This is a genomic window from Caballeronia choica, from assembly GCF_001544535.1.
Lineage (GTDB): Bacteria > Pseudomonadota > Gammaproteobacteria > Burkholderiales > Burkholderiaceae > Caballeronia > Caballeronia choica.
This window is the reverse complement of the sequence record NZ_FCON02000015.1, coordinates 1-104,846: the sequence shown is the minus strand read 5'-3', so window position 1 is coordinate 104,846 and position 104,846 is coordinate 1. Positions and strand designations below refer to the sequence as shown.

113 protein-coding genes, 5 tRNA genes, 1 rRNA gene and 1 riboswitch are annotated in these 104,846 nt (G+C 61.9%); of the genes, 11 read left to right on the top strand and 108 right to left on the bottom strand.

Annotated elements, in window-relative coordinates; all coding sequences use genetic code 11:
- Nucleotides 1–203 precede the first annotated feature (203 nt).
- The 7 genes from AWB68_RS09800 to AWB68_RS09770 form a co-directional block, all read right to left on the bottom strand.
- Nucleotides 204–279, bottom strand: a tRNA-Thr gene (locus tag AWB68_RS09800).
- An 18-nt stretch (nucleotides 280–297) separates the two neighbouring features.
- Nucleotides 298–798: a ClpXP protease specificity-enhancing factor gene (locus tag AWB68_RS09795; protein WP_087644142.1), complete on the bottom strand. Its 501-nt coding sequence runs from the start codon at nucleotides 796–798 to the stop codon at nucleotides 298–300.
- Between the two features lie 66 nt (nucleotides 799–864).
- The gene (locus AWB68_RS09790) at nucleotides 865–1,476 is read right to left on the bottom strand and encodes a glutathione S-transferase N-terminal domain-containing protein (RefSeq protein WP_031362199.1); all 612 of its coding nucleotides are present in this window, start codon (nucleotides 1,474–1,476) and stop codon (nucleotides 865–867) included.
- Between the two features lie 100 nt (nucleotides 1,477–1,576).
- Nucleotides 1,577–2,332, bottom strand: a complete 756-nt coding sequence (locus AWB68_RS09785) for a cytochrome c1 (protein ID WP_087644141.1) — start codon at nucleotides 2,330–2,332, stop codon at nucleotides 1,577–1,579.
- A gap of 22 nt (nucleotides 2,333–2,354) precedes the next feature.
- A complete protein-coding gene (locus AWB68_RS09780; protein ID WP_087644140.1) occupies nucleotides 2,355–3,737 on the bottom strand; it encodes a cytochrome b in 1,383 nt (460 codons plus the stop codon).
- The gene (gene petA, locus AWB68_RS09775) at nucleotides 3,737–4,357 is read right to left on the bottom strand and encodes a ubiquinol-cytochrome c reductase iron-sulfur subunit (RefSeq protein ID WP_087644139.1); all 621 of its coding nucleotides are present in this window, start codon (nucleotides 4,355–4,357) and stop codon (nucleotides 3,737–3,739) included. Before petA ends, AWB68_RS09780 begins: the two co-directional genes overlap by 1 nt.
- A 215-nt stretch (nucleotides 4,358–4,572) precedes the next feature.
- Nucleotides 4,573–5,319, bottom strand: a complete 747-nt coding sequence (locus AWB68_RS09770) for a Nif3-like dinuclear metal center hexameric protein (protein WP_087644138.1) — start codon at nucleotides 5,317–5,319, stop codon at nucleotides 4,573–4,575.
- Between the two features lie 20 nt (nucleotides 5,320–5,339).
- Here AWB68_RS09770 and AWB68_RS09765 point away from each other — a divergent pair, with 20 nt between their 5' ends.
- The gene (locus AWB68_RS09765) at nucleotides 5,340–6,563 is read left to right on the top strand and encodes a S1C family serine protease (RefSeq protein WP_087644137.1); all 1,224 of its coding nucleotides are present in this window, start codon (nucleotides 5,340–5,342) and stop codon (nucleotides 6,561–6,563) included.
- 86 nt (nucleotides 6,564–6,649) lie between these two features.
- Here the strand turns inward: AWB68_RS09765 and tatC are convergent, their stop codons facing one another.
- From tatC to AWB68_RS09620, 29 genes are all read right to left on the bottom strand, one after another.
- Nucleotides 6,650–7,432, bottom strand: a complete 783-nt coding sequence (gene tatC / locus AWB68_RS09760) for a twin-arginine translocase subunit TatC (RefSeq protein WP_087644136.1) — start codon at nucleotides 7,430–7,432, stop codon at nucleotides 6,650–6,652.
- Between the two features lie 48 nt (nucleotides 7,433–7,480).
- Nucleotides 7,481–7,999 (bottom strand): Sec-independent protein translocase protein TatB, encoded by a 519-nt coding sequence (gene tatB, locus AWB68_RS09755; RefSeq protein WP_087644135.1) that lies wholly within the window; start codon nucleotides 7,997–7,999, stop codon nucleotides 7,481–7,483.
- Between the two features lie 39 nt (nucleotides 8,000–8,038).
- Nucleotides 8,039–8,266, bottom strand: a complete 228-nt coding sequence (gene tatA, locus AWB68_RS09750; RefSeq protein WP_087644150.1) for a Sec-independent protein translocase subunit TatA — start codon at nucleotides 8,264–8,266, stop codon at nucleotides 8,039–8,041.
- 163 nt (nucleotides 8,267–8,429) lie between these two features.
- Nucleotides 8,430–8,792, bottom strand: coding sequence for a histidine triad nucleotide-binding protein (locus tag AWB68_RS09745; RefSeq protein ID WP_035930913.1), 363 nt, complete (start codon nucleotides 8,790–8,792; stop codon nucleotides 8,430–8,432).
- A gap of 36 nt (nucleotides 8,793–8,828) precedes the next feature.
- Entirely contained in the window at nucleotides 8,829–9,221 is a 393-nt protein-coding gene (locus AWB68_RS09740) for a DUF4870 family protein (protein WP_087644134.1), read from the bottom strand.
- 35 nt (nucleotides 9,222–9,256) lie between these two features.
- Nucleotides 9,257–9,625, bottom strand: coding sequence for a phosphoribosyl-ATP diphosphatase (locus tag AWB68_RS09735; protein WP_087644133.1), 369 nt, complete (start codon nucleotides 9,623–9,625; stop codon nucleotides 9,257–9,259).
- Complete coding sequence (gene hisI, locus AWB68_RS09730) at nucleotides 9,622–10,026, bottom strand: phosphoribosyl-AMP cyclohydrolase (RefSeq protein ID WP_087644132.1); 405 nt, start codon at nucleotides 10,024–10,026, stop codon at nucleotides 9,622–9,624. The genes AWB68_RS09735 and hisI overlap by 4 nt, the downstream gene beginning before the upstream one ends.
- A gap of 3 nt (nucleotides 10,027–10,029) precedes the next feature.
- Nucleotides 10,030–10,803, bottom strand: a complete 774-nt coding sequence (gene hisF, locus AWB68_RS09725; RefSeq protein WP_087644131.1) for an imidazole glycerol phosphate synthase subunit HisF — start codon at nucleotides 10,801–10,803, stop codon at nucleotides 10,030–10,032.
- 104 nt (nucleotides 10,804–10,907) lie between these two features.
- Entirely contained in the window at nucleotides 10,908–11,660 is a 753-nt protein-coding gene (gene hisA, locus AWB68_RS09720; protein ID WP_087644130.1) for a 1-(5-phosphoribosyl)-5-[(5-phosphoribosylamino)methylideneamino]imidazole-4-carboxamide isomerase, read from the bottom strand.
- 151 nt (nucleotides 11,661–11,811) lie between these two features.
- Complete coding sequence (gene hisH, locus AWB68_RS09715) at nucleotides 11,812–12,453, bottom strand: imidazole glycerol phosphate synthase subunit HisH (RefSeq protein ID WP_087644129.1); 642 nt, start codon at nucleotides 12,451–12,453, stop codon at nucleotides 11,812–11,814.
- The gene (locus AWB68_RS09710) at nucleotides 12,450–13,070 is read right to left on the bottom strand and encodes a MarC family protein (protein WP_087644128.1); all 621 of its coding nucleotides are present in this window, start codon (nucleotides 13,068–13,070) and stop codon (nucleotides 12,450–12,452) included. The genes hisH and AWB68_RS09710 overlap by 4 nt, the downstream gene beginning before the upstream one ends.
- Before the next feature lie 79 nt (nucleotides 13,071–13,149).
- A complete protein-coding gene (hisB, locus tag AWB68_RS09705) occupies nucleotides 13,150–13,737 on the bottom strand; it encodes an imidazoleglycerol-phosphate dehydratase HisB (RefSeq protein WP_087644127.1) in 588 nt (195 codons plus the stop codon).
- A 36-nt stretch (nucleotides 13,738–13,773) separates the two neighbouring features.
- On the bottom strand, nucleotides 13,774–14,844 hold the full coding sequence (gene hisC, locus AWB68_RS09700; RefSeq protein WP_087644149.1) for a histidinol-phosphate transaminase: 1,071 nt from the start codon (nucleotides 14,842–14,844) through the stop codon (nucleotides 13,774–13,776).
- Nucleotides 14,845–14,928: 84 nt separating this feature from the next.
- Nucleotides 14,929–16,254, bottom strand: a complete 1,326-nt coding sequence (hisD, locus tag AWB68_RS09695) for a histidinol dehydrogenase (RefSeq protein ID WP_087644126.1) — start codon at nucleotides 16,252–16,254, stop codon at nucleotides 14,929–14,931.
- Between the two features lie 45 nt (nucleotides 16,255–16,299).
- On the bottom strand, nucleotides 16,300–16,992 hold the full coding sequence (hisG, locus tag AWB68_RS09690) for an ATP phosphoribosyltransferase (RefSeq protein WP_087644125.1): 693 nt from the start codon (nucleotides 16,990–16,992) through the stop codon (nucleotides 16,300–16,302).
- Nucleotides 16,989–18,260 (bottom strand): UDP-N-acetylglucosamine 1-carboxyvinyltransferase, encoded by a 1,272-nt coding sequence (gene murA, locus AWB68_RS09685; protein ID WP_087644124.1) that lies wholly within the window; start codon nucleotides 18,258–18,260, stop codon nucleotides 16,989–16,991. Before murA ends, hisG begins: the two co-directional genes overlap by 4 nt.
- 103 nt (nucleotides 18,261–18,363) lie before the next feature.
- Nucleotides 18,364–18,603 (bottom strand): BolA family protein, encoded by a 240-nt coding sequence (locus AWB68_RS09680; RefSeq protein WP_087644123.1) that lies wholly within the window; start codon nucleotides 18,601–18,603, stop codon nucleotides 18,364–18,366.
- Between the two features lie 19 nt (nucleotides 18,604–18,622).
- Nucleotides 18,623–19,378: an ABC transporter permease gene (locus AWB68_RS09675; RefSeq protein WP_087644122.1), complete on the bottom strand. Its 756-nt coding sequence runs from the start codon at nucleotides 19,376–19,378 to the stop codon at nucleotides 18,623–18,625.
- Nucleotides 19,375–20,301 (bottom strand): ABC transporter ATP-binding protein, encoded by a 927-nt coding sequence (locus AWB68_RS09670; protein ID WP_087644121.1) that lies wholly within the window; start codon nucleotides 20,299–20,301, stop codon nucleotides 19,375–19,377. The genes AWB68_RS09675 and AWB68_RS09670 overlap by 4 nt, the downstream gene beginning before the upstream one ends.
- A 230-nt stretch (nucleotides 20,302–20,531) precedes the next feature.
- Entirely contained in the window at nucleotides 20,532–20,822 is a 291-nt protein-coding gene (locus AWB68_RS09665) for an STAS domain-containing protein (RefSeq protein WP_087644148.1), read from the bottom strand.
- Nucleotides 20,823–20,827: 5 nt separating this feature from the next.
- A complete protein-coding gene (locus AWB68_RS09660) occupies nucleotides 20,828–21,457 on the bottom strand; it encodes an MlaC/ttg2D family ABC transporter substrate-binding protein (RefSeq protein ID WP_087644120.1) in 630 nt (209 codons plus the stop codon).
- Between the two features lie 123 nt (nucleotides 21,458–21,580).
- Nucleotides 21,581–22,528, bottom strand: coding sequence for an MlaA family lipoprotein (locus AWB68_RS09655; protein WP_087644119.1), 948 nt, complete (start codon nucleotides 22,526–22,528; stop codon nucleotides 21,581–21,583).
- 10 nt (nucleotides 22,529–22,538) lie between these two features.
- Complete coding sequence (mlaD, locus tag AWB68_RS09650; protein ID WP_087644118.1) at nucleotides 22,539–23,105, bottom strand: outer membrane lipid asymmetry maintenance protein MlaD; 567 nt, start codon at nucleotides 23,103–23,105, stop codon at nucleotides 22,539–22,541.
- 92 nt (nucleotides 23,106–23,197) lie between these two features.
- Entirely contained in the window at nucleotides 23,198–23,965 is a 768-nt protein-coding gene (gene mlaE / locus AWB68_RS09645; protein ID WP_087644117.1) for a lipid asymmetry maintenance ABC transporter permease subunit MlaE, read from the bottom strand.
- Nucleotides 23,962–24,777, bottom strand: coding sequence for an ABC transporter ATP-binding protein (locus AWB68_RS09640; protein ID WP_087644116.1), 816 nt, complete (start codon nucleotides 24,775–24,777; stop codon nucleotides 23,962–23,964). Before AWB68_RS09640 ends, mlaE begins: the two co-directional genes overlap by 4 nt.
- Before the next feature lie 104 nt (nucleotides 24,778–24,881).
- Nucleotides 24,882–25,961: a thiamine phosphate synthase gene (thiE, locus tag AWB68_RS09635; protein ID WP_087644115.1), complete on the bottom strand. Its 1,080-nt coding sequence runs from the start codon at nucleotides 25,959–25,961 to the stop codon at nucleotides 24,882–24,884.
- On the bottom strand, nucleotides 25,958–26,773 hold the full coding sequence (locus tag AWB68_RS09630) for a thiazole synthase (protein WP_087644114.1): 816 nt from the start codon (nucleotides 26,771–26,773) through the stop codon (nucleotides 25,958–25,960). Before AWB68_RS09630 ends, thiE begins: the two co-directional genes overlap by 4 nt.
- A 19-nt stretch (nucleotides 26,774–26,792) precedes the next feature.
- On the bottom strand, nucleotides 26,793–26,990 hold the full coding sequence (gene thiS, locus AWB68_RS09625; protein ID WP_087644113.1) for a sulfur carrier protein ThiS: 198 nt from the start codon (nucleotides 26,988–26,990) through the stop codon (nucleotides 26,793–26,795).
- A 15-nt stretch (nucleotides 26,991–27,005) separates the two neighbouring features.
- Nucleotides 27,006–28,157, bottom strand: coding sequence for an FAD-dependent oxidoreductase (locus AWB68_RS09620; RefSeq protein ID WP_235028268.1), 1,152 nt, complete (start codon nucleotides 28,155–28,157; stop codon nucleotides 27,006–27,008).
- Nucleotides 28,158–28,345: 188 nt separating this feature from the next.
- A riboswitch (TPP riboswitch) is annotated at nucleotides 28,346–28,465 on the bottom strand.
- A gap of 294 nt (nucleotides 28,466–28,759) precedes the next feature.
- Between AWB68_RS09620 and AWB68_RS09615 the strand changes: the two genes are divergently transcribed.
- The 3 genes from AWB68_RS09615 (at nucleotide 28,760) to AWB68_RS09610 (ending at nucleotide 31,926) form a co-directional block, all read left to right on the top strand.
- Complete coding sequence (locus AWB68_RS09615; RefSeq protein WP_087644112.1) at nucleotides 28,760–30,502, top strand: ABC transporter ATP-binding protein/permease; 1,743 nt, start codon at nucleotides 28,760–28,762, stop codon at nucleotides 30,500–30,502.
- Between the two features lie 154 nt (nucleotides 30,503–30,656).
- Nucleotides 30,657–31,139 (top strand): hypothetical protein, encoded by a 483-nt coding sequence (locus AWB68_RS48165; protein WP_160109993.1) that lies wholly within the window; start codon nucleotides 30,657–30,659, stop codon nucleotides 31,137–31,139.
- Nucleotides 31,140–31,239: 100 nt separating this feature from the next.
- On the top strand, nucleotides 31,240–31,926 hold the full coding sequence (locus tag AWB68_RS09610; RefSeq protein WP_160109992.1) for a DUF1828 domain-containing protein: 687 nt from the start codon (nucleotides 31,240–31,242) through the stop codon (nucleotides 31,924–31,926).
- A gap of 89 nt (nucleotides 31,927–32,015) precedes the next feature.
- Here the strand turns inward: AWB68_RS09610 and AWB68_RS09605 are convergent, their stop codons facing one another.
- The 3 genes from AWB68_RS09605 to AWB68_RS09595 all read right to left on the bottom strand — a co-directional run bounded on the left by AWB68_RS09605 (nucleotide 32,016) and on the right by AWB68_RS09595 (nucleotide 39,306).
- Nucleotides 32,016–33,482 (bottom strand): glutamate synthase subunit beta, encoded by a 1,467-nt coding sequence (locus AWB68_RS09605; RefSeq protein ID WP_087644110.1) that lies wholly within the window; start codon nucleotides 33,480–33,482, stop codon nucleotides 32,016–32,018.
- A gap of 90 nt (nucleotides 33,483–33,572) precedes the next feature.
- Entirely contained in the window at nucleotides 33,573–38,276 is a 4,704-nt protein-coding gene (locus tag AWB68_RS09600; protein ID WP_087644109.1) for a glutamate synthase-related protein, read from the bottom strand.
- A gap of 322 nt (nucleotides 38,277–38,598) precedes the next feature.
- Complete coding sequence (locus AWB68_RS09595) at nucleotides 38,599–39,306, bottom strand: transposase (protein WP_087644146.1); 708 nt, start codon at nucleotides 39,304–39,306, stop codon at nucleotides 38,599–38,601.
- Nucleotides 39,307–39,510: 204 nt separating this feature from the next.
- On the opposite strand from AWB68_RS09595, the gene AWB68_RS09590 reads away from it, so the two are divergent.
- Both AWB68_RS09590 and AWB68_RS09585 read left to right on the top strand, forming a co-directional pair.
- Complete coding sequence (locus AWB68_RS09590) at nucleotides 39,511–40,236, top strand: OmpW/AlkL family protein (RefSeq protein ID WP_235028267.1); 726 nt, start codon at nucleotides 39,511–39,513, stop codon at nucleotides 40,234–40,236.
- Between the two features lie 306 nt (nucleotides 40,237–40,542).
- The gene (locus AWB68_RS09585) at nucleotides 40,543–40,920 is read left to right on the top strand and encodes an ElaB/YgaM/YqjD family protein (RefSeq protein ID WP_087644108.1); all 378 of its coding nucleotides are present in this window, start codon (nucleotides 40,543–40,545) and stop codon (nucleotides 40,918–40,920) included.
- 20 nt (nucleotides 40,921–40,940) lie between these two features.
- Here AWB68_RS09585 and ugpQ read toward each other — a convergent pair whose 3' ends face one another.
- From ugpQ to pilM, 13 genes are all read right to left on the bottom strand, one after another.
- On the bottom strand, nucleotides 40,941–41,702 hold the full coding sequence (gene ugpQ, locus AWB68_RS09580; protein WP_087644107.1) for a glycerophosphodiester phosphodiesterase: 762 nt from the start codon (nucleotides 41,700–41,702) through the stop codon (nucleotides 40,941–40,943).
- 13 nt (nucleotides 41,703–41,715) lie between these two features.
- Nucleotides 41,716–42,807: a sn-glycerol-3-phosphate import ATP-binding protein UgpC gene (locus AWB68_RS09575; RefSeq protein WP_087644106.1), complete on the bottom strand. Its 1,092-nt coding sequence runs from the start codon at nucleotides 42,805–42,807 to the stop codon at nucleotides 41,716–41,718.
- Nucleotides 42,808–42,810: 3 nt separating this feature from the next.
- Nucleotides 42,811–43,122 (bottom strand): antibiotic biosynthesis monooxygenase family protein, encoded by a 312-nt coding sequence (locus AWB68_RS09570; protein ID WP_087644105.1) that lies wholly within the window; start codon nucleotides 43,120–43,122, stop codon nucleotides 42,811–42,813.
- Between the two features lie 16 nt (nucleotides 43,123–43,138).
- Nucleotides 43,139–43,984 (bottom strand): sn-glycerol-3-phosphate ABC transporter permease UgpE, encoded by an 846-nt coding sequence (gene ugpE, locus AWB68_RS09565; protein WP_087644104.1) that lies wholly within the window; start codon nucleotides 43,982–43,984, stop codon nucleotides 43,139–43,141.
- Nucleotides 43,981–44,865 carry a sn-glycerol-3-phosphate ABC transporter permease UgpA gene (ugpA, locus tag AWB68_RS09560; protein WP_087644103.1) on the bottom strand — a complete coding sequence of 295 codons (885 nt, stop codon included), beginning with the start codon at nucleotides 44,863–44,865 and terminating at the stop codon, nucleotides 43,981–43,983. The genes ugpE and ugpA overlap by 4 nt, the downstream gene beginning before the upstream one ends.
- Before the next feature lie 62 nt (nucleotides 44,866–44,927).
- On the bottom strand, nucleotides 44,928–46,253 hold the full coding sequence (ugpB, locus tag AWB68_RS09555; RefSeq protein ID WP_087644102.1) for a sn-glycerol-3-phosphate ABC transporter substrate-binding protein UgpB: 1,326 nt from the start codon (nucleotides 46,251–46,253) through the stop codon (nucleotides 44,928–44,930).
- 53 nt (nucleotides 46,254–46,306) lie between these two features.
- Complete coding sequence (locus AWB68_RS09550; protein WP_087644101.1) at nucleotides 46,307–47,527, bottom strand: deoxyguanosinetriphosphate triphosphohydrolase; 1,221 nt, start codon at nucleotides 47,525–47,527, stop codon at nucleotides 46,307–46,309.
- Between the two features lie 43 nt (nucleotides 47,528–47,570).
- Nucleotides 47,571–48,647 carry a 3-dehydroquinate synthase gene (gene aroB, locus AWB68_RS09545; protein ID WP_087644144.1) on the bottom strand — a complete coding sequence of 359 codons (1,077 nt, stop codon included), beginning with the start codon at nucleotides 48,645–48,647 and terminating at the stop codon, nucleotides 47,571–47,573.
- 8 nt (nucleotides 48,648–48,655) lie between these two features.
- Nucleotides 48,656–49,207: a shikimate kinase AroK gene (gene aroK / locus AWB68_RS09540; protein WP_087644100.1), complete on the bottom strand. Its 552-nt coding sequence runs from the start codon at nucleotides 49,205–49,207 to the stop codon at nucleotides 48,656–48,658.
- Between the two features lie 97 nt (nucleotides 49,208–49,304).
- Nucleotides 49,305–50,846, bottom strand: coding sequence for a type IV pilus secretin PilQ (locus tag AWB68_RS09535; protein WP_087644099.1), 1,542 nt, complete (start codon nucleotides 50,844–50,846; stop codon nucleotides 49,305–49,307).
- On the bottom strand, nucleotides 50,846–51,742 hold the full coding sequence (locus AWB68_RS09530; RefSeq protein WP_087644098.1) for a type 4a pilus biogenesis protein PilO: 897 nt from the start codon (nucleotides 51,740–51,742) through the stop codon (nucleotides 50,846–50,848). The genes AWB68_RS09535 and AWB68_RS09530 overlap by 1 nt, the downstream gene beginning before the upstream one ends.
- Nucleotides 51,739–52,392 carry a PilN domain-containing protein gene (locus AWB68_RS09525; protein WP_087644097.1) on the bottom strand — a complete coding sequence of 218 codons (654 nt, stop codon included), beginning with the start codon at nucleotides 52,390–52,392 and terminating at the stop codon, nucleotides 51,739–51,741. The genes AWB68_RS09530 and AWB68_RS09525 overlap by 4 nt, the downstream gene beginning before the upstream one ends.
- A complete protein-coding gene (gene pilM / locus AWB68_RS09520) occupies nucleotides 52,389–53,384 on the bottom strand; it encodes a type IV pilus biogenesis protein PilM (protein WP_087644096.1) in 996 nt (331 codons plus the stop codon). The genes AWB68_RS09525 and pilM overlap by 4 nt, the downstream gene beginning before the upstream one ends.
- Before the next feature lie 259 nt (nucleotides 53,385–53,643).
- On the opposite strand from pilM, the gene AWB68_RS09515 reads away from it, so the two are divergent.
- Nucleotides 53,644–56,046, top strand: coding sequence for a penicillin-binding protein 1A (locus tag AWB68_RS09515; RefSeq protein ID WP_087644095.1), 2,403 nt, complete (start codon nucleotides 53,644–53,646; stop codon nucleotides 56,044–56,046).
- Nucleotides 56,047–56,082: 36 nt separating this feature from the next.
- Here AWB68_RS09515 and cyaY read toward each other — a convergent pair whose 3' ends face one another.
- Nucleotides 56,083–56,400 carry an iron donor protein CyaY gene (cyaY, locus tag AWB68_RS09510; protein WP_087644094.1) on the bottom strand — a complete coding sequence of 106 codons (318 nt, stop codon included), beginning with the start codon at nucleotides 56,398–56,400 and terminating at the stop codon, nucleotides 56,083–56,085.
- A 35-nt stretch (nucleotides 56,401–56,435) separates the two neighbouring features.
- Here cyaY and lptM point away from each other — a divergent pair, with 35 nt between their 5' ends.
- The gene (gene lptM, locus AWB68_RS09505) at nucleotides 56,436–56,762 is read left to right on the top strand and encodes an LPS translocon maturation chaperone LptM (RefSeq protein ID WP_087644093.1); all 327 of its coding nucleotides are present in this window, start codon (nucleotides 56,436–56,438) and stop codon (nucleotides 56,760–56,762) included.
- Nucleotides 56,763–56,786: 24 nt separating this feature from the next.
- Entirely contained in the window at nucleotides 56,787–58,049 is a 1,263-nt protein-coding gene (gene lysA, locus AWB68_RS09500) for a diaminopimelate decarboxylase (RefSeq protein WP_087644092.1), read from the top strand.
- Nucleotides 58,050–58,099: 50 nt separating this feature from the next.
- On the opposite strand, the gene msrQ is transcribed toward lysA, so the two are convergent.
- From msrQ to AWB68_RS09475, 5 genes are all read right to left on the bottom strand, one after another.
- Entirely contained in the window at nucleotides 58,100–58,753 is a 654-nt protein-coding gene (gene msrQ / locus AWB68_RS09495; protein ID WP_235028269.1) for a protein-methionine-sulfoxide reductase heme-binding subunit MsrQ, read from the bottom strand.
- A gap of 9 nt (nucleotides 58,754–58,762) precedes the next feature.
- Nucleotides 58,763–59,758: a protein-methionine-sulfoxide reductase catalytic subunit MsrP gene (msrP, locus tag AWB68_RS09490; RefSeq protein ID WP_087644090.1), complete on the bottom strand. Its 996-nt coding sequence runs from the start codon at nucleotides 59,756–59,758 to the stop codon at nucleotides 58,763–58,765.
- A gap of 153 nt (nucleotides 59,759–59,911) precedes the next feature.
- Entirely contained in the window at nucleotides 59,912–61,114 is a 1,203-nt protein-coding gene (ccsB, locus tag AWB68_RS09485; protein ID WP_087644089.1) for a c-type cytochrome biogenesis protein CcsB, read from the bottom strand.
- A 4-nt stretch (nucleotides 61,115–61,118) separates the two neighbouring features.
- Nucleotides 61,119–63,338 carry a cytochrome c biogenesis protein ResB gene (locus AWB68_RS09480; RefSeq protein ID WP_087644088.1) on the bottom strand — a complete coding sequence of 740 codons (2,220 nt, stop codon included), beginning with the start codon at nucleotides 63,336–63,338 and terminating at the stop codon, nucleotides 61,119–61,121.
- A gap of 198 nt (nucleotides 63,339–63,536) precedes the next feature.
- The gene (locus tag AWB68_RS09475; RefSeq protein ID WP_087644087.1) at nucleotides 63,537–64,193 is read right to left on the bottom strand and encodes a c-type cytochrome; all 657 of its coding nucleotides are present in this window, start codon (nucleotides 64,191–64,193) and stop codon (nucleotides 63,537–63,539) included.
- Between the two features lie 288 nt (nucleotides 64,194–64,481).
- Here AWB68_RS09475 and yihA point away from each other — a divergent pair, with 288 nt between their 5' ends.
- Both yihA and hemB read left to right on the top strand, forming a co-directional pair.
- Entirely contained in the window at nucleotides 64,482–65,144 is a 663-nt protein-coding gene (gene yihA / locus AWB68_RS09470) for a ribosome biogenesis GTP-binding protein YihA/YsxC (protein ID WP_087644086.1), read from the top strand.
- 285 nt (nucleotides 65,145–65,429) lie between these two features.
- Nucleotides 65,430–66,428, top strand: a complete 999-nt coding sequence (gene hemB / locus AWB68_RS09465; protein WP_087644085.1) for a porphobilinogen synthase — start codon at nucleotides 65,430–65,432, stop codon at nucleotides 66,426–66,428.
- Nucleotides 66,429–66,499: 71 nt separating this feature from the next.
- Here hemB and dsbD read toward each other — a convergent pair whose 3' ends face one another.
- The 50 genes from dsbD to rrf form a co-directional block, all read right to left on the bottom strand.
- Entirely contained in the window at nucleotides 66,500–68,353 is a 1,854-nt protein-coding gene (gene dsbD, locus AWB68_RS09460; protein ID WP_087644084.1) for a protein-disulfide reductase DsbD, read from the bottom strand.
- On the bottom strand, nucleotides 68,346–68,678 hold the full coding sequence (cutA, locus tag AWB68_RS09455) for a divalent-cation tolerance protein CutA (RefSeq protein ID WP_087644083.1): 333 nt from the start codon (nucleotides 68,676–68,678) through the stop codon (nucleotides 68,346–68,348). Before cutA ends, dsbD begins: the two co-directional genes overlap by 8 nt.
- Before the next feature lie 164 nt (nucleotides 68,679–68,842).
- Nucleotides 68,843–69,238, bottom strand: a complete 396-nt coding sequence (gene rplQ, locus AWB68_RS09450; RefSeq protein ID WP_087644082.1) for a 50S ribosomal protein L17 — start codon at nucleotides 69,236–69,238, stop codon at nucleotides 68,843–68,845.
- A 141-nt stretch (nucleotides 69,239–69,379) separates the two neighbouring features.
- Nucleotides 69,380–70,357, bottom strand: coding sequence for a DNA-directed RNA polymerase subunit alpha (locus tag AWB68_RS09445; RefSeq protein WP_087644081.1), 978 nt, complete (start codon nucleotides 70,355–70,357; stop codon nucleotides 69,380–69,382).
- A gap of 124 nt (nucleotides 70,358–70,481) precedes the next feature.
- Nucleotides 70,482–71,105: a 30S ribosomal protein S4 gene (gene rpsD, locus AWB68_RS09440; RefSeq protein ID WP_087644080.1), complete on the bottom strand. Its 624-nt coding sequence runs from the start codon at nucleotides 71,103–71,105 to the stop codon at nucleotides 70,482–70,484.
- 143 nt (nucleotides 71,106–71,248) lie between these two features.
- Complete coding sequence (gene rpsK, locus AWB68_RS09435; protein WP_006052224.1) at nucleotides 71,249–71,653, bottom strand: 30S ribosomal protein S11; 405 nt, start codon at nucleotides 71,651–71,653, stop codon at nucleotides 71,249–71,251.
- Nucleotides 71,654–71,681: 28 nt separating this feature from the next.
- Nucleotides 71,682–72,047: a 30S ribosomal protein S13 gene (rpsM, locus tag AWB68_RS09430; RefSeq protein ID WP_087644079.1), complete on the bottom strand. Its 366-nt coding sequence runs from the start codon at nucleotides 72,045–72,047 to the stop codon at nucleotides 71,682–71,684.
- A gap of 41 nt (nucleotides 72,048–72,088) precedes the next feature.
- Nucleotides 72,089–72,205 (bottom strand): 50S ribosomal protein L36, encoded by a 117-nt coding sequence (gene rpmJ / locus AWB68_RS09425; RefSeq protein ID WP_004199844.1) that lies wholly within the window; start codon nucleotides 72,203–72,205, stop codon nucleotides 72,089–72,091.
- A 20-nt stretch (nucleotides 72,206–72,225) separates the two neighbouring features.
- Nucleotides 72,226–72,444, bottom strand: coding sequence for a translation initiation factor IF-1 (gene infA / locus AWB68_RS09420; protein ID WP_004521905.1), 219 nt, complete (start codon nucleotides 72,442–72,444; stop codon nucleotides 72,226–72,228).
- Between the two features lie 9 nt (nucleotides 72,445–72,453).
- Nucleotides 72,454–73,800, bottom strand: coding sequence for a preprotein translocase subunit SecY (secY, locus tag AWB68_RS09415; RefSeq protein WP_087644078.1), 1,347 nt, complete (start codon nucleotides 73,798–73,800; stop codon nucleotides 72,454–72,456).
- A gap of 43 nt (nucleotides 73,801–73,843) precedes the next feature.
- Nucleotides 73,844–74,278, bottom strand: coding sequence for a 50S ribosomal protein L15 (gene rplO, locus AWB68_RS09410; RefSeq protein ID WP_087644077.1), 435 nt, complete (start codon nucleotides 74,276–74,278; stop codon nucleotides 73,844–73,846).
- Between the two features lie 30 nt (nucleotides 74,279–74,308).
- Entirely contained in the window at nucleotides 74,309–74,491 is a 183-nt protein-coding gene (rpmD, locus tag AWB68_RS09405) for a 50S ribosomal protein L30 (RefSeq protein ID WP_035933051.1), read from the bottom strand.
- A gap of 14 nt (nucleotides 74,492–74,505) precedes the next feature.
- Nucleotides 74,506–75,024: a 30S ribosomal protein S5 gene (gene rpsE / locus AWB68_RS09400; protein WP_031361566.1), complete on the bottom strand. Its 519-nt coding sequence runs from the start codon at nucleotides 75,022–75,024 to the stop codon at nucleotides 74,506–74,508.
- A gap of 14 nt (nucleotides 75,025–75,038) precedes the next feature.
- Nucleotides 75,039–75,404 carry a 50S ribosomal protein L18 gene (rplR, locus tag AWB68_RS09395; RefSeq protein ID WP_087644076.1) on the bottom strand — a complete coding sequence of 122 codons (366 nt, stop codon included), beginning with the start codon at nucleotides 75,402–75,404 and terminating at the stop codon, nucleotides 75,039–75,041.
- 12 nt (nucleotides 75,405–75,416) lie between these two features.
- The gene (gene rplF / locus AWB68_RS09390) at nucleotides 75,417–75,950 is read right to left on the bottom strand and encodes a 50S ribosomal protein L6 (protein WP_087644075.1); all 534 of its coding nucleotides are present in this window, start codon (nucleotides 75,948–75,950) and stop codon (nucleotides 75,417–75,419) included.
- An 18-nt stretch (nucleotides 75,951–75,968) separates the two neighbouring features.
- Complete coding sequence (gene rpsH / locus AWB68_RS09385; RefSeq protein ID WP_035933062.1) at nucleotides 75,969–76,364, bottom strand: 30S ribosomal protein S8; 396 nt, start codon at nucleotides 76,362–76,364, stop codon at nucleotides 75,969–75,971.
- Nucleotides 76,365–76,378: 14 nt separating this feature from the next.
- On the bottom strand, nucleotides 76,379–76,684 hold the full coding sequence (gene rpsN / locus AWB68_RS09380; RefSeq protein WP_014192473.1) for a 30S ribosomal protein S14: 306 nt from the start codon (nucleotides 76,682–76,684) through the stop codon (nucleotides 76,379–76,381).
- 7 nt (nucleotides 76,685–76,691) lie between these two features.
- Complete coding sequence (rplE, locus tag AWB68_RS09375) at nucleotides 76,692–77,231, bottom strand: 50S ribosomal protein L5 (RefSeq protein ID WP_035933066.1); 540 nt, start codon at nucleotides 77,229–77,231, stop codon at nucleotides 76,692–76,694.
- A 14-nt stretch (nucleotides 77,232–77,245) separates the two neighbouring features.
- Nucleotides 77,246–77,554 (bottom strand): 50S ribosomal protein L24, encoded by a 309-nt coding sequence (gene rplX / locus AWB68_RS09370; protein WP_087644074.1) that lies wholly within the window; start codon nucleotides 77,552–77,554, stop codon nucleotides 77,246–77,248.
- Nucleotides 77,555–77,563: 9 nt separating this feature from the next.
- Nucleotides 77,564–77,932, bottom strand: a complete 369-nt coding sequence (gene rplN / locus AWB68_RS09365; protein ID WP_006052212.1) for a 50S ribosomal protein L14 — start codon at nucleotides 77,930–77,932, stop codon at nucleotides 77,564–77,566.
- Nucleotides 77,933–78,220: 288 nt separating this feature from the next.
- The gene (gene rpsQ, locus AWB68_RS09360; RefSeq protein ID WP_035933074.1) at nucleotides 78,221–78,493 is read right to left on the bottom strand and encodes a 30S ribosomal protein S17; all 273 of its coding nucleotides are present in this window, start codon (nucleotides 78,491–78,493) and stop codon (nucleotides 78,221–78,223) included.
- Nucleotides 78,490–78,684: a 50S ribosomal protein L29 gene (rpmC, locus tag AWB68_RS09355; RefSeq protein ID WP_035933103.1), complete on the bottom strand. Its 195-nt coding sequence runs from the start codon at nucleotides 78,682–78,684 to the stop codon at nucleotides 78,490–78,492. The genes rpsQ and rpmC overlap by 4 nt, the downstream gene beginning before the upstream one ends.
- A gap of 10 nt (nucleotides 78,685–78,694) precedes the next feature.
- A complete protein-coding gene (rplP, locus tag AWB68_RS09350; RefSeq protein ID WP_031361576.1) occupies nucleotides 78,695–79,111 on the bottom strand; it encodes a 50S ribosomal protein L16 in 417 nt (138 codons plus the stop codon).
- A gap of 2 nt (nucleotides 79,112–79,113) precedes the next feature.
- Nucleotides 79,114–79,920: a 30S ribosomal protein S3 gene (gene rpsC, locus AWB68_RS09345; RefSeq protein WP_087644073.1), complete on the bottom strand. Its 807-nt coding sequence runs from the start codon at nucleotides 79,918–79,920 to the stop codon at nucleotides 79,114–79,116.
- 11 nt (nucleotides 79,921–79,931) lie between these two features.
- Nucleotides 79,932–80,261, bottom strand: coding sequence for a 50S ribosomal protein L22 (rplV, locus tag AWB68_RS09340; RefSeq protein WP_011490054.1), 330 nt, complete (start codon nucleotides 80,259–80,261; stop codon nucleotides 79,932–79,934).
- A gap of 12 nt (nucleotides 80,262–80,273) precedes the next feature.
- Nucleotides 80,274–80,549, bottom strand: a complete 276-nt coding sequence (gene rpsS / locus AWB68_RS09335; RefSeq protein ID WP_035554748.1) for a 30S ribosomal protein S19 — start codon at nucleotides 80,547–80,549, stop codon at nucleotides 80,274–80,276.
- 10 nt (nucleotides 80,550–80,559) lie between these two features.
- Entirely contained in the window at nucleotides 80,560–81,387 is an 828-nt protein-coding gene (gene rplB / locus AWB68_RS09330; RefSeq protein ID WP_087644072.1) for a 50S ribosomal protein L2, read from the bottom strand.
- Between the two features lie 2 nt (nucleotides 81,388–81,389).
- Nucleotides 81,390–81,704: a 50S ribosomal protein L23 gene (rplW, locus tag AWB68_RS09325; RefSeq protein ID WP_060858186.1), complete on the bottom strand. Its 315-nt coding sequence runs from the start codon at nucleotides 81,702–81,704 to the stop codon at nucleotides 81,390–81,392.
- Nucleotides 81,701–82,321: a 50S ribosomal protein L4 gene (gene rplD / locus AWB68_RS09320; protein ID WP_087644071.1), complete on the bottom strand. Its 621-nt coding sequence runs from the start codon at nucleotides 82,319–82,321 to the stop codon at nucleotides 81,701–81,703. Before rplD ends, rplW begins: the two co-directional genes overlap by 4 nt.
- Nucleotides 82,321–82,980 (bottom strand): 50S ribosomal protein L3, encoded by a 660-nt coding sequence (gene rplC, locus AWB68_RS09315; RefSeq protein ID WP_087644070.1) that lies wholly within the window; start codon nucleotides 82,978–82,980, stop codon nucleotides 82,321–82,323. Before rplC ends, rplD begins: the two co-directional genes overlap by 1 nt.
- A gap of 187 nt (nucleotides 82,981–83,167) precedes the next feature.
- Nucleotides 83,168–83,479, bottom strand: a complete 312-nt coding sequence (gene rpsJ / locus AWB68_RS09310) for a 30S ribosomal protein S10 (protein WP_006998489.1) — start codon at nucleotides 83,477–83,479, stop codon at nucleotides 83,168–83,170.
- A gap of 147 nt (nucleotides 83,480–83,626) precedes the next feature.
- Nucleotides 83,627–84,817 (bottom strand): elongation factor Tu, encoded by a 1,191-nt coding sequence (tuf, locus tag AWB68_RS09305; RefSeq protein WP_087644069.1) that lies wholly within the window; start codon nucleotides 84,815–84,817, stop codon nucleotides 83,627–83,629.
- Between the two features lie 52 nt (nucleotides 84,818–84,869).
- A complete protein-coding gene (gene fusA / locus AWB68_RS09300; protein ID WP_087644068.1) occupies nucleotides 84,870–86,972 on the bottom strand; it encodes an elongation factor G in 2,103 nt (700 codons plus the stop codon).
- A gap of 120 nt (nucleotides 86,973–87,092) precedes the next feature.
- Nucleotides 87,093–87,563, bottom strand: a complete 471-nt coding sequence (gene rpsG, locus AWB68_RS09295) for a 30S ribosomal protein S7 (RefSeq protein ID WP_006053291.1) — start codon at nucleotides 87,561–87,563, stop codon at nucleotides 87,093–87,095.
- Between the two features lie 186 nt (nucleotides 87,564–87,749).
- The gene (gene rpsL, locus AWB68_RS09290) at nucleotides 87,750–88,130 is read right to left on the bottom strand and encodes a 30S ribosomal protein S12 (protein WP_035935550.1); all 381 of its coding nucleotides are present in this window, start codon (nucleotides 88,128–88,130) and stop codon (nucleotides 87,750–87,752) included.
- Nucleotides 88,131–88,364: 234 nt separating this feature from the next.
- Entirely contained in the window at nucleotides 88,365–90,215 is a 1,851-nt protein-coding gene (gene recQ, locus AWB68_RS09285; protein ID WP_087644067.1) for a DNA helicase RecQ, read from the bottom strand.
- Between the two features lie 173 nt (nucleotides 90,216–90,388).
- Nucleotides 90,389–94,627 (bottom strand): DNA-directed RNA polymerase subunit beta', encoded by a 4,239-nt coding sequence (gene rpoC / locus AWB68_RS09280; RefSeq protein WP_087644066.1) that lies wholly within the window; start codon nucleotides 94,625–94,627, stop codon nucleotides 90,389–90,391.
- A 21-nt stretch (nucleotides 94,628–94,648) separates the two neighbouring features.
- Entirely contained in the window at nucleotides 94,649–98,755 is a 4,107-nt protein-coding gene (gene rpoB / locus AWB68_RS09275; protein ID WP_087644065.1) for a DNA-directed RNA polymerase subunit beta, read from the bottom strand.
- A 366-nt stretch (nucleotides 98,756–99,121) separates the two neighbouring features.
- Nucleotides 99,122–99,493: a 50S ribosomal protein L7/L12 gene (rplL, locus tag AWB68_RS09270; protein ID WP_087644064.1), complete on the bottom strand. Its 372-nt coding sequence runs from the start codon at nucleotides 99,491–99,493 to the stop codon at nucleotides 99,122–99,124.
- A gap of 83 nt (nucleotides 99,494–99,576) precedes the next feature.
- A complete protein-coding gene (gene rplJ / locus AWB68_RS09265) occupies nucleotides 99,577–100,074 on the bottom strand; it encodes a 50S ribosomal protein L10 (protein ID WP_087644063.1) in 498 nt (165 codons plus the stop codon).
- 293 nt (nucleotides 100,075–100,367) lie between these two features.
- Complete coding sequence (gene rplA / locus AWB68_RS09260) at nucleotides 100,368–101,063, bottom strand: 50S ribosomal protein L1 (protein ID WP_087644062.1); 696 nt, start codon at nucleotides 101,061–101,063, stop codon at nucleotides 100,368–100,370.
- Nucleotides 101,064–101,495, bottom strand: a complete 432-nt coding sequence (gene rplK / locus AWB68_RS09255; protein WP_087644143.1) for a 50S ribosomal protein L11 — start codon at nucleotides 101,493–101,495, stop codon at nucleotides 101,064–101,066.
- A gap of 150 nt (nucleotides 101,496–101,645) precedes the next feature.
- Nucleotides 101,646–102,203 (bottom strand): transcription termination/antitermination protein NusG, encoded by a 558-nt coding sequence (gene nusG, locus AWB68_RS09250; protein WP_087644061.1) that lies wholly within the window; start codon nucleotides 102,201–102,203, stop codon nucleotides 101,646–101,648.
- A gap of 1 nt (nucleotide 102,204) precedes the next feature.
- Nucleotides 102,205–102,585, bottom strand: a complete 381-nt coding sequence (gene secE / locus AWB68_RS09245) for a preprotein translocase subunit SecE (RefSeq protein WP_087644060.1) — start codon at nucleotides 102,583–102,585, stop codon at nucleotides 102,205–102,207.
- A gap of 34 nt (nucleotides 102,586–102,619) precedes the next feature.
- Nucleotides 102,620–102,695 (bottom strand) — tRNA-Trp (locus tag AWB68_RS09240).
- A gap of 68 nt (nucleotides 102,696–102,763) precedes the next feature.
- The gene (tuf, locus tag AWB68_RS09235) at nucleotides 102,764–103,954 is read right to left on the bottom strand and encodes an elongation factor Tu (protein WP_087644059.1); all 1,191 of its coding nucleotides are present in this window, start codon (nucleotides 103,952–103,954) and stop codon (nucleotides 102,764–102,766) included.
- A gap of 63 nt (nucleotides 103,955–104,017) precedes the next feature.
- Nucleotides 104,018–104,092: transfer RNA gene (locus AWB68_RS09230), tRNA-Thr, on the bottom strand.
- A 15-nt stretch (nucleotides 104,093–104,107) separates the two neighbouring features.
- A tRNA-Gly gene (locus tag AWB68_RS09225) sits at nucleotides 104,108–104,181 on the bottom strand.
- Nucleotides 104,182–104,221: 40 nt separating this feature from the next.
- Nucleotides 104,222–104,307, bottom strand: a tRNA-Tyr gene (locus tag AWB68_RS09220).
- A gap of 145 nt (nucleotides 104,308–104,452) precedes the next feature.
- A 5S ribosomal RNA gene (gene rrf, locus AWB68_RS09215) occupies nucleotides 104,453–104,566 on the bottom strand.
- Between the last annotated feature and the right edge of the window lie 280 nt (nucleotides 104,567–104,846).

Here is a 104,846-nt window from a genome sequence, read left to right as displayed (position 1 = left end):
GGGGCGCTTCCGTTTTGCGTCGCTGCATCAGCAGCAGAGAAACGAGATTATGAACAACGTTTCGCGATTCGTCAACAGGTTTTTAAACTTTCCTATCGACCCGGGTGCATGCTTACCGCTCCAGATACACCCCTAAGACTTCACTCTTCCCAACCAAATGCAAACGGGTCACGCAAATAGCGCGTGACCCGTCGACACTTGTCTGGTGCCGGCTGCAGGACTCGAACCCGCCACCTCATGATTACAAGTCAAGTGCTCTACCAGATGAGCTAAGCCGGCGAAGCGAGAAATTCTACTTCATTTGATCACTTTGAGGTGCGATCGACCGGCCGATTTTGATGCCTCCTCGTCAGCCGAACCATTGTCTTCCGTCGAAGATGCAGACAAAGCCGCCGAACCGCTTCCTGATTCACCATCGATCTCAGCAATATCCAGTTCCGATGAACGGGGCGCCTCGGGTGTCTCGGAGGCAGACGCAAGCGTCGCCGGCTCGACCGGGAACGCCATGCCCTGCCCGTTCTCTCGCGCATAAATGGCGAGCACATTGGCAACCTGCACCTCAATCTTGTGCGACTTGCCGGAGAAGCGGGCGCTGAACTCGATCCACTCGTTGCCCATCTGCAACTGGCTCGTCGCCTCGAAGCTGATGTTCAACACGATCTCGTCGTTGCGCACGAACTGGCGCGGCACGCGCGTGCCGTTGTCGACCCGGACCGCAATATGCGGTGTAAAGCCGTTATCCGTGCACCACTCGTAGAGCGCGCGCAGGAGATACGGCTTGGTGGAAATCTCTTGCATCAACTGTCCTTTACGGGAGCGCGGCACCCCGAAGTCAGCGCCGCCGCGCCCCAACTCTCGCAAAACCTAACGGCGCATCACCTTTTCCGAAGGCGTCAGCGCTTCGATATAGGCCGGGCGGCTGAAAATCCGTTCGGCATACTTCATCAACGGCGCGGCATTCTTCGACAACTCGATGCCGTAGTGATCCAGGCGCCACAGAAGCGGCGCGATCGCCACATCGAGCATCGAAAACTCTTCGCCGAGCATGTACTTGTTCTTCAGGAAGATCGGGGCGAGCTGCGTCAGGCGATCGCGGATTGCGTTGCGCGCTTTCTCGTGATTCTTCTCGGCCGCCTTGCCCTTTTCGTTTTCGAGCGTGCCGACGTGCACGAACAGTTCCTTTTCGAAGTTCAGCAGGAACAGGCGAGCGCGCGCGCGCTGCACCGGATCGGCCGGCATCAGTTGCGGATGCGGGAAACGCTCGTCGATATATTCGTTGATGATGTTCGACTCGTACAGGATCAAGTCGCGCTCGACCAGAATCGGAACCTGTCCGTACGGGTTCATCACCGCGATGTCTTCCGGCTTGTTGAACAGGTCGACGTCGCGAATTTCGAAATCCATGCCCTTTTCGAACAACACCAGCCGGCAGCGCTGGGAGAACGGGCAAGTAGTGCCGGAGTACAAAACCATCATGTTTTTAAAGTCCCTTCAGAAAACTTGACGGGCCAACGCACGAAAAGCGCCTTCGAAGAGGCGCTTGTCGTCAAGCTGGCCCACACCGTTCGCGGTGTGTTTATTTAATGTCCTTCCAGTATGACGCATTCAGGCGCCACGCGAGAAAGCTCAAAAGCCCCAGGAAAATCAGCACCCAGACACCCAGTTGCTTGCGGGTCTGCTGGGCGGGCTCCGACATCCACGAAAGGTACGAAACCAGATCGGCCATAGCAGAATCATAATCCACTGGCGACATCGACCCCGGCGTAACCTGCGTGTATCCGGTGAAATGTTTCACCTTTTCGCCGGTCTTTTCGTCCGTTTCGGTCTCGAACTTCGCCGTGCGGATGCCCTGCAAGGTCCAGAGCACGTGCGGCATCCCGACATTTTCGTACACGCGGTTGTTCCAGCCCGTCGGCCGCGTTTCATCCCGGTAAAAACTCCGCAAGTAGGTGTAAAGCCAGTCCTTGCCCCGTGCCCGCGCTTCCACTGACAAATCCGGCGGCGATGCCCCGAACCACGCCTTGGCATCCTCCGGACGCATCGCGATCGACATCGTGTTGCCGATCTTGTCCGTGGTGAAAAGGAGGTTCTTCTGGATTTCGTTCTTGTCGATGCCGAGATCGGTCAGCCGGCTGTAGCGCATCAGGTTCGCACTATGGCAATTCAGACAATAATTTACAAACAATTGGGCGCCGTGCTGCAAGGACGCGAAATTGTCCGCGTTGTCGGGCGCGCGGTCGAGCGCGACTTCCTCTTCCGCGTGAGCCGGCGACACGCCGAGCGTGAACATCGCTGCCCCGACCAACGCCAGTGTAGAGAGCCATTTTTTCATCGTGTTGTCTCCGTGCGCAGCGTCAGTGGGATTTGAAGCGCACGCGCTCAGGCGGCTGCTTGAAGCGGCCGCGCGTCGTCCAGAAAGGCATGCCGAGAAAGAACGCAAAGTAGATCAGCGCGCAGATTTGCGCGATGAGCGTCGCGGCAGGCGATGGCGGCCGGGTCCCGAGATAGCCGAGCGTCAGGAATGCGAACACGAAGATGCCGTAGAAGACCTTGTGGAACAGCGGCCGGTAGCGGATCGATTTCACCGGACTGCGGTCGAGCCACGGCAGGAAGAAGAGCGAGACGACCGCCGTCCCCATCACCACCACGCCCCAGAACTTCGACTCCGTGACGGCCATGAACACCACCACCGCGATGGCGAGCACGGGCAAGCCCAGCCGCCACTTGCCGCGCGCGCGCAACAGCGCCAGCACGCCGAGCAGCGCGATCACGATCATCAGCACGATCTTGAACGGATCGGTGGTCGCGCGCAGCATCGCGTAGAACGCGGTGAAGTACCATACCGGCGCGATTTCCGGTGGCGTCTGGAGTGGGTTCGCCGGCACGAAATTGTTCGCTTCGAGGAAATATCCGCCCATTTCTGGCGCGAAGAAGATGATCGCGGAGAAGATGAACAGGAACACGCAAACGCCCATGAAATCGTGGACGGAGTAGTACGGGTGGAACGGGATACCGTCGATCGGAATGCCGTTTGCGTCCTTTTTCGCCTTGATCTCGATGCCGTCCGGATTGTTCGATCCGACTTCATGCAGCGCAACCAGGTGCGCCACAACCAGGCCGATCAGCACAAGCGGAATCGCGATCACGTGAAACGCGAAGAACCGGTTCAGCGTGACATCGGACACCACATAGTCGCCGCGAATCCATAGCGACAGGTCCGGGCCGATGAACGGAATCGCCGAGAAGAGGTTCACGATCACCTGCGCGCCCCAGAACGACATCTGGCCCCACGGCAGCAGATAGCCGAAGAACGCCTCGGCCATCAGGCACAGGAAGATCGCGCAGCCGAAAATCCAGACGAGTTCGCGCGGCTTGCGATACGAGCCGTACATCAGCCCGCGGAACATGTGCAGATACACGACGACGAAGAACATCGACGCGCCCGTGGAATGCATGTAGCGGATGAGCCAGCCCCACGGCACCTCGCGCATGATGTACTCGACCGACGCGAACGCGAGCGTCGCATCGGGCTTGTAGTTCATGACGAGAAAGATGCCGGTGACGATCTGCAGCACCAGCACGAGCAGCGCAAGCGAACCGAAGAAGTACCAGAAGTTGAAATTCTTCGGCGCGTAGTATTCGGAGACGTGCTTCTTCCACGTCGACGTCAGCGGAAAACGACGATCGATCCAGCCGACAAGCCCGGTTGTTTCCACATCTTTTTCTGCGAGCGCCATTAAGCCTCTCCCTTTTCGTCCTTGCCGATCACGAGTTGCGTCGCGGACGTGAACATGTACGGCGGCACGTCCAGGTTCTGCGGCGCTGGCTTGTTCTTGAAGACGCGGCCGGCCAGGTCGTAGGTCGAGCCGTGGCACGGGCACAGGAAGCCGCCCGGCCAGTTATCGGGGAGATTGGGTTGCGGGCCTTCCTGGAAGCGCGGCGTGGGCGTGCAGCCCAGATGCGTGCACACAGCGACCGCCACGAAGATGTTCTTGTGGTCGGCGCGCGAGCGGAACTCGTTGTTGCAGTACTCCGGCAACGGCATCGAGAATTCCATCTTCGACTTGGGATCGGCGACTTCGCCGTCAGCCTTCTTCACGTCGGCCAGTTGCTCGTCGGTGCGATTGATGATCCAGACGGGCTTGCCGCGCCAGGCGACCGTCATCATGTCGCCGGGCTTGAGACTGCTGATGTCGACCTCGACCGGCGCACCCGCCGCCTTGGCCTTTTCCGAAGGAGCAAACGAACTAACAAAGGGTACGACAGTGGCCACGCCTCCAAAGCCACCCGCTACGGTCGTCGCTATCAGCCAGCTACGGCGGCTGCCGTCGACGCGCTTATCTTCCTTGTCTCGCATCACACGCCCCACTTCTGAGTTGGATTTATACCGTCACATCAGTTCTTCCGCCGCTAGTGTGCGCGAATGGAGCCGTCATTTACAAGGCCCGAGTAGCAAAAATCACTCGAAGTCCTTGATGCTTCAGGGTTTCCCCGCACCTTTTCCCGGCTTCTTACGAAGTGTTTATTTACCGCTATTGCGGTGCCGCAATTAATCGCCGCGCCGGGCGTTATTCAAACAGGATTATCGATATCAATAAAGAGATGTTCGATATCGAATCGCTCTGAAAGGTGCGAACCGACCGCCTGCACGCCGAACCGTTCGGTCGCGTGGTGACCTGCCGAGAGGTACGCGACGCCGCTTTCCGCCGCGATGTGCATCGTCTGCTCGGAAACTTCGCCGCTCAGATAGACGTCGGCGCCGGCGGCGATGGCGTCGTCGAAGAAGCCCTGCGCGCCGCCCGTGCACCACGCGACGCGCCGCAGTTCGCGATCCGCGTCGCCGAGCACCAGCGGCTTGCGGCCCAGCGCGTTCTCGACCGATGCCGTGAAATGCTCGAGCGACAGCGGCATCGGCAGTGGCGCGATCCAGCCGAGATCCTGGTCGCCGAAACGACCGTCGGCGATCAGGCCGAGCCGCGCGCCGATCTGCGCGTTGTTGCCGAGTTCGGGATGCGAGTCGAGCGGCAGGTGATAGGCGAAGAGGTTCAGGTCGTTGGCGATCAGCGTGCGCAACCGCTGGTATTTGCGTCCCGTGATCTGCGGCGCCTCGTTCTTCCAGAAATAGCCATGATGCACGAGCACGGTGTCGGCGCCCCATTCGACGGCCGCCTCGAGAAACGCGAGCGAAGCGGTCACCCCGGTCGCGATTTTCTGGACCCGCCGGCTGCCTTCGACCTGCAGTCCGTTCGGGCAATAGTCCCGGAAGCGGCCGATTTCCAGCAGATTGTTCAGATACAATTCGAGTTCGATCCGATCCATGAAATCCTCTATTCCATCAAATGCTTAGACGCTTCTGGCTGTTTTTTGCCCAAGCGGTGACCGTGCTTTTGGCGCTGATGTTCATCGTCGCGACCTTAAAACCGCAGTGGCTTCAACGCCAGGGCCAGTTCGGCAAGCAACTCGCCGAACCGATCGTCGCGTTGCAGGAGGTGGCGCCGAGCATCGGCGCGCGGCCCGCGCAATCGTCGTACGCGGAAGGCGCCCAGAAGGCGATGCCCGCGGTCGTCAACGTGTTCTCCAGCAAGGATGGCACGCTGCCGCCCGACCCGCGCGCGAAAGATCCGCTCTTTCGCTACTTCTTCGGCGACAAGAACAAACGCAAGAGCGATGAACCGCCGGCGTCGAATCTGGGCTCGGGCGTCATCGTCAGCTCGGAAGGTTACATTCTAACGAACCAGCATGTCGTCGATGGGGCGGATCAGATCGAAGTCGCGCTGGCCGACGGCCGCACATCGAGCGCGAAGGTGATCGGCGTCGATCCGGAAACCGACCTCGCCGTGCTCAAGATCAACATGACGAACCTGCCGTCCATCACGCTCGGGCGCATGGACCAGACGCGCGTCGGCGACGTGGTGCTCGCAATCGGCAATCCGTTTGGGGTCGGGCAGACGGTCACGATGGGCATCGTGAGCGCGCTCGGGCGCAACCACCTCGGCATCAATACGTTTGAAAACTTCATCCAGACCGACGCCGCGATCAATCCGGGCAATTCGGGCGGTGCATTGGTCGATGTCAACGGCAACCTGCTCGGCATCAACACGGCGATTTATTCGCGGAGCGGCGGCTCGCTCGGCATCGGCTTCGCGATTCCGGTTTCGACGGCGCGCAGCGTGCTGGAAAGCATCATCACGACGGGCACGGTGACGCGTGGCTGGATCGGCGTCGAGCCGCAGGACGTGACGCCGGAGATCGCGGAATCGTTCGGGCTTGCGCAGAAATCGGGCGCGATCGTCGCGGGGGTGCTGCAGGGCGGACCGGCCGACAAGGCGGGCATCAAGCCGGGCGACATCCTCGTCAGCATCAACGACGACACGATCACCGATACCACGCGCCTGCTCAACGTCGTCGCGCAGATCAAGCCGGGGACGGCGGTGAAGGTCCACGTGATGCGCAAGAACAAGGAACTGGACGTCAACGTGACGATCGGCAAGCGTCCGGCCCAGCCGCGCGCGCCGCAGTTGCCCGAGGACGACCAGGGCGATCAGGGTCAGGGCGACGAGTAAGCGTCGATTCCTGGTGCGCGCTTCAAAAAGCAAGGGCAGCTTCTCGCGAAGCTGCCCTTTTTTTGACCGCTCCTGGCGGGCGAATCCTACTCCGCAGCCGCCTCTTCTTCCTGCTTCTTCACACCATCCTTGCCGACGACGATTCGCGCCGCAATGATCCCGGCCTCATAAAGCACGATCAGCGGAATCGCGAGAATCAATTGCGAGAAAACGTCCGGCGGCGTCACGACAGCTGAAATGACGAAAGCGCCGACGATCACATACGGCCGGATTTCCTTCAGCTTCTTGATCGACACGACGCCCATGCGCGCCAGCAGCACGACCACGATCGGCACCTCGAACGTTACGCCGAACGCGATGAACATCGTGAGCACGAAGCTCAGGTAATTGTCGATGTCAGTGGTCATTTCCGCGCCGAGCGGCGCGTTGTAATGAGCCATCACGCGAAAGATCGTCGGGAAAACGACGAAATACGCGAACGCCATGCCGCACAGGAACAGCGTGTAGCTGCTGCCGACGAGCGGCGCGACCAGCTTCTTCTCATGCTGGTAGAGCCCCGGCGCGACGAACGCCCAGATTTGATACAACACGAACGGCAGCGCGATCACGAACGCAACGAGCATCGTCACCTTCATCGGCACGAAGAACGAGCCGGTGACGTCGGTCACGATCATCTTGCCGTCCTTCGGCAGGTTCTGCATCAGTGGCCGCGCGAGCAGCTTGAAGATGTCGGGCGCCCAATAAACGAGGCCGATGAAAACGACGATGACCGAAATGCCTGCGCGGATGATGCGGTCGCGCAATTCGACCAGATGCGAGATGAACGTCTCTTCGACGGCCTCGTCTTTGTTTTGTTGCGGGTCGCTCACGCCGGCCCTCGGTTGGGGATCATTCAATGGAAGGGATCGCAGACCGGATCAGAAGAACTTCGACGGACGACGCATCGTCGCGGGCGTGTGACGGGCAACGCGCGCCGCCCCCGATTGCACGCGGGTCCGCTGGCCGGTCGTGCGCTTGTACCAGTTCGGCACGGCGCCTTGCTTGACGCGCCAGTTCTTGCGCTTGCCCGAAGACGAACCGCTGCGCCAACTATTGCCGACGGCTGCGGTATCCGCTTCGCCGCTGCCCGCGATGCTGGGCGTGACCGACGTGCCCTGATTCCACGCGTCGTTGAGTTCGGCCTCGTGCTGCTTCAGATTGTCGTGGATCGTGCTCTCGACATTCGACGCCGCCGTCTCGAACTCGGTGCGCATTTTTTTCAGTTCGTCGAGTTCCATCTCGCGCGCGACTTCCGATTTCACGTCGTTGATGTAGCGCTGCGCACGCCCGAACAGGGCGCCGGCCGTGCGCGCAACGCCGGGCAGCCGCTCCGGCCCGAGCACCACCAGCGCGACGACGCCGATCAGCGCCATTTTGGTCAGACCGAGGTCGAGCATGGAGTCGAAAGTTCCTGAGGTCTTGAGTGCCTGTAACGATCAGCGATAGTCGCCGGAGCGCGTCTTGTCCTTCGCTTCGACGTCGACAGCGCCGTTGCGCGGCAGCTCACGCTGGTCCGCCGGCGTTTCGCCTTCGCGCATGCCTTCCTTGAAGCCCTTTACCGCGCCGCCCAGATCACCACCGATGTTGCGCAACTTCTTGGTGCCGAACACGAGTGCCACGATGAGCAACACGATCAGCCAGTGCCAAATGCTTAATGAACCCATGAATGAAAACTCTCCTTGATTCCACCGCGTCCGATCGGTCGTGGCGGCGAATTCCAGCCTTGTGGCCGCGAGCCGAAGCGAAAAAATGCTTCGCTGCGTCAACCTTTATTCCGCGTGGTCAATATTTCGTTGACACGCGCGCTTCGCGTCTTTCTCGCGCGATTCAGCCCATACGACGCCACGGACGAGCACCGGCCAGCAGATGCGCGTGGATGTGATAAACCTCCTGCCCGCCTCCCGGCCCCGTATTGATCACGGTACGAAACCCTGTGTCGCCGCCGGTATAGGCCACGCCGAGTTCGTCGGCGAGACGCCCAACCAGACTTACCATTCTACCAAGCAGCGGCGCATCGCTTTCAGTGCAATGCGAGAGTGTCTCGATATGTTTGCGAGGAATCACCAGCACGTGAACCGGCGCGGCGGGATTGATGTCGTTGAACGCGACGAACTCGTCGTCCTCGTACACTTTCTTGCTCGGAAGCTCTCCCGCGGCGATTTTGCAGAAGATGCAGTTTTCGTGGCTCATGGATTTCCTGGTTTGTCCCGAATTCAGGCGCGTGGCTCAAAACCACGCGCGGGGCTCGATTGGCTTCTCTTCGTACAGATACAGCCAGCCTTTGATCACGCGATACAGCGTCCAGATACCGACCGCAAAAAGAATTGGAAAGCCGATCAGCAGAAAAATCAGCGCTGCCCCGATCAGATGTCCGAGCACGGCCCACCAGAAAGTGCGGATCTGCCACTCGAAATGCGCCTCGTAAGGCGTGCCCACGACGTCGCCGCGCTTCAGGTAATTGATGATGATCGCGATCAGCACCGTAATGCCGCCGGTCACCCAGTACGCGGCGTACAGGCCGTAGAGCACGTGCGTCAGCGTGCGCAGGCCGCGCTGGCGTTCGGCTTCGGCCGAATTCTGATAGGCGGGCGGCGGGTAGGGTTCGTAAGGCTGGTTCATCTTGGGTCCCTCCTGGGTGCCGGCGAAAAGGCTCGTCAGCCGCCGTTTTGTTCGCGCTCGCGCGATTTGCGCAGCGCCTTCTCTTCGATGCCCGACAAGCCTTCGCGCCGTTCGAGCTCGGCGATTACGTCGGCCGGGTTCAGGTCGAAGTGCGACAGCATCACGAGACAGTGAAACCACAAATCGGCGACTTCTCCGACGAGCGCCTTGGGCGCACCGCCATGCCGCGCGTCTTTCGCGGCGAGAACGACTTCCGTCGCCTCTTCGCCGATCTTCTTGAGAATGGCGTCGTCGCCTTTATGAAAGAGTCGCGAAACGTAGGATTGTTCCGGGTCGCCGCCCTTGCGGCCGTCGATGACAGCGGCCAGGCGCAGCAGCGTATCCTGCGTGGAGATTTGCGTCATTTGTAGATGTGTTCGGGGTCTTTCAGGACAGGATCGACGGCGATCCAGTCGCCGTCTTGCACCGATCCCTCGAATTTCTGGAAAAAGCACGAATGCCGGCCGGTGTGGCATGCGATGCCGGACACCTGTTCGACTTTCAGCAGCACGACGTCTTCATCACAGTCGAGCCGCACTTCGTGCACATGCTGAACGTGCCCCGATTCCTCGCCCTTGAACCACAGGCGCTTGCGCGAGCGCGAAAAATAAACGGCGCGCTTCAGCTCCACCGTCTTGGCGAGCGCTTCGCGGTCCATCCACGCGAACATCAGCACGTCGCCGCTGGACGCTTCCTGTGCGATCACCGGCACGAGGCCGTTCGCGTCCCATTTGACCTTGTCGAGCCACTCGTTGTGCGCGCTCATGGCTCAGATCCTCACTGAAATGCCCTGGTCGGCCATGAAGCGCTTGGCTTCGCCGACCGTGTGCTCGCCGTAGTGGAAGATGCTCGCAGCCAGCACGGCGTCCGCGCGGCCTTCGACGATGCCATCCGCCAGATGCTGGAGCGATCCGACGCCGCCCGACGCGATCACCGGCACCGGCACCGCATCCGACACCGCGCGCGTGAGCGCGAGATCGAAGCCGGACTTCGTGCCGTCGCGGTCCATGCTGGTCAGGAGGATTTCGCCCGCGCCGAACTCGGCCATCTTGCGCGCCCATTCCACTGCATCGAGCCCGGTGCCCTTGCGCCCGCCGTGCGTGAACACTTCCCAGCGCGGCGCCTCGCCTTCCGCCGACACGCGCTTCGCGTCGATCGCGACGACGATGCATTGCGAGCCGTGCTTGTCCGACGCGTCACGCACGAGTTGGGGATTCGCGACCGCCGACGAATTCATGCTGATCTTGTCCGCGCCGGCGTTCAGCAGCCGCCGCACGTCTTCGACGGCGCGCACGCCGCCGCCGACCGTCAACGGAATGAACACCTGCGACGCCACCGATTCGATGATCGGCAGAATCAGGTCGCGCTGGTCGGACGTGGCGGTGATGTCGAGGAACGTGAGTTCGTCGGCGCCCTGATCGTCGTAGCGGCGCGCGATCTTAACCGGATCGCCCGCGTCGCGCAATTCGAGAAAGTTGACGCCTTTGACGACCCGGCCGGCGGTCACGTCGAGACAGGGGATGATGCGTTTAGCGAGAGCCATGTTCTTGCAGATACCGTTTGGTGCAGGTGGGGCGCCGTTCAAGCCGAAGCGGGCCAAAGCAGCAGGCCAAAGCACGCCGGCCTTGACCCCGAACGCCGCGGGAATCAGGCGTCGTCGGCTTCGCGCAGCATGTCGGCGCGCGTCTGCGCGGCGGCGAAATCGAGATCGCCCGAATAGATCGCGCGGCCGCAGATCACGCCTTCGATGCCTTCGTCTTCCACCTCGCAAAGCGACGCGATATCGGCGAGATTCGACAGCCCGCCGCTCGCGATCACCGGAATCTTCACCGCCTTCGCGAGTCGCACCGTGGCTTCGATGTTGATGCCCTGGAGCATGCCGTCGCGGCCGATGTCGGTGTAGATGATGGCCTCACAGCCGTAGTCCTCGAACTTGCGGCCGAGATCGATCACTTCGTGGCCCGTCAGCTTGCTCCAGCCGTCGGTCGCGACCTTGCCGTCCTTCGCGTCGAGGCCGACGATGATATGGCCCGCGAACGCCGTGCAGGCGTCCTTGAGAAAGCCGGGGTTCTTCACCGCGGCCGTGCCGATGATCACGTATTCGAGCCCGTCGTCGAGATAGCGCTCGATGGTGTTCAGGTCGCGAATGCCGCCGCCCAATTGCACCGGAATGTCGCTTCCGACCTCCTCGATGATCGCGCGAATCGCATCTTCGTTCTTCGGCTTGCCAGCGAATGCGCCGTTCAGGTCGACGAGATGCAGACGCCGCGCGCCCCGCTCGACCCAGTGCCGGGCCATCGCCGCCGGATCTTCGGAAAAAATGGTCGCCTGGTCCATATCGCCTTGCTTGAGGCGTACGCACTGACCGTCTTTAAGATCGATGGCCGGAATGAGCAACATAGAAATCGCGTGTTATCAGGTGAGGGTTGGTCAAGCGGTTGCCGATTTCAGCCGGAAAGCCTTTTCAGAACCGTTTCGCTAGTGTAGTACAAGTCTCGCAAGGCTCGCCGATGCATTCGGCATACGCCAAAACGTCGGGCTCGCGCGGCAATCACGGATTCCAGTGCACGAAATTCCGGTACAGCCGCAGGCCCGCGTCGGCGCTCTTCTCGGGATGGAATTGGGTCGCGAAGATGTTGTCGCGCGCAACCGCCGACGTGAACGGCGCGCCGTAGACGGTTTCGCCCGACGTGTGCGCCGGATCGGCCGGCACGACGTAGTAACTGTGCACAAAGTAGAAGAATGCGCCGTCGGCGACGCCGTCCCAGAGCGCGTGCCGCTGCGCCTGGCGCACGCGGTTCCAGCCCATCTGCGGCACCTTGAAGCGCGAGCCGTCGTCCTGGAGCTGCCCGTCGAGCTGAAAGCGCACGACCTTGCCGGGCAGCAATCCGAGGCCCTTCGTATCGCCTTCCTCGCTCCAGTCGAACAGCATTTGCTCACCGACGCACACGCCGAGCATCGGCTTCTCGCGCGCGGCTTCCATCACGGCTTCCTGCAGGCCCGACGCGGCGAGGTGCGCCATGCAGTCGCGCATCGCGCCCTGGCCCGGCAACACCACGCGCTCCGCTGCCCGAATCGCCTCGGGCTGCTCGACGATCGCCACGTCGGCTTCCGGCGCAGCCTTCTTCAGCGCCTGATAGACCGAGCGCAGGTTGCCCATTCCGTAATCAACAATCGCTATCGAAGTTTTCATTTCAAGGTAGGCAGCAAGGCCTTCAATCCGTCGACGATGAATTCCACCGCCAAAGCCGACAACATCAAACCCATCAGACGCGTGCCGATATTGATGCCGGTGCGCCCGACCCAGCGCGCAATCGGCTCGGCGAGGTTCAGCGCCCCGAAGCACAGGCCGGCGAGCACCGCGCCGATCACGATCAATCCGATCCGGTCGTACCAGTGATGCGCATTTGCAGAATAGATGATCACCGTGCTGATCGAGCCCGGCCCGGTCAAAAGCGGGATGGCGAGCGGCACGACGGCGACGCTGTTCTTCAATTCCGCCTCGTGACGCTCTTCGGGCGTGGACCGCGTGTTGCCGATCTGCGCGTTCAGCATGTTGATCGCCATCAGCAACATGATGATGCCGCCGCCGACTTCAAGCGAGCCGACCGAAATCCCGAAAAACGCGATAATCTGCTGCCCGAGCAGCGCCGTCACGGCGATCACGCAGAACACCGAAATCGAGGCGATGCGGATCGTGTTGCGCTTTTCGAACTCCGACTGCTGCGCGGTCAGGCTCAGGAAAAACGGGATCGCGCCGACCGGATTGATCAGCGCGAGCAGTGAAATAAACGATTTGAGTAGGTCCATTGCGGGCCGTTGCGACACATTTCAGCGCAGGCGAGAGCCCGGCCCTTTCCAACCCTTCGAGCAGGCTCGACGGGACTTCCTAGAGACTGCCCTTGGTCGACGGAATCTGGCCCGGGGCGCGTTCGTCGAACTCGACGGCCATGCGCAGCGCGCGGCCGAACGCCTTGAACACGGTCTCGACCTGATGGTGCGCGTTGATGCCGCGAAGGTTGTCGATATGCAGCGTCACGCCCGCGTGATTCACGAAACCGCGGAAAAATTCGATGGTGAGGTCGACGTCGAAGGTGCCGATGCGCGCGCGCGTGAACGGCACGTGGAATTCGAGGCCCGGACGGCCCGAAAAATCGATCACGACGCGCGACAGCGCTTCATCCAGCGGCACGTACGAATGGCCGTAACGGCGAATGCCCTTGCGATCGCCGATCGCCTTCGCCACGGCCTGCCCGAGCGTGATGCCGGTGTCTTCGACCGTGTGGTGGTCGTCGATATGGAGGTCGCCATGCGCTTCGACGTCGAGGTCGAAAAGGCCGTGGCGCGCGATCTGGTCGAGCATATGGTCGAGGAAAGGCACGCCGGTGGCGAGCTTCTGCTTGCCGGTGCCGTCCAGATCGAGCTTCACACGGATCTGCGTTTCGCTGGTGTTGCGAACGACTTCCGCAATGCGCATGGTGTTTCCTTGAGACTTTTTAAGAAAATGGGGCAATCAATGCAGCGCAAGCTTGAGAGCGGCGATCATTTTCGCATTCTCTTCAGCCGATCCAACCGTCAAACGCACGCAATTCGCCAGTAATGGGTGCATTTTACTCACGTTTTTGATCAAAACCCGCGACGTCAGCAGGGTTTCGAAGGTCACGGCGGCGTCCGGCACGCGCACGAGAAGAAAGTTGGCCGCGCTCGGGAAAACCGTGGCGCCGGGCAGCGCCGCGACTTCCTTCGCCAGCTTCGACCGTTCGGTTCGAAGCTCGGCGGCCTGGGCGTCGAGGACGTCGAGATGATCGAGCAGGAAATCGGCTGTCGCCTGCGTCAGCACGTTGATGTTATACGGCGGCCGCACCTTGTCGAATTCGGTGATCCACGTCGCCGTGCCCGCCATGTAGCCGAGGCGGATGCCTGCCAGACCGAGCTTCGAGACGGTGCGCATCACCACGACGTTGTCGAACTCCGCTGCGCGCGGCAGCCAGGTCTTTTCGGCGAACGGCTGGTACGCCTCGTCGATCACGACCAGGCTCTTGCCCGCCGCCGCAATCACGCGTTCGATGTCGGCGTCGTCGTAGAGCGTGCCGGTCGGGTTGTTCGGGTACGCGAGATACACCAGCGCGGGCGTGTGCTCTCCGATTGCGGCGACCAGTGCGTCCGCATCGAGCGTGAAATCCGCGTTCAGCGGCACGCCGATGAAGTCGAGCTGCGCAAACGCCGCCGACATCTGGTACATCACGAAGCCCGGCACTGGCGCTACGACCTTCGCGCCCGGCTTCGCGCACGCCATCGACATCATGCTGATCAATTCGTCCGAGCCATTGCCGAGCAGAAGCTCGCACGCGGGCGGAACGTTCAATTCGCGCTTGATCTTGGCGAGCAGGCCGGCCGGACGCGGCGCCGGATAGCGATTCAACGCGACGCCCGCGAGATGTTCGCCGAGTCTGGCGGCGAGATCGGCGGGAAGGCGGTACGGATTCTCCATCGCGTCGAGCTTGATCAGGCCCGTCGCGTCGGGCACGGGGTAGCTCGTCATCGCGAGGACGTCGGGGCGGATGATGTCTTGGGGTGTCGTCATGGTTTTGCCGGCCGCTCTCATCGGTCGTGCGGCGGCTCTGAGGCCGCCTTGGTCATCGTAATATCGTAATGGGCCGTGTGCTGCTTACTGGGCCGTGTTTTTCATCCGGTATTCGGCACTGCGCGCGTGCGCCTGCAGGCCTTCGCCATAGGCGAGTTCCGCCGCGATCTCGCCGAGCGTCTGTGCGCCTTCCGCGCTCACTTCGATCACGCTCGAACGCTTCATGAAATCGTAGACGCCGAGCGGCGACGAAAAGCGTGCCGTGCGCGAGGTCGGCAGGACGTGGTTCGGGCCGGCGCAATAGTCGCCGAGGCTTTCGCTCGTGTAGCGGCCGAGGAAGATCGCGCCGGCGTGGCGGATCTGCGCGGCCCAGTGATGCGGGTCGAGCGCGGAAATTTCGAGGTGTTCCGGCGCGATGTCATTGGCGATCGCGCAGGCTTCGGCCATGTCCTTCACCTTGATCAGCGCGCCGCGATCCTCGAGCGAGCGCTGGATGACGTCGCGGCGCGGCAATGAAGGGAGCAGCTCGACGATCGCATCTTCCACGCGCTGGATGAACGCCGCGTCCGGGCACAGCAGGATCGACTGCGCGAGTTCGTCGTGCTCGGCTTGCGAGAAGAGGTCCATCGCGACCCAGCGCGGATCGGTGGTGGCGTCGCAGATCACGAGAATCTCCGACGGCCCCGCGATCATGTCGATGCCGACGGTGCCGAACACGCGGCGCTTCGCCGACGCCACATACGCGTTGCCCGGGCCGCAGATCTTGTCGACTGCGGGCACGGATTCCGTGCCGTAAGCGAGCGCGCCGACCGCCTGTGCGCCGCCGATCGTAAACACCCGATCCACGCCGCCGAGCAGCGCCGCCGCCAGCACGAGCGGGTTTTTCACGCCGTCGGGCGTCGGCACGACCATCACGATTTCCTTGACGCCCGCGACGCGCGCCGGAATCGCGTTCATCAGCACCGACGACGGATACGCCGCCTTGCCGCCCGGCACGTAGATGCCGGCGCGATCGAGCGGCGTGACCTTCTGGCCGAGGACCGTGCCGTCGGCTTCGGTGTATTGCCAGCTATGGCTGCCGCATTCGATGCGCTGTTTCTCGTGATAGCCGCGCACGCGCGCCGCCGCTGCTTCGAGCGCGGCGCGGCGCTTCGGCTCAAGCCCCTCGAGCGCCGCGTCCATTTCGGCCGCCGGCAGTTCGAGCGCAGCGACGCTCGACGCCTTCAGCCGGTCGAACTTGTTGGTGTATTCGAGCACGGCTTCGTCGCCGCGTGCCTTCACGTCGGCGAGAATCTGCGCGACCGAGCGTTCGATGGCTTCGTCCTCGCCCGCCTCGAACGCGAGCACCGCGCGAAGCGCCGTGTGAAATCCGTTGGCGCCGGAATCGAGTTTGCGAATCTTGATAGACATGCTGTTTTCCGTTTCAGTATCGCGTGCAGCGCGATGCGCCCGCGTTCAGTTGCCGTTCGCCACGGATGCGCGCTCGAACGCGTCGAGGAACGGCTTCAGCGCTTCGCGCTTCAGCTTGAGCGCCGCCTGATTGACGACGAGGCGCGACGAAATCTGCATGATCTCCTCGACCTCCACGAGATTGTTCGCCCGCAGCGTGCCGCCCGAGCTGACGAGGTCGACGATCGCATCCGCGAGGCCGACGAGCGGCGCCAGTTCCATCGAACCGTAGAGCTTGATCAGGTCGACGTGCACGCCCTTCGACGCGAAATGCTCGCGCGCCACTTCCACATACTTCGTCGCGACGCGCAGACGCGCGCCCTGGCGCACCGCGCTCGCGTAGTCGAAGCCGGCCTTCACCGCCACCGACATCCGGCAGCGCGCGATGTTCAGGTCGACCGGCTGGTACAACCCGCCGCCGCCGTGCTCGATCAGCACGTCCTTGCCCGCGACGCCGAAGTCCGCCGCGCCGTATTCGACGTAGGTCGGCACATCGGTGGCGCGCACGATGATCACGCGAAGGTTCGGATTCGTGGTTGGCAGGATCAGTTTGCGCGAGGTTTCCGGGTCCTCGGCGACCTCCACGCCGGCGGTTGCCAAGAGCGGCAGCGTCTCTTCGAAGATGCGCCCTTTCGACAACGCGAGCGTCAGCGGCGCGCTCGCCTCGACCGACGACGAAGTCTGCGGCACCGCGCTCATTGCCCGCTCCCGCTGCCCTTGATGCGGCTCACCTTCGCGCCGACGGCCGTCAGCTTCGCTTCCATGCGGTCGTAACCGCGGTCGAGGTGATAGATGCGGTCGATCAGCGTCTCGCCGTCCGCGCACATCGCCGCGATCACGAGGCTCGCCGACGCGCGCAGGTCGGTCGCCATCACTTTCGCGCCCGACAACTGCTCGACGCCGGAGACCAGCGCGGTATTGCCGTCGATGGTGATGCTCGCGCCGAGGCGGTTCAGCTCCTGGACGTGCATGAAGCGGTTCTCGAAAATCGTCTCGACGACCTGCGATGTGCCCTTTGCCATCGAATTGAGCGCCATGAACTGCGCCTGCATGTCCGTCGGGAATGCGGGATATTCCGACGTGCGGAAGCTCACCGCTTCGGGACGTTTGGCCATCCTGACGCGCATCCAGTTGTCGCCTTCCTCGATCGTCACGCCCGCTTCGCGCAGCTTCGACGTTACCGCGTCGAGCAGCGACGGGCTCACGTGGCGCAACGTCACGTCGCCGCCCGTGGCCGCGACGGCGCACAGGAACGTGCCCGCTTCGATCCGATCCGGCACGACCGAATGGCGCGCGCCATGCAGCTTCTCGACGCCGTGGATCACGAGCCGGTCGGAACCGATTCCGTCGATCTTCGCGCCCATCTTGACGAGCAGATGCGCGAGATCGCTCACTTCCGGCTCGCGCGCCGCGTTTTCGATCACCGTCTCGCCCTCGGCGAGCACCGCCGCCATCAGCAGGTTTTCCGTGCCGGTGACGGTGATCATGTCGGTGATGATGCGCGCGCCCTTCAGGCGCTTCGCCCGCGCTTCGATGAAGCCATGCTCGATGTTGATCTCGGCGCCCATCGCCTGCAGGCCCTTGATGTGCTGGTCGACCGGACGCGCGCCGATCGCACAGCCGCCCGGCAGCGACACCTTCGCCTCGCCGAAGCGCGCGACGAGCGGCCCGAGCACGAGAATCGAGGCGCGCATCGTCTTGACCATTTCATACGGCGCGATGAGGTTCGTGACCTTCGACGCGTTCAGCGTCACGCGTCCGTCGCTGCTCACTTCCGACTGCACGCCCATCTGGCGCAGCAGCTTGAGGATGGTGCGCACGTCCTGAAGGTTCGGAACGTTTTCCAGATGGACGTCGTCGGCGGTGAGGAGGCTCGCGCAGAGAATCGGCAGCGCCGCGTTCTTCGCGCCCGATACGACGATTTCGCCCGAGAGCGTCGTGCCCCCAGTGATGACCAGTTTGTCCATGCTTGCTGTCCTTCTGCCTAGCTTCTCTGCTGCGACGTCGACATCGGCGTCGCGGTTGACTTGAATATTGCGCGCTGGCGTTCCAGCCGCGCAGGTTGTTGGCTTATGCCGGCTTCCATTCCTCGGGCGTCAGCGTCTTCATGCTGAGCGCGTGAATCTCGGCGCGCATGCGGTCGCCGAGCGCCGCGTAGACCATCTGATGCCGCGCGATCAGGCGTTTGCCCTGGAACGCGTCGCTCACGATGGTCGCGAAGAAGTGCTGGCCGTCGCCTTCCACTTCCAGATGCTGGCAGGCCAGGCCGCCAGCGATGTAATTCTTCACTTGTTCCGGGGTCGGCAACATGGGAACCCTCCTTGAATGTTCAGTGACGCAGCTTGTAGCCGCTCGCCAGCAGGCGCACGGCGATCACCGCCAGCACCGCGAAAAAAGCGGCGACGATCCCGAAGCTCGCGAGCGGGCTCACGTCGGACATGCCGAAGAAGCCGTAGCGGAAACCGTCGATCATGTAGAAAAACGGATTCAGGCGCGACACCTCGCGCCAGATGGGCGGCAGCGTATGGGTCGAGTAGAACACGCCCGAAAGGAATGTGAGCGGCATGATCAGGAAATTCTGGAACGCGGCGAGCTGGTCGAACTTCTCGGCCCAGATGCCGGCGATCAGGCCGAGCGTGCCGAGAATCGCCGAACCCAGCACCGCGAACGCAATGATGTAGAGCGGCGCGGAAAAAGTCATCGGGATGAACCATACGGTCACGATGAACACGCCGAATCCCACGCTCAAGCCCCGCACGACCGACGCCAGCACGTACGCAAAATACATCTCCCAGTGCGCGATCGGCGGCAGCAGGACGAACACGAGATTGCCCGTGATCTTCGACTGGATCAGCGACGACGAACTGTTCGCGAACGAATTCTGCAGCACGCTCATCATCACGAGGCCGGGCACGAGAAAGCTCGTGTACGCGACGCCCGGATACACCTGCACGTGGCCGGTCAGCGCATGGCCGAAAATCATCAGATACAGCAGCGCCGTGATCACTGGCGCGAGCACCGTCTGGAAGGCGACCTTCCAGAAACGCAGGATTTCCTTGTAGAACAGCGTTCTGAAACCGCTCATGAAAGTCCCTCGACCACTTCGGGTTCGTTCATGATCTGCACGAAAACATCTTCCAGATCGGCTTTGCGCACGTCGATTTCGTCGAATGCGCAGCCAGCCGCGCGGCATTTCGCGAGAATCGGCTCGACTTCGTCGTAGCTCGAAAGGCGCAGCAAGTGCTGCGTTCCGGAGACCGCGTGCGGATCGACTTCCAGCGAACGCAATTCGGCTGGCAGCACGCCGTGCCTGAAGCGCAACGACAACTGCATGCCGGAGAACCGCTGCAGCAGCGTGTCCGTCCGTTCCAGCGCGACGACTTCGCCACGACGCAGCATCGCGAGGCGGTCGCACAGCGCCTCGGCCTCTTCCAGATAGTGCGTGGTAAGGACGATCGTGTGGCCTTCGCGATTCAGGCGCGAGATGAATTTCCACAGCGTCTGGCGCAATTCGACATCGACGCCGGCGGTCGGCTCGTCGAGCACGATCACGGGCGGCCGGTGCACCAGCGCCTGCGCGACCAGCACGCGCCGCTTCATTCCGCCGGACAGCGCGCGCGTGTTGACGTCGGCCTTCTCGGTCAGGTCGAGGTTGGCCATGACCTCGTCGATCCAGTCGTCGTTGTTGCGCAAGCCGAAGTAGCCCGACTGGATGCGCAGCGATTCGCGAACCGTGAAGAACGGATCGAAGACGAGTTCCTGCGGCACGATGCCGAGCGCCCGGCGCGCGGCGCGGAAATCGGTGACGACATCGTGCCCGCGCACCGAGATCGTGCCGCTGTCGGCGCGCGCGAGGCCCGCGAGAATGCTGATCAAAGTGGTTTTGCCCGCTCCGTTGGGACCGAGCAGGCCGAAGAATTCACCTTCTTCCACCGAGAGACTCACGCCTTTGAGCGCTTGCAGCTCTTTGTAGCGCTTCCTGACGTTTCGGATTTCTATGGCTGACATGACAGTGCGCGCGCTGAAAAGGGCGGCGCCTCGGTTGTGCGGTAACGGCCCGGGTGCGCGCAAAACGCGCTCAAGAAGCGATTCGGATCGGGCCGAAAAAAGGGCCGGTTGCGTGGCCGAAAAAACGTTTGATTATAGGGCAAACCGGCTGACGCCAGCTTTAAGGCGATCCTGCCGGACGCGGCGGGAACGTGTCCCGTACCGCGCCGGTCGCGGCGAGAGCCACAGGATCAATGTCGGAAGGAGAGCAGCGTATCGACGCCGTAGGCCTGCGCGAGACTGGCGAGCCCTGAAGGAAGGTTGACGATCGAAAGCGGACCGCCGCGCGCGGTCGCCGCGCGCTGCCATGCGAGGAGCACGGCAAGCGCGGACGAGTCGAATTGCCTGAGCGGCGCGCAATCGACTTCAGTGGCGCCCGCCGCGATCCGCGACAGGCCTGCTTCGAGCGCGGCGTTCGCGCTTTCGTGCGTGAGCGTCGCGGCGGTTTCGAATCGGCCGGGGGCAAGCCCGGCGGAACTCACGCTGCTCACGATGCCTTGCCGCTCGCGAGTTGCTGGTTACGCTGCGTGAGGAACTGCAGCAGTCCGTCGACACCATGCTGCGAGATCTGCTCGTTGAACTGCTGCTGGTAAGCCTGGATCAGCCACGCGCCGAGCACGTTGATGTCGTAGACCTTCCAGCCTTGCGGCGTCTTGTACAGACGATAGTCGAGCTGGATCGGCGAGCCGTTGTTGATGACGACCGAACGCACCACGACGTCGGTATCTTCCGGCGCGGCGCGGAACGGCTTGTATTGCACCTGCTGGTCGCGCACCTGCGCGAGCGCGCCCGAATACGTGCGAATCAGCAGCATCTTGAACTGCTCGACGATGTCCTTCTGTTGCTGCGGCGTCGCGGTGTTCCAGTTGCGGCCCATGACGAGACGCGTCGTGCGCGTGAAGTCCGTGTACGGGAGGATCTTCTCGTTCACGAGTTCGGTGATGCGCGTGATGTTGCCGGACTGGATCTGCTTGTCGGCCTTGATCTGGTCGAGCACCTGCTGCGTGACCGTCTTGATCATGACATCGGGATTGCTCGTATCGACAGCCTGCGCCGATGCGCCGTTGCAAACCGCGAGGAAGAACGCGAAAAGGGGAAGCAAAAATAGTTTTTTCATCACAGACCCTGCTTGAAAGTGGCTTGGGTTTGAACGTGGCACCGAATCCGAGTTCACGCGCCACGCATGCCAAACCGTCGAAAAACCTGTCAAAAATGTTACCGGACGTTATGCGCCGATGAATCAGCGCAAGCGAATCGATGGAAAGGACGGGATTCGCGGCGGAACCATCTGATTGCTCGGGATTGTGTTGCTGCCCGCCCCACTTGCCGCCGCCGGCGCCTCGGCCGTGCCGGATGCGCCTTGCGCAGCCGACGCCGCCGTCGCCGGCGCCGCGGTGGCCGAAGCCGGCGCCAGCGGAACCGCTGCGGCCGATGCGGCCGCCGGCGCCGCCGCGTTCTCATCGTAATTGGGCAACGGCGCTTCGCCGTAATCCGGCGCCGAGCCTTCGCCGCCGGTAATCAAGTACTGGCGCCGCTGCAAGTATGCATTGCGGACGAACGAATACTTGTCGAGCGCGGCATCGGAAAGAACGTCGCTCGCGCCGAGCAGGTTCGCGCGCACGTCGATCAGGTTCACGCCGTACAGCGCCCAGCTCAGCGAATCCGGCTTCACGTACGTGAGCGGATTGCCGAAATAATCGACGACCGTGCCGCCCGTGTCCCGCACCGTGCTCGGCCCGAGCAACGGCAACACGACGTACGGACCCGCCGGCACGCCATAGTGCCCGAGCGTCAGCCCGAAGTCGGCTTCGTGCTTGGGCAGCTTGGCGATCGTCGCGACGTCGAACAGGCCGCCAACGCCGAACACCGTATTCATCGCGACGCGCACGATGTCCGACACGCCATCGGCGATCTTCAACTGCGCCAGATTGTTCGCCGCGATGTAGACGTCGCCGATGTTCGAGAAGAAGTTCGTTACGCTGTTGCGCACCAGCTCCGGCACCGCCCACACGTAAGCCTTCGCCACCGGCTTCAACGCGAGCTGGTCGATCTTGTCGTTGACCGTGAACATCGTCCGGTTGTAGCTCTCGAACGGATCGCCCTTGGTCGGCGTGGTCACCGTCGCACAGCCGGCGAGCAGCGCCACGCCAACTACGATGGCCGCGCTTCTCACGCGCATCGCCTGCATGTCCTTCTCCTTATTGACCGGCCGCGCTCGCGCCCGTCGCACCCATGGCGCTCGCGGCACCCGGGAAAGCCGGTGCCGACGCTGAGGGCGTGGAAGACGCGGCGCCCGGCTTCGAAGCGCCGGAATCCGCTGCCTTGTTGTACAGGAACTGGCCGATCAGGTTTTCGAGCACCACGGCCGATTGCGTCATGGAAATCGTGTCGCCGTTCTTGAGCATCTGGTCGTCGCCGCCCGGCTCCAGGCCGATGTACTGCTCGCCGAGCAGGCCCGACGTCAGGATCTTCGCCGACGAGTCTTTCGGAAACGTGAATTGCTTGTCGATATCGATGGTGACGACCGCCTGGTAGGTGTTCTGGTCGAAGCCGATGGACCCGACGCGGCCGACCGTCACGCCCGCGCTCTTGACCGGCGCGCGCGCCTTCAGGCCGCCGATGTTGTCGAATTTCAGCTTCACCGCGTAAGTCGGCTGGAACGACAGCGAACTCATGTTGCCGGCCTTGAGCGCGAGAAACAGCAGCGCCACGAAACCCAGCACCACGAAGAGGCCGACCCAGAAGTCGAGAGCAGTCTTTTTCATCGTCTATCCAAAGAGAATCTTGTCGCAGAACGGGTGTGCAGGTCTGCGCCTTGCACAACGCCCGCGCTGCGGGCGCCCATTCAATGAGTGCCCTAGCTGAACATCAGCGCGGTCAGCAGGAAATCGAGGCCGAGTACGGCGAGCGAGGCGTACACGACGGTCTTGGTTGTCGCGCGCGATACGCCTTCCGGGGTCGGCTTGGCTTCGTAGCCCTGGAACAGTGCGATGAACGTCACCGCGAAGCCGAACACGATGCTCTTGACGACGCCGTTTCCGACGTCGCGCCACACGTCCACGCCGCCCTGCATCTGCGACCAGAACGCGCCGGCGTCGACGCCGATCAAGAGCACGCCGACCACATAGCCGCCGAACACGCCAACCGCGCTGAAGATCGCGGCGAGAATCGGCATTGCGATGATGCCGGCCCACATGCGCGGCGCAACCACGACCTTGACCGGGTCGACGGCCATCATTTCCATCGCGGTCAGTTGCTCACCGGCTTTCATCAGACCGATTTCGGCGGTCAAAGACGTGCCCGCGCGCCCGGCGAACAGCAGCGCGGTCACGACCGGCCCCAGTTCGCGCACGAGCGACAGCGCGACGAGCAGCCCGAGCGCCTGCTCGGAGCCGTAGCGGTTCAGCGTGTAATACCCCTGCAGGCCCAGCACGAAGCCGACGAACAGCCCCGACACCGCGATGATCACCAGCGAATAATTGCCGACAAAATGAACCTGTTTCGTGACAAGACGCGGCCGGCGCAGCAACGGGAAAAATTCGAGCACGAGGCGCAGGAACATGCGCGTCGCGTAACCGGCGGTGCCGAAGCCGTCGAGCACGCGACGTCCGAGCGCGCTGATCATGCCTTGCCTCCGATACCGAAGTCCGCCGCGAGCGGCGGGCTCGTATAGTGAAATTTGAACGGACCGTCGGGCGCGCCGTCGATGAACTGGCGCACCGACGCGTCTGTCGAGGCGCGCAATTGGGCCGGCGTGCCTTCGGCGAGAATGCCGCCGTTCGCGATGAAGTACACGTAGTCGGCAATCGCGAACGATTCCGGCACGTCGTGCGTGACGAGGATCGAGGTCGCGCCGAGCGCGCTGTTCAGCGTGCGGATCAGGTTCGCCGTGATGCCGAGCGAAATCGGGTCGAGGCCGGCGAACGGCTCGTCGTACATCATCAGTTGCGGATCGAGCGCGATGGCTCGCGCGAGCGCCACGCGGCGCGCCATGCCGCCCGAAATCTCCGACGGCGCGAGGTCGCGCGCGCCACGCAGCCCGACCGCGTTGAGTTTCATCAGCACGAGGTCGCGCAGCAGCGCTTCGGGGAGATCGGTGTGTTCGCGCAGCGGAAAGGCGACGTTCTCGAACACGGACTGGTCGGTGAAGAGCGCGCCGAACTGGAACAGCATGCCCATCTTCCGGCGCAGCGCGTACAGGCCGTCGCGCGTCTGGGCGCCGACATCCGCGCCGCCGAACAGCACCTGGCCGCGATTCGCCTTGACGAGCCCACCGATCAGACGAAGGATCGTCGTCTTGCCGCAGCCCGACCCGCCCATGACCGCGACCACCTGGCCACGCGTGAAACGCATGTTCAGGTTGGACAAAACGAGCCGGTCGCCGTAACCGAAGTCGACGTCGCGAAGCTCAAGCAGGGTCTCGGGGAAAGCAGGCACGGAAGCGGGGGGTCCTTTTACGCAAGAGGCCGAATTATAGGGCCTGTGCGTAAACGCTGCGCTGGCCTACCTTTCGACGAGATAACTTTTCCGAATTTCCGACATTATCGCTCAAACGTCTGTTGCAACGCAGCAACCGCAGCCGCCGTGTCCTGTGCTTCGGTCACCGCGCGCACGACCGCCGCGCTGCCGACGCCGGTCGCGAGCACATCGCGCAACACGTCACCATTTACGCCGCCAATCGCGACGAGCGGCACGCGCCCGTCGAGCAACCGCACGTAGCGCGCCAGCCGCGCGAGACCTTGCGGCGCGGTCGGCATGACCTTGGTCGTCGTCGGGAAGATGGCGCCGAGCGCGAGATAGCTCGGGCGGAAATGCAGCGCGCGCAGCATCTCGTAGTAACCGTGCGTCGACAGTCCCAGGCGCACGCCGGCGTGCGCGATCGCGTTCAGGTCGGCGGTCTGCACGTCTTCCTGGCCGAGATGCACGCCGTATGCGCCCGCCGCGATCGCTTCGCGCCAGTGATCGTTGATGAACAACTGCGCCTGATGCTTTCGGCCCGCACTCACCGATTGCCCGATTTCGCGCTTCAGGTCGTCGGCGTCGGTCGACTTGCGGCGCAATTGCGCTGTCGTGACGCCCAGGTCGAGCACGCGCGCGACCCACTCGGCGCTCGGCAGCACCGGATACAGCCCGAGCCGCGACGGGCAGGACGGAAATGCCTCGGCCGGCGCGTCGGGCAGGTCGCCGACGCGCGGAAACGTAGCGAAATCGACGGGCCACGCGTCAGGCTTGTTTTCGTCACCGGCGCGCCATGCGAGCGCGAGCACGAGCGCATCGTGCGGTTCGAAATCGCAGTCGAGGAACGCCGCGAGCGCGGCCAGCCAGTCGTCGGACCACACGCCCTCCAGCACGAACCGCTCAGCGCCACGACGCAGCACCGCGCGGTCGCCATGCGCTTCGAGCACCGCGGCGCCGTCGGAAAGCAACCGCTCGACATCCGCGCCGTGCGTTTCGGTGAACACGATCAGGTCGTCCGGGCCATGCGCATCGGGCGCGGTCAGGCAGACGCGCCATTGCCTCGACGCCGCCGGCCAGTCGCCCAGCCGCGCCCGGATTCGCTCGGCGACCTCGACCAGTTCGTCCGCCGGCGGCCAGAAGATTTCGCGATTCAGCAGGCTCATGCGGCGCTCCCGTCCTGGTGCCAGAACGGCATGCCGACCACCGGCGTGCTCGCCTGCGCGCTGTCGCGCTCGGCCATCGGGCCGGCGAGATAAGCCATGCGCCCCGCCTCGACGCCCAATGCGAAGGCGCGCGCCATCTGCGGCGGGAAAGTGGCCTGCGAGACGGCCGTGTTGAGCAGCACGCCGTCGAAGCCCCACTCCATTACCTGGCAAGCATGCGACGGCACGCCCAGCCCGGCATCGACGATCAGCGGCACGTTCGGCAGCCGCTCGCGCAGCGTCCGCAACCCGTACGGATTCGTCACGCCCTTGCCTGTGCCGATCGGCGCGCCCCACGGCATCAACGCTTCGCAGCCGACGTCGAGCAGGCGTCGCCCGATCACGAGATCCTCGGTGCAATAGGGCAGCACCTTGAAGCCGTCGCGGATCAGCTTCGACGCCGCTTCCACCAGACCGATCGGATCGGGCTGGAGCGTGTAGTCGTCACCGATCAGTTCGAGCTTGATCCAGGGCGTCTCGAAGACTTCGCGCGCCATGTGGGCGGTGGTCAGCACTTCATCGACGCTCTGGCAGCCCGCCGTATTCGGCAACAGCGCAACGCCGTGGCGCTTCAGGACGTCGAAGAAGCCGGCTTCGCCGGTCGCCGACTGGCGACGCAGCGCGACCGTGACCATGCCGGGTCTGGCGGCATCGATGGAATCGGAGAGCGATTGCAGCGACGGATAACGCGACGTGCCGAGCAGGACGCGGCTCGGAAACGCCTCGCCGTAGAGCGTGAGCGCATCGGCGGTAGTGATGGTGGTAGTGGTCATGGTTCGATCCTGGTATTGATCAGCCGCCCGCGACCGGCGCGACGACATCGAGCTTGTCACCCGTACTGAGCGCCTTCGACGCATGTTCCGCGCGCGCCACGAACTGGCCGTTCAGCGCGACGGCGAACGGCGGTTTCGCGCCGAACGCGGCGAGGGCATCGGTGACGGTGGCCGCGTCGGGCAGATCGAACGGCCGCTGATTGATGTGGATGTTCATGGCAGGGTCTTTTATCTAGAGCGCGGGCACGGCATGTTCACAGTGAAGCATCTCCGGCCAGCGCGTCCGGAGGCGAAAATCGTCGAAGGAATCGGCGCCGGAGACGGCGCGCGCGAGCAGCGCCTCGGCGAGCTGCGCGGCGCTGTCGGCGACTTCCGGCGCGATCATGAAGCCGTGCCGGTAGAGACCGTTGACACGCAAGGTTCGCGCCCCGTCCCAGACGATGGCGGGCCGGTGATCGGGCAGCGTCGGGCGGCAATGGGCGTTGAGTTCGAGAATGCGCGCCTCGCCGAAACCGGGATGCACGGCGAACGCCGCGCTCAGCAGTTCGAGCGCCGAGCGCACCGTGACGGGCGACATGTCCTCGCCCTCCACTTCCGTCGCGCCGATCACGTACAGGTCGTTTTCCTTCGGCGCGATGTAGAGCGGATAGCGCGGATGCAGCAGGCGCACCGGCCGCGTGAGCCCGATGCCCGGCGCGTGCACGCGCGCGACTTCGCCGCGAATGCCGCGCAGCGCGGGCCACGCCGGCTTGGCGCCGAGCCCCCGGCAATCGATCACGATACGCGCGTCCGGCATGGCGTCGATCGCGGTATGCCAGTGCGTTTCGACACCGCGCGCCGACAGGCCCGCCGCAAGCGCCGACAGCACCTGCCGGTTGTCGAGCTGGCCTTCGTGCGGCAGCAGCCAGCCCTGCGCGAAGCGCGTCCCGAGCGCCGGCTCCGTCGCCGCGACCTGCGCGCCGGCCAGCTTGACGAAGCCGTTGTCGAAGAGCGCGGCGGGCGCGTTGGCGCGCAGGCGCCGCTCGAAGAGCGGTGCTTCGGCGCGGTCGCCGGCATGCCAGACGACCAGCGTTCCGTTGCGCTGGAAAAACACCGGCTCGGGCAGTTCCGCGATGAGCCGCGGCCAGCGTTCCAGCGACGCCGCGCCGAGTTCCGTAATCAGCAGCTCGGCGCTGGCCGCTTCCGCGAGGGGCGCGAGCATCGCGGCCGCGACCCACGCCGCCGACTGCGTGCCAGCCGCGTCGCCGCGTTCGTAGAGCGCGACCCGATGCCCCGCGCCCGCCAGTTGCCACGCGACGAGCCGCCCGCACAGCCCCCCGCCGACGATGGCGAAATCCAGCCGCTGCGACGTTCCGCGCGCGCTCTGGTCGAAGAAAATGTTCACGATGCGATGCCTCCTCAGCAACGAGCTGCGGCACGCGGAGAAGTCGATGGCGGGTGCTTCCGTTCCCGAGCCTTCCGTAGCGTGCGGCAGACGCACAATCAAAGGACGGAACAGCGGCGAGACCGGCGGGGCGTCGGAAATGCTTTGAGCCCCAGGCGGGTGGAATACTGGAAGAGACTGGAAAAACAATGCGTTTTCCGGAAACTTCCCTCGCCGGTATTACCCGGATCGGGTGCAAAGGGTTTCTCTCAGCCTCGTCGCGCGCCGGTTCTGCTCGGAACGCGTGCGAAGCACCCCTGTTTCGTCGACGACCATTAAAGCATGAAAGCCGAAGCCGCCGCAAACCGGGGATTCCCGGCTTTTTTCGCCGGCGGCAGCACTCTGGCACAATGCCGCCAACGCGCTCTGCGCGGCGTTTGGACGGCAGGATCGGCCGCTTGCCCGCTTGCCGCTTGTCAATTAAGCAGCAGTTAAGGGAAGCCCGAAACAATCTGCCTGGTCCGGTCGCCTCGCGCAAAGGCCGCATTTGCTCTGGACTCGCGCCGTTACGGGCAGCGCGACGTTACAACCCGCCGTGACGCCGGCTCATCATCAGGAAGCTCATGACCAACATCACGCCCGACAACTCACAGCAAAACGCCGACAACGTGTCGGCGTGGAGCCTGATCAAGCCCTACTGGATCTCGGAAGAACGCGGCATCGCGTGGGGCCTCCTGGTCGCGATCATCGCGATCAACATGACGGTCGTGTGGATCAACGTCCGGCTGAATCGCTGGAACGCCGACTTCTACAACGCGCTGCAAAGCAAGAACGTCCACGATTTCCCGCAGTTGCTGCTGGTCTTCACCGTGCTCGCGTTCGCGTACATCCTGCTCGCCGTGTACGGGCGATATCTGCGCCAGATGCTCGGATTCCGCTGGCGCCAATGGCTCACCGACAAATATCTCGAACAATGGCTCGGCGACCGCGCGTTCTACCGCATCGAACGCGACCGCCTCGCCGACAACCCCGACCAGCGGATCAGCGACGACCTCCAGTCGTTCGCGACCACGACGCTCTCGCTGTCGCTCGACCTGCTCTCGACGCTCGTCACGCTCGTCACCTTCATCACGATCCTGTGGACGATCGCCGGCGCGCTTACGCTGACCGCGTTCGGCACGCCGCTCGTGATTCCGGGCTACATGGTCTGGGCTGCCGCGCTGTATGCGATCGCCGGGTCGCTGATCATCCAGAAGGTCGGCCATCCGCTGGTTTCGATCAATTACCAGCAGCAGAAAGTCGAGGCCGATTTCCGCTTCGGCCTGATTCGCGTGCGCGAGAACGCCGAGCAGATTGCGTTCTACGACGGCATCGGCACCGAGACCGCCAACGCCAAGACGATCTTCGCGCGCATCCGCGACAACTGGTGGATGATCATGAAGTACACGAAGCGCATGACCTTCGTGCTGAGCTTCTACGGCCAGATCGCGATCATCTTCCCGATCATGGTCGCGGCGCCGCGCTACTTCGCGGGCGCGTTCTCGTTTGGCGTGCTGATGCAGATATCGTCGGCGTTCGGTACGGTCAGCGATTCGTTCTCCTGGTTCATCAACAGTTATTCGACGTTGGTCGAATGGCGCGCCACGGTGAATCGTCTGCGTGAATTCAAGCGCGTGATGCGTTCGACGCACATTCGCGAGGCCATTTCGCCGGCGACTGTGCACGGCGGCATCAATCTGCACTACACGGACACGAACGCCCTGACGACGAGCGGCCTCTCGCTTGCACTGCCGAACGGGACGCCGCTTGCGCGAGTCGCGGATGTGTCGATCGAGCCCGGATCGCGCTGGCTCGTGCATGGGCCGTCGGGATCGGGCAAGAGCACGCTGATGCGCGCGCTCGCCGGGCTCTGGCCGTTCGGCGACGGCACGATCGACGCGCCCGTCGACGCGAAGATGATGTTCATCCCGCAGCAGAGCTACCTGCCGATCGGCACGCTGAAGGCGGCGCTGGCGTATCCGTCGCCGGGCGGCACGTTCAGCGACGAGGAATCGCGCGAGGTGCTGCGCGCGTGCAACCTGGCGGATTATGGGGATCGGCTGGAGCAATTGGGGCACTGGGCGAAGATGCTGTCGCCGGGCGAGCAGCAGCGGCTGGCCGCCGCGCGTGTCCTGCTGCACAAGCCCGACTTCGTGTTCCTCGATGAAGCCACCAGCGCGCTCGACGCCGATAACGAACTGCACATCTACAACACGCTCGTCGAGCGGTTGCCGAATGCGGCGATGCTGAGCGTCGCGCATCGCGACTCGGTCGCGATGTTCCATGATTACAAGATCGAGATCGAGCGGGCGATGGCGGAGGTTTGAAGAAGCTGAGCGTTGCGTCGCAAACCTGAACGTGGCGCAACGCGAACGCGAGCACGATGCGTTTTTTCTGAATTTGCAGTCCGTGGGACTCGGTCAAAATTGCTGACGCGTAGACTGTCCGCTCGCCAAACGCGATGCCGGATCTGACTAGCGCATGGACTTTCAAACTCTCTCGGATTTCGATCTCGACGCGATGCGGCGCGTGTCCAAAACCATCATGAATCCCGCCGCGCGCTGGGTGACGAAGGGCGGCCATCGAGAAAAGAACTTCGTTCTTTGCGACACGGCAAGTCCCGCGGCGCAATATCGCTTGTTCCTCAGAGTATCGGCAACTCGAAGCAACGTGTTTTCCGTAGGACTTGCCCGCACATACTCATCGGAAGAAGTACTCGTCCTTGCTCGTTATAACAGTGGGCACCATGCGCATCGGAACATCCTCGAGCGCACGAAAGTTCCAGCCGTGTGCCACAGGCACTTGGCCACGCAGCGCTATATCCGCGCCGGCCTCGACCCGGACGGATACGCCGAACCCATATCCGACTACAATTCCGTCGATGGTGCCTTCGACTGCTTGTGCAGAGATTGCGGCATCCCTCCACTCAAGCACAATCCGTTTCAAGCCGACCTCGAGTTCTGACATGTTGCACGATGCACCGGAGACGGTGAAGCGATTACTGTGCGAGTCGTGGTGCTCCGAGCTAGACGTCGCGGAGGACGGTGATTCCCTGCGCCTTTCGATGCCGCTGCTCGAGCCAGACGGTGACTACACAACGGTCTGGCTACGGCAAACGATGGGCGGATGGCGTATCGAGGACGCCGGCACGACGCTGATGCGCATCTCCTACGATTCGGATGCCGCTGCCATCACCCGTGGACCAAGGCGCGTCCTGCTCGACAAGATGCTCGCCGAATACGGCGCGAGGCTCGACGATGACGGACAAATCGTCTCGGAAACCGAGGAGCAGCATATCGGCATGGCGCTGCTCCGCTACGGTCAAGTCATGCTGCGGGTCAATGATCTCAAGAGGTGGAACAAGTCACGCGTTGTCTCGACGTTTTTCGATGATTTGAAGTTGAGTCTGACCGAGATCGTCGGTGTCGAGCGAGTGCTCGAAAATTATCTGGCGCCCGAAGTGCCAGACGCAGTCGACTACCCCATCGACTTCGCCATCGCCGGCGGCTCGTCCCCGCTGTTCGTCTTCGGCGTCCCGACACGCGAGCGTGCCCGCCTCGCCACGATCGTGCTTCAACATGTCGACCAGTACATCGGCTCGTTCGATTCGATCGTCGTTTTCCAGGATGCGAGCCAGATTCCAAGCGGCGACCTGCGCAGGCTCATGAATGCCGCGAACGATATGGTGGATTCGATCGAAGCGAAGAGTGCGCTGGAAAAGAAGATTCGCCACAGACTCAGGGCCGCCTGACCGCAATCGACGCGCGTACAAAACGCAAAAAAGCCGGACCGCTCAACAAGCGATCCGGCTTTTTTCATTCCACAAAACGCGGCAAAACCCTACCGCGGCAACTCGCTATGCCCCATCAAAAACGCATCGACCGACCGCGCGCACTGCCGTCCTTCACGAATCGCCCACACCACCAGCGACTGTCCACGCCGCATATCGCCTGCCGTGAACACCTTCGCTTCCGACGTGAAGTAAGCCTTCTCGCCCTCGGTCGCCGCGCGCACGTTGCCGCGCGAATCCTTGTCGACGCCGAATGCGTCGAGCACCGGTGACAGCGGCTGCGTGAAGCCCATCGCGAGCAGCACGAGATCGGCCTTCATCTCGAACTCCGTGTTCGGCACTTCCTGCATCTTGCCGCCCTTCCACTCGACGCGCACCGCGATCAGCTTCTCGACCTTGCCGTTCTTGCCTTCGAAGCGCTTCGTCGCCACCGACCAATCACGCTCGCAACCCTCTTCATGCGACGACGACGTGCGCAGCTTGATCGGCCAGTACGGCCACACGAGCGGCTTGTTCTCTTCGCCGGGCGGCTGCGCGAGCAGCTCGAACTGCGTGACGCTCTTCGCGCCATGCCGGTTCGACGTACCGACGCAGTCCGAGCCCGTATCGCCGCCGCCGATCACGACGACATGCTTGGCGCGCGCGACCAGTTGATCGTCGACCTTGTCGCCCGCGTTGACCTTGTTCTGCTGCGGCAGGAATTCCATCGCGTAATAGATGCCCGCGAGCTCGCGCCCCGGCACCGGCAAGTCACGCGGTGTTTCCGAGCCGCCCGAAAGCACGATCGCATCGAACTGTTCGCGCAGTTCGTCCGGCGTGACGGTCTCCTTCGCCATGTTGCCGATATGCGACGGCAGTGGTTCCTTGCCCACGAACACGCTGGTGCGGAACGACACGCCCTCGGCTTCCATCTGCCGCATGCGGCGGTCGATCTGCCACTTTTCGAGCTTGAAATCGGGGATGCCGTAACGCAGCAATCCGCCGATCCGATCGTTCCGCTCGAACACGGTCACGTCGTGGCCGGCGCGCGCAAGCTGCTGCGCGGCGGCAAGCCCGGCAGGCCCCGATCCGACGACCGCCACCTTCTTGCCGGTCTTGTGCTTCGGCGGCTGCGGCGCGACCCAGCCTTCGGCCCAGGCCTTGTCGATGATCGCGTGCTCGATCGACTTGATGCCGACCGGATCGTCGTTGATGCCGAGCGTGCAGGCCGCTTCACACGGCGCCGGGCAGATCCGGCCGGTGAACTCGGGGAAGTTGTTGGTCGAATGCAGGACTTCGATCGCGCTCTTCCAGTCCTGCTGGAAAACGAGGTCGTTGAAATCCGGGATGATGTTGTTCACCGGGCAGCCGTTGTTGCAAAACGGAATGCCGCAATCCATGCAGCGCGCGCCCTGGATCTTGGCGTCATCGTCTGAAAGCGCGTGGACGAATTCCTTGTAGTGCTTGACGCGGGTCAGCGGTGCTTCGTACGCCTCGTGGCGGCGTTCGAACTCGAGAAAACCGGTTGCCTTGCCCATAGGGTTCTCTTCTTTCTCTGTATTTGGTGAGGAACTGGCTCTCCGGCGCCGTGCGCCGGAGAGCCCTTCTAACTGCCGGAACCGCGCGCTTTAAGCGGCGAGCGCCTGCTTCGCCTTCTTCGCGCCGAGTTCGCCGAGCGCGCGCTTGTATTCCGTCGGGAAGACCTTCACGAACTGACGGCGCGACGCGTCCCAGTTCTCGAGCAGCGCCTTCGCACGCGGCGAACCGGTGAACTGGAAGTGACGCTCGATCAGGCCCTTCAGAAGCGCTTCGTCGGTCTGGCCGGTGTGCCACAGCGCGCGGTCGATCGTGCGTTCCTGTTCGGCTTGCTGCAGCACCGGATCGAGCGCGACCATCGACTTGTTGCACTTGCCGGCGAACGAGCCATCCGGGTCGTAGACGAATGCGACGCCGCCCGACATCCCCGCCGCGAAGTTGCGCCCGGTCTCGCCGAGCACGACGACCGTGCCGCCCGTCATGTATTCGCAGCCGTGGTCGCCCGTGCCTTCGACGACCGCCGTCGCGCCCGAGTTGCGCACGCAGAAGCGCTCGCCCGCGACGCCGCGGAAATACGATTCGCCTTCGATCGCGCCGTACATCACTGTGTTGCCGCAGATGATGTTTTCCTCGGACTTGCCGCGGAAGTCGTTGGTCGGGCGGATGATGATGCGGCCGCCCGACAGGCCCTTGCCGACGTAGTCGTTGCCGTCGCCGACGAGGTCGAGCGTCACGCCCTTCGCGAGGAACGCGCCGAAGCTCTGGCCGGCCGTGCCCTTCAACTGGATGTGGATCGCGTCGTCCGAGAGCCCGTCGTGACCGTACTTGCGCGCGATCAGCCCCGACAGCATCGCGCCGACCGTGCGGTTCACGTTGCGCACCGGCTGGATGAACGAGACGTGCTCGCCCTTCTCAATCGCCGCCTTCGACTTCTCGATCAGCACGTGATCGAGCGCTTTGTCGAGGCCGTGATCCTGCACGTCGACGTGACGCGTCGCGATTTCGCCATGCTGCGGCACCTGATAGAAGATGCGCGAGAAGTCGAGGCCCTTCGCCTTCCAGTGCTCGATGCCCTTCTTCATGTCGAGCAGTTCGGGGTGGCCGATCAGGTCATCGAACTTGCGGATGCCGAGTTGCGCCATGATCTCGCGCACTTCTTCGGCGACGAAGAAGAAGAAGTTCACGACGTGTTCCGGCTGGCCCGTGAACTTCGCGCGCAGCACCGGGTCTTGTGTCGCGACGCCGACCGGGCACGTGTTCAGATGGCACTTGCGCATCATGATGCAGCCTTCGACGACGAGCGGCGCCGTCGCGAAGCCGAATTCATCGGCGCCGAGCAGCGCGCCGATCACGACGTCGCGGCCGGTCTTCATCTGGCCGTCGGCCTGAACGCGGATGCGGCCGCGCAGGCGGTTCAACACGAGCGTCTGCTGCGTTTCGGCAAGACCCAGTTCCCACGGCGTGCCCGCGTGCTTGAGCGACGACAGGGGCGAAGCACCTGTGCCGCCGTCATGGCCCGCGATCACGACGTGATCGGCCTTCGCCTTGGCAACGCCGGCGGCAACCGTGCCGACACCCACTTCCGACACGAGCTTCACCGAAATGCTCGCCGACGAATTCGCGTTCTTCAGATCGTGAATGAGCTGTGCGAGGTCTTCGATCGAATAGATGTCGTGGTGCGGCGGCGGCGAGATCAGGCCGACGCCCGGCACCGAGTAACGCAGCTTGCCGATGTAGTCCGACACCTTGTGGCCCGGCAACTGGCCGCCTTCGCCCGGCTTCGCGCCCTGCGCCATCTTGATCTGGATCTGGTCTGCCGACGACAGATACTCCGCCGTCACGCCGAAGCGCCCGGACGCCACCTGCTTGATCTTCGAGCGCAGCGAATCGCCGTCCTTCAGCGGGATGTCGGAGACGACCTCATCGCCGATGATCGACTTCATCGTGTCGCCGTTCTTGATCGGAATGCCGCGCAGTTCGTTCCGATAGCGCTTCTCGTCCTCGCCGCCTTCGCCCGTGTTCGACTTGCCGCCGATGCGGTTCATCGCCACCGCCAGCGTGGCGTGCGCTTCCGTGCTGATCGAGCCGAGCGACATCGCGCCCGTCGCGAAACGCTTGACGATGTCCTTCGCCGGTTCCACTTCGTCGAGGGCAATCGCCTTGTGCGGATCGACCTTGAACTCGAAGAGACCGCGGAACGTCATGTGACGCTTCGTCTGGTCGTTGATCAGGTGCGCGTATTCCTTGTATGTCTGGTACGAGTTGCTGCGCGCCGAATGTTGCAGCTTCGCGATCGCATCCGGCGTCCACATGTGCTCTTCACCGCGCACGCGATACGCGTACTCGCCGCCCGCGTCGAGCATCGTCGCGAGGACGGGGTTGTCGCCGAACGCATCGCGATGCAGGCGGATCGCTTCTTCCGCGACTTCGAAGATGCCGATGCCGCCGACCTTCGACGCCGTGCCCTTGAAGTATTGCTCGACGAGATCGCTCGCCAGCCCGACCGCTTCGAAAATCTGCGCGCCGGTGTAGGACATGTAGGTCGAAATGCCCATCTTCGACATGACCTTGTGCAGGCCCTTGCCGACTGCCTTCGTGTAGTTGTAGATCGCCTTGTCGGCCGACAGGTCGCCCTTCAGGCCTTCGGCCATCTGCGCGAGCGTTTCCAGCGCGAGGTACGGGTGCACGGCTTCCGCGCCGTAGCCCGCGAGCAATGCGAAGTGGTGCGTTTCACGCGCCGAGCCGGTTTCCACGACGAGACCCGTGCTCGTGCGCAGGCCGTGCTGCACGAGATGCGTGTGAATGGCGGAGGTGGCGAGCAGCGCCGGAATCGCGACGTTGTCGCGGTCCATCCTGCGGTCCGACACGATCAGCATGTTGTAGCCGGACTTCACCGCATCGACGGCTTCCGCGCACAGCGAAGCGAGGCGCGCTTCCACGCCTTCCTTGCCCCACGCGACCGGATAGCAGATATTCAGCTCGTACGAGCTGAATTTGCCGCCGGTGTACTTGTCGATCGCGCGGATCTTCGCGATGTCCTTGAAGTCGAGCACCGGCTGCGACACTTCCAGGCGCATCGTCGGGTTGATGTTGGTCGTGTCGAGCAGGTTCGGCTTCGGGCCGATGAACGACACGAGCGACATCACCATGTTTTCGCGGATCGGGTCGATCGGCGGGTTCGTCACTTGCGCGAACAACTGCTTGAAGTAGTGATAGAGCGTCTTGTTCTTGCTCGACATCACCGCGAGCGGCGAGTCGTTGCCCATCGAGCCGACGGCTTCCTCGCCCGACTGCGCCATCGGCGCCATCAGGAACTTGAGGTCTTCCTGCGTGTAGCCGAACGCCTGCTGGCGATCGAGCAGCGCAGCGGCTTCGCGGCGCTGCGTCTCGACTTCCTCGGCCTTCGGCTCGATTTCGTCGAGCTTGATGCGCACCGCGTCGATCCAGCTCTTGTACGGCTTGCCGTTCGCGAGGTTGTCCTTGAGTTCCTTGTCCTCGATGATGCGGCCCTGCTCCATGTCGATCAGGAACATCTTGCCCGGCTGCAGGCGCCACTTCTTGACGATCCTCGATTCGGGAATCGGCAGCACGCCAGCTTCCGACGCGAGGATCACGAGGTCGTCGTCGGTGATGAGGAAACGCGCCGGACGCAGGCCGTTGCGGTCGAGCGTCGCGCCGATCTGGCGGCCGTCGGTAAACGCGATCGCGGCGGGGCCGTCCCACGGCTCCATCATCGCGGCGTGGTATTCGTAGAACGCGCGGCGGTTGTCGTCCATCAGCGTGTGTTGTTCCCACGCTTCGGGGATCATCATCATCATCGCGTGAACGAGCGGGTAGCCGGCCATCACCAGCAGTTCGAGACAGTTGTCGAACGAAGCGGTATCGGACTGGCCCGGGTAGATCAGCGGCCAGAGCTTCGGCAGGTCGTCGCCAAGCACGTAGCTCGCGATCGCGCCAGTGCGCGCGTTCAGCCAGTTGACGTTGCCTTTCACCGTGTTGATTTCGCCGTTGTGGGCGATCATCCGGTACGGGTGAGCCAGTTCCCACGCCGGGAACGTGTTGGTCGAGAAGCGCTGGTGCACGAGCGCGAGCGCCGAGACGGTCCGCTCGTCCTGCAGGTCGCGGTAATACACGCCGACCTGCCCGGCCAGCAGCAAGCCCTTGTAGACCACCGTGCGCGCCGACATCGACGGCACGAAGTATTCCTTGCCGTGCTTGAGCTTGAGCGCCTGGATGCGGTGGCTCGCGGTCTTGCGGATCACGTAGAGCTTGCGCTCGAGCGCATCCGTCACGACGATGTCCTTGCCGCGGCCGATGAAAATCTGGCGGATCAGCGGCTCGCTCGCCTTCACGGTCGGCGAGATCGGCATCGTGGCATCGACGGGCACGTCGCGCCAGCCGAGCACGGTCTGGCCTTCGGCCTTCACCGTGCGTTCCAGTTCCTGTTCGCACGCGAGACGCGACGCGTGTTCCTTCGGCAGGAAGATCATGCCGACGCCATATTCGCCGGCGGGCGGCAGCGTCACGCCCTGCTTCGCCATTTCCTCGCGATAGAAGCCGTCCGGCACCTGGATCAGGATGCCCGCGCCGTCGCCCATCAGCGGATCGGCGCCGACGGCGCCCCGATGGTCGAGGTTTTCGAGGATCTTGAGACCCTGCTGAATGATCTCGTGGCTCTTCTTGCCCTTGATATGCGCGACGAAGCCGACGCCGCAGGCGTCGTGTTCGTTGGCGGGGTCGTACATACCCTGCGCGGCGGGAAGCGAACCGATGACCGGCTGCTGTTGATCGTTCATAGGGACACCGTCTTCTGTGAGGGGCCGAGTGGGCCGTTGAACCATGTTTTTATGCCCGCGCCTTCCATTTCATTGCTGAACCGAAGCCGCGAAGCCGGTCGCGCAGCGGGCGCAGTGCGCCCCGAATCGCCGGAAATCGAAATATACGCGACGAATCAAGAGGATGGCAAATAAAACGTGATGATCTGACACCGATTATCGATATGGTGCAAAGATGCCCCATTTAATTGGGTCTCTATCATCAAATGGGCAAAATAAAACGGCTCATCGCAAATTCGAGATGCCGTTTCATTAAACGCTTCAGCTTTGGCAAGCCGCGCCGTTATTGAGTCTGAGGAGTTTCACGGATCTTGCGGGGCCGGCCGCGCGGCAGCGGCGAGACGCGGCGGTTCGCGGCACGCCCCGCCCACTCGCGGTACGAGTCGCTGCCGAGCACCCAGCCCTTGAGCGTTGCCTGAAGGAGACGGTTGGCCTCGCGCTCGTCGAGCGGCTGTTCACACAGTTCCTTGTACGCGTGCTGTCGCTCGAACGGCGTGTTGCCGAGCGACCAGTACAGCGGATGGTCGGTGATGAGGCCGTCGAGCGTCATGCCGATGTGATGCCGATAGCTCGACCACTTGTAGTCCTGGGGAGCGGCGGCGAGTTGCGCGCGCACCGGCGCCATCTCCACGACGCGGCTCGCGAGCAGGAAGTAGCGCTCGCCTTCTATCACCGTCGCGCGATAGCGGCCCTCCCAGAGCGTGCCGCGCCGCACGTAACGTCGATTGAAGTGCGCGACATAGCGACGGCCGACCGCCTGCATCGCTTTGGGCAAGCTGGATTCGTCGCGCGGTGTGACAAGCAGATGCACGGCACCGGGCATCAGCGCGTATGCGTGAACGGCGAGTTGATGATCGCGTGAGGCTGTTCTCAGGCAGTCGAGGAAGAGCTCGTAGTCCTGGTCGTCGACGAAAGCGGGCTGCTGGTCGAGACCGCGCAGGATGACATGCTGCGGCTGTTCGGGAACATAGAGTCGTGCAAGCCGTGCCATGCTGAAGTATCCGTTGATCGCGTTGGTGTTCACCCGTAAGGGGCGCTCTGTTGGCCGCATCGACGTATCGCATGGGAGCTTGAAACATCGCGCAGCCGAGCCTTCGAGCCGCTTCCCGACTAGGGAATTTGCTCTACGGCTTCGCTGTGGTTACTTTGAAACGTTATGTACATAATGAGCGTGCTTTTTCTGGAGGAGCACAAATTGAAAATAAAACAAGTCGTTACTGGAACGGCTGCGCTTCTGTGCATATCGACTGCGGCACATGCGCAAACCGCCGGTTCCATCTATCTCACGACAGGCTGGTTTCATCTCGCACCGCAAGACAGCAGCGGCCCACTCAAAGAAACAAGTGTAGGCGGAACTCCGGTCAATATCAGCGTACCGGGCACGGGTGCGGGACTCTCCGATGCCGACACTGCCGGCTTCACGGTGGGTTACTTCGTTACCGACCATATTGCCGCCGAACTTGAAATGGGTATTCCCCCGAAGTTCGATCTGAAAGGCACGGGTTCACTGGAACATTACGGCACGCTCGGCACCGCGAAACAATGGAGCCCGACGCTGCTGTTCAAGTACGTATTCCTCGAGCCGCAATCGAAGTTCCGCCCCTACGTTGGCATCGGTGTCACCCACACGTGGTTCACTGACGCGAAGATCACCAACACCGCATTCGAAAGCGGCGTTCTGCATGGTCCGACCAGCGTCGACACGGATAGTTCGTGGGCGCCGGTGTTTAATGTCGGCTTCAACTACGCGTTCACCGAGCACTGGTTCGCGGGCTTGTCCGTCTCTTTCATCCCGATGAAGGCCACGGCGAAGCTCAGCACGCAGGCGCAAACGCCCGTCGGTACGCTCAACGTGAAGTCCGAGGCACGCATCACGCTGAACCCGATCGTCACGTATCTGAAGGTCGGCTACAAGTTCTGAAGTGGCTCAAGCACCGGTCGATGCAGGACCGGTCGAACGCCGCCATTGCATCGCGCATGGCGGCGTTTTTCGTTTTTGGCGCGCGTGCAGCTTGTAAATGTGACTGCCCGGCGTTTCCGTGATTGCATTTCTTACGTCCTGCGCGCAGGCTCTCCTGCGGGAGCACGAGTTTCGGTGCTTGCCCCCAAAAGCGTTGGCCGGAACGGTGAACGTCTGCGTCGAATCGGCATCGAACTTGCTGCACCAGTCATTCCCCGCCGCAATCTAGCGGCCCATCCACGACTCATCCATCGACGGAGCGATCCAATGAACGCACTTCCCAACACGCGCGGCGCCATCGGAGATTCATGGACGACGACGAGCCGTCGTGCACGCCGCATGGCGCGCCACGGCCGCGAAGCAGCCGCGGATATCGGCGGCGAACTGCGCACGCTGCTCGCGGAGCTTGAAGAAACGCTGTCGGACGGCACGCAGGCCGATGTCGCCGCGTTGCGGGCACAACTGAGAGGGCGCATCGATTCGGCCCGCGCTCGCCTGAACGACACGCACCAGGCGTTGCGTGAGCGCGCAGGCGCGGCTTTCTCCGATGCCGACGCCTATCTTCACGAAAAGCCGTGGCAGACCATCGCGCTCGTCGGCGGCCTGGCGCTCGTGGCGGGCGTATTGCTCGCACGCGCTCGCTGATTCAAACGCGCGCGTCGGCGTCAATCCGGGCGCGCGTCCTGCTCGATGAAACCAGCGCCGATGATGTCGATGCGATCCGTGCAGATTGCATCGACGCCCCATCGTGCAAGCAGCCGCGCGCGCTCAGGATCGTTCACGGTATAGGCGAGAATGCGCAGCCCGGAATCCTTGATCTGCGCGACGAGGGCTTCGTTCAGCTTCCGGTGGTCCGCATGCAGCGACACGCACGCTAACGCGGCGGTCTGCGCGTGCCAATCGCCGGGAACATCTCCATAGAGCATTCCGCGCGGCAGGTCGGGCGCGGCTTCCCGCGCGGCCGCGAGCGCAGCGTACGAAAATGACGACAGCAACGGCGCCGTTTCGGCATCGGACCACAGGCGCGCCGCTTCCTGCGCCACGACACGGCCGGTTTCGACATCGCGGCCCTCGCATGGCTTGATCTCGACATTGGCCGCCAACCCGTGTTCCTTGCAGCGCGCGGCCACCTGCGCCAGCGTCGGCATCCGCGCTCCAGCGAATTTCACATCGAACCAGCTACCTGCGTCGAGCGCTTCCAACTGCGCATAGCTCAGCGCCTTCGCCGCACCGTGTCCGTTCGACGTGCGATCGACGTCATCGTCGTGCAGCAGAAAGACCACGTTATCCGCCGAGAGTTTCGCGTCGAACTCGATCATCTTCAGGCCGAGCCGGGCGCCTGTATCGATCGCTTCCAGCGTGTTCTCGGGCGCGAGCTTGCCGCCGCCGCGATGCGCGACGACGCGCGGATAAGGCCAGGTTCTCATGATCGCGTCTCCTTCAATTGGCGCGCAGGCCCGTCGCCGGATCGAAGAAATGTAGGTGCTGCGCCGGTACCGCGACCGGCAGCGCGGAGCCGACTTCCGGTCGAAGCGCGTGCGGCAAGCGCGCCGCCACGTCGTGCTTGCCCCACTTGCCGTGGGCGAGGTTGTCGGCGCCGAGCAGCTCGCACGAATCGACATTCAGCGTCACCTGCGCGATGCCCGGCTGCCCGGGGGTCATGTGCTCGGGCCGAATGCCGACGATCCACTCGCGGCCGTTCATCTCGCCGCCGATTCCCATGCCCTGCACGCCCGCCAGCGGCAACCGCGGCCCATCGCCCGCGACGACGAACACGGAGCCGTCGTCCGATACGCGGCCTTCGAGCAGGTTCATCGCCGGCGACCCGATGAAGCTCGCGACGAATACCGTCGCCGGACGTTCGTACACGTCGGTCGGCGCGCCGATCTGCTCGGCGTGCCCGCGATTCATCACGATCACGCGCTGCGCCAGTGTCATCGCTTCGATCTGGTCGTGCGTGACGTACAAGCTGGTCGTCGACAGGCGCGCATGCAGCCGCTGGATTTCGAGGCGCATCTGCACGCGCAACTTGGCGTCGAGATTCGACAGCGGTTCGTCGAACAGGAACACGGCCGGCTCGCGCACGATCGCGCGGCCCATCGCGACGCGCTGCCGCTGCCCGCCCGACAACTCGCGCGGCTTGCGCGCGAGCAGCGGTTCGAGTTCGAGTATGCGCGCGGCGTTGGCGACGCGCTTGTCGATCGTCGCGCGATCCACGCCGCCGATCTTCAGCGCATAGGCCATGTTTTGCGCGACGCTCATGTGCGGATAGAGCGCGTAGTTCTGGAAGACCATCGCGATGTCGCGATCCTTCGGCTCCAGCTTGTTCACCACTTTGCCGCCGATCGAAATCGTGCCTTCCGACACGCTCTCCAGACCCGCGACCATCCGCAGCAACGTGGACTTCCCGCAGCCTGAAGGACCGACCATCACGACGAACTCACCGTCCTCGACGGCCACGTCGATGCCGTGCAGCACGAACGTCTTGCCGTCGTAGGTTTTCCTGACGGCGTTCAGAGTCAGTGCAGCCATCGATCAGCCTTTCAACGCGCCCGCGACCGTCGCAAAATGCGCGACCGCGATGCCGGGTTCGTAGAAGCGATGGAGCAACTCGCGCCACCGCTGATAACCGGCGGATTGACGAAAGCCCGGGTCGTGCGCCTCGACCGAATCCCAGCGCACGAGCAGCACGTAACGCGAGCCGTTGCCGGCATCGGCGCCGCGCACGAGTTCGTGTGAGCGATAGCCGGGCTGCGCGGCGATGATCTTTTGCGCTTCGTCGAACGTGGCTTCGAACGCCGCTTCCTCGCCGGCCCTGACGGGCAACTGCGCGATTTCGAGAATCATGTTTCAGGGTCTCCCGTTACTTTTCAGAATCGACGAGCCCGCGCACGAACCAGCGCTGCATCGTCAGCACGACGACGAGCGGCGGCAGCATCGCGAGCAGCGTCGCGCTCATCACGAGATGCCATTCGGTGGCGGTGTCGCCGGATGCGATCATGCTCTTGATGCCGACCACCGCCGTTTGCAGCGACTGCTGGCTCGTGATCAGGATCGGCCAGAGATACTGGTTCCAGCCGTAGATGAACGTGATCACGAAGAGCGCGGCAATGTTCGTTTTGGACAGCGGCAGCACGACGTCCCAGAAGAAACGCAGCGGCCCCGCGCCATCGATGCGCGCCGCCTCCATCAGTTCATCGGGCAGCGTCATGAAGAACTGGCGGAACAGGAACGTGGCCGTGGCCGACGCGATCAACGGCAGCGTGAGCCCGGCATACGTGTTCGAAAGATGCATCGACGAGACGACTTGCACCGTCGGAAAAATCCGCACTTCGACGGGCAGCATCAGCGTGACGAAGATCAGCCAGAACGCGAGGTTCTTCAACGGAAAGCGGAAGAACACGATCGCGTAGGCGGAGATCATCGATACCGCGATCTTGCCGATCGAAATCACGAGCGCCATCACGAGGCTGTTCAGCAACATGCGGCCGAAAGGCGCGGCCGCGTTGCCGCTGCCGTGTGTCCAGATGTTCGCGATGTTTTCGAAGAGATGCGTGCTCGGGATCAGCGAAAGCGGCACGCTGAATACTTCCTTCTCGTTCATCGTGGCCGCGCAGAACGCGACATAGACCGGAAACACGACCAGCACGACGCCCACGATCAGCACCGCGTGGCAAAAGATATCGAAGCCGCGACGATTCTCGATCATGAGTATTGCACCCTGCGCTCGATGAAGCGGAACTGCACGACCGTCAGCCCGACGACGATCGCCATCAGCACGACCGACTGCGCGCCGGAACTGCCGATGTCGAGCCCCTGGAAACCTTCGGCGAAGATCTTGTAGATGAGTGTCTTGGTCGATTGCGCGGGGCCGCCGCCGGTGGCCGCGTCGATGACGGGGAAGGTGTCGAAGAACGCGTAGACGAGATTGACGACCAGCAGGAAGAAACTCGTCGGCGAAAGCAGCGGCAGCGCGATGCCGAAGAAGCGTCGCACGGGACCTGCGCCGTCGATCGCGGCGGCTTCGATCAGCGAGCGCGGGATCGCCTGCAATCCCGCGTAGAAGAACAGGAAGTTGTAGCTGACCTGCTTCCACACCGATGCGAGCACCACGAGGAACATCGCCTGCGAGCCGTTGAGCGCGTGATTCCACACGATGCCGTACTTCGAGAGCGCGAAGGTCACGAGTCCGATGCTCGGGTTGAACAGGAACGACCAGAGCACGGCGGCGATCGCGGGCGCGACGGCGTACGGCCAGATCAGGAGCGTCTGATACGCCTTCGCGCCGCGCGTGACGCGATCGGCGCAGGCGGCGAGCAACAGCGAGATCACGAGCCCGGACACGGTGACGAGCGAGCAGAAGATCAGCGTCGTATTGAACGACGACAGATACAGCGGATCGTTGAAAAGCTGCTTGAAGTTGGCGAGCCCGACGAACTCGCTCGACGTCCCGAACGCGTCCTGGCTTTGCGTGGCCTGCCAGAGCGCTTCGCCCGCGGGCCACAGGAAGAACAACGCCGTGATCGCGAGTTGCGGCGCGACCAGCAAGTACGGCAACACGCTCGTGTTGAAACGAGACCGCTTTTCCATCGACGATTCCTGGAGCGGGAATGAACGCGGCCGGGCTTTTCCGAAGCCCGGCCGCGAGGGCGTCAGCTACCCGCTTTCTCGAAGCGGCGCAGCAGATCGTCGCCGCGCGAGACGGATGAATCGAGCGCTTCCTTCGGCGACTTCTTCTGCGCCCAGACCTGTTCGAGTTCCTCGTCGACGACCGTGCGGATCTGCGGCATGTTGCCAAGCCGCAAGCCCTTCGTGTACGCCAGCGGCGGCTTGTTCAGCATCTGCCTGATCGCGACATCGGCGCCGGGGTTCTTGCCGTAGAAGCCCTGGCTTTTCGTCAGGTCGTAAGCAGCGGTCGTGACGGGCAAGTAACCCGTGTCCTGATGCCACTTCGCCGCGACCGGCGGCGACGTCAGGTAAGCCAGGAACTTCGCGACGCCCTTGTAGACCATTGGGTCCTTGCCCGCGAGCACCCACAAACTCGCGCCGCCGATGATCGCGTTCTGCGGCGCACCCTTCACGCTCGCGTCGTACGGCATCATGCCGACGCCGAAATCGAACTTCGCGTACTTCTTGATCGTCGCGCGCGAGCCCGACGAGTTCGTGATGATCCCGCAGTCGCCGCTATAGAACTTCGACACCGGTTCGTCCTTGCGCCCGACGTAGGTGAAGGTGCCTTCCTTCGCCATGTCCTGCAGGAACTGGATGTGCGCGACCTGCAGCGGCTTGTTGAACTCGAGCTTGGCGTCGGGCCCATTGAAGCCGTTGTTCTCGGTCGCAAACGGCGCGGCGTGCCACGCGCTGTAGTTTTCAAGCTGAATCCAGCTTTGCCAGCCCGACGAATAGCCGCACGACATGCCTGACGCCTTCAGCTTCTTCGCGTCGGCTTCGACGTCGGCCCAGGTCTTCGGCGGCTGGTTCGGGTCGAGCCCGGCCTTCTTGAACGCTTCCTTGTTGTAGTAGAGAACGGGCGTCGAACTGTTGAACGGCATCGAGATCAGGTGGCCCGTCTTCGCGTCGCTGTAGTAGCCGGAGATGGTCGGCACGAACGCCTTTTCATCGAGCGGCACGCCCGCCTGCCTGAACACGTCCGAGACGGGAACCACGGCCTTTTTCGCCTGCATCATCGTGGCCGTGCCGACTTCATAGACCTGCAGGATCGCCGGTGCATTGCCGCTGCGATATGCCGCGATGCCTGCTGCAAGTGTCTGGTCGTAGGTGCCCTTGAACACCGGCACGATCTTGTAGTCGCTCTGCGACGCGTTGAAATCGTTCGCGATGTCATTCACGCGTTCGCCGAGGGCCGCTTCCATCGCGTGCCAGAACTGGATTTCCGTCGCGGCCTGCGCGGCCGTGCTGGCGCCGAGAGCGAGGACGGCCGCAGCGGACATCGAGCGGAACAAGGGCTTCAAACTCATCGATACATCTCCATTAATGTGGCGCACTTCCGGCAGGTGGAAAAGCGCCGATTCTAGTTATCGTCGATGACAAACAGGCGTTGATATTCCTTCAATGCATAGCGATCGGTCATGCCCGCGATGTAATGCGCGATCAGACGTGCCTGCGAGCTGTCGTAGGTGGGCGCGGCGGCGTCGTTCGCCGATTCCTCCGTCACCGGTCCGCGTACCTGGTAAGCCGGCGGCAGCAGGCGCGGATCTTCGGTGAACGCATTGAAGAGGCCGGTCACGATGCGCTGCGCCTTGTTCGCCATGCGCATCACGCGGTAATGGCGATAGAGGTTCTTGAACAGGAAGCGCTTGAGCGCGGCGGCCTGTGTCGCGATTTCCTCGCTGTGCTCGACGAGCGGCGGCGAGCGGCGCACGTCGTCGAGCGACTCGGGCGCGACGCGCACGAGGTTGGCGTTGGTGGTGTCGATCAGGTCGACGATCAGCGTATTGATGATGCGGCGGATCGTCTCGTGGATCAGCCGCCGACCGTCGATGCGCGGAAACTCGTTGCGTGCGGCCTCGTGATGCGTGTGCCACAGGCACACGTCCGACAACTGGTCGAGCGTGATGAAGCCGGAGCGCAGGCCGTCGTCGACATCGTGATTGTTATAGGCGATTTCATCGGCCACATTCGCGATCTGCGCTTCGAGCGACGGCTGCCGGCCAGTGAGAAAGCGCTCGCCGAGATCGCCGAGCCTGCGCGCGTTTTCACGCGAACAATGCTTGAGGATGCCTTCGCGCGTTTCAAAGCAGAGATTGAGGCCGTTGAACGCGCCGTAGTGCTCTTCGAGCTGATCAACGACGGCGAGGCTTTGCAGGTTGTGCTCGAAGCCGCCGTGATCGCGCATGCATTCGTGCAGCGCATCCTGACCCGCGTGGCCGAATGGCGTATGACCGAGATCGTGCGCAAGCGAAATCGCTTCGACGAGATCCTCGTTCACGCGCAGGTTACGCGCAACCGACCGCGCGATCTGCGCCACTTCGAGGCTGTGCGTGAGCCGCGTGCGGAACAGGTCGCCCTCGTGATTGACGAACACCTGCGTCTTGTATTCGAGCCGGCGAAACGCGGTGGAATGCACGATGCGGTCACGATCGCGCTGGAATTCGGTGCGCGCGGAAGGCGGTTGCTCGGCGTAACGCCGGCCGCGCGAAGCCGCCGAATGGGCGGCGTACGGCGCGAGATGCGCTTCCAGCGCGAACGACGTGGGCGTAGCCACGAAGACTTGACGTTCTGTTTCGCTCACCGGCTGCTCCGCATCATCGTGTGTCCGGCCGCCGCTGTTCGCTTCAGACGTTTGCCGCGAGGGTCGCGCGCACCGCTTCGTCGGGTGCGCTCGTGATCTGCGTGTCGCCGAAACGCGTCAGCAGGATGAACTTGATTTCGCCCGCCTGCGCTTTCTTGTCGACCTTCATCAGGTCGATATAGCGGTCCGCGCCGAGCGTGGGCGCCTTGACCGGCAGTTTCGCCGCCGCGATCACGTCGACGAGACGCTGCTTCGATGCCTCGTCGAGCTTGCCGAGACGCACCGACAGATCGCCCGCCATCACCATCCCGCAGCCGACCGCCTCACCGTGCAGCCACTCGCCGTAGCCGAGACCGGCCTCGATCGCGTGGCCGAACGTGTGGCCGAAATTGAGGATCGCGCGCAGTCCGCCTTCGCGTTCGTCGGCGGCCACGACCGAGGCCTTGATCTCGCACGAACGCTTGACTGCGTGCGCGAGCGCCGCCGGGTCGCAGCGGTTGAGCGCCTCGATGTTCGCTTCGATCCACTGGAAGAATTCGGCGTCGGCGATCGCGCCTGTCTTGATCACTTCGGCCAGGCCCGCCGCAAGTTCGCGCTGCGGAAGGCTCGCGAGGACGCCGATGTCCGCGATCACCGCCTGCGGCTGGTAGAACGCGCCGATCATGTTCTTGCCGAGCGGATGGTTGATGCCGGTCTTGCCGCCGACCGACGAATCCACCTGCGACAGCAAGGTGGTCGGCACCTGGATGAACGCCACGCCGCGCATGTAGCACGCGGCGGCGAAACCCGTCATGTCGCCGACCACGCCGCCGCCGAGCGCGATCAGCGTGGTCTTGCGATCGGCGCGTTCGGTGAGCAGCGCATCGAAGATCCGGTTGAGCGTTTCCCAATTCTTGTGCGCCTCGCCGTCGGGCAGAACGACGGTCGTCACTTTCTTGCCGAGCGGCGCGAGGGCGCGCCGCAGCGCGTCGCCGTAGAGCGGATCGACGGTGGAATTGGTCACGATCGCGACCGACGAGCCCGCGATATGCGGCGCGAACAAGTCGGTCTGTCCGATCAGCTCGGCACCGATGTGAATGGGGTAGGCGCGCTCGCCCAGTTCGACGTTGACGGTATTCATGGCGGACATTATGACTCAGCCGGCTTGACGACGCCGGCCATCTCCAGTTGCATCAGGACCATATTGACGAGCGCATTGACGGTCGGCCGCCCGGTTTCGACGACGAAATGCGCGCACTCTTGATACAGCGGATCGCGCACGTGATAGAGCGCTTCGAGCTTGCCGCGCGGATCGTCGGTTTGCAGCAGCGGCCGGTTTTTGTCGCGGCGCGTGCGTTGCCACAAATCGTGCGGATTGGCCCGCAAATAGATGACGATGCCGCGATTCTTCAGATGTTCGCGGTTTTCCGCCCGTAGCACCGCGCCGCCACCGGTCGCGAGGACGACGCCTTCGCGCTGCGACAGCTCGTCGATGATATGGGCCTCGCGCTGCCGGAAGCCCTCTTCGCCTTCCAGTTCCCAGATGACCGGAATCCGGGCGCCGGTGCGCGCCTCGATCTCGTGATCCGAATCGATGAACGAGCGCTGCAACCGGCGCGCAACCGCACGGCCCACGGTGGTTTTTCCTGCCCCCATGAGTCCGACGAAAAATATGTTCGCGTTCGCGTGCCCGGCGTGCAACTCGGTTCCTTTGCTATCAATCTGGTTTTGTTCGTGCGGCAGCTTAAGGGCAAACCGCCCGCTTTGTCGAGTCTGGAAGGGCTTTCGGCGGGCTTCGTCAGCCCGGCGGAACGACCACGTGCGGCGTGATGAAGATCACCAGCTCGCTGCGCGAGGTCCGCCGCGCGTCGTGCCTGAAAAGCCAGCCGACCAGCGGGATTTTCGACAGCACCGGCACGCCCGTCACATCGCTGCGTTCGTCAGCGGAATAAATCCCGCCGATCGCCACGGTCCCGCCATCCTCCACCTCGACGCGCGTCTGCACGTGCTTGGTGTTGATCGCGGGACCGGCCGCCGTCTCTTCGCCGACGCTGTCCTTCGAGACATCCAGGTCCAGAATCACGCGCCCGTGCGGCGTGATTTGCGGCTCGACCTCCAGTTTGAGCGCAGCGCGCCGAAACTGCACTCCCGAGACGCCATTTCCGACCTTCGCCTGATAGGGCAGCTCGGTGCCCTGCTCGACGAGCGCCTTGGCCCGATCCGCCGTGATCACCCGCGGACTCGACACGATCTGCCCGCGCCCCTCGGCCTCCAGCGCGCTCAATTCGATGTTCAGGAGGCGCGTCGCCTGCGCGGCGAAGAGCGTGAGACCCGCCGTGGCCGCGTCGAAACCGGAAATCGGCCGCGCCGACAAATCGTAAACCGCGCCGTCCTTGCCGCCGACGATCCCGTGCGGCGAGTCGCCCGTCGACGTCATCGACAGCTTGACGCCCAGGTTGCGCGAAAAGCCCGTGTCGCCCTCGACGATCCGCGCCTCGATCATCACCTGCGGCGTCGGCTTGTCGATCCGCGCGATCAGGTCGGCGATCTGCGCGATGCGAGCGTCGAGATCGGTGACGAAAAGCAGATTGGTGCGCGGGTCCGCCATCACCGAGCCGCGCTTGGATAGCACCCGCTGGCTGCCCGCGCCGGTCAGGAGCTTGCGGACGTCGTCGGCGCGCGGATAGCGCAGCACGAAGGTGCGGCTGGCGAGCGGTTCCAGGTCGGCGGCACGCGCGTGGGCCTCGAAGCGCAGTTTCTCGCGCGCCGCCAGTTCCGCAAGCGGCGCGACCCAGATCACGTCGCCGTGGCGTTCCATCGCGAGGCCGTTGACCTCCAGCAGCGTGTCGAAAGCGCGGCGCCACGGCACGTTTACCAGATTCAGCGAAACGAGGCCGCGAATTTTCTCGCTCGCGATGACGTTCAGGCCGGAGAATTTCGCGAAGGTCTGGAGCACGGCGGGCAGGTCGGCATTTTTCAGGTTCAGCGTGATGGGCTTGCCGTCATCCGGTTGCCCGCCTTTCAAGTCTGACGCGTCGCTCAGACGCTCGAGCGGTGGCAACGGCACCGGCGGACCTTCCAGCGCGGGGGCCGTGTCGGGCGCGGGGGTCTTTTCTGACGGCGCGACCCAGCCCGAATCCTGCGCTGCGGCGTCCGCCGGCTCCGGCAAAGCGACAGCCGGAACCGGCGGCACGCTCGTATCGACCGCGAACTGGTCCGTCGGCAGCGTGTCGGGGAGCGGCGGCAAGGGCGGCACGGCGCTCTCCGCCGCCAGCGCCTGACACAGCAAAAGCGCGCCAGCGGCTAACGCGTGCCGTCGCGTGACGTGCGAGCGCGCCATCACGGACGATCCTCCGCGAACGCCACCGTGCGCGACTGGCCGTCGCCGCGCGCGAGATCGATCGAACGCGCCTGGACGCGGCCGAGCCGTTCATCGCCGATCATCTGCCCGGGCGCGAAGCCGTCGACGCCTGCCGTCGTCTCGACGAGCGCCATCGCGCGCTGTCGGCCGACCAGCGTCCCGACGAGCAGCATGTCGGCCGCTGGCCCGAACGCAGCGGCGCCCTTCTTGCCGAACGGATCGATGACGGAGACATCGCGGCGGTCGACATCCGCGGGACGCGCGACGGCGGGCAGCGTTTCAAAGACGTGCAACGTCGCCTCGAAGGCGACGTCGTTCGGGCCGCGCTTCAACTGCACGGCATCGGCGACGACGAGACGCGGCAGCCCGCCGAGCGCGTCCAGAAAGCGGCGCACCTCACCGAACGTGCCGTCCGCCCGCAGCTTGAGCACCCGCTCGCCGGCCGGCGTGGTGCCCGCCGCCGCTGCGGGTTCGATCACAGCGCCTTTCACCGCCGCAGGTTCGATCGCGGCGACGCGCAAGCCGTTCTGCGTCGCGAGAGCGGGAATGGCATGCAGCGCGTCGGCCGAGGTCCAGCGCTGCGGCGCCTGCTTTTCCGCCGCCACCGCCCGCGCACGCAGCGCCGGCAGCGCGTCGCGCATGCGCTTGGCCTTCTCGATACGCTTCTGCGCTTCCTCGAGCGCCGAGCGGCCCGCGTCGAGCCCATTCAGGCCGGACGCACGCCACATCTGCGCGCCGAGAACACCGACCAACACGCCGAAGACGACGCCGGCAAGCACCGTGCGCCGACGGCTCCATGTGTCGATCGGCTGCATGAGCCGTCGCTTCAGGTCAAATTCGCGCCGCAACGGGCGATTCATCGCGAGCGTGTTCATTTGTTCGAACTCCGTTTGGAGGAAACCGAAACCGCCTTGGGCGGATGCCGGGGCGATGTTTCGCCGATCCATCGCACGAGCGCGGTGAATTCGTAGCCGCTCGCGACGCCCGGTGTCTTACCCGGCTTCGAACGCAGCGCCGGCAAGACGGGCCGTTTCATCTCGACGACTTCCACCGTCTGCACGTCGCGCACCGTTTCCAGGTGCTTGAGCCAGCGCGCGGCCGTCTGCGAATCGGGCGCGAACGCGGCGAGTTCGACCTCCTGCGGCCGTTGGGTAACGCGTTGCAACACGACACCGCCCGGCGGCGGCTCGGCGAGCGCATCGAGCAAGGCGAGAAAGCGCGCGCCGGGAGCAGCGAGCGGCCCGGCGGCCTCGCGCGCACGCCGCCGCTGCGACTCGGCGTCCGTCAGGCGGCCATGCTCGGCGGCATCGGCGCTCGACCGGCCGAGCGCCGCTTCCAGTTGCGAACGCTGCTTCTCCAGGCGCGCGAGTTCGAACGCATCCCAACCCGCAACCGCGCCGACCGCCGCACACCCGGCAAATCCAGCCGTGGCGAGCGCCACGAGCCGCCGGTTGCGCGCCTCGCGACGCTTTCTCGACCGATATGGCAGCAGGTTGAACCCATCGAGTCGTACGAGGCCCGTCATTGCATCACCTCGCGAAGTGCCAGTCCGAACGCGACCGCGAAGAGCGGCGAGTGCCGCAGCGCATCGTCGATGGGCGCCGCGCCGTTGCAGAACGGCGCGCATTCGAACGGCAGCACCGGGCAGCGGAAGATGGCGGTCAGCTCGGTCGCGGCATAGCCCGCGCGGGTCAGCAGATCCACGTCACCGCCGACGAAGATCCAGTCGGGCGGCCCCTTCGGCCCGATCAGGTCGAGCAAGGCGTCGGTGATGCTCGGATATTCCGGCGCCGGATAGCGCAACGCGTTCTCCACGCCCTCCTCGCCCACGAGCCACGCGTGGAGGCCCGTGCTCTCCGCCCAGCACACGATGTAGTTGTCCCGCGCGTCGAGTTCGATGGTTCCGGCATGGCGCATCGCGCGCAATGCGGCGGCGGGCTCGCCGTCGATAGCAGAGAGCGAGATGCCTGCCGCCGCCGCCGTCTCGACGCGAGACTCGACGTGCTGCCGCGCAGTCGCCGCGATCGACACCTGCGCGCAGCCGTCGTTGCGTGCTTCGATGGACCAGTCGACCGCCAGCGCGGCCCGTTCGATGCCCGCCGCGCGCTCGGCTTCGGCCAGCACGGCGGGTTCGAGCACGCCGAGCGGGTCCCGGCCGCCCGGCTCGCCGTGACGCGCCTCGATCAATCGGGCGAGCGGCACCTGCGTCGTGAGCGTCGCCGAGGCCGGCAGCCCCATCGCGCAGCGCAGCGCGCGCCAGGCGCCGCGTGCGGGCAGGCGCCCGAACGCTTCCCGCAACGCGGCGACGACGGCGTTCCGGTCGACGAAATCGCCGCCGATCACCGCGCCCGCCGCGAGCGGCACCGATTCCAGGTGCTCGACGCATATCGGCCCGTTCGCCCGCAACCGGCGGCTCACGACGGCGAGCCGCACGGCCCGCTCGCTCACGTCGATGCCCGCCGCGTAACGGCGCGTGACGGCCAATATGGATCCGCGCAACGCTTGTTCCCTGCTCATCCCCGCCTCCTTCTTTCATGCGCGCCGAACCGTTCGAGCGCTTGCAGTAGGAGAATTGTGGTTAGAGCGGAGCGCGGCGAACATTCGGCCGGATGGCTAACGCGAGCGGAACGCGGCACAGTCCATGCGTCCAGCCGACACCACCGTGCTGCGAATGCCTTGCCGCCGACTGTCACGCTCGCAGGGCTGGACGAGCCTTCCGCGACGAGGGCGGTAAAGTGGGACAGCTATAATCGCGGGACCGTTTTTTGGTGGTGCTATGCAATCTTCTTCTCCGTCGTCCCCGCCGTCACAGCCGCCCAAGCGGCAGAAGCGTCCGCTTTTGTTGCGGCTGCTGTTCGGATTTTTCATATGTATCTTCGGGCTGGTCATCTCGGCGGTACTCGTGCTCGGTTATGCGCTCGTCGTCGCGCAGCCGAACCTGCCCTCGCTCGACGCACTCACCGATTACCGGCCGAAAGTGCCGCTACGCATCTATACGGCCGATCACGTGCTGATCGGCGAATTCGGCGAGGAGCGGCGCAGCGTCGTGCGCATCCAGGACGTGCCGGATCATCTGAAGAAGGCCGTGCTCGCCATCGAGGACGCGCGTTTCTACGATCACGGCGGCGTCGACCTGACCGGCATCCTGCGCGCGGGCACGGTCGCGCTGACGAACGGCCACGCGTCGCAGGGCGCGAGCACGATCACGATGCAGGTCGCGCGCAACTTCTTCCTGTCGAGCGAAAAGACCTACACGCGCAAGATCTACGAGATGCTGCTCGCGTACAAGATCGAGCGGGCGCTGACGAAGGATCAGATTCTCGAGGTGTACATGAATCAGATCTATCTCGGCCAGCGCGCATACGGCTTCGCCAGCGCGGCGCGCGTGTATTTCGGCAAGGACCTGAAGGACATCTCGCTCGCCGAGGCGGCGATGCTTGCCGGCTTGCCGAAGGCGCCGTCGGCGTATAACCCGGTCGTCAATCCGAAGCGCGCAAAGGTGCGCCAGGAGTACATCCTCCAGCGGATGCTCGAACTGCACTACATCACGCAGGACGAATACGACCAGGCGTCAAAGCAGCCGCTCGTCGTGAAGGGCGCCGGGCGCGAATTCAGCGTGCACGCCGAATACGTCGCGGAAATGGTTCGTCAGATGATGTACGCGCAGTATCGCGAAGAGGCGTACACGCGCGGCCTGAACGTCGTGACGACGATCGATTCCGCCGACCAGGACGCCGCCTATCGCGCGGTGCGCAAGGGCCTGATGGACTACGAGCATCGCCACGGCTATCGCGGACCGGAAGGCTTCATCGACCTGCCCGCTAACGCCGACGACCGCGAGCAGGCGATCGACGACGCGCTCGTCGAGCATCCGGACAACGGCGAAATCGTCGCGGCGGTGGTGACGTCGGCGAGCCCGAAAGAGGTGAAGGCGAGTTTCATCGACGGCAATGTGGTGACGATCGACGGCAACAATCTGCGCTTCGTCGCGAGCGCGCTCTCGACCCGCGCGCAGCCGAACCAGCGCATCCGGCCGGGCGCGATCGTGCGGCTCGTGAAGGACGACGACGGCGCCTGGACCATCACGCAACTGCCGCAGGTGGAAGGCGCGCTGGTGTCGGTCGTGCCGCAGGACGGCGCGATCCGCGCGCTCGTCGGCGGCTTCGACTTCAACAAGAACAAGTTCAACCACGTCACGCAGGCATGGCGCCAGCCGGGGTCGAGCTTCAAGCCGTTCGTGTATTCGGCGTCGCTGGAAAAGGGCTTGTCGCCGGCCACCATCATCAACGACGCGCCGCTCTTCTTCAGCGCCGCCGAAACCGGCGGGCAGGCTTGGGAGCCGAAGAACTACGGCGGCGGCTTCGACGGCCCGATGACGATGCGCCAGGCGCTGATGAAGTCGCGCAACCTCGTGTCGATCCGGATCCTGAGCCATATCGGCACGAAGTACACGCAGGGCTACATCACGAAGTTTGGCTTCGACGCCGACCGCCATCCGGCTTATCTGCCGATGGCGCTCGGCGCCGGTCTCGTCACGCCGCTGCAGATGGCGACCGCGTACTCGGTATTCGCGAACGGCGGGTATCGCGTGAATCCGTACCTGATCGCCGATATCACCGATCCGCGCGGCGCGGTGGTGTCGCATCCGCAGCCGCTCGTCGCGCAGGAAACCGCGCCGCTCGCGATCACGCCGCGCAATGCCTACGTGATGAACAGCCTTCTGCAAAGCGTTGCGCAGCGCGGCACGGGGTCGAAGACGAATCAGTTGAAGCGCGGCGATCTCGCCGGCAAGACGGGCACGACGAACGACTCACGCGACGCGTGGTTCGCGGGCTACCAGCATTCGCTCGTGGCGATCGCGTGGATCGGCTACGACAATCCGCGCAGCCTCGGCGACAAGGAAACGGGCGGCGGGCTCGCCTTGCCGGTGTGGATGGACTACATGACGCGCGCGCTGCGCGGCGTGCCGGAATGGCGTCCGCTGCAGCCGCCCGACGTGACCTCGCTCGGCAGCGAACTGTACTTCGACGACATGACGCCGGGACACGGCTTCGTGGCGACGATCGGCGTCAGTCAGGCGCCGCCGCAGGAAGGAGGCGTATCGGGCGTGACGGCGCCGGCGCCCGATGTCGGCGAGCAGGAAAAGCAGGACATCATGAATCTCTTCAAGGGACAGTGACCGCGCCGTTTCGTTGCGGTCACGAACCCGGGCCGGTCACGCTGAAAAGCTGACCGGCTCGCCTGCCTGTTCCGTCGCGTACTTGGTCAGCGTCGCGAAGAATTCGGAGTTGTCGCGCGTGTCGCGCCACTTGCCGTCGACGTATTTGTAGTGAAATCCGCCCGCCTTCGCCGCCAGCCAGATCTCGTGTTTCGGCGGCTGCAAATTGACGATCAGCTTCGTGCGGTTTTCGAATTCCAGCGTCAGAACGTTGCCGCTGCGCTCGAACTCGATATCGGCCTCCGCCTTGTCCACTGAGCGTTCGATGGCCGTCAGCGCGGCCTCGGCGAGGGTCAGGTATTCCTGGTCTGTCATGCTAAACTCCAGCGATCAATTATTCAGGGACAGTCATGCGAGTGGTTTTCAGGATGAGCGCGATTGTAACGGCTTTGGCCGTTTCCGCCGTCGCGGCGGGTGCGCTCAGCGGGTGTGGACAGCGCGGTCCGCTCTATCTTCCCACCACGCCGCCGCTGCCCCAGCGTCCAGGCGACCTCCCGGAAACGCCGTCGTCGAACGTCACGCCGAGCGGTGAACCAGCATCGCAGACGGGCAACGCAGCGGGAACAACGCCTGCCGCCACCGTGCCCGATACCTCGGGCACACCGCTCACGCTGTCGCCGGACACCGACCTGAAATCCAACGCCGCTGCGCCCAAAGCCGCCTCGTCGGCTTACTAACCTCGCCGCTTCTCCAGGTTTCGCATGACTCAATCCGCATTCTCCTACGTCGACGACGTGCTGCACGCCGAAGGCGTGTCGGCCGCGTCGCTCGCCGAACAGTTCGGCACGCCGCTCTACGTCTACTCGCGCAGTGCGCTGACCGAGGCTTACCACGCGTACGCCGATGCATGCGACGGCCGCCGCGCGAAGATCCACGTCGCCGTCAAGGCGAACAGCAACCTCGCGGTGCTCAACGTGTTCGCGCGGCTCGGCGCGGGCTTCGACATCGTTTCGGCGGGTGAACTGGCGCGCGTGCTGGCCGCGGGCGGCAAGGCGGAGAACACGGTGTTTTCGGGCGTCGGCAAGACCGCGGCCGAGATGCGCGAGGCGCTCGACGCGGGCGTCAAGTGCTTCAACGTCGAATCGATTCCCGAATTGCATGCGCTCAACGAAGTAGCGAAGGCCGCGGGCAAGAAAGCGCCGGTGTCGCTGCGCGTGAACCCCGACGTCGATGCGAAAACGCATCCCTATATTTCCACCGGCCTCAAGTCGAACAAGTTCGGCGTGGCGTTCGCCGATGCCCGCGCAACCTACGCGCAGGCCGGCGCGATGTCGAATCTCGACGTGATCGGCATCGACTGCCATATCGGGTCGCAGATCACCGAGATCAGCCCATATCTGGACGCCGTCGACAAGCTGCTCGACCTAGTCGAACAGATCGAAGCGGACGGCGCGCAGATTCGCCACGTCGATGTCGGCGGTGGCCTCGGCATTACGTACGACGACGAAACGCCGCCCGATATCGGCGATTTCGTGCGCACGCTGCTCGCGCATGTCGAGAAGCGCGGACACGGCCAGCGCGAGGTGTATTTCGAGCCGGGGCGCTCGCTCGTCGGCAATGCGGGCGTGCTGCTTACGCGCGTCGAATACCTGAAGCCGGGCGAGGAAAAGAACTTCGTCATCGTCGATGCCGCGATGAACGACCTTGCGCGCCCGGCAATGTACGAGGCGTTTCACCGGATCGTGCCGGTCGTGAAGCGCGCGGCGCAGGCGCATGTCTATGACGTGGTCGGCCCGGTGTGCGAGAGCGGCGACTGGCTCGGCCGCGACCGCGAACTGGCGGTCGAACCGGGCGACCTGCTCGCGATCTGCTCGGCCGGCGCGTATGGCTTCGTGATGAGCTCGAACTACAACACGCGTCCGCGTGCCGCCGAAGTGATGGTCGATCATGAACGCGCGCGGCTCGTGCGCGAACGCGAGGAAGTGAAGCAGTTGTTCGCCGGGGAATCGATCCTGCCGGAGTGATTTTCGATGCCTTACGAGTAAAAAAAGCGATGCCTCGGCATCGCTTTTTTTTAACGCGTCTGGCGTGCGTTTCTGTCCTTCAGCCAGACGACCAATCGCCAGCCCAGCAGCGCAACCACAATCGCGCCATAGGTCTTCGGCAAAATCAGATCGTGCTTGCCTGCTCTCATCCACCAGAAATGCAGGATCGCGAGTGTCGCGACCAGGTAGATGGCCTTGTGCAGCGTCTGCCATCGGCGGCCCAGTTTCTTCACCATCGCTTTCGGCGACGTCACCGCGAGCGGAATCAGCAGCAGGAACGCGGCGAAGCCAACCGTGATGAACGGCCGCTTGACGATGTCCTTCAGAATCGCGGCGACATCGAACCACTTGTCGAACCACAGGTACGTCGTGAAATGCAGCACGGCGTAGAAGAACGCATAAAGCCCGAGCATCCGCCGAAATCGCAGCAGCGCATTCACGCCGGTCAGCCGCCGCGCCGGCGTGATCGCAAGCGTGATGCAGAGGTAGACGAGCGTCCAGAGGCCCGTAGAGCGTGTGATGAATTCGATCGGGTTCGCGCCCAGCCCGTCGGTGACGCCGAGCAGCACGATGCGCGCGAGCGGATAAAGCGCCGCGACGAACACGATCACCTTCGCCGGAACGATCCAGCCGACGCCGCCGCGCGTGACTGCCGGCCGCTTGATATCGGATGCGGTTGGCATGGTGTCCATTCAGAAATTCTTCTTCAGGTCCATGCCCTGGTACAGCGACGCGACCTGATCGCCGTAACCGTTGAACATCAGCGTCTTGCGCTTCGGCGTGAAGAAGCCGTCCTCGCCGATGCGCCGCTCCGTCGCCTGGCTCCAGCGCGGATGGTCGACGTCCGGATTCACGTTCGAATAAAAACCATACTCACTCGGCGCGTAGGTGTTCCAGCTCGTCGGTGGCTGCTTTTCGACGAAGCGGATCTTCACCAGCGACTTCGCGCTCTTGAAGCCGTATTTCCACGGCACGATCACGCGCACCGGCGCGCCGTTCTGGTTCGGCAGCACTTGCCCATACAGGCCGACCGTCAGGAGCGCCAGCGGGTTCATCGCCTCATCCATGCGCAGGCCTTCGGAATACGGCCAGTCGAGGATCGGCGTCGACAGGCCCGGCATCTGCGACGGGTCCGCGAGCGAGATGAATTGCACATATTTCGCGTTGCCGTTCGGCTCCGCGCGTTTGATCAGCTCCGAAAGTGAAATGCCGATCCACGGAATCACCATCGACCACCCTTCCACGCATCTCAGCCGATACACCCGCTCTTCCAGCGGCGCGAGCTTCAGGATTTCGTCGATGTCGTACACCTTCGGATTCTTGATCGCGCCTTCGACCGAAATCTTCCACGGTTTCGGACGCAGCGAATGCGCGTTTTGCACCGGATCGCCCTTGTCGGTGCCGAACTCGTAGTAGTTGTTGTACGACGTGATGTCCTTGAATGGTGTCACCTTGTCGACGACGACAAACTTCGGATTGGTCTTCGCCGCGAGCTTGGGCGCTTTGGCATCGGGCGACGTCATCGTGGCGAAAGCTTCGCCGTTCAAGCCGGCGAGCCCTGTCGCCGTCGCCGCGACCGCGCCCATCGCGCGCAACACGCGACGGCGGTTCTCGAACACCTCGCGCGGCGTGATCTCGCTACGCGCGATATCGTCGCCAAATAACTGGCGATTTCGTTTGTTCCACATGTGCTGTTCCTGAGCAGACACGCTGGCGTGCCTGCGTTCCAAATAGATATAACGGTTAAACAGGCGTTCGGATGCCGCTATTCCGGCGACGGCGAAAAAAAACCGCCAGCAGAATGTGCATGACGGTTCTTAGTCGGCCGACGGCGCGCCAGATTACAGCTTGCCGTAGCTGTGCAAGCCCGAGAGGAACATGTTGACGCCGAGGAAGGCGAACGTCGTGACCAGCAGTCCCGTCAGCGCCCACCATGCGGCCGCCGCGCCGCGCAGGCCCTTCATCAGACGCATGTGCAGCCACGCCGCGTAGTTCAGCCAGACGATCAGCGCCCAGGTTTCCTTCGGGTCCCAGCTCCAGTAGCCGCCCCAGGCTTCGGCAGCCCACAGCGCGCCGAGGATCGTCGCGATCGTGAAGAACGCGAAGCCGACCGCGATCGACTTGTACATCACGTCGTCGAGCACTTCCAGCGATGGCAGGCGATCGCCGAGCACGCCGCGTTCTTTCGCCAGATAGGCGACGGCGACCATCGCCGACAGCGCAAAGCTGCCGTAGCCGATGAAGTTCGCGGGTACGTGAATCTTCATCCACCAGCTTTGCAGGGCGGGGACGAGCGGCTGGATTTGCTGCGCATCGCGGGCGATCGAGTACCACATCAGGAAGCCGACGGCCGCGCTGATGACCAGCAGCACGAACGCGCCCATCGCGCGGGTGGCGTAATGCTGCTCGTAGTAGAGGTAGAACAGCGACGTGATCAGGCAGAACAGCACGAACACTTCGTAGAGATTCGAAATCGGAATATGGCCGACGTCCGCGCCGATCAGATACGACTCGTACCAGCGCACCATCAAACCGACAAACCCCATCAGCACCGCGACCCACGTCATTCGCGAACCGATCGCGCCGCCCGTCTGCGAGCGCGTGAGCAGGCCGATCCAGTAGAACACCGTCGCGAGGACGAACAGCGCGCTCATCCAGAGAATCGCCGACTGGCTCGACAAGAAGTATTTCAGGAAGAAGTTCGTGTCGGCGCGGGCGAGATCGGCGTGATAAAGCTGAATCGACATCAGCGACAGCACCGCGATCATCGCGATCAACAGGCGCACCGGTTTCCAGCGCCAGCCGAGCACGACGAAGGTCGGCACGGCGCACACCAGTACTGCCTTGTCGTACACGTTCATGAACGGGTGATAGCGGTACAGCGCGAACCCCGCGCCCGCGACCATCGCCAGCGCGAACAGCCAGTCGAGTGCGCCGAGTTTCTTGAGGAACGGACGATCGTCGAAAAGGGCCGCATCGGCGGGGCTTTGCGCGGGACGCTGGGCCGCCGGAGTCGAACGGGAGGAAGCTTGTGTGAGGTCCATGATCTTACCGGGTTGATTCGTGCGAGCCGACGGATTCGGGTTGCGCGGCGGCCGGCGGGGAAGCCGGGGCCGCGACGACCGGCCTGCCGCCGAGCGTGGCGGCGACCGTGTCGCGCGTCTGGGCGAATTCCTTTTCGAAGTCGAGTGTCCTGCGCGCGGTGGACATCGCCATCAGCACCGTCGCGCCGCCTTCGCCTTTATCTTTGAGCCAGAACCAGAGCCGGCGTTCACGTACGTAAAACATCGAGAAGATGCCGAGTACGAGCAGGAGGCTGCCAAGATACACCAGTTTTTTGCCGGGTGCGCGCGTTAGCTGGAACACCGACGCCTGGATCTGCTTGAACGAATCGAGTTGCAAAAAGACCGGCGATCCGTACAGAAAGCTGTCCGAAAGTGCATTGATCGACGATTGGACGAATGCGGTGTTTTTTTCGTCGACCTTGGCTTCGGGCAGGCCGTTGTGCTCGCGGGAAATCTGCCACAGGTCCCAGGTCGCGCCTTCCAGCATGCGCAGCAGGAGGCCCGCCGCCTTTTCCTGCTCGCCCTTCGGCACGGAACGGTCGATGAAACCGGCGATCGCCTGGAAGCCGCCAATGCCCGGGCCATTCGGCTGCGCTGCGCCGGCTTCGTCGGCGCCGGCGAACAGGTTCAGCACGCGCACGGCGCTTTCCTCCAGATGCTTCTGCAACTCGGCGTTCGCCTGCGGCACCGAACGCTGCGCGAACCGGTGCGCCGCTTCGACACGCATCGCGGGCGTCGCCAGTGCCGCGCGCAGGTTCATCCACTGCTTGACGGAGCTTTGCTCGTCGGCGGGAATGCGCAGGTAGCGGAACGAATCGTTCGGGCTCTCGCGCATGCCCGCGAGGAACATCGGCTGGCCGGCCACGTCCACCGGCAGCATGTAGTTGTTGTACTCGCGCGCCTGGCCATCCGTGCTGCGCACCTTGTATTGCACCGACGGACCCACGTTGCGCAGGTCGCTCGGCTTCGATGTCTTCGCGCCCGAGCCGAGCCGCTCGTCGAAGGCTTGCTTGAGCGAATGCGACTGGCCGACGCCGCGTGCATCCACCGCGCCGCTTCCATTCGTGACGTTTTCGACGTTGATCGCGCGGAAATCGCTGAATTCGACCGTGTCGCCTTTCGCGCCGATGATGTGCGGATCGATCGGCGCCGTGCCGCCGATGGTGCCGCCGAATGGCGTCGTTGTCGCGCGGTCGCCGGTCATCGGCCAGGCGGTCATGTCGAGCTTCGAGCCGCCGTCCTGGAAGCTCGACTGATAGATGGAAATGCCGTCGTAAGTGAACGGCTTGTTCACTTCCACGCGCGCGGGAATGCGCTTGCCGGTGGCGTGGTCGATCACGACGATGTCGCTCGCGAAGAGTTTCGGCATGCCGGTCGAGTAGTAATCGACGATGAACTTGTCGAGCTGGATCGAGAACGGCAGGTCCTGGATCAGCGACCCATCCTGCTGGTTCAGGATCGCCGTGCCGACGTACTGGCCTTCCGGCACCCACGCATAGCCGCGAAACGTCAGGTTCGACGACGAAAGCCGATGTTCAGGCGGAATATCGTTGATAACGGCGTTGGTGCTGACCGGCGTCTTGTTGAAGAGCCACATTTGCAGCTTGATCGGCAGGTTGCTGTCGAGCAGCCCGCCCAGGCAGATGATGACGATCGCCAGATGCGCCGAGATGTAGCCGAGCTTCGTCAGCGCGCCGCGCTTGGCGGCAATCAGCGTCGCGCCAGTGTCGGTTTCGCGCGTGATGAACTTGTAGCCGAGCTTCGCGGAAAGCAGCTGCAGCGTGGCGGCGGTGTCGCCACGGCTCGTCGGCACGTCGAATTCGCCCTTGTGGTGGAACGCGCGCAGGCTGCCTTCGCGCACGCGATCCTTCCAGCTTTTCATGTCGGCGATCATCTTCGGGCCGTTGCGGATCACGCACAGCGAGACCGAGATCACCAGGAAGATCAGGATCAGCATGAACCACCACGCGCTGTACACGTTGTACAGGCTCACGCCGCGAAAGATGTCAGCCCAGAACGGACCAAACTGATTGACGTAGTTCGGGTACGGGTCTTCCTGCGTGAGGACCGTACCGATGATGCTCGCGATGGCGAGAATGACCAGCAACGCGATCGCGAAGCGCATCGAACTGACGAGTTCGACAAAATGCCTGACAGCGCGGCGACTCGACTTCGACTGCAATCCCGAGGTGGTGACGCTCATTCAAACTCCGACTGGACAGCAAAAAAGGGTGGCGACGTTAGCGGTCATCGACCGACGTCCCACCCTTTTCTTGTTTGCGCCGGTCTCGTGGGACCGGCTTCGTAATGTGGGCGACTGCTGCGTGATCTGTTGCTGCGCGGCAGATCGCTGGACGCTGCTAATGCCTCGAAACCTGGTGCTCGGTGCTTTGGTTGGTGCTTAATGCAGGCCTGCGATGTAATCCGATACGGCCTTTACTTCGGCGTCGGTCAGGCGCAGCGAGATCGTGTGCATCGGCTCGCTGTTGTTGCGCGTGCCCTGCGCGAACGCGTTCAACTGCGCCGCGGTGTAGTCGCCCCACTGCCACGACAGCCTCGGATACTGCACCGGAATGCCCATCCCGGTTGCGCCGTGACAGGCCGCGCATGCCGGCACGCCCTTGTCCGCGATACCGCCGCGATAGATCTTCTGACCAAGCGCCACGGTGTTCTTGTCGCGCGCAAAGCCGGGCTTGGTTTGCTGCGACGCGAAGTAAGCCGCGACGTTGACCATATCCTGATCGGACAAGGCGCCTGCGATGCCCGCCATGATCGGATTGTTGCGCGCCGGTGCTTTCGCGCCCGGCTGCGTCTTGTAATCCTTCAACTGCTTGACGAGATACTCAGCGTGCTGGCCCGCGAGCTTTGGAAATGCGGCGCCGGCGCTATTGCCATCCGCCGCGTGACACGCAGCGCATACCTGGGTTGCGATTGCCTGTCCCCGGTTCAGATCCGGTTTTGCAGGCTGGGCGGACTCCGCCGCCTGTCCTGACACTGCCAATCCGCCGAACGTTGCTGCTACTTGAAGCACCATCAGAGACTTGTACAGTCGGTTCATTCGCGTACCCTGTTTTTCGTCTTGTGAGAATGTGAGGTTCTGCAAAAAACGACGGCGACCGTTTTGCCACGATCCGCCGCAAGACACCCGAACGAAGGGCTCAAAAAATGCCCCGAAATCCGTCTCGCTCCTTATCTGGCTTGGGTCTTGCGCGCCCGTGCTGGTCTTCGGAAAACCGCCGTATTGTACAATAACCTGCTAATCGCAAAGACGCCAGTCGGGGCATGCCCAGTATTTGCCGGGTATTCAAGGCTTGGGTTTTCACCGCTTTTCCTAATCGGCCCGCCAATGTCATTCCTGCTCCATCAAGCCCGCTTCTTCACGACCGTCAATCATTTGCGCGATTTGCCGCCCACGCCGCAACCGGAAATCGCGTTCGCGGGACGCTCGAACGCGGGTAAATCGACTGCGATCAATATCCTGTGCAATCAGAAACGGCTGGCTTTCGCGAGCAAGACGCCGGGACGCACGCAGCATATCAATTACTTTTCGGTCGGTCCGGCCGATGAGCCCGTTGCGCATCTCGTCGATTTGCCGGGCTACGGCTACGCCGAAGTGCCCGGTGCCGCGAAGGCGCACTGGCAGCAGTTGCTCTCCACGTACCTGCAGAGCCGCGCCCAGCTTTGCGGAATGATCCTGATGATGGATTCGCGCAGGCCGCTCACGGAACTCGACCAGATCATGCTCGACTGGTTCGCGCCGACGGGTAAGCCGATCCACGCGCTCCTCACCAAGTGCGACAAATTGACGCGACAGGAGATGACCAATGCCCTGCGCGCCACCAAAAAATCGTTCGCCGAATACAAGGCGGCGGGCTATCGCGGCGAACTGACCGTGCAGCTGTTCTCGGCGTTGAAGCGCACGGGTATCGAAGAGGCGCACGAGTTGATCGAAAGCTGGCTCATCCCCGAAGCGGCGGGCGAAAGCGATCCGGAAGATGCGGCGCGGTGAGCGGAGTTCGCCTTGCCTGGACGCGCTGCGCTGCGGTAAACCGTCCGCACATAAAAAAACCCGCCGCATGACGGCGGGTCAAACAGCCTAATCGAATAACGACAGGCACCCGCTCAGGGAGGAGAAGCGGGGAGTTCAGCGCAAAGCGCCTAGCTCGATCGGTATGATATACCATTGTCTCGAAAAGTTTCTGGGCGGACCCGCGAGGCACAGCCAGCAAGGCTCCGGACATTCGGAGCAACATCGCCGCCCATCAACCGAATCACTCCTCACGTCGAAAAGGCCATGAGTTTCTATCCGCATCACCGTCCGCGCCGTATGCGCCGCGACGACTTCTCGCGCCGCCTGATGCGCGAAAACATCCTCACCACGAATGATCTGATCTATCCGGTTTTCATCGTCGAAGGCGTGAATGTGCGGCAGGCAGTGCCTTCGATGCCGGGCGTCGAGCGCACTTCTGTCGATCTGTTGATGAAAGTGGCCGAGCAGTGCGTCGAGTTGGGTGTGCCGGTGTTGTCGCTGTTTCCCGCGATCGAACCCTCGCTGAAGACGCCCGATGGCCGTGAGGCGACGAACGCGGAAGGACTGATCCCGCGTGCCGTGCGCGAACTGAAGAAGCACTTCCCCGAACTGGGCGTTCTCACCGACGTCGCGCTCGACCCATATACGAGCCACGGCCAGGACGGCGTGCTCGACGAGGAAGGCTACGTGATGAACGACGAAACCAGCGAGATCCTCGTCGATCAGGCTCGTACGCAAGCGGAGGCGGGGGTCGACATCGTGGCGCCGTCGGACATGATGGACGGGCGTATCGGCGCGATTCGCGAGATGCTGGAAAGCGACGGCCACATTCACACGCGCATCATGGCGTACGCGGCGAAGTTCGCGTCGGCGTTTTACGGGCCGTTCCGCGATGCCGTCGGCTCGGCCGCGAATCTCGGCAAGGGCAACAAGATGACGTACCAGATGGACCCGTCCAACTCCGACGAAGCCCTGCGCGAAGTGCGCATGGACATCGAGGAAGGCGCGGACATGGTGATGGTCAAGCCGGGCATGCCGTACCTCGACATCGTGTATCGCGTGAAGGAGGAGTTCCGCTTTCCGACCTACGCCTATCAGGTCAGCGGCGAGTACGCGATGATCAAGGCGGCCACGCAGAACGGCTGGCTCGATCATGACAAGGCGATGATGGAATCATTGCTAGCTTTCAAGCGCGCGGGCGCCGATGGCGTGCTGACGTATTTCGCGTTGGACGCCGCGCGGATCCTGCGAGCATCGAGATAAGCGTTCCGTTCTCATGAAAAAGGGCGATGCCGCTGTCGGCATCGCCCTTTTTGGTTTTGCGCCGTGTGCGCTTACGTGGTCGGTGTGCCGACCTTCTCCATGCTCTTCAGGAATTTGTCCGGCGACTCATAGCCGACCACTCGCGCGATTTCATTGCCTTGAGCATCAAAAAAAATGATGCCGGGTGGCCCGAACAGTCCGAAGCGCTTGAGCAGAGCCTGATCGTCGTGATTGTTGGCGGTGACGTCGGCGCGCAGCAGGTTGAGTTGCGCGAGACGCGTCCGCACGCGCGGGTCGCTGAACGTCAGATGCTCCATTTCCTTGCAGGAGACGCACCAGTCGGCATAGAAATCCAGCATCGCCGGCCGCGCGGCGGCTTTGACCGCGAGATCGAGTTCCGCGGACGAGCGCACCGGCGCGAACGTCGGATTCTGGGCCTGTTGCGCACTCGAAATTCCGCCTCCGCCTCCTCGTGCTGCGAACACCGCGAGCGGGCGCACCGGGTCGGTCGAACCGGCGGCAAGGCCCACGAGCAGCGTTGCCGCCCAAATCGCGAGCGCGGCGCCGAAACCGCGGCCGAGCCGCCGCCAGATCGACATCGTCGGGGTGCCCGCTGCGAACAGGCCGAGCGCCGCGGCCGCGATCAGCAGCCACAGGGCGCCCAGCAACATTTGCGCGACGCCACCGAGAACGGGCCACACAATCCACAATGCCGCGCCCAGTAGCACGACGCCGAAGAAGACCTTTACGCCGTCCATCCACGCACCCGCGCGCGGCAGCAGTGCGCCGGCGCCAAGTCCGATAATCAGGAGCGGCACGCCCAGCCCAACACCCATCGAAAACAGTGCAGCGCCACCGAGCACCGCGCTGCCCGTGTGCGCGATGAAGGCGAGCACGGCGAAAAGGGGCGCCGTCATGCAAGCGCCGACGACCAGCGCCGACAGCGCGCCCATCGTCACGACCGCTGCGAATTTGCCGCCCGAGCGTTTCTGCGACGCAGCGTTCACGCCGCTTTGCCAGCGTTCGGGCAGGGCGATGTCGAATCCCGCAATCAGCGTGAGGGCGAAAGCGGTCAGCAGTATCGCGAACGCGCCGAGCACCCACGGATTCTGGAGCCACCCGCCCAGGCTTTGGCCGACCAGCGCCGCCGCCACGCCAAGCGCCGTGTAGACGAGCGCCATGCCGAATACATAAGCGATTGACAGCGCAAACCCGCGCGCTCGCGTGACGCGGGTGCCCTCGCCGATGATGATCGCCGACAGGATTGGAATCATCGGGTACGAGCAAGGCAGGAGGCTCAACACGACGCCCGCCGCAAAATACAGTCCGACGATGGCGAAAAATCCACCGCCTTCGAGTAGCGACTGTGCGTAATCGGCGTTCGTCGCCCGTTCGTACCACGGCACATCGGACATCGTCGTGTCGCTGCGGGCCGGCGGAGCGTTTGCATCGGCCGCGTGCAGCGCAGCCCCGCTCACGTGATACACACGTTCCATCGGCGGATAGCAGATGCCCTGATCGGCGCATCCCTGCGAGGTGACGGCGAGGTCGAACGGTCCGCTCGCCTGCTTCACCGGAATCCGGATGACGACGTTACCGCGATACGTCTCGACGTCCTTGTTGAACGTCTGGTCGAAATGGACCTTGCCGGCCGGCAATTGCGCGGGGCCGAGCGTTGCATCGCCGCCCTTGGCCGCGAAGGCGAATCGCTCGCGATACATGTAATACCCGTCCGCGACGTTATACCGCACCTCGATCTCGCCGGGGCGTTCTGTCGCGCTGAATTTGAATGCGACGGCTGGGTCAAGGAAGTCGTCGGCCGCACGGGCGGCGCTCGACGTGCCAAACAGCACGAATAAACACGAGAGTAGATACGCGACCGCCAACAGCGCGGGACGCGCGACAAAGTCAGAAAACTTAAGCATGAAGAGGACGTGATGTTTCCGCGACGACCCACTGCCCGTAACCCGGCGAGGCGTCCGCCTGCCACGAGAGAATTTCGGGTGTTTCGTAGGGGTGATTCGATTCAATGAAACGCTGAAGCTCCGCGCTGCGGGCGATGCTGGTTTTGAAGAGCATCTGAATTTCTTCCGCTGCTTCAAGTTTTCCTTGCCAGTGATAGCGGGAACGGACCGCGCCAAGCTCTGTGACGCACGCGGCGAGTCGCCCCTCCAGCGCTTGCTGCGCGAGGTCGTTGGCTGCGATGGCATCGGGCAGCGTCGTGAGGATAAGCACGACAGGGATATTCACTACGGTCTCCATCGCGCGTCGCGGTGCTAAAAAGGGATACGGGCGTATCGTAGCACCGGCCGCGGAATGCGATGTCAGTGGGCCGCCGAACTGGAATCAGCTGTCCCTCAAAAACAAAAAGGCCAAGCAGAGCTTGGCCTTTTCAGTCAAACGAACTTGGAAGCTTACTCAGCTTCTTGTACGTCTTCAGCTTCAGCGACTTCCGGGCGGTCCATCAACTGGACGAGCGCCATAGGCGCGTTATCGCCGACGCGGAAACCGAACTTCAGGATGCTCAGATAGCCACCCGGACGGCTTGCGTAGCGCGGGCCGAGCACGTCGAACAGCTTCGCGACGGAATCGCGATCGCGCAGGCGGTTGAACGCCAGACGACGGTTTGCCAGCGACGGCTTCTTGCCCAGCGTGATCAGCGGCTCGACGACCTTACGGAGTTCTTTCGCCTTCGGCAGCGTCGTCTTGATGACTTCGTGCTCGATCAACGAGTTCGACATATTACGGAGCATAGCCAGACGGTGGCTGCTCGTGCGGTTCAGTTTCCGCAGACCATGTTTATGGCGCATTTTCAGTTCCTAAATGGCTTTGAGTTTTGATCCAGCTCTTCTATTACGCTCCGAGGAACGCACGGGCCGGTCGGGAAAAGGCAAGACGCGGATTTTAAAGGAAAATCCGCGTCTTGACCACTTACGCGTACAACCTAAAACTTACTTATCGAGACCAGCCGGCGGCCAGTTTTCAAGCTTCATGCCAAGCGTCAGACCGCGTGAAGCCAGGACTTCCTTGATTTCGTTCAACGACTTGCGGCCGAGATTCGGCGTTTTCAGCAGTTCGTTTTCCGTGCGCTGGATCAGGTCGCCAATGTAGTAGATGTTTTCGGCCTTCAGGCAGTTCGCCGAGCGAACTGTGAGTTCCAGATCATCCACCGGACGCAGCAGGATCGGATCGATCTGCGGCGCGCGCGACGGTGCTTCCGCTGCCGCTTCGGTGCCTTCCAGTGCCGCGAAGACAGACAACTGATCGACCAGGATACGCGCCGACTGGCGAATCGCTTCCTCGGGCGAAATCACGCCGTTGGTTTCGATGTTCATCACGAGCTTGTCGAGGTCGGTACGCTGTTCGACACGCGCGCTTTCGACGGCATAACTTACACGGCGAACCGGCGAGAACGACGCGTCCAGCACGATACGACCGATGATCTTGGCCGATTCCTCGCCGTAGCGACGCACATTGCCCGGCACATAGCCGCGGCCTTTTTCGATCTTGATCTGAACGTCGAGCTTGCCACCCTTCGACAGGTGGGCAATCACGTGATCCGGGTTGATGACCTCGCAATCGTGCGCGAGTTCGATATCGCCGGCCGTGACGAGGCCTTCGCCTTCCTTGCGCAGCGTGACAGTCACTTCGTCACGGTTGTGCAGCTTGAAAACGACACCCTTCAGGTTCAACAGCAGGTTGACCACATCCTCTTGCACACCGTCGAGCGTCGAGTATTCATGTACGACGCCTGCGATCGTCACTTCGGTCGGCGCATAGCCCACCATCGACGACAGCAGCACGCGCCGAAGCGCGTTACCCAAGGTGTGGCCGTAACCGCGTTCGAACGGCTCCATGACCACTTTCGCGTGGCTTTCGCCAAGCGATTCAACTGCAATAATCTTGGGCTTCAACAAACTGGTTTGCATAGGTTTTCCTTTTCAATACCCTCGGCTCGTTACACCGATAAGGCTGACCGGTAACAACCTGAAAATAAACAGCCGAGGCAACCCCTTGCCACCGGCAATCAGGGTCCCCCGGCCGCCAATCCGATTACCGCGAATACAATTCGACGATCAGGCTTTCGTTGATGTCACCAGCGATGTCGCTGCGTTCCGGCATGGCCTTGAACGTGCCTTCGAATTTCTTGGCATCGACTGCAACCCAGCTCGGCATTCCGCCTTGTTCAGCCAGCGAAAGCGCTTCGACGATACGAGCCTGCTTGCGCGCCTGTTCACGTACGGCAACCACGTCGCCCGACTTCACCTGCAGCGACGGGATGTTTGCGACCTGGCCGTTGACCGTGATCGACTTGTGGCTCACGAGCTGACGCGCTTCTGCGCGCGTCGAACCGAAACCCATGCGATACACGACGTTGTCGAGACGCGATTCGAGCAATTGCAACAGGTTTTCACCCGTCGGACCCTTGCGACGATCGGCTTCGGCGAAGTAACGGCGGAATTGGCGCTCGAGCACGCCGTAGATGCGCTTCACTTTTTGTTTTTCGCGCAACTGCGTGCCGTAGTCGGACGTACGAGCGCCCGACGTGCGGCCGTGCTGACCAGGCTTGCTATCGAGCTTGCACTTGTCGGCGAGCGAACGACGCGCGCTCTTCAGGAAGAGGTCAGTGCCTTCACGGCGGGACAGCTTGGCTTTAGGACCGGTATAGCGTGCCACTTTGCATCCTTAAAAATTGATCACGCGAACTTTCATCCGCGCTAGTCCGAACCCTTTGGGTCGAACGGTGGGCTTAGTTAATTCATAACGCAAGCAACCCGCCGGCGCGCTAGCGCCAGCAGGACGTTTGCGGCAGCGACGTCTTAGATGCGACGGCGCTTCGGCGGACGGCAGCCGTTGTGCGGGACCGGCGTCACGTCAGAGATTGCAGTGATCTTGATGCCAAGACCATGCAGCGCGCGCACCGCCGATTCGCGACCAGGACCAGGGCCCTTAATCCGCACTTCGAGGTTCTTCACGCCGTATTCCATCGCCACGCGGCCAGCCGATTCGGCTGCGACCTGAGCTGCAAACGGCGTCGACTTGCGCGAGCCTTTGAAGCCTTGGCCACCCGATGTTGCCCAAGCAAGTGCATTGCCTTGGCGATCGGTGATCGTGATGATGGTGTTGTTGAACGACGCGTGAACGTGAACCACGCCCTCGGCGACGTTCTTCTTGACCTTCTTGCGAACGCGTTGCGCCGCGGAGTTGTTCGAAGCCTTAGCCATTACGTTTTCCTGTAACTGTCAGTTCCGCTTACTTCTTCAGCGATTGCGCTGCACGACGCGGACCCTTGCGCGTACGGGCATTCGTGCGCGTACGCTGGCCGCGCATGGGCAAGCCCTTGCGATGGCGCACGCCACGATAGCAGCCCAGATCCATCAGGCGCTTGATATTCATCGTCACTTCGCGACGCAGGTCGCCTTCTACGATGAACTTACCCACTTCGTCACGCAGCTTTTCGAGGTCTGCGTCAGTGAGGTCCTTGACCTTCTTCGAAAATTCCACACCAGAAGCAACGCAGATGTCGCGAGCACGCGTGCGGCCGATACCAAAGATAGCCGTCAGGCCGATTTCGGTATGCTGGTGATTCGGGATGTTAACCCCTGCGATACGAGCCATTGTTTTTCCTCAAACAAGAAGCGCAAGCAAAAGCGCGGCGTTCAGCCTTGACGCTGTTTGTGGCGCGGATCAGAGCTGCAAATCACGCGCACAACGCCCTTGCGCTTGATGATCTTGCAATTGCGGCAAATGCGCTTAACCGATGCCATCACTTTCATGATATTACCCTTTTTTCAAATCACTTCGCCCGGAACACGATCCGCGCACGAGACAGATCGTAAGGCGTCAACTCAACCGTAACCTTGTCGCCCGGAAGAATACGGATGTAGTGCATCCGCATCTTCCCTGAAATATGCCCCAGCACCACATGGCCATTTTCCAACTTCACCCGGAAAGTAGCGTTGGGGAGGTTTTCAATCACCTCGCCCTGCATCTGGATTACATCGTCTTTGGCCATAGTCCTTAATTAGCGCATCGGGACGTTGCCGCCCTTGAAGTTGGCCTTCTTAAGCAGCGACTCATACTGTTGCGACATAACGTACGACTGCACCTGCGCCATGAAGTCCATCGTGACGACGACAATGATCAGCAGCGACGTTCCACCAAAATAAAACGGCACGTTCCAGCGCAATACCAAAAACTCAGGCAGCAAGCACACAAACACGATGTAGATCGCACCGGCCAGCGTCAGACGCGTGAGGATGCGGTCGATATACCGTGCGGTCTGGTCGCCCGGGCGGATCCCAGGAACGAACGCACCGCTCTTCTTCAAGTTGTCGGCCGTTTCCCTGCTGTTGAACACCAAAGCGGTGTAAAAGAAGCAAAAGAAAACGATCGCCAACGCATACAGCAACACGTACACAGGTTGACCAGGCTTCAGGGCCTCGGCCACGTTGTGCAGCGTGTTCGCGAACCAACCGGTCCGCGTTCCCGAACTGAACCAGTTCAGGATGGTTGCCGGGAAGAGAATGATCGACGATGCGAAAATCGGCGGAATCACACCCGACATGTTCAGCTTCAACGGCAAATGTGAAGATTGGCCGCCGTAAATCTTGTTACCGACCTGGCGCTTTGCGTAATTGACGAGGATCTTGCGCTGACCGCGTTCGATGAACACGACCAAATACGTAACCGCCGCAATCAACACCACGATGATGATCGCCGAGATGATGCTCATCGAGCCGGTGCGAACCAGTTCAAAAAGACCACCGATCGCATTCGGGAAGCCCGCCGCGATGCCGCCGAAGATGATGATCGAGATGCCGTTGCCCAGACCGCGTTCCGTGATTTGCTCACCCAGCCACATCAGGAACATCGTGCCGGTCACCAACGTGACGACCGTTGTCAACCGGAAGACCATGCCGGGATCGAGCACCAGGGCCGGCTGATTCTCCAGCGCGACGGCGATACCGAAAGCCTGGAACGTCGCGAGAACCACCGTAAAGATCCGCGTGTACTGCGTAATCTTCCGTTGCCCCGCCTGCCCTTCCTTCTTCAACGCCTCCATTTGCGGCGACACGATCGACAACAACTGCATGATGATCGACGCCGAAATGTAGGGCATGATGCCCAGCGCAAAAATCGTGAACCGCGATAGTGCGCCACCCGAGAACATGTTGAACATGCCAAGGATGCCGCCCGACTGGCTCTGGAACAGCTTCGCCAGTTGGTCCGGGTCAATACCCGGCACCGGAATATGCGCACCGATTCGGTAGACAATCAACGCCAGCAGCAGGAACACTGCCCGCCGACGCAGATCGCCAAACTTCGCCGCGCTTCGACCGGGTTTTGCGAGACTCGGGCTGTTAGCCAAGAACCTTCTCCGATGCTATTGCTAGTAACGGCTATAAAGCCAGTTACTCGGCGAACGAGCCGCCAGCGGCTTCGATTGCAGCACGGGCGCCCTTCGTAGCACCAAGGCCCTTCACCGTGATCTTGCGCGTCAACTCACCCGTCTTGATGATCTTTGCGCTCGTGATGAGCACACCGACCAGACCGGCCTGCTTCAACGCCAGCAAATCGATTTCGTCGACCGGCAGCTTTTCCAGATCCGACAGACGCACTTCGCCGATGAATTCCTTCGTCAGCGACGTAAAGCCACGCTTCGGGAGACGGCGTTGCAGAGGCATTTGACCGCCTTCGAAGCCGACCTTGTGGAATCCGCCCGAACGCGACTTCTGCCCCTTGTGACCGCGACCTGCTGTCTTACCGAGGCCGGAGCCGATACCGCGACCGACGCGACGCTTTGCATGCTTCGCGCCTTCTGCCGGCTTCAGGTTATTCAAATCCATATTCAACTCCTTGAATCCCTAGTCAGCCGCTCAGTTGATGACCTTAACAAGGTACGAAACCTTGTTGATCATCCCACGAACAGCCGGCGTATCCTGCAGTTCGCTGACCGAGTTGAGTCGGCGCAGGCCCAGGCCACGCACCGTTGCACGATGCGATTCGCGGGTCCCAATCAGGCTCTTGACGAGCTGAACCTTGACAGTTTTATCAGACATGGTGACCTCGAGGCTTAGCCCAAAATATCTTCGACGGACTTGCCGCGCTTCGCCGCGATGTCACCCGGGGTCGATTGCTTGCGCAGACCGTCGAGTGTTGCACGAACGAGGTTGTACGGGTTCGTCGAGCCGTGGCTCTTTGCCACCACGTTTTGCACGCCCATTACGTCGAACACTGCACGCATCGGACCGCCAGCGATTACACCCGTACCGTCCTTCGCCGGAGCGAGGAGGACCGCGGATGCTCCGTGCTTACCGTGCACTTCGTGTTGCAACGTACCGTTCTTCAGCGGCACCTTGAACATGTTGCGGCGGGCCTGCTCCATTGCCTTTTGAACAGCAACCGGAACTTCCTTCGCTTTGCCCTTGCCCATGCCAATGCGGCCGTCACCGTCGCCAACCACGGTCAGTGCGGCGAAACCGAGAATCCGGCCGCCCTTCACCACCTTGGTTACGCGGTTGACCGCGATCATTTTCTCGCGGAGGCCGTCGTCGCGTTCTTCAGCCTTCACATTCGCTTGCATCTTTGCCATGACGAATTCTTCCCTTAGAACTTGAGTCCGGCTTCGCGCGCCGCATCAGCCAGCGCTTTCACGCGGCCGTGGTAACGGAAACCCGAACGATCAAAGGCGACGGATTCGACGCCGGCAGCCTTGGCCTTTTCAGCAATACGCTTGCCGACAACGGTCGCGGCATTTACGTTGCCGCCCTTGCCCGACTTGTCGGCCAGTTCGGCACGAACTTCAGCTTCGAGCGTCGACGCGCTTGCCAGCACCTTGGTGCCGCACGGCGAGAACACTTGCGCATAGATATGCGTGTTCGTGCGATGCACGGCGAGACGCGCGACCTGCAGTTCAGCGATCTTGACACGCGTCTGACGAGCGCGGCGCAGGCGAGATTGAGTCTTATCCATGATTGCGCACCCTTACTTCTTCTTCGTTTCTTTGAGGATCACAGTCTCGTTGGCATAGCGCACGCCCTTGCCCTTGTAGGGCTCCGGCGGACGGTAACCGCGCACTTCCGCAGCTACTTGGCCAACTTGCTGCTTGTTGATCCCCTTGATCACGATTTCGGTTTGCGTCGGAGTTTCAGCCTTGACGCCTTCTGGCATCTGGTGCACCACGGGGTGCGAGAAACCCAGCGACAGGTTCAGCTTGTCGCCTTGCGCCTGTGCGCGATAACCGACGCCAACCAGCGTCAGCTTGCGCTCGAAACCCTTCGTCACGCCGTTCACCATGTTCGCAACCAGTGCGCGCATCGTGCCCGACATCGCATTCGCTTCACGGCTTTCGTCAGCCGGCGCAAAGTTGAGCGTGCCGTTTTCGTTTTCCACCTTCACCAGCGGATTGGCCGCCTGGGAAATCGTGCCCAGCGGACCCTTCACGGTGATGACATCGCCGCTCAGGGCCACTTCGGCGCCTTGCGGCAGCGCGATCGGGCTCTTACCTACTCGAGACATGTTTCTTCTCCTTTTCGGTTAAGCGACGTAGCAGATGACTTCGCCGCCGACGCCCGTCTGGCGCGCCTTGCGATCGGTCATCACACCCTTCGGCGTCGATACGATTGCAACGCCCAGGCCGTTCATCACGACCGGAATGTCATTGCGACCACGATACACACGCAGACCAGGCTTCGAGACGCGCTCGAGGCGCTCGATAACCGGGCGGCCAGCGTAGTACTTCAACGCGATATTCAATTCCGACTTCGCACCTTCGGACTTCACTGCGAAATCGTCGATATAACCTTCGTCCTTCAAAACCTGCGCAATCGCAACCTTGACTTTCGACGAGGGCATAGTCACCGAAACCTTCTCGACCATCTGCGCGTTGCGGATGCGAGTCAGCATATCGGCGATAGGATCACTCATGCTCATTTACGTTTCTCCTATTACCAGCTCGCCTTGGTCAGGCCAGGGATTTCGCCGCGGAACGCGATTTCACGAATCTTGCTACGCGCCAGTCCGAATTTGCGGAACGTGCCACGCGGACGACCCGTGATCGCGCAGCGGTTACGCTTGCGAGTGGGGTTCGAGTTACGCGGCAGTTGTTGCAACGCCAGACGAGCCAAATAACGCTCTTCGTCGGACTTGCTCGCGTCGTCAATGACGGCCTTCAGTTCAGCGCGCTTGGGAGCGTACTTGGCTGCGAGGCGTGCACGCTTCTTTTCACGTTCGATCAGTGCCAGTTTAGCCACGGTAACCTCAGTTTCTGAACGGGAACTTGAAGCTGGCGAGCAGTGCCTTTGCTTCGTCGTCAGTCTTCGCAGTCGTCGTGATGCTGATGTTCAGCCCACGAAGCGCGTCGATCTTGTCGTAGTCGATTTCGGGGAAAATGATCTGCTCTTTCACACCGATGTTGTAGTTGCCGCGACCGTCGAACGCACGACCCGAGACGCCACGGAAGTCACGCACACGCGGGAGCGCAACCGTCACGAAGCGATCGAGGAATTCGTACATGGCCTGGCCGCGCAGCGTAACCATCGCGCCAATCGGATAACCCTGACGAATCTTGAAGCCAGCGATTGCCTTGCGTGCCTTCGTGATGACCGGCTTTTGGCCAGCAATCTTCGTCAGGTCGCCAACGGCGTTTTCGATGATCTTCTTGTCGGCGACCGCTTCGCCAAGACCCATGTTCAGGGTAATCTTGGTGATGCGCGGCACTTCCATGATGGACTTGTAACCGAACTTCTCGACGAGGCCGGGTACAACCTTCTCTTTATAAAATTCTTGCAGACGAGCCATTTTTTAACTCCGCGTCAGGCGTTGAGCGTGGCGCCCGTCGACTTCAAGAAGCGAACCTTCTTGTCGCCTTCGACCTTGATGCCCACTCGCGACGCCTTGCCATTCGCGTCGACCAAAGCGACGTTCGAAATATGCAGCGGCATCGTTTTGGCTTCCACACCGCCCGTCGTACCCTTCATCGGGTTCGGCTTCACGTGCTTCTTGACGAGATTAATGCCCTCGACGGTCACACGATCTTCCCCAACGGCCAGCACGATACCGCGCTTGCCTTTATCCTTGCCGGTGATGACGATGACTTCGTCACCCTTGCGAATCTTGTTCATCGCGACTCCTTACAGCACTTCCGGCGCGAGCGAAACGATTTTCATGAATCGTTCGCTACGCAGTTCACGCGTGACCGGCCCGAAAATACGCGTGCCGATGGGTTCGAGCTTCGCATTCAAAAGAACGGCGGCATTACCGTCGAACTTGATCAGCGAGCCGTCCTGGCGGCGCACGCCCTTGGCCGTGCGAACGACCACAGCGTTGTAGATTTCGCCCTTCTTCACGCGTCCGCGCGGCGTTGCCTCTTTGACGGTCACCTTGATGATGTCGCCAATGCTAGCGTAACGACGCTTCGAGCCGCCGAGCACCTTGATGCACATGACTTCACGCGCACCCGTGTTGTCGGCCACTTCAAGCCGAGTTTCGGTCTGGATCATGGTTTATCTTTCCCAACTTAATCCGACTGCGCCACCATGGCACACCCGGTCAGTCTTGGTCCCGTCAGCCAATCGGCTGCTTGGGTTAGAACAGGCAGCGAGGGCAGACGAAACCCGCCATCGCAATCCGGTGAATCTGTCGATACAGGCATGGCGCCTGAACCGGCTTCCCCCACCAACTTCGCCCGCGACGGGGCTCCCACAAAGAGGGAAGACCGAGATTATAACTCATAATCCCGGTCTTGCAAGCGAAAGTTACTGCGATACTACTTTTACCGCATTCGACGCTTAGATCACGCGAGCCGCTTCGAGCAACTTCGATACAACCCAGGCTTTCGTCTTCGAAATCGGACGCGTTTCCTGGATCTCGACGAGATCGCCTTCGTTGTACGTGTTCGCGTCGTCATGCGCGTGATACTTCTTCGAGCGCACGACGTACTTGCCGTAGATCGGGTGCTTCACACGGTGCTCGACCAGCACGGTGACCGTCTTGTCCATCTTGTTGCTGACGACCTTGCCGACCAGCGTCCGCTTGAGCGAGGTTTTTACGCTATCGTTCATTTCTGGTTCGCCTTCTCAGTCAGGACGGTCCGCACACGTGCAATGTCGCGACGAACCTTCTTCAGCTGGCTCGTGTTCGTGAGCTGCTGCGTCGCGAGTTGCATGCGGAGGCCGAATTGCGCCTTCAGCAGGTCCGTCAGCTCTTTGTTGAGCGCGGCCTGGTCTTTCTGGTGAAGTTCAGAAGCCTTCATCATTCACTCCTTAGGCGCCGAGCTGGCGCGAAACGAAGTACGTCTTGAGCGGCAGCTTCGCTGCAGCCAGACGGAACGCTTCACGTGCCAGTTCTTCGGTAACACCGTCCATTTCGTACAGCATCTTGCCCGGTTGAATCTCTGCGACGTAGTACTCGGGGTTACCTTTACCGTTACCCATCCGTACTTCAGCCGGCTTTTGCGAGATCGGCTTGTCCGGGAAAATGCGGATCCAGATACGGCCGCCACGTTTGATGTGACGCGTCATTGCACGACGTGCCGCTTCGATTTGGCGCGCGGTCAAACGGCCGCGACCGATGGCCTTCAGACCGTACTCACCGAACGATACCGCGTTGCCGCGCGTCGCCTTGCCGGTATTACGACCCTTTTGCTCTTTGCGATACTTTCTGCGTTTCGGTTGCAGCATCGTTATTCTCCAGTCTTCCCGTCACTGCCGGCACCGCCAGCACGACGGGGAGCGCCACGGCGCGCACCTGCCGGGCCACCACCTTCACCATCGCGACGCGGACGGCGATCGCCACCCGGGCGTGCGTTGCGGCGCGGACGCTTGTCTTCGGCTACTTCTTCGACCACCGGTGCATCGTTGCGGCCCAGCGTGTCGCCCTTGTAGACCCACACCTTGACGCCGATGATGCCGTAAGTGGTTTTCGCTTCTGACGTTGCGTAGTCGATGTCGGCGCGCAGCGTATGGAGGGGCACGCGACCTTCGCGATACCACTCGGTACGAGCGATCTCAATGCCGTTCAGACGACCGGCGCTCATGATCTTGATGCCTTGAGCACCCAGACGCATCGCATTCTGCATCGCACGCTTCATCGCGCGGCGGAACATTATCCGACGCTCGAGCTGTTGCGTGATCGAATCGGCGATCAGTTGCGCGTCGGTTTCCGGCTTGCGGATTTCCTCGATGTTGACGTGAACCGGAACGCCCATGCGCTTCTGCAGTTCCGACTTCAACAGTTCGATGTCTTCGCCCTTCTTGCCGATGACAACGCCAGGACGCGAGCTGTAAATCGTGATGCGCGCGTTCTTCGCCGGACGCTCGATGACTACCCGACCTACCGAAGCGTTCTTCAGCTTCTTCTTCAGGTATTCACGAACCCCGATGTCTTCCTGCAGCATCGACGCGAAATTGTTGTTGTTCGCGTACCAACGCGACGCCCAATTCCGGCTGACGGCCAAGCGGAAGCCTGTCGGATGAATTTTTTGTCCCATCGTATGGCTCCTTAATTCCCGACCGTCACAGTGATGTGACAGGATTGCTTCTCGATGCGATTGCCGCGGCCTTTAGCGCGCGCGGTAAAACGCTTCAGCGAAGCTGCCTTGTCGATGTAGATGCTCGTGATCTTGAGCTCATCGATATCGGCGCCTTCGTTGTGCTCCGCATTCGCGATCGCAGACAGCACGACCTTCTTGACGATACCCGCCGCCTTCTTCGGCGAGAACGTCAGAACGTTCAGCGCCTTGTCGACCGGCAAACCACGGATCTGGTCAGCCACAAGGCGCGTTTTCTGCGCCGAGATGCGGGCACCGCGATGAATAGCTTTTACTTCCATCTTGATAGCCCCTTATTTCTTGGCCTTCTTGTCGGCTGCATGACCCTTGAACGTACGGGTCAATGCGAACTCGCCAAGTTTGTGGCCGACCATGTTTTCCGACACATACACCGGAACGTGTTGACGGCCGTTGTGCACGGCAATCGTCAGACCGATGAAATCCGGGAGAATCGTCGAGCGACGCGACCAGGTTTTGATCGGCTTCTTATCGCGCGAAGCTGCAGCCGCCTCAACTTTCTTCAGCAAATGGGCGTCGCAGAACGGACCTTTTTTAACAGAACGTGCCATTGCCTACTCCTTAGCGCTTGTGACGGCGCTGGACGATCATCGTCGTCGTGCGCTTGTTGCTGCGGGTGCGATAACCCTTGGCCGGCGTGCCCCACGGGCTGACCGGATCGCGACCTGCGGCCGTCTTACCTTCACCACCACCGTGCGGGTGATCGACCGGGTTCATTGCAACGCCGCGCACCGTCGGACGGATACCGCGCCAACGATTCGCGCCGGCCTTGCCGATTTGACGGAGGCTATGCTCTTCGTTGCCTACTTCACCGATCGTCGCGCGGCACTCGACGTGCACGCGGCGGATTTCGCCCGAGCGCAAGCGAACCTGCGCGTAGGTGCCTTCGCGAGCCAGCAACATCGCCGACGTGCCAGCCGAACGCGCCATCTGCGCGCCCTTGCCCGGCAGCATTTCGATGCAGTGAATCGTCGTACCAACCGGGATGTTGCGGATGGGCAGCGTGTTACCTGCGCGGATCGGAGCTTCCGAACCCGACAGCAGTTGCTGGCCCACCGTCACGCCCTTCGGAGCGATGATGTACTTGCGTTCCCCGTCTGCGTACAGAACCAGCGCGATGTTCGCGCTACGGTTCGGGTCGTACTCGAGACGCTCGACCTTCGCCGGAATACCGTCCTTGTTACGACGGAAATCGACCAGACGGTAATGCTGCTTGTGACCGCCACCCTTATGACGGGTCGTGATACGGCCGCTGTTGTTACGGCCGGCGGTGACGGACTGCGAGTCGAGCAACGCAGCGTGCGGCTTGCCCTTGTACAGATCCTTGTTCACCACCTTGACCATCGCGCGGCGACCCGGCGAAGTCGGCTTAACTTTTACGATTGCCATGATTACTTGGCCTCCGCTTCAAAGTTGATTTCCTGGCCGGGCTTCAGACAGACATACGCCTTCTTCACGTCCTTGCGCTTGCCCATGAAGCGGCCGAAGCGCTTGGCTTTGCCCTTCGTGACCAGCACGTTGACGGAATTGACTTCTACCTTGAACAGCAGCTCGACAGCGGCCTTCACTTCCTGCTTCGTGGCATCGGGCGCGACTTCGAACACGACTTGCTCGTTCTTGTCGGCCACCAGCGTCGCCTTTTCGGAGACCACCGGCGCGAGCAGGACCTGCATCAAACGATGATCGTTCTTGCGAATCTCGCTCATGACAGCAACTCCTCGATCTGGGCGACCGCAGCCTTCGTGATCAGGATCTTCTTGAAGTAGATCAACGAGAGCGGGTCGGCGTAACGCGGCTCGACAACTGCCACATGGGCGAGATTGCGCGACGCGAGGTACAGGTTTTCGTCGACCGTATCGGTAATCACCAATACGGACTCGAGACCCATCGCCTTGAATTTTTCGGCCAGCAGCTTGGTCTTGGGCGCTTCGAGCGTCAACTCGTCCACGACCGAGATACGGCCTTCACGGGCCAGCTGCGAGAAGATCGAGCAGAGACCTGCGCGATGCATCTTCTTGTTGACCTTATGCGAAAAGTTTTCTTCCGGCGAATTCGGGAAGATACGGCCACCGCCGCGCCACAACGGGCTCGACGACATACCGGCACGAGCGCGGCCCGTACCCTTTTGACGCCACGGCTTCTTGGTCGTGTGCTTGACTTGCTCACGGTCCTTCTGCGCGCGGTTACCGCTGCGTGCGTTGGCTTGATAAGCCACGACGACCTGATGGATCAGGGCTTCGTTGTAATCGCGACCGAACACGACGTCCGATGCGTTCACGCCTGCGCCTTCCTGACCATTGGCGTTCAGGAGCTTAAGTTCCATTATTTCGCTCCTTTCACAGCGCGCGTCTTGACAGCCGGCGTCACGAAAACCTTGCCGCCCTTGGCACCCGGAACGGCGCCGCGAACCAGCAACAGATTGCGGTCGGCGTCGATACGAGCGATCACCAGGTTCTGAACCGTCACGGTTTCATCGCCCATGTGACCCGTCATGCGCTTACCCGGGAAAACACGACCCGGATCCTGCGCCATACCGATCGAACCCGGAACGTTGTGCGAACGGGAGTTACCGTGCGATGCGCGGCCTGATGCGAAGTTGTAGCGCTTGATGGTACCGGCGTAGCCCTTACCGATCGACACGCCCTGCACGTCGACTTTCTGGCCAACTTCGAAAAGATCCGTACCGATCACAGCGCCGCTCGACAACTCGGCAGCTTTGGCGGCATCGATTTGAAATTCTTTGAGGACTTCACCGGCTTGAACGCCGGCTTTGGCGAGGTGACCTGCCAGCGGCTTCGTCACGCGCGAAGCGCGGCGAGTACCGAATGCAACCTGAACGGCGGTATAACCATCCGTTTCAACGGTCTTGATCTGCGTCACGCGGTTGTCCGACACGTCCAGTACGGTGACGGGAATCGAATCCCCTTCAGGCGTAAAGATACGGGTCATGCCAACCTTGCGACCTACGAGTCCAAGGCTCATCGTTTTCTCCATTCCCAACTGCGATTGGTCGGGGCTGATTTACAAAATGCCGGCTCTCCTCGCGAAGATTTGAACCAGCTTTTTTGCGCAAATGCGCGAAAAGCCTTGAAGTATAACAAGGCTTTTCGTTTTCTGCAAGCAATCAAAGACTTAGCGCCGCCGAGCATGCTTGGCGGCGTGCACTGCCTTACTGCAGCTTGATTTCGACGTCGACGCCAGCCGGCAGGTCAAGCTTCATCAGCGCATCCACGGTTTTGTCCGTCGGATCGACGATGTCCATCAGGCGCTGGTGCGTCCGGATTTCAAGCTGATCGCGCGAGGTCTTGTTGACGTGCGGCGAACGCAGAATGTCAAAACGTTGAATGCGGGTCGGCAGCGGCACCGGACCACGAACGATTGCGCCAGTCCGCTTCGCGGTATCGACGATTTCGGCTGCCGATTGATCGATCAGACGATAGTCGAACGCCTTCAGGCGAATGCGGATTTTCTGGTTCTGCATGACAATTCCTTGGAAAAGAGCGAGGCGATATTGCATCACCGATTTGGTAAAAGAGCGTGAAACCGGGCATCCGCTGAGGAAGGACGCCCAGTCCCGAGGCACGTTACTTCGTTACAGCAACCAACAACTATAGGTCAGATCAAGATTTTACTCGAGAATCTTGGCCACGACACCTGCGCCGACGGTACGGCCACCTTCACGGATGGCGAAGCGCAGACCTTCTTCCATCGCGATCGGGTTGATCAGCTTCACCGTGATCGACACGTTGTCGCCCGGCATCACCATTTCCTTGTCCTTCGGCAACTCGATCGAACCGGTCACGTCCGTCGTACGGAAATAGAACTGCGGGCGATAGTTGTTGAAGAACGGCGTGTGACGACCGCCTTCGTCCTTCGACAGAACGTACACCTCGGCCGTGAAGTGCGTGTGCGGGTTGATCGAGCCCGGCTTGGCCAGCACCTGGCCACGCTCCACGTCTTCACGCTTCGTGCCGCGCAGCAGGATACCGACGTTGTCGCCCGCTTGACCCTGGTCGAGCAACTTGCGGAACATCTCCACGCCCGTGCAGGTCGTCTTCACCGTCGGGTTGATGCCGACGATGTCTATTTCCTCGCCAACCTTCACCACGCCGCGCTCGATACGGCCCGTCACCACCGTGCCGCGACCCGAGATCGAGAACACGTCTTCCACCGGCATCAGGAATGCGCCATCCACAGCACGCTCCGGCGTCGGGATGTACGTGTCCAGTGCGTCGGCCAGGTTCATGATCGCCACTTCACCCAGCTCGCCCTTGTCGCCTTCCAGCGCCAGCTTGGCCGAACCCTTGATGATCGGCGTGTCGTCGCCCGGGAAGTCGTACTTCGACAGAAGCTCGCGCACTTCCATTTCGACCAGCTCGAGCAGTTCGGCGTCGTCGACCATGTCGCACTTGTTCAGGAACACAATGATGTACGGCACGCCAACCTGGCGAGCCAGCAGGATGTGCTCGCGCGTTTGCGGCATCGGGCCGTCGGCTGCCGAGCACACCAGGATCGCGCCGTCCATCTGCGCGGCACCCGTGATCATGTTCTTCACATAGTCGGCGTGGCCCGGGCAATCGACGTGCGCGTAGTGACGATTCGCCGTTTCGTACTCGACGTGCGCCGTGTTGATCGTGATACCCCGTGCCTTTTCTTCCGGCGCCGCGTCGATCTGGTCGTACGCCTTGGCTTCGCCGCCAAACTTTTGCGTCAGCACCGTCGTGATCGCTGCCGTCAGCGTCGTCTTGCCGTGGTCAACGTGACCAATCGTTCCAACGTTCACGTGCGGCTTGGTCCGCTCGAATTTACCTTTTGCCATGATTGCCTTCTTTCAAAAATGTTGATCGGTTAAGGATTTTCGGCTTGCCGAATTACTTGGATTTCGCGTTGATGATCGCGTCAGCAACGTTACGCGGAGCTTCGGAGTAGTGCTTGAATTCCATCGTGTACGTGGCGCGACCTTGTGTCGCAGAACGCAGCGACGTCGAGTAGCCGAACATTTCCGACAGCGGCACTTCAGCGCGAACGATCTTGCCGCCACCGATCATGTCTTCCATGCCCTGGACAATACCGCGACGGCTCGACAAGTCGCCCATGACGTTGCCCATGTAGTCTTCCGGCGTTTCGACTTCGACGGCCATCATCGGTTCGAGGATGACCGGGCTCGCCTTGCGCATTGCTTCCTTGAACGCCATCGATCCAGCCATGCGGAACGCGTTTTCGTTCGAGTCGACATCGTGGTACGAACCAAAAGTCAGGTGAACCTTCACGTCAACGACCGGGAAGCCGGCCAGCACGCCAGCCTTCAGCGTTTCCTGGATACCCTTGTCGACTGCCGGAATGTATTCACGCGGAATCACGCCGCCCTTGATTTCGTCCAGGAACTCGTAGCCCTTGCCCTGCTCGTTCGGCTCGAGCGTGATGACCGCGTGACCGTACTGCCCGCGACCACCCGACTGCTTGACGAACTTGCCGTCGACGTCTTCCGCCGTGCCACGAATCGTTTCGCGATACGCAACCTGCGGCTTGCCAACCGTGGCTTCCACGCCGAATTCGCGCTTCATCCGGTCGACCAGAATTTCCAGGTGAAGCTCGCCCATGCCCGAAATGATGGTCTGGCCCGATTCTTCGTCCGTTTGAACGCGGAACGACGGATCCTCCTGAGCGAGACGGTTCAGCGCCAGACCCATTTTTTCCTGGTCGGGCTTTGTCTTCGGCTCAACTGCCTGCGAAATCACCGGCTCCGGGAAGATCATGCGCTCGAGCACGATCGGATGTGCCGGATCGCACAGCGTATCGCCCGTGGTCGCGTCTTTCAGGCCAACGGCAGCGGCGATGTCGCCCGCGTGCACTTCCTTGATTTCTTCGCGCTGGTTTGCGTGCATCAGCAGAATACGACCAAGACGTTCCTTCTTGTCCTTGGTCGCGTTCAGCAGCGTGTCGCCGGACTTGGTCGTACCCGAGTACACGCGGAAGAAAATCAACTGGCCGACGAACGGGTCCGTCATGATCTTGAACGCGAGCGACGAAAACTTCTCGTCGTCAGCGGCGCGACGTTCAGCCTTTTCACCGTTTTCGAGTTCACCCGTGACCGGCGGAATGTCGATCGGCGACGGCAGGAAGTCGAGCACGGCGTCCAGCATCCGTTGCACGCCCTTGTTCTTGAACGCGGTGCCGCACAGCATCGGCTGGATTTCGCAAGCGATCGTACGGTCGCGCAGGCCCTTGATGATTTCCGCTTCGGTCAGTTCACCCGACTCGAGGTACTTGTTCATCAGTTCTTCGGTCGACTCAGCCGCCGCTTCGATCATCTTTTCACGCCAATCGTTGCACGTGTCGACGAGTTCAGCCGGGATCTCTTCATACGAGAACTTTGTGCCCTGGGACGCTTCGTCCCAAATGATCGCCTTCATCTTGATCAGGTCGACCACGCCCGTGAACGTGTCTTCTGCGCCGATCGGCACCACGACCGGAACGGGATTGGCCTTCAGACGCAGCTTGAGTTGGTCGTAAACCTTGAAGAAGTTCGCGCCGGTACGGTCCATCTTGTTGATGAACGCGAGGCGGGGAACCTTGTACTTGTTGGCCTGGCGCCAGACGGTTTCTGACTGCGGCTGCACGCCGCCCACAGCGCAGTACACCATGCACGCGCCGTCGAGCACGCGCATCGAGCGCTCGACTTCGATCGTGAAGTCGACGTGGCCCGGGGTGTCGATGATGTTGATGCGGTGCTCCGCGCGGTCGCCCGCCATGCCTTTCCAGAACGCCGTCGTAGCCGCCGACGTGATGGTGATGCCGCGCTCCTGCTCCTGCTCCATCCAGTCCATCGTTGCTGCGCCGTCGTGAACTTCACCGATCTTGTGGTTCACGCCTGTATAAAACAGGATGCGCTCGGTCGTCGTCGTTTTGCCGGCGTCGATGTGAGCGCTGATACCGATGTTACGGTAGCGCTCGATAGGTGTCTTGCGAGCCACTTTGAATCCTTTATTGGGTCGACGCGTCGGCTCGTGGCCAGCCGCGTCCTAACACAAACGGGCGAGGCGCTTTGAAAGCGCACCCGCCCGGATTTTTCCGTTCGACCTAGGTCGGGAGACTTAGAAACGGAAATGCGAGAACGCCTTGTTGGCTTCTGCCATCCGGTGAACTTCGTCGCGCTTCTTCATCGCGCCGCCACGGCCTTCGGCCGCTTCCGAAAGTTCACCTGCAAGACGCAGGGCCATCGACTTCTCGCTGCGCTTCTTCGCGGCTTCACGCAGCCAACGCATCGCCAATGCCATACGACGCGACGGACGCACTTCGACCGGAACCTGATAGTTCGCACCACCAACGCGACGGCTCTTCACTTCGACGACCGGTTTCACGTTGTTGAGCGCAACCGTGAACACTTCCAGCGGGTCCTTGCCACCCTTGGTCTGGATCTGTTCAAAAGCGCCGTACACGATACGCTCGGCAACCGATTTCTTGCCGGAGAGCATCAGCACGTTCATGAACTTGGCTACATCTACGTTGCCGAATTTCGGATCCGGCAACACTTCCCGCTTGGGGACTTCGCGACGACGCGGCATGTTTCTTCCTTTGACTTTTCAGTTGGAGCTCTTTCAAGCCCCGCGGCCACCAACAAACCCGATCCATCTCACTTGATTAACCAGCTTGGCCGGGTGACCACTTACTCGACAGCACCGGCAATTCCGGCACCACCGCTTTGAACGCCCTTTTACGGGCAGCCTGAAAACACTTGAACCGGCAAGAATTTACTTGCCAGCCTTGGCACGCTTCGCACCGTACTTCGAACGAGCCTGCTTACGATCCTTGACGCCCTGGGTATCCAGCGAGCCGCGAACCATGTGGTAACGCACACCCGGCAAGTCCTTCACACGACCGCCGCGAATCAGCACGACCGAGTGTTCCTGCAGGTTGTGGCCTTCGCCACCGATGTACGAAATGACTTCGAAGCCGTTCGTCAGACGAACCTTGGCAACTTTACGAAGCGCCGAGTTCGGCTTCTTCGGCGTCGTCGTGTACACGCGAGTGCACACGCCGCGACGCTGCGGGCAGTCCTGCAAAGCCGGCGACTTGCTCTTCACTGTTTCGGAAGCGCGGCCTTTGCGAACCAATTGATTGATGGTTGGCATTGTCTATTCCTGAAATTGATCAAAATCGACGCGCCCTTTTCGGGCAAAGCGAAAAACGACGCGCATCGAACTTCTTGTCCCTGACATGGCTCGCAACTTACGCCGGAGTACTTTCGGAGTACTTTCGGAGTGCGCACGAGAAAGCCAAGAACGAGAACCTAGCATAATAGTCTGGAAATCCCAATCAGGTCAATAGGTTGCGGCTTTTCTCGCCCGAGACGGATTCCAAAAGCGCTAATCCGCAGCCACGACTTCGAGCAATTCAGAGCCGAACCGGTCGAGCTTGCGTGCGCCGATTCCAGGAATTTGACGCAGATCCTCGATCGAATCGGGGTCGTTGCGAGCGATTTCCGCAAGCGTCGCGTCGTGGAAAATCACGTATGCCGGCACGCCGTCGCCCTTCGCTGTCTCAGAGCGCCACAAGCGCAAGCGCTCCCAGCGCGCCTTTTCTCGCGATGACATACCCGCGGTCGGGTCGGCGCGTTCGCCCGTGCGTCCGGACGACGACTGGCGCGTCCGCGTCGGCTTAACGTATTTGCGCAGCGTGACGTTCTGCTCGCCCTTGAGCACCGGCTTGCTCGCGTCGGTGAGCACGAGGGCACCGAACCCGTCGTGATCGACCGCAAGGTAGCCGAATGCCACCAGTTGCCGAAAGACTGCGCGCCACTCCTGTTCCGACAACGCCGCGCCAACACCGAATGTCGAAATCCTTTCGTGCCCTCGCTGCAACACCTTTTCCGTGCGATTGCCGCGCAGGATATCGATCAGATGGCCCGCGCCGAAGTGAAATCCGCTGGCCTTGAACGCGCGATACACGCACGAAAGCGCCATTTGGGCTTCGCGCGTTGCGTCCCATGATGCCGGCGGCTCCAGGCAAGTATCGCAATTGCCGCACGGTTGGCTTGCCTCGCCGAAATAACCGAGCAAGCGCACGCGCCGGCACGACGCAGTCTCGCAGAGGCCGAGCAACGCATCGAGCTTGCCGCCCTGGACGCGCTTGTGCATATCGTCGGCATCGGATTCATCAATCATCTTGCGCTGCTGCACGACGTCGCCGAGGCCGTACGTCATCCACGCATTCGCCGGCAGCCCATCGCGCCCCGCGCGTCCCGTTTCCTGGTAATAGCCTTCGACGCTCTTCGGCAAGTCGAGATGGGCCACGAAGCGCACGTCCGGCTTGTCGATGCCCATCCCGAACGCGATCGTCGCGCACATCACGATGCCTTCCTCGCGCTGGAACATTTCCTGATGCTTCTGACGGGTCCCGAACTCCATGCCCGCGTGATATGGCAAAGCACGCAGTCCCTGGCTCTTCAGCCAGTCGGCAGTCTCTTCGACCTTGCGGCGCGACAGGCAATAGATCACACCCGCGTCGGTCGTGCCGTCCTTGTTCGTGTGCTCGGCGCGGATGAAATCGAGCAGTTGCGCGCGCGCATTGTCCTTTTCGACGATGCGATAACGAATGTTCGGTCGATCGAAGCTCGATACGAAAATACGCGCCTCGTCGAGCGCGAGGCGATGAACGATTTCGTCGCGCGTGATGGCGTCGGCGGTGGCCGTTAGTGCGATGCGCGGTACCGATGGAAACCGCTCGTGCAGCACGGACAACTGGATGTATTCCGGCCGGAAATCGTGCCCCCATTGCGACACGCAATGCGCTTCGTCGATTGCGAACAGCCCGATTGGCGCGCTTTCCAGAAGATCGAGGAAACGCGGCGTCATCAGGCGCTCGGGCGCTACGTACAGCAAGTCGATTTCGCCATTGCGCAACGCGCGTTCGGTGGCGGAAGCCTCGGCGCCCGACAGTGTCGAATTCAGGTACGAGGCGCGAACGCCGACTTCCTTGAGCGCGGCAACCTGGTCCTGCATCAGTGCGATCAGCGGCGACACGACGATGCCCGCGCCGAAGCCCGCCTCCTTTCTCACGAGCGAAGGGATCTGATAGCACAGCGACTTGCCGCCGCCCGTTGGCATGAGCACGAGCGAATCGCCGCCCGCCGCCACGTGTTCGACGATTTCGCCCTGCTGCCCTCGGAAAGCGGGATAGCCAAAAATTTCGTTGAGGATTTCGAGCGAACGGGACATTGAGAAGACGTGGGCGTCGTAGCGTGAGTGGCCCGATTTTACCAACGACGGCGCCGCTTGCCCTCGCGTTAAATGGGGATTAGACAAACGGACGATGCAAATAAAAAAGCCGCTCGGTCTAAACCGAGCGGCTTTGAGCGGTGAGTCAATTCTTCAGGCGCAGGCCTTCGAACTTATTCCGCCGGATGTTGCTGTTCTGCAGGTGCAGCTTCGGGTGTACCGAAATCGAACGATTCTTCCGCTGCGATCTGGTCGAAGCGTTCGCGATCCGACAACTCCTTGCTCTTGCGCGCCTTGTGGAACGCGAGACCCGTACCGGCCGGAATCAGACGGCCGACGATCACGTTTTCCTTCAGCCCGCGCAGATCGTCGCGCTTGCCCATGATCGCCGCTTCGGTCAGCACGCGGGTCGTTTCCTGGAACGACGCCGCCGAGATGAACGAATCGGTCGAGAGCGAGGCCTTCGTGATACCAAGGAGCACGTTCTCGTAGGTCGCCGGACGCTTGTCTTCCGCCGTCATCCGGTCGTTCTCGTCGAGCATGTCCGACCGCTCGACTTGTTCGCCCGGAATGAAACGCGTATCACCGTTGTCGACGATCTGCACACGACGCAACATCTGGCGCACGATCACTTCAATGTGCTTGTCGTTGATCTTCACGCCTTGCAGACGGTACACGTCCTGCACTTCGTCCACGATGTAACGCGACAGCGCCTCGATACCCTGCAGACGCAGGATGTCGTGCGGATCGGCCGGACCGTCGACGATCATTTCGCCCTTGTTGACGACCTGACCATCGTGCACCAGAACCTGCTTTTCCTTCGCGATCAGGAACTCGTGCTGATTGCCTTCGAGGTCCGTGATCACGAGACGCTGCTTGCCCTTCGTGTCCTTGCCGAACGACGTCGTGCCCGTGACTTCCGCCAGAATGCCGGCGTCCTTCGGCGAGCGCGCTTCGAACAGTTCGGCCACGCGCGGCAGACCGCCGGTAATGTCACGCGTCTTCTGCGCTTCAACCGGGATACGTGCCAGCACTTCACCGACCTGCACTTGCTGACCATCCTTCACGGTGATCAGAGCGCCGACCTGGAAGCCGATCTGCACCGAATGCTCGGTGTTCGGGATCTTGACTTCCTCGCCGGTCGCGTCGAGCAGCTTCACCTGCGGACGCACGCTCTTCGAAGCCTGCGAGCCGCGGCGCTTCACGTCGATAACGACCAGCGTCGAAAGACCGGTCACGTCGTCGATCTGCTTCGCCACCGTCACGCCTTCCTCGACGTTTTCGAACTTCACCGTACCGCCCCACTCGGTGATGATCGGACGCGTCAGCGGATCCCATTGGGCCAGTTGCGCACCCGCCTTGATCTGCGCGCCGTCGAGTTGCAGCAGCGTCGCGCCGTACGGGATCTTGTGACGTTCGCGCTCACGACCGAGGTCGTCAGCGATGATCGCCTCGCCCGAGCGCGAAATGACGACCTGCTCGCCCTTCGCGTTCGTGACGTAACGCATCGTCGCCGTGAAGCGCACCGTGCCGTTGCTCTTCGCTTCAACCGACGAAGCGATCGCCGCGCGCGATGCTGCACCGCCGATGTGGAACGTACGCATCGTCAACTGCGTGCCCGGCTCGCCGATCGACTGCGCCGCGATCACGCCGACCGCTTCGCCGACGTTCACGCGCGAACCACGGCCCAGGTCGCGGCCGTAGCAGGCTGCGCACAGGCCGTAACGCGTTTCGCAAGTCAGCGGCGTGCGCACGCGCACTTCGTCGATGCCGAGGCGTTCGATTTCCTCGACCGCGTCTTCGTCGAGCAGATCGCCCGATGCATACAGCGTTTCCTGCGATTCCGGATTGACGACGTCCGCCACCGCAACGCGACCGAGAATCCGGTCACGCAGCGCTTCGACGACTTCACCGCCTTCGACCAGCGCCTTCATCGCCACACCGTTGGTCGTGCCGCAATCGTCCTCGACCACGACCAGATCCTGCGTCACGTCGACCAGACGCCGCGTCAGGTAACCCGAGTTCGCCGTCTTCAGTGCCGTATCAGCCAGACCCTTACGTGCGCCGTGGGTCGAGATGAAGTACTGCAACACGTTCAGGCCTTCGCGGAAGTTCGCCGTAATCGGCGTCTCGATGATCGAGCCGTCCGGCTTCGCCATCAGTCCACGCATACCGGCCAGTTGACGAATCTGCACCGCGGAACCGCGGGCGCCCGAGTCGGCCATCATGTAGATCGAGTTGAACGATTCCTGCTTCGTCTGGTTGCCGTCGCGGTCGACCACCGGCTCGGTCGCGAGTTGCTCCATCATCGCCTTGCCGACCGCTTCCGACGTCGCCGACCAGATGTCGACCACGTTGTTGTAGCGCTCCTGCGCGGTGACGAGACCCGACATGTACTGACGGTCGTATTCCTTCACCTTCTTCGCCGCATCGCCGACGATCGTTTCCTTTTGCGGCGGGACGAGCATGTCGTCGACGCAAATCGAAATACCGGCGCGCGTCGCCAGACGGAAACCCATCTGCATCAGTTGGTCGGCGAAAATAACCGTTTCGCGCAGACCGCACTTGCGGAATGCCGTGTTGATCAGGCGCGAAATTTCCTTCTTCTTCAGCGGCTTGTTCAGCACCGTGAACGGCAGACCCGGCGGCAGAATTTCCGACAGGATCGAACGGCCGACCGTGGTGGCGAACAGCGAGATCTTCGGCACGAACTTCGGTGCGCCTTCGCTCTGGTCTTCGTTGTGGACCATTTCCGTGATCCGCACATTGACGCGCGATGCCAGCTCGACTTCCTTGTTCTCGTACGCGCGGATCGCTTCCGACACGCCCGTGAACGTCATGCCTTCGCCCTTGCCGTTCACCGCTTCACGCGATGCGTAGTAAAGACCCAGCACGATATCCTGCGACGGCACGATCGACGGATCGCCGTTGGCCGGGAACAGAATATTGTTCGACGCCAGCATCAGCGTGCGCGCTTCCATCTGCGCTTCGAGCGACAGCGGTACGTGAACAGCCATCTGGTCACCGTCGAAGTCGGCGTTGAACGCCGCGCAAACCAGCGGATGCAGCTGGATTGCCTTGCCTTCGATCAGCACCGGCTCGAAAGCCTGAATGCCGAGACGGTGCAGCGTCGGAGCGCGGTTCAGCATGACCGGATGTTCGCGAATGACTTCTTCGAGAATGTCCCACACCACCGGCGTCTGGTTCTCGACTTCCTTCTTCGCGGCCTTGATGGTCGTAGCGACGCCCATCACTTCCAGCTTGTTGAAGATGAAAGGCTTGAACAGTTCGAGCGCCATCAGCTTCGGCAGACCGCACTGATGCAGCTTGAGCGTCGGGCCGACCACGATCACCGAACGACCCGAGTAGTCGACGCGCTTACCGAGCAAGTTCTGACGGAAACGACCGCCCTTACCCTTGATCATGTCAGCCAGCGACTTCAGCGGACGCTTGTTCGCGCCAGTCATTGCCTTGCCGCGACGACCGTTGTCGAGCAGCGAATCGACGGCTTCCTGCAGCATCCGCTTTTCGTTGCGGACGATGATTTCAGGTGCCTTCAGTTCGAGCAGACGCTTCAACCGGTTGTTACGGTTGATCACGCGGCGATACAGGTCGTTCAAGTCCGACGTCGCGAAACGGCCGCCATCGAGCGGCACGAGCGGACGCAGTTCCGGCGGCAGCACCGGCAGCACTTCAAGCACCATCCAGTCAGGCTTGATGCCCGAACGCTGGAATGCCTCGAGCACTTTCAGGCGCTTCGCGTACTTCTTGATCTTCGCTTCCGAACCCGTGTTCTTGAGTTCGGTGCGCAGCATCTCGACCTGCTCGTCGATGTTGATCGCGCGCAATAGTTCACGCACGCCTTCCGCGCCCATCTCGGCGCGGAATTCGTCACCGTACTCTTCGACCTTGTTGTAGTAATCCTCTTCGGTCATGATCTGCCGCGCTTTCAGCGGCGTCATGCCCGGATCGATCACGACGTATGCTTCGAAATACAGCACGCGTTCGATATCGCGCAACGTCATGTCGAGCACCATGCCCAGACGCGACGGCAGCGACTTCAGGAACCAGATGTGCGCAACCGGCGAGGCCAGTTCGATGTGCCCCATCCGTTCGCGACGCACCTTCGCGAGCGTCACTTCGACGCCGCACTTTTCGCAGATCACGCCGCGGTGCTTCAGGCGCTTGTACTTGCCGCACAGGCACTCGTAGTCCTTGATCGGCCCGAAAATCTTCGCGCAGAACAGGCCATCCCGCTCCGGCTTGAATGTGCGGTAGTTGATGGTTTCCGGCTTCTTCACTTCACCGAACGACCACGAACGGATCTTGTCGGGCGAGGCCAGACCGATCTTGATCGCGTCAAAAACTTCAGGTTGTTGGACTTGCTTGAATAGATCGAGCAAAGCTTTCATCGCTTCTCTCCAGTAGTCCGATTAGTTCCGGTCCAGGTCGATGTCGATACCGAGCGACCGGATTTCCTTCACCAGCACATTGAACGACTCGGGCATGCCGGCATCGATGACGTGGTCGCCCTTCACCAGGTTCTCATAAACCTTGGTACGGCCGGTCACGTCGTCCGACTTCACGGTCAGCATTTCCTGCAGCACATACGATGCGCCATAGGCTTCGAGCGCCCACACTTCCATTTCACCGAAACGCTGGCCACCGAACTGCGCCTTACCACCCAGCGGCTGCTGCGTGACGAGCGAGTACGGGCCGGTCGAACGCGCGTGCATCTTGTCGTCGACCAGGTGGTGCAGCTTCAGGTAGTGCATATAGCCGACCGTCACCGTCCGTTCGAACGGTTCGCCCGTGCGGCCATCGCTCAACTGCACCTGATTCTTCGACTTCGTCATGCCGAGTTGCTTCGCGATGTCGTCCGGGAACGCCAGATCCAGCGCGCGCTCCATTTCGCCTTCCGTCGCGCCGTCGAACACCGGCGTTGCGAACGGCACGCCTTCGCGCAGGTTCCGCGCCAGTTCGACGATTTCGTCGTCGCTGAAGCTGTCCAGCTCTTCGGCACGGCCCGACTCGTTGTAGATCTTCGTCAGGAAGCTACGGAGTTCCTCGATCTTCGCCTGCGCCTGCAGCATTTCGCCGATACGCCAGCCGAGACCCTTCGCGGCCCAGCCCAGATGCACTTCGAGAATCTGACCTACGTTCATCCGCGACGGCACGCCAAGCGGGTTCAACACGACGTCCGCCGGACGGCCATCGGCCATGTACGGCATGTCTTCGATCGGAACGATCTTCGACACGACACCCTTGTTACCGTGGCGGCCAGCCATCTTGTCGCCCGGCTGCAGACGACGCTTCACAGCCAGATAAACCTTGACCATCTTCAACACGCCCGGCGGCAATTCGTCGCCTTGCGTCAGCTTCTTGCGCTTCTCTTCGAACGCGAGGTCGAACTGGTGACGCTTCTGTTCGATCGAATCCTTGATGGCTTCGAGCTGTGCCGCTGCTTCTTCGTCCGCGAGGCGGATGTCGAACCAGTGGTAGTGGTCCAGGTCTTCCAGATACGGAAGGTCGATCGCCGTGCCCTTCGCCAGCTTCTTCGGACCGCCGTTCGCGATCTTGCCGTTGAGCATCCGCGCGAGACGCGAGAACGCATCGCCTTCCACGATACGCAACTGGTCATTCAAATCGAGGCGATAGCGCTTCAGTTCGTCGTCGATGATCTGTTGCGCGCGCTTGTCGCGCGTGATGCCTTCGCGCGTGAACACCTGCACGTCGATCACCGTGCCGCTCATGCCCGACGGAACGCGCAGCGACGTGTCCTTCACGTCCGACGCCTTCTCACCGAAAATCGCGCGCAGCAGCTTTTCTTCCGGCGTCAGCTGGGTTTCGCCCTTCGGCGTGACCTTACCGACCAGCACGTCGCCGGCTTCGACTTCCGCGCCGATGTACACGATGCCCGATTCGTCGAGACGGCCAAGCTGCACTTCGGCCAGGTTCGAGATGTCGCGCGTGATTTCTTCCGGTCCGAGCTTCGTGTCGCGTGCAACGACGTTCAGTTCCTCGATGTGGATCGACGTGTAACGGTCATCCGCCACGACCTTTTCCGAGATCAGGATCGAGTCTTCGAAGTTGTAGCCGTTCCATGGCATGAACGCGACGAGCATGTTCTGACCGAGCGCGAGTTCACCCAGGTCGGTCGATGCGCCGTCAGCCAGCACGTCGCCACGCGACACCTTGTCGCCCACCTTCACGATCGGACGCTGGTTGATGTTCGTGTTCTGGTTCGAACGCGTGTACTTGATCAGGTTGTAGATGTCGACACCTACATCACCTGCAACCGCTTCGTCGTCGTTCACGCGAATCACGATACGGCCCGCATCGACATAGTCGACCACGCCGCCGCGGAACGCCTGAACCGTCGTACCCGAGTCGACCGCCACCGTGCGCTCGATGCCCGTACCGACCACGGCCTTTTCAGGACGCAGGCACGGCACCGCCTGACGCTGCATGTTCGAGCCCATCAACGCGCGGTTCGCGTCGTCGTGCTCGAGGAACGGAATCAGCGAAGCTGCGACCGACACGATCTGCGACGGCGCCACGTCCATGTACTGGATACGGTCCGGCGTGACCATCAGCGTTTCGCCCGCTTCACGCGACGAAACCAGTTCGTCGGTCAGCGTACCGTCTTCGCCCATGGCGGCGTTCGCCTGCGCGATCACGTAGCGGCCTTCTTCGATCGCCGACAAGTAGTCGATCTGATCCGTCACCTTGCTGTCCACGACCTTGCGATACGGCGTTTCGAGGAAGCCGTATTCGTTCAGGTGCGCGTAAAGGGCGAGCGAATTGATCAGGCCGATGTTCGGGCCTTCCGGCGTTTCAATCGGGCACACGCGGCCATAGTGGGTCGGATGCACGTCGCGGACTTCGAAGCCAGCGCGCTCACGCGTCAGACCACCCGGCCCAAGAGCCGAAACACGGCGTTTGTGGGTAATTTCCGACAGCGGGTTCGTCTGGTCCATGAACTGCGAAAGCTGTGACGAACCGAAGAACTCGCGAATCGCCGACGAAATCGGCTTCGAGTTGATCAGGTCGTGCGGCATCAGGTTTTCGCTTTCAGCCTGGCCCAGACGCTCTTTCACAGCACGTTCAACACGCACAAGCCCGGCGCGGAACTGATTCTCCGCCAGTTCGCCGACACAACGCACGCGGCGATTGCCCAAGTGGTCGATGTCGTCCACTTCGCCCTTGCCGTTGCGCAACTCGACGAGAATCTTGATCGTCGCGAGAATGTCATCGTCCTGCAGCGTCATCGGCCCGATGATCTCGTCGCGACCCACGCGGCGATTGAACTTCATGCGGCCGACCTTCGACAGGTCATACGCGTCTTCGCTGTAGAACAGACGGTTGAACAGCGCCTCGACCGCTTCTTCGGTCGGCGGTTCGCCCGGGCGCATCATGCGGTAGATCGCGATGCGCGCGGCCATCTTGTCGGCGGTTTCGTCGATGCGCAGCGTCGACGAAATGTACGGGCCCTGATCCAGATCGTTCGTGTAGAGCGTCTGGATGTCCTTGACCTTCGCTTCGCGCAGCTTTTCGAGAACCGTTTCCGTGATTTCGTCGTTGGCGTTGGCAATCACTTCGCCCGTCTCGCCGTCCACGACGTTCTTCGCCAGGACGCGGCCGAGCAGATAATCTTCAGGGACCGAGATGAACTTGGTCTTCGCGTTTTCAAGGTCGCGGATGTGCTTCGCGTTGATCCGCTTGTCCTTCGTGACGATGACGTTGCCTTCGCGATCCTGGATGTCGAAGCGCGCGACTTCGCCGCGCAGCCGCTCCGGCACGAACTCCATTTGCGCGCCTTCGCCCATCAACGCGAAGTTGTCGAACACGAAGAAGTTGGCGAGGATCTGTTCCGGCGTGAGGCCAATGGCCTTCAGCAGGATCGTCACCGGCATCTTCCTGCGACGGTCGACACGGAAATACAGCACGTCCTTCGGATCGAATTCGAAGTCGAGCCAAGAACCGCGGTAAGGGATGATACGCGCCGAGAACAGCAGCTTGCCTGAGCTGTGCGTCTTGCCCTTGTCGTGCTCGAAGAACACGCCCGGCGAACGGTGCAACTGCGACACGATCACCCGTTCCGTGCCGTTGATGACGAACGAACCCGTCGGGGTCATGAGCGGAATTTCGCCCATGTACACTTCCTGTTCCTTCACTTCCTTGACGACTGGTTTGCTCGGCGATTCCTTGTCGAGCAGGACAAGGCGCACCTTGGCGCGCAAGGCGGAGCAATAGGTCAGGCCGCGCTGCTGGCATTCCTTTATGTTGAACGCCGGCGGAGAAAGCATGTAACTGACGAACTCGAGTCGCGCGAAACCGTTGTGCGAAACGATGGGGAATACCGAGGAAAAAGCGGCTTGCAGGCCTTCTGATTTCCGCTGCGTTGCAGAGGTATCGGCTTGCAGAAACGTGCTGAATGATTCAAGCTGAGTGGCCAGCAAGAATGGAACTTGGTGAACGATGGGGCGCTTCGCGAAACTCTTGCGAATACGCTTCTTCTCGGTGAAGGAATATTGCATACGATCTCCGAATCACGGCGGGCGTTGCCGAGGCGGGATACCTCGATGACACGACCCGGTGTTCACCGACTGAGACTCGTGAATCGTCCTGCGAGGACGAACGAGCCTAGAAGCTTGGTGGTTGGCCGCTACCAACCGCTGGCTGACGGCAGCGGATGCCTGTGTTGCCCGCTACCCGACCAAACTTGCCTTCTGCAGTCGCTTCAGAAGACAAAGAGAAGCATCGGCAATATCTCCCTGCCGACGATCATCTTTGGCCTCTGTGCGGACTTTATTGCCGATACCGGCAGCAAAACACTTAGTCCCCACAAAGCACAAAAAGGCCGGCGGTGCAAAACCGCCAGCCTCCACAGAGCGCAGTGAAATTTACTTGATTTCAGCCTTCGCGCCTGCTTCTTCCAACTTCTTCTTCGCTTCTTCGGCAGCAGCCTTCGGTACCGCTTCCTTCACAGGCTTCGGTGCGCCATCGACCAGGTCCTTCGCTTCCTTCAGGCCGAGACCCGTCAGTTCACGGACTGCCTTAATCACCGAAACCTTGTTCGCGCCGACTTCCAACAGGTTGACCGTGAATTCAGTTTGTTCTTCAGCGACTGCAGCTGCAGCGCCTGCCGGGCCAGCGACAGCAACTGCTGCAGCCGACACGCCGAACTTCTCTTCGAACGCCTTGACCAGCTCGTTCAGTTCCAGAACCGACATCGAGCCTACTGCTTCGAGGATGTCTTCTTTTGCGATTGCCATTTGAAATACTCCTAAATTGAATTCGGATCGAGCTAGCGATCTAGCTAATGCCTAACTGAGCAACTGGTGCCCAAGTGAATGCGTTACGCAGCTTCGCCTTGCTTCTTCTCCGCCAGCGCGGCGAGGCCACGCGCGAAGCCAGCAACAGGCGCTTGCATAACGTAAAGCAACTTGGAAAGCAGTTCTTCGCGGCTCGGAATGTTGGCCAGCGCTTGCACGCCTGCCTTGTCCATCACGTTGCCTTCGTAGGAACCAGCCTTGATGATCAACTTGTCATTGCCTTTGCCGAAATCGTTGACGACCTTGGCTGCAGCAATTGCATCTTCCGAGATGCCGTAGATCAGAGGACCGGTCATCTGCTCAGCCAGCGGAGCGAACGGCGTACCTTCCACGGCGCGACGCGCCAGCGTGTTCTTCAACACACGGAGATACACCTGCTGCTCGCGCGCTTTCGCGCGCAGCTTGGTCAGATCGCCAACCGTGATCCCACGATACTCAGCGAGCACCATCGTCTGAGCCTTCGCGACTTGCGCGGCGACTTCAGCGACGACTGCCTGCTTATCTTCTTTGTTCAGTGGCACGGTTAAACCTCCAAATTCGATGCACCGACGTGGCGCACCGCGTTCAACAACGGCGTCCGACCTGTTAGGAGCATTTCGATCAATTGGTGTACGCCGCGTGGCGTACGACAACCGATTTCAACCACTACAAAACTTTCCGGGTTCGCCATCTGCGTTGGCGTTCATTAAGGCGACGCCTACCCGCTGCGCCACCACCAACGGTCTTTGACAACCAGCTGCGAAGCAAACTATCGCCCCACGGCCGCCCAAAGCCCTTAACACACGGCCGGAAGACCGACCGTGCGCATGATTCCTTACTGAGCGAGCGTGCCCTGATCGACGCGCACGCCAACACCCATGGTGCTCGACAATGCGATCTTGCGCAGGTACACACCCTTGCTGGTCGCCGGCTTAGCCTTTTGGAGGGCTTCGACCAGCGCCGACAGATTTTGACGCAGCGATGCCGGCTCGAATGAAGCACGGCCGATCGTCGCGTGAATGATGCCTGCCTTGTCGACACGGAACTGAACCTGACCGGCCTTGGCGTTCTTTACAGCCTGAGCGACGTCGGCGGTAACAGTACCGACCTTCGGATTCGGCATCAAGCCGCGCGGACCAAGAATCTGGCCTAGCGTACCAACGACGCGCATCGTGTCGGGAGAGGCGATCACGACGTCGAAATTCAGGTTACCCGCCTTGACTTGCTCGGCCAGGTCCTCCATACCGACAATCTCGGCGCCAGCGGCGCGCGCCTGCTCGGCCTTTTCACCCTGTGCGAACACAGCAACGCGAACGGACTTGCCCGTGCCAGCCGGCAGCACGACGGAGCCGCGAACCACTTGGTCCGACTTCTTGGCGTCGATGCCGAGTTGCACTGCGACGTCGATCGACTCATCGAACTTGGCGCTCGCACATTCCTTGACGAGTGCGAGTGCGTCATCGACCGGGTAGAGCTTCTGGCGGTCGACCTTGTTCGCGAACGCCTGAAGGCGCTTAGAAAGCTTAGCCATTTACACGCCCTCCACGGTGATACCCATCGAGCGGGCACTACCAGCGATCGTACGAACCGCTGCGTCCAGATCCGCTGCCGTAAGGTCCGGCAGCTTCGTCTTCGCAATCTCTTCCGCCTGTGCGCGGGTAATGTTGCCAACCTTATCGGTGTGCGGTTTTGCCGAGCCCTTATCGATTTTCGCTGCCTTCTTGATCAGAACGGTGGCCGGCGGCGTCTTCATGATAAACGTGAAGCTCTTGTCCGCGAACGCCGTAATCACGACTGGCACCGGGAGACCCGGCTCCATCGCTTGAGTCTGCGCGTTAAACGCCTTGCAGAACTCCATGATATTCAGGCCACGCTGCCCCAGTGCCGGACCAACCGGCGGCGAAGGGTTGGCTTTACCTGCAGGAATCTGCAGTTTGATAAAGCCGATGATTTTCTTTGCCATGTTGAAAACCTCTGCGGAACGCACTAGCGTTCGGTGAGTAATAACGCGCTTTTGCCATCTACCGGCTATTTGCGCTCCTCAACGGCCATAACGCGGACCGTAAGCGCGAATTGCGCGACGGGCACAAGCCCCGCGCGCATTAATTCAAATTTACAGCTTTTCGACCTGGCCGAACTCAAGTTCTACCGGCGTCGAACGTCCGAAGATCGTCACTGAGACACGAACTCGGGATTTTTCGTAATTCACCTCTTCGACGTTTCCGTTGAAATCAGTGAACGGGCCGTCCTTCACCCGAACCATCTCGCCCACTTCAAATAGCGTCTTCGGCCGCGGCTTCTCGACACCTTCCTGCATTTGCGACATTATTTTTTCGACCTCCCGCGGGGAGATCGGGCTGGGGCGATTACGCGCGCCCCCGACAAAACCCGTGACTTTGGCCGTGTTCTTCACCAAATGCCACGTTTCATCGGTCATTTCCATTTCAACCAGGACGTATCCGGGAAAAAAACGACGTTCCGTGACAGACTTATGCCCGCCTTTTACCTCAACGACCTCTTCGGTCGGCACCAAAATCTGCCCGAACTGGTCTTGCATGCCAGCGCGCTCGATGCGCTCCTGAAGCGCACGTTGCACGCTTTTCTCCATACCGGAGTAAGCATGGACAACGTACCATCGCTTTCCGCTCGGAGATGTCGGAGTATCGCTCATATCATTTCCAACCCAGAATCACCGAGAAAATCATCCATTCTATCGACTTATCGCTAAGCCAAAGAAAGATGGCCATGATCAATACGAAGCCGAAGACCACCAGCGTCGTCTGCGTGGCTTCCTTGCGGGTCGGCCAGACAACCTTCCGAACTTCCTTGTATGAATCTTTGGCGAAGGCAATGAATCCCTTCCCCGAGGCGGACAGAAGACCGACTGCGACTCCTGCGATGACACCAACAGCAAGCGCAGCACCGCGAACGTACCACTCCTGGCCACCAAGCCAGAAGAAACCCACGAACCCGGCCAATACCAACAATACGCCCGCAGCCACCATCAACTTGTCGCCGGAAGTATTTACAGTTTCGACGGAAGGATTCGCCATAACACCTTGAACAGCGCCACTTTGCGCGAGAATTTGGCAGGGGCAGAGGGAATCGAACCCCCAACCTTCGGTTTTGGAGACCGACGCTCTGCCAGTTGAGCTATACCCCTAAACCTTTTTGGGGTTGACGGTGCCGCCAACCCCGAAACTACCGACTATCGAGAAAAATCTCTGGCTTTTACTCGAGAATCTTGGCCACGACACCTGCGCCGACGGTACGGCCACCTTCACGGATGGCGAAGCGCAGACCTTCTTCCATCGCGATCGGGTTGATCAGCTTCACCGTGATCGACACGTTGTCGCCCGGCATCACCATTTCCTTGTCCTTCGGCAACTCGATCGAACCGGTCACGTCCGTCGTACGGAAATAGAACTGCGGGCGATAGTTGTTGAAGAACGGCGTGTGACGACCGCCTTCGTCCTTCGACAGAACGTACACCTCGGCCGTGAAGTGCGTGTGCGGGTTGATCGAACCCGGCTTGGCCAGCACCTGGCCACGCTCCACGTCTTCACGCTTCGTGCCGCGCAGCAGGATACCGACGTTGTCGCCCGCTTGACCCTGGTCGAGCAACTTGCGGAACATCTCCACGCCCGTGCAGGTCGTCTTCACCGTCGGCTTGATGCCGACGATTTCGATTTCCTCGCCAACCTTCACCACGCCGCGCTCGATACGGCCCGTCACCACCGTGCCGCGACCCGAGATCGAGAACACGTCTTCCACCGGCATCAGAAATGCGCCATCCACAGCACGCTCCGGCGTCGGGATGTACGTGTCCAGTGCGTCGGCCAGGTTCATGATCGCCACTTCACCCAGCTCGCCCTTGTCGCCTTCCAGCGCCAGCTTGGCCGAACCCTTGATGATCGGCGTGTCGTCGCCCGGGAAGTCGTACTTCGACAGAAGCTCGCGCACTTCCATTTCGACCAGCTCGAGCAGTTCGGCGTCGTCGACCATGTCGCACTTGTTCAGGAACACAATGATGTACGGCACGCCAACCTGGCGAGCCAGCAGGATGTGCTCGCGCGTTTGCGGCATCGGGCCGTCGGCTGCCGAACACACCAGGATCGCGCCGTCCATCTGCGCGGCACCCGTGATCATGTTCTTCACATAGTCGGCGTGGCCCGGGCAATCGACGTGCGCGTAGTGGCGATTCGCCGTTTCGTACTCGACGTGCGCCGTGTTGATCGTGATACCCCGTGCCTTTTCTTCCGGCGCCGCGTCGATCTGGTCGTACGCCTTGGCTTCGCCGCCAAACTTTTGCGTCAGCACCGTCGTGATCGCTGCCGTCAGCGTCGTCTTGCCGTGGTCAACGTGACCAATCGTTCCAACGTTCACGTGCGGCTTGGTCCGCTCGAATTTACCTTTGGCCATTTTCGACTCCTAACAGGATTTTCGTACCTTGCGCCGCGCGCAAACACTCTAGTCTGGCAATGTTGGTGCCCATGGGCAGGATCGAACTGCCGACCTCTCCCTTACCAAGGGAGTGCTCTACCACTGAGCCACATGGGCGCAACCATTTGATTCTGGAGCGGGTGAAGGGAATCGAACCCTCGTCGTAAGCTTGGAAGGCTTCTGCTCTACCATTGAGCTACACCCGCACGGAGCTCTGACTCCCTACACGCGCTGCCGCCTAATTTCTGGTGGAGGAGGTTGGATTCGAACCAACGTAGGCGTAAGCCAACAGATTTACAGTCTGCCCCCTTTAGCCACTCGGGCACCCCTCCGCAGAGAACTATCGATTATGATCGAACATCAGGACGATGTCAAGCCTGTCGTGCAATCTGCGTCGATTGTTGCTCTCACTATAGTGAATCCCCAACGCAAACACCCCACCTTTGTGGGGTGGGGTGTTTGTTTAAAGCATGAGGAGCCTGACGATTACCTACTTTCACACGGGAGCTCCGCACTATCATCGGCGTGGAGTCGTTTCACGGTCCTGTTCGGGATGGGAAGGGGTGGTACCAACTCGCTGTGGTCATCAGGCATGACTTGTTGTTGCGTCGTTTCTTGGGGAAACGCCACAACCAATCCGGGAAGAAGTAGTCGAACAGCGGGGTTAATCGCGTTCGGTATTACGGGTGTTACTTTGGGCTGTGCTTGTATGGGCACAACGCTGGATCTCAACCTGGTGGTTTGCGCCCCCTTCGGGGGTGGGGTCCAAGCAAGTGCTGAAGCACTAACTTTGGCCGACACAAAACACACTGGTTATAGGATCAAGCCTTACGGGCAATTAGTATCAGTTAGCTGAATGCATTACTGCACG

Bases quoted from the DNA above. Each gene is read 5' to 3' on its own strand.
- AWB68_RS09795 (WP_087644142.1), bottom strand. From the start codon at position 798: ATGCAAGAGATTTCCACCAAGCCGTATCTCCTGCGCGCGCTCTACGAG.
- msrQ (WP_235028269.1), bottom strand. From the start codon at position 58,753: ATGCCAACCGCATCCGATATCAAGCGGCCGGCAGTCACGCGCGGCGGC.
- AWB68_RS09680 (WP_087644123.1), bottom strand. From the start codon at position 18,603: ATGTTGCCGACCCCGGAACAAGTGAAGAATTACATCGCTGGCGGCCTG.
- lptM (WP_087644093.1), top strand. From the start codon at position 56,436: ATGCGAGTGGTTTTCAGGATGAGCGCGATTGTAACGGCTTTGGCCGTT.
- rplB (WP_087644072.1), bottom strand. From the start codon at position 81,387: ATGGCAATCGTAAAAGTTAAGCCGACTTCGCCGGGTCGCCGCGCGATG.
- AWB68_RS09780 (WP_087644140.1), bottom strand. From the start codon at position 3,737: ATGGCGCTCGCAGAAAAAGATGTGGAAACAACCGGGCTTGTCGGCTGG.
- rpsM (WP_087644079.1), bottom strand. From the start codon at position 72,047: ATGGCTCGTATCGCAGGGGTTAACATCCCGAATCACCAGCATACCGAA.
- AWB68_RS09530 (WP_087644098.1), bottom strand. From the start codon at position 51,742: ATGAACACGCTCGCGATGAATCGCCCGTTGCGGCGCGAATTTGACCTG.
- secE (WP_087644060.1), bottom strand. From the start codon at position 102,585: ATGGCGAATCCTTCCGTCGAAACTGTAAATACTTCCGGCGACAAGTTG.
- AWB68_RS09735 (WP_087644133.1), bottom strand. From the start codon at position 9,625: ATGACGCAAATCTCCACGCAGGATACGCTGCTGCGCCTGGCCGCTGTC.
- rplP (WP_031361576.1), bottom strand. From the start codon at position 79,111: ATGCTGCAACCGAAACGCAGAAAGTATCGCAAAGAGCAAAAGGGTCGT.
- hemB (WP_087644085.1), top strand. From the start codon at position 65,430: ATGAGTTTCTATCCGCATCACCGTCCGCGCCGTATGCGCCGCGACGAC.
- tuf (WP_087644059.1), bottom strand. From the start codon at position 103,954: ATGGCCAAAGGTAAATTCGAGCGGACCAAGCCGCACGTGAACGTTGGA.
- hisI (WP_087644132.1), bottom strand. From the start codon at position 10,026: ATGAGCGCGCACAACGAGTGGCTCGACAAGGTCAAATGGGACGCGAAC.
- rplQ (WP_087644082.1), bottom strand. From the start codon at position 69,238: ATGCGCCATAAACATGGTCTGCGGAAACTGAACCGCACGAGCAGCCAC.
- ugpE (WP_087644104.1), bottom strand. From the start codon at position 43,984: ATGATCGAGAATCGTCGCGGCTTCGATATCTTTTGCCACGCGGTGCTG.
- tatB (WP_087644135.1), bottom strand. From the start codon at position 7,999: ATGCTCGACCTCGGTCTGACCAAAATGGCGCTGATCGGCGTCGTCGCG.
- AWB68_RS09630 (WP_087644114.1), bottom strand. From the start codon at position 26,773: ATGACCACTACCACCATCACTACCGCCGATGCGCTCACGCTCTACGGC.
- mlaD (WP_087644118.1), bottom strand. From the start codon at position 23,105: ATGAAAAAGACTGCTCTCGACTTCTGGGTCGGCCTCTTCGTGGTGCTG.
- tatA (WP_087644150.1), bottom strand. From the start codon at position 8,266: ATGGGTTCATTAAGCATTTGGCACTGGCTGATCGTGTTGCTCATCGTG.
- yihA (WP_087644086.1), top strand. From the start codon at position 64,482: ATGTCATTCCTGCTCCATCAAGCCCGCTTCTTCACGACCGTCAATCAT.
- rplX (WP_087644074.1), bottom strand. From the start codon at position 77,554: ATGAACAAGATTCGCAAGGGTGACGAAGTCATCGTCATCACCGGCAAG.
- ugpB (WP_087644102.1), bottom strand. From the start codon at position 46,253: ATGAGTTTGAAGCCCTTGTTCCGCTCGATGTCCGCTGCGGCCGTCCTC.
- hisB (WP_087644127.1), bottom strand. From the start codon at position 13,737: ATGCGCATTGCGGAAGTCGTTCGCAACACCAGCGAAACGCAGATCCGT.
- hisA (WP_087644130.1), bottom strand. From the start codon at position 11,660: ATGTTGCTCATTCCGGCCATCGATCTTAAAGACGGTCAGTGCGTACGC.
- pilM (WP_087644096.1), bottom strand. From the start codon at position 53,384: ATGAGCAGGGAACAAGCGTTGCGCGGATCCATATTGGCCGTCACGCGC.
- nusG (WP_087644061.1), bottom strand. From the start codon at position 102,203: ATGAGCGATACTCCGACATCTCCGAGCGGAAAGCGATGGTACGTTGTC.
- rpsG (WP_006053291.1), bottom strand. From the start codon at position 87,563: ATGCCGCGTCGTCGCGAAGTCCCCAAGCGGGAAGTGTTGCCGGATCCG.
- rplL (WP_087644064.1), bottom strand. From the start codon at position 99,493: ATGGCAATCGCAAAAGAAGACATCCTCGAAGCAGTAGGCTCGATGTCG.
- AWB68_RS09445 (WP_087644081.1), bottom strand. From the start codon at position 70,357: ATGCAAACCAGTTTGTTGAAGCCCAAGATTATTGCAGTTGAATCGCTT.
- rplV (WP_011490054.1), bottom strand. From the start codon at position 80,261: ATGGAAGTAAAAGCTATTCATCGCGGTGCCCGCATCTCGGCGCAGAAA.
- rpsK (WP_006052224.1), bottom strand. From the start codon at position 71,653: ATGGCTAAGGCTTCGAACAACTCCGCGGCGCAACGCGTTCGCAAGAAG.
- rpmD (WP_035933051.1), bottom strand. From the start codon at position 74,491: ATGTCTGATAAAACTGTCAAGGTTCAGCTCGTCAAGAGCCTGATTGGG.
- AWB68_RS09615 (WP_087644112.1), top strand. From the start codon at position 28,760: ATGACCAACATCACGCCCGACAACTCACAGCAAAACGCCGACAACGTG.
- AWB68_RS09785 (WP_087644141.1), bottom strand. From the start codon at position 2,332: ATGAAAAAATGGCTCTCTACACTGGCGTTGGTCGGGGCAGCGATGTTC.
- AWB68_RS09655 (WP_087644119.1), bottom strand. From the start codon at position 22,528: ATGCAGGCGATGCGCGTGAGAAGCGCGGCCATCGTAGTTGGCGTGGCG.
- rpsH (WP_035933062.1), bottom strand. From the start codon at position 76,364: ATGAGCATGAGTGATCCTATCGCCGATATGCTGACTCGCATCCGCAAC.
- rpsC (WP_087644073.1), bottom strand. From the start codon at position 79,920: ATGGGACAAAAAATTCATCCGACAGGCTTCCGCTTGGCCGTCAGCCGG.
- lysA (WP_087644092.1), top strand. From the start codon at position 56,787: ATGACTCAATCCGCATTCTCCTACGTCGACGACGTGCTGCACGCCGAA.
- murA (WP_087644124.1), bottom strand. From the start codon at position 18,260: ATGGACAAACTGGTCATCACTGGGGGCACGACGCTCTCGGGCGAAATC.
- rplA (WP_087644062.1), bottom strand. From the start codon at position 101,063: ATGGCTAAGCTTTCTAAGCGCCTTCAGGCGTTCGCGAACAAGGTCGAC.
- rplO (WP_087644077.1), bottom strand. From the start codon at position 74,278: ATGGATTTGAATAACCTGAAGCCGGCAGAAGGCGCGAAGCATGCAAAG.
- rpsQ (WP_035933074.1), bottom strand. From the start codon at position 78,493: ATGAACGATAGCGTAAAAACCTCGCTCAAGCGGACGCTGGTCGGCAAG.
- petA (WP_087644139.1), bottom strand. From the start codon at position 4,357: ATGCGAGACAAGGAAGATAAGCGCGTCGACGGCAGCCGCCGTAGCTGG.
- AWB68_RS09525 (WP_087644097.1), bottom strand. From the start codon at position 52,392: ATGACGGGCCTCGTACGACTCGATGGGTTCAACCTGCTGCCATATCGG.
- AWB68_RS09535 (WP_087644099.1), bottom strand. From the start codon at position 50,846: ATGGCGCGCTCGCACGTCACGCGACGGCACGCGTTAGCCGCTGGCGCG.
- AWB68_RS48165 (WP_160109993.1), top strand. From the start codon at position 30,657: ATGGACTTTCAAACTCTCTCGGATTTCGATCTCGACGCGATGCGGCGC.
- AWB68_RS09475 (WP_087644087.1), bottom strand. From the start codon at position 64,193: ATGAACCGACTGTACAAGTCTCTGATGGTGCTTCAAGTAGCAGCAACG.
- rpmJ (WP_004199844.1), bottom strand. From the start codon at position 72,205: ATGAAAGTGATGGCATCGGTTAAGCGCATTTGCCGCAATTGCAAGATC.
- hisC (WP_087644149.1), bottom strand. From the start codon at position 14,844: ATGACGACACCCCAAGACATCATCCGCCCCGACGTCCTCGCGATGACG.
- tuf (WP_087644069.1), bottom strand. From the start codon at position 84,817: ATGGCAAAAGGTAAATTCGAGCGGACCAAGCCGCACGTGAACGTTGGA.
- hisG (WP_087644125.1), bottom strand. From the start codon at position 16,992: ATGAGCGCGGTGCCGCAGACTTCGTCGTCGGTCGAGGCGAGCGCGCCG.
- rplE (WP_035933066.1), bottom strand. From the start codon at position 77,231: ATGGCTCGTCTGCAAGAATTTTATAAAGAGAAGGTTGTACCCGGCCTC.
- rplF (WP_087644075.1), bottom strand. From the start codon at position 75,950: ATGTCTCGAGTAGGTAAGAGCCCGATCGCGCTGCCGCAAGGCGCCGAA.
- AWB68_RS09595 (WP_087644146.1), bottom strand. From the start codon at position 39,306: ATGGCACGGCTTGCACGACTCTATGTTCCCGAACAGCCGCAGCATGTC.
- rpoB (WP_087644065.1), bottom strand. From the start codon at position 98,755: ATGCAATATTCCTTCACCGAGAAGAAGCGTATTCGCAAGAGTTTCGCG.
- rplR (WP_087644076.1), bottom strand. From the start codon at position 75,404: ATGGATAAGACTCAATCTCGCCTGCGCCGCGCTCGTCAGACGCGTGTC.
- AWB68_RS09515 (WP_087644095.1), top strand. From the start codon at position 53,644: ATGCAATCTTCTTCTCCGTCGTCCCCGCCGTCACAGCCGCCCAAGCGG.
- rpsE (WP_031361566.1), bottom strand. From the start codon at position 75,024: ATGGCAAAGATGCAAGCGAATGTGAAGGCTGAAGAACGCGACGACGGC.
- recQ (WP_087644067.1), bottom strand. From the start codon at position 90,215: ATGTCCCGTTCGCTCGAAATCCTCAACGAAATTTTTGGCTATCCCGCT.
- hisF (WP_087644131.1), bottom strand. From the start codon at position 10,803: ATGGCTCTCGCTAAACGCATCATCCCCTGTCTCGACGTGACCGCCGGC.
- ugpA (WP_087644103.1), bottom strand. From the start codon at position 44,865: ATGGAAAAGCGGTCTCGTTTCAACACGAGCGTGTTGCCGTACTTGCTG.
- AWB68_RS09585 (WP_087644108.1), top strand. From the start codon at position 40,543: ATGAACGCACTTCCCAACACGCGCGGCGCCATCGGAGATTCATGGACG.
- aroB (WP_087644144.1), bottom strand. From the start codon at position 48,647: ATGAATACCGTCAACGTCGAACTGGGCGAGCGCGCCTACCCCATTCAC.
- AWB68_RS09765 (WP_087644137.1), top strand. From the start codon at position 5,340: ATGCTTAGACGCTTCTGGCTGTTTTTTGCCCAAGCGGTGACCGTGCTT.
- AWB68_RS09570 (WP_087644105.1), bottom strand. From the start codon at position 43,122: ATGATTCTCGAAATCGCGCAGTTGCCCGTCAGGGCCGGCGAGGAAGCG.
- rplD (WP_087644071.1), bottom strand. From the start codon at position 82,321: ATGGAACTTAAGCTCCTGAACGCCAATGGTCAGGAAGGCGCAGGCGTG.
- AWB68_RS09790 (WP_031362199.1), bottom strand. From the start codon at position 1,476: ATGATGGTTTTGTACTCCGGCACTACTTGCCCGTTCTCCCAGCGCTGC.
- AWB68_RS09670 (WP_087644121.1), bottom strand. From the start codon at position 20,301: ATGTCAGCCATAGAAATCCGAAACGTCAGGAAGCGCTACAAAGAGCTG.
- ccsB (WP_087644089.1), bottom strand. From the start codon at position 61,114: ATGGACCTCACACAAGCTTCCTCCCGTTCGACTCCGGCGGCCCAGCGT.
- mlaE (WP_087644117.1), bottom strand. From the start codon at position 23,965: ATGATCAGCGCGCTCGGACGTCGCGTGCTCGACGGCTTCGGCACCGCC.
- AWB68_RS09600 (WP_087644109.1), bottom strand. From the start codon at position 38,276: ATGAACGATCAACAGCAGCCGGTCATCGGTTCGCTTCCCGCCGCGCAG.
- AWB68_RS09660 (WP_087644120.1), bottom strand. From the start codon at position 21,457: ATGAAAAAACTATTTTTGCTTCCCCTTTTCGCGTTCTTCCTCGCGGTT.
- cyaY (WP_087644094.1), bottom strand. From the start codon at position 56,400: ATGACAGACCAGGAATACCTGACCCTCGCCGAGGCCGCGCTGACGGCC.
- rpsL (WP_035935550.1), bottom strand. From the start codon at position 88,130: ATGCCAACCATCAATCAATTGGTTCGCAAAGGCCGCGCTTCCGAAACA.
- AWB68_RS09480 (WP_087644088.1), bottom strand. From the start codon at position 63,338: ATGAGCGTCACCACCTCGGGATTGCAGTCGAAGTCGAGTCGCCGCGCT.
- rpsJ (WP_006998489.1), bottom strand. From the start codon at position 83,479: ATGCAGAACCAGAAAATCCGCATTCGCCTGAAGGCGTTCGACTATCGT.
- rpoC (WP_087644066.1), bottom strand. From the start codon at position 94,627: ATGAAAGCTTTGCTCGATCTATTCAAGCAAGTCCAACAACCTGAAGTT.
- msrP (WP_087644090.1), bottom strand. From the start codon at position 59,758: ATGTGGAACAAACGAAATCGCCAGTTATTTGGCGACGATATCGCGCGT.
- rplN (WP_006052212.1), bottom strand. From the start codon at position 77,932: ATGATCCAGACCGAAACTCGGCTTGAAGTGGCCGACAACACGGGTGCG.
- AWB68_RS09740 (WP_087644134.1), bottom strand. From the start codon at position 9,221: ATGAACCAGCCTTACGAACCCTACCCGCCGCCCGCCTATCAGAATTCG.
- hisD (WP_087644126.1), bottom strand. From the start codon at position 16,254: ATGTCTATCAAGATTCGCAAACTCGATTCCGGCGCCAACGGATTTCAC.
- AWB68_RS09575 (WP_087644106.1), bottom strand. From the start codon at position 42,807: ATGGCTGCACTGACTCTGAACGCCGTCAGGAAAACCTACGACGGCAAG.
- AWB68_RS09605 (WP_087644110.1), bottom strand. From the start codon at position 33,482: ATGGGCAAGGCAACCGGTTTTCTCGAGTTCGAACGCCGCCACGAGGCG.
- thiS (WP_087644113.1), bottom strand. From the start codon at position 26,990: ATGAACATCCACATCAATCAGCGGCCGTTCGATCTGCCCGACGCGGCC.
- thiE (WP_087644115.1), bottom strand. From the start codon at position 25,961: ATGAGCCTGCTGAATCGCGAAATCTTCTGGCCGCCGGCGGACGAACTG.
- infA (WP_004521905.1), bottom strand. From the start codon at position 72,444: ATGGCCAAAGACGATGTAATCCAGATGCAGGGCGAGGTGATTGAAAAC.
- dsbD (WP_087644084.1), bottom strand. From the start codon at position 68,353: ATGCTTAAGTTTTCTGACTTTGTCGCGCGTCCCGCGCTGTTGGCGGTC.
- rpsS (WP_035554748.1), bottom strand. From the start codon at position 80,549: ATGGCACGTTCTGTTAAAAAAGGTCCGTTCTGCGACGCCCATTTGCTG.
- ugpQ (WP_087644107.1), bottom strand. From the start codon at position 41,702: ATGAGAACCTGGCCTTATCCGCGCGTCGTCGCGCATCGCGGCGGCGGC.
- rplW (WP_060858186.1), bottom strand. From the start codon at position 81,704: ATGAGCGAGATTCGCAAGAACGATCATCGTTTGATGCAGGTCCTGCTC.
- hisH (WP_087644129.1), bottom strand. From the start codon at position 12,453: ATGAAAACTTCGATAGCGATTGTTGATTACGGAATGGGCAACCTGCGC.
- AWB68_RS09745 (WP_035930913.1), bottom strand. From the start codon at position 8,792: ATGAGCCACGAAAACTGCATCTTCTGCAAAATCGCCGCGGGAGAGCTT.
- rplC (WP_087644070.1), bottom strand. From the start codon at position 82,980: ATGAGCCTTGGACTCGTAGGTCGCAAGGTTGGCATGACCCGTATCTTT.
- rpmC (WP_035933103.1), bottom strand. From the start codon at position 78,684: ATGAAGGCTTCTGAACTTCACCAGAAAGACCAGGCCGCGCTCAACAAA.
- AWB68_RS09610 (WP_160109992.1), top strand. From the start codon at position 31,240: ATGCCGCTGCTCGAGCCAGACGGTGACTACACAACGGTCTGGCTACGG.
- AWB68_RS09710 (WP_087644128.1), bottom strand. From the start codon at position 13,070: ATGGACCTACTCAAATCGTTTATTTCACTGCTCGCGCTGATCAATCCG.
- AWB68_RS09675 (WP_087644122.1), bottom strand. From the start codon at position 19,378: ATGAGCGGTTTCAGAACGCTGTTCTACAAGGAAATCCTGCGTTTCTGG.
- rplK (WP_087644143.1), bottom strand. From the start codon at position 101,495: ATGGCAAAGAAAATCATCGGCTTTATCAAACTGCAGATTCCTGCAGGT.
- AWB68_RS09770 (WP_087644138.1), bottom strand. From the start codon at position 5,319: ATGGATCGGATCGAACTCGAATTGTATCTGAACAATCTGCTGGAAATC.